Raw genomic sequence first — 115343 nt, forward strand, 5'->3', positions numbered from 1 at the left:
GTGGCGAGGGCCGCGCCGCAGAGCACGAGGACTATCGGCAGGATCCAAGCGCGCGTCATAGCGGCCAAGGCTATCGGTGTGCCGGGCTCCGGCTTCGACGGCCGTCGGCTTCCCGCTCATGACGTCGACTTCCCGGTCTCTCGACCGTCGACGTACGTCGCCACCACCTCGATGTCCCCGATTCGCGACGTCTCGACACGCCAGGGGTCGTCGCCGAGCACGACCAGGTCGGCGAGCTTGCCCGGGGTGAGGCTTCCCAGGCTGTTCTCCCAGTGGCAGGCGAACGCGCCTGTGACCGTGTAGGCCCGCAGGGCCTCGTCGAGGGTGATCCCCTCGTCCGGGCCGATCACCTGACCGGACTCGGAGGTTCGCTCGACCATGAACTGGATGGCTCTCAGCGGAGATCCGTCCGTGACGGGGCGGTCGGAGCTGCCGACGAGGGGGATGCCGTGGTCCAGGAATGCCTTGCCGCGGTAGAGCCACGGGGCCCGTTCCTCGCCCATGATCGCCGCGTAGTCGTCGCCGAAGTAGCGCAGGAAGTTGGGCTGGACGACCGCGCCGATGCCGAGTCGCGCGAAGCGCGGAAGCTGATCGGGGCGGATCAGGCCGGCGTGTTCGATGCGGTGCCGGGCGCCGGGGCGTGGCCGGAGGCGCTGGGCCCGTTCCAGGGCGTCCAGGGCCACGTCAGCGGCGCGGTCACCGATCGCGTGGACCGCGAGCTGCCACCCGGCCAGGTGGCCGTCCACGATCGTGTCCGCGAGCGCCTCCGGGTCGTCCTGTAGCTCGCCCATGTGATCCAGCCCCTTGTACGGGCTGCTGAGCGCGGCGGTCCGGGCCATCATGCCGCCGTCCGTGTAGATCTTCAGCGCGCCCACGCAGAGCCGGTCGTCGCCGAACCCGGTGCGCAGTCCGAGGTCGAGGGCTCGGGGAATGCCGTCGGCTTCGTGTGCGGCGACCGGGTGCAATCGGTCGGCGGACACCATGACCTGTACCCGCAGCGGCAACAGGCCCGATTCGTGGGCGAGTTGGTAGGCGCCCAGCTCGACCGGGCTGTGGCCGAAGAGGGCGCCGCCGATGCCCGCCTCGGCGCAGGCGGTGACGCCCTCGGCCAGGCAGGTGCGGGCGGCGCGGGCGATCGCCTCGGCCAGTTCCCGCTGGGAGTACGGGAGGCGCAGAGCGCGGGCGGCGCCCATGGCCCCCTCGGCGAGGAAGCCGCTCTCGTGCGGGATGTCGGCGGGGAGCAGGTCGAGAACGGCGGAGTTGACGAGGCAGCCGTGCCCGGAGTCGTGCGTCACCAGCAGCTTGCGCCCGTGGCTGACCCTGTCCAGTTCGGCGGCGGTCAGATGGCGTCCCAGGGCTCGCTGGTCGTAGCCGACGATGCTCACCCAGGCTCCGGGCGAGCTGTTCCGGGTGACGGCCTCCTCCACGGTGGCGAGCACGTCGTCGATCCGCGTGCGCCCCGCGACGCTCGGGGTCTTCTGCTTGAACCCGGTCCAGGCCAGGTGCACATGGGGGTCGATGAACCCGGGCAGCACGGTGGCGCCCCGCAGGTCGATCACCTCGCGGGCGGGCAGGGAGGTCACGGCCTCGTCCAGACCTACGATCCGGCCCCGCCAGATGCCCAGGTCGTGGGCTACGGGGTGGTCCGGGTCCATGGTGCGGAAGCGGGCGTTCGTCAGTCTGGTGCAGAGCATCTGCCAGGGCTCTCCTCGGTGCCTGAGCGGCTTGCGATGACGAGCGGTCAGGTGACTGTTCAGTTTTCCATGGTCTCCGCCAGGGATCGGGGGCGCAGGTCGGTCCAGTGGGACTCGATGAACTCCAGGCACGCCTCGCGGGTGTTCTCGTCGAAGACGGTCGTCCATCCCCCGGGCACCTCGGCGAAGGCCGGCCAGAGTGAGTGCTGTCCTTCGTGGTTCACCAGGACCAGGAATCGGCCTTCGGTGTCATCGAAAGGGTTTGTGCTCATGCTCAGCGCCTCCTACGAAGACCTGACTTAGGTTAGGCTCGCCTAATTGACGGGAGTTTAGCTCTGTCCCTTCCCTCTCACAAGGAGACGTTCATGCGCCTGGGCGCGGCCGATAGGGAGAACGCCTTCGTCGGGTTCGGGCTGCCCGGCACACCCGGCACCGACGAGTTCTGGGCGGCGGCGAGGACACCCGCGTCGGTGCCCGCCGACGGCGGTGGCTGGGTGACCCTGTTCCTGTGGCGCGGCTCTCCTGCGCGCATCGGCTTCGAGAGCTGGTCGGAGCCGGTCCCCCTGCGCCGGTGGGGTGATACGGACTGCTGGTACGCCGAGGTGCGCATGCCCGAGCGGCTGCGGGTGACCTATCAATTCCTCGTCGGCGACGCGGCGCACGCCGACCCGTTCAACCCGGTCGGTGCGGGCGGTGACCGGTCCATCGCCGCGACCCCGGACGCCCCGGCCCAGCCGCACTGGCCCGTCATCGGCGCCGGGACCGACGCCGTACTGCCGCTCCCGCGCACCCGGATCCGCTGGAGCAGCGAACGGCTCGGCGGGCGGCGCACCGTGCGGGTCCACCCGGCGGGCGGTGGCGGACCCGTGGTCCTGCTGCTCGACGGGGACGACTGGCTGTATCTGCACCCGGCCATGACCGCGTTCGACTCGGCCGTCGCCGGTGGCGAGATGCCCGCCGTCACGCTCGTCTTCCTGCCGAGCGGGGACAGGGAGACCGAGTTCGGGTGCGGACCCGCCCTGTGGGAGGCGATCCGGGACGAACTGCTGCCGCTGGTGGCGGAATCCGGCGTACCCGCCGATGCGGACCGGCTGGTGGTCGCCGGGCAGAGCATGGGCGGGCTGAGCGCGATGTACGCGGCGCTGGAGTTCCCGGACCTGGTGTCCCGCGTCGCCTGTCAGTCGGGGTCCTTCTGGTGGACACCCGACGCCATGGACCTGCCGGACCCCATGGGCGGGCCGGTCGGCGGCACCGTCGCCACGTGGCTGCGGGAGCGTGCCGATCTGTCCGGTCTGCGGGTCGCGTTCGACGTGGGGGAACACGAGACCCGGATGCTCCCCCACTGCGAGCTGGTCGAGACCCTGGCCGAACGGACCGGCGCGACCGTGCGGGTCTCGCGGTCGGCGTCGGGCCACGACCGGGCGGGCTGGCGGCACGCCCTGCTCAGGGATGTCGCCTGGGCGCTGGGCTAGGGTCCTTCTGACGGATCTCCGCGGCGTCGCGACGCCCGGCACGCACTCTCGCCGCACCGCACGAAAACCCAAGTAGCTCCGCTACGAGGGCCTCCGCGCGGCACGCCGAGAGCACGCACCGGACACCGCTCCTTCCTCCACGGAGATCCGTCAGAAGGACCGGGCGTCACCTCGCCACCGCCGCGCAGTAGTCCTCGTCCGTGGCGAGGAGGTTGCGATGGGTGTCCTCGGCGGTGATGACGCCGTCGTCCAGTGCGAGAACACGGTCGGCGGCGTCCAGGAGGGCCGGGCTGCTGGTGATCACGATGGTGGTCCGGCCCCGGCGCAGCTTCGCGACGTTGCGCGCGATGAGCTGCTCGGTGACCGCGTCGACGGCCGTCGTCGGGTTGTGCAGGACGAGGACATCGGTGTCGGCGGCCAGCGCCCGGGCCAGGGACAGCCGCTGGCGCTGACCCCCGGAGAGGTTCGCGCCGCGGTCGCGGACACCGTAGTCGAGTCCTGCACGGTGGAGGGCGACCACGTCGGTCAGCATGGACGCTTCGATGGCCTCGGGGACCATCCGGCTGGTGCCCAACGGGTCGATGTTCGTACGGAGGGTGCCCGCGAAGATCTCCCCGTCGTACGGGTTCACCAGCATGTACGCGCGGACCGCCTCGACCGACAGGTCTCTGAGTTCCCGCCCGCTCACCCGCACCGCTCCCTCGTACGTGTCGGGCGGGACGTTCACGGCCAGGATCGACGCCAGGTCGGCCGCCGCACGCGGCTGGTAGGCGGCGATCGCCACGAACTCGCCGGCCCGCACCTGGAACTTCAGCTTGCGCAGGGAGCCGTACCGGACGCAGTCGATGTCGAGGTCGCCGCCCGCGGCCGGGTGCTCCGCCCCCGAAGCCGTCACCGGCGGCGCGGCCAGCACCAGCGCCATCCGCTCGGCCGACGCGCGCGCCATCATCACGTACTTCGGCATCTCCGAGAACAGCTTGAGCGGTTCCATGATGAACTGCGCCAGCCCCACCGCCATGACGAGTTCGCCGATGTTGATCCGGCCGCTCCACGCCAGCGAGCCCGCCGTCAGGGTCACGGCGGCGGCGAGGATCGCGTTGAGCGCCAGCGCGGTGCCCGCGTACCCGCCGTTGACCTTGGCGACCGTGATCGCCTGGTGTTTCGCCTCCGTGCTGACCTCGCGGTAGGACCGGAACGCGGCATGGTTGCCGCCGAAGCCGTGCAGCGGGCGCAAGCCCGTGATCAGATCGGCGACCTTCGCGCCCGCCCGCGCCACCCGGGCCTGCTGTTCGCGGGTGCTGGAGCCGATCCGCTTGGAGAGCACGCTCAGGACCGACAGGATCGCGACGGTACCCACGATCACCAGCAGGCCGAGCCGCACGTCGGCCAGGCCGAGGGCGACCGCCGCGACCAGCACCGCGACCAGCGAGCTGATCAGCAGCGGCACCACCTCGATGATGTCGGCGGTCTGGTCGGCGTCCTCGGTGGCGATGGTCAGCACCTCGCCGGACTTGAGGTCCACGTCCCTGGCCACGGGTTGGAGGCCACAGGCCGCGACCCTCACCCGCCAGCGGTGTGCCTCGGTCGTGTTGGCCTTCTGGAGGACGCGCATCCCGAACCGCCACGACAGTGACACCGTCGTGATGATCACCGCCAGCGCGGCGATCGACAGGCCCAGCGCGCCGAGGCTCCGGTGGCGCATCGTGTGCTCGACGATCAGGCCGAGCGCGATGGGGAAGGCCGTCTCACCCGCCTGGTACAGGCCCATGAGGACGGTGCCTCCGGCCATGGCACCGATGTTGCGGCGCAGTGCGGTCCGGAGGATGTCGGACCCCGGTCGGGGCCGCCGGGTGTCAGGAGTTGTCATCGAGGACTCGGGCATCGAGGTGGCGGGCCATCGCTTCCGGGGTGCGCAGGGTGAACAGGTCTCGGATGGTGATCAACGGACCGTACTCGCGGCGGAGCAGCCCGATCAGCCGCACCGCCAGCATGGAGTGCCCGCCCAGGGACACGAAGTCGCTCACCGCGCTCACCTCGTCGTCGTCCAGGTCCAGTGCCTCGGCGAAGAACTCGCACACCACGGTCTCGGTCGCGGTCGCGGGCCCCCGCTCCCCCGCTGTGGTCAGCGCGCCCAGCGGCTTGGCCGCCGGCAACGCCTGGGTGTCAGCCTTCCCGTTCACCGTCAGCGGGATGCCGTCGACCTGGGCGTAGTGCGTCGGGCGCAGAAAGTCCGGCAGCCCGGCGCCCACTTCGGTGGCCACCGTCGACAGCTCCGCGCCCTCCAGCACCAGATAGGCGGCCAGCCGGTACGCGCCGTCGACCTGCGGATCGGGCTGGGCGACCGCGGCGACGAACCGGACCGCGGGGTGTGCCGCGAACACGGCCTCGACCTCGCCCAGTTCGACCCGGTGTCCCCGGATCTTGACCTGCTGGTCGGTGCGGCCCAGGTACATCAGGTTGCCGTCGGGCCGGCGGACCACCAGGTCTCCGGTGCGGTACATGCGCTCGCCGGGTTCGCCGAACGGGCACGCCACGAAGCGGTGCCCGGTCTGGGCGGGCTGCCCGAGATAGCCACGCGCGATGCCGATGCCCGACACATACAGCTCACCCGGCACTCCGTCCGGCAGCGGCCGCAGCCATGGATCCAGTACGTAGACATCGGTGTTGTCGATCGCCACACCCACCACCGGGTCCTGACATTCGAAGGTGCCGACGCCGAGGGTGTTGATGGTGTACTCGGTGGGTCCGTAGAGGTTGTAGCCGACCGTCCCCTCGGTCTCGGCGAGCCGCCGCCACAGCGCCGGGGTGACGGCCTCGCCGCCCAGCAGCACCAGCGCCGGCCGCCGTTCCGGGGTGTCGAGCAGGCCCTCGGCCACCAGTTGCTGTGCGTAGGTCGGGGTCACGTTGATGACGTCGATGCCGTGCTCGAGGCAGTACTCGACCAGCCGGGGCGCGTCACGGCGCAGCTCCTCGTCGCAGATGTGCACCTCGTGGCCGTCGGCGAGCCACAGCAGCTCCTCCCACGACATGTCGAAGGCGAACGACACGGTGTGCGCGATCCGGAAAACCCGGTGGCCGTGGTCCGCCAGCACCGGCTCGAAGATCCGGCGCTGATGGTTGATCAGCATGTTGGTGAGCCCCGCGTACTCGGTCACCACGCCCTTGGGCTTCCCGGTCGACCCGGAGGTGTAGATGGTGTAGGCGGGGTGCCGCAGCCGGTCCGGATCGTCCGTCGCGAACGTCACGTACGGTTTCCCCTCGGGGAGGGGCCGGTCCAGTTCGATCAGGTCACCGGTGAGCCGGTGCGACACCGCGCTCACGGTGAGGATCACGTCCGGGCGTGCGTCCGCGACGATCGCGGCGATCCGCTCGTCCGGGTGGTCCAGCTCCAGCGGAACGTACGCGGCGCCGACCCGCAGCACCGCGAACAGCGCCACGATCGAGTCGAGGGAGCGCGGAATCGCGAGGCCCACGGTCGTCTCGGGGCCGATGCCGCGCCCGGCGAGCACACCGGCCACCGCGCGGCTGCGGTCCCGCAGCTCGGCGAAGGTCATGGTCGAGCCGTGGGCGACAAGCGCCACCCGCCGCGGGTCGCGGTCCGCCGCCTGGTCGAACCGGTCGACCACGGTGTCCGTACCGATGTCCGTACGCGCCCCCCGCGAGGGTTTCGACCCCGGCCCCCGCAGCGCGCCGACCGGCCCGGTCGACCGGGCCAGGTCGTCGAGCACACGCAGGTAGTCGTCGAGGAGACGGCGGGCGTTGCCGGTGTCCTCGTCGCGGTACTCCAGCTTGACCGTGAGCCGGTCGCCGGGCGTGACGACCCAGGTGAACGGGTAATGGGTGGAGTCATCGGCCATCACCGAGGTGATGCCGTGCCGGGCGTTCATCTCGGCGAACGCGTCCATGTCCAGGAAGTTCTGCAGCACGAACAGGTTGTCGAACAGGGTGTCGTGCCCACTGGCCCGCTGGATCTCCCCGAGCCCCAGGTGCTCGTGCTCCATCGCCTCGACCCTGGCCGCCTGTACGGCCGACAGATACGCGCCGACCGTGTCGTCCGGCCGGGGCCGCGTCCACATGGGCACGGTGTTGAGCAGCACGCCGACGATGTCGTGCAGCCCCTCGCCCTCCCGGCCGGAGACGGTCACGCCGAACACGGCGTCGCCACGGCCCGTGTGGGCGCCCAGCAGGAGGCCGAACGCGCCGGTCAGCACCGAGTTCAGGGTGACGCCATGTGCTTTGGCCGCCTCCCTCAGCGACTCCGATTGTCCGGCGGACAGCGTGTGCACGAGCGCGCGCGGCAGATCGTCCGAGAGGGCGGGCGCCGGTCCGGCGAGCAGCGTCGGGCCGGGGAGCCCGGCCAGGTGCTCCGCCCAGAAGCGCTCCGATACGGCGGAGTCCCTGGCGTCGAGCGCCCGGGCGTGGTCCTCGAAGCCCGGCGTGGCCGGGGTCGGGGCGGGCAACTGGCCCTCGAGAACGGCCTGGTAGGCGTCGAACAGGTCCCGCAGCACGATCTCGCGGGACCAGCCGTCCCACAGCAGCAGGTGGTAGCTGAGCAGCAGCCCGTCGCGGTCGTCGGGCAGCCGCACCACGGTCATCCGGATCAGCGGCGGCTCATCCGGGTCGAATCCGGTGTCGCGGTCCCGGGTGCGCAGGGCGTCGACTTCCGCGTCCGTGGCGAGAGCGACCGTGCGGACATCGACCCGTCGGCCCGCCCCCAGGACCTGGACCGGGTTTCCGTCGTCGTCGGTGGTGAAGCCGGCGCCCACGACCGGATGCCGCTCGATCACGTACGCCATCGCCTCGGCCAGCGCGTCGGTGTCCAGGCGCCGGTCGAAGGTGAACCAGCTCTGCGCGACATAGTGTCCGGCCGGGCCCGCCATCTGGGCCTGGAAGAACAGGCCCCGCTGGAGCGCGGTGACCGGTGCCGTGCGCTCGGCCGTCGCGGAGGCGTCCGCGATGTGTTCCAGTGCGCGCCGCCAGTGTTCGGTGATCTCCTCCGGGATGCCCTCGGCGAGGGTGAAGTCCGTGTGCAGGCTTCCGGTGGCCGCGTCGGTCCAGGCGTTGACCTCGACGGCGTACGGGCTGCCCTGATCGCCGCCGGTGAGGCGCGGCGCCTGGGACTCGCTGCCCCGGCCGAGGTAGTTGAACAACACCTGTGGGCGTGGGTTGAGCAGCGGCGCCGTCTGTGGGTTGAGGTACCTGAGCCGGCCATAGGCGGCGTGTGCCCGCTCGTCCGGCTGGCGTTCGGCCACTTCGTACGCCGCCGCGACGGGGTCGGTGTGCGCGGTGAGCCGTACGGGCGCGATGGAGGTGAACCAGCCGACCGTGCGGGTGTAGTCGTGGTGTTCCAGCGCCGGGACCCGGCCGTGCCGCTCCAGCTCGATCGCGAGATCGGTGGGCGATGGCTGGACACGGGTCAGCGCGGTGCGCAGCGCGCCGCACAGCAGCTCGGTGAGGCCGACGCCGAGTGCGGCGGGCGCGGTACGCGTCAGGCGGTCGCTCACGTCGGGGGCGAGCACAACGGTGGTATCGCGCAACACCCCCAGTCTCGGGAGCAGCTCGGGCGCCTGGAGGGTGGTGACCCAGTGTCCGAGGTCGTCGATGGCATGGGTGGCCCGGAGGGCCAGCGCCTCGGCGTACTCGGCGTACGACGTGGTCGGCGGCGGCAGGGTCTCCCCGCGCAGGGCGGCGGCCAGGTCGTCCAGCAGGATCAGCCAGGACACCGAGTCGACGGCGAGGTGGTGCACGGTGACCACCAGGGTCCGGCTCGTCTCCAGCCACGAGAACGCGACCACGTCCCCGGACTCGGGATCGAGCCGTCCGGCGGCCTCGTTCGCCACGGCCGTCGCGTCGGCCGTCGCGTCGGCCGTGTCCGCCCGTACGACCGTCATCTCGGCGGGGGGCTCGGTGCGCAGGGCCCACACTCCGTGCTCGACGCGCAGCCGCAGCCGGAGGGCCGGGTGCGCGGCCACGACGGCGTTCGCGGCGCGCCCGACGTCGGCGAATCCGGTGCCCTCCGGGGCCACCAGCGTTCTGGCCTGCGCGAACCGGGCGAGCGAGCCACCCAGTTCCCGCTGGCGCAGGATGATCGGCGTCGGCGTCAGCGGGCCGTCCTCGCGGCGGACGGGCGCGGGGGCGGCCCGCGGTGTGGGCGTTCCCAGGTGCTCGGCGAGCGCACGAGCTGTCCTGAACAGGAACACGTCCCGTGGCGCGATCGCCAGGCCGAGCGCCCTGGCCCGGTTGATCACGGTGATGGCGACGATGCTGTCGCCTCCGGCGCGGAAGAAGTCGGTGTCGGCGTCCACGGCGGAGCCAGGCAGGCTTTCGGCGAAGATGTCGACGAGCACGGGCAGCGCGGCCACAGCGGCGTCTGCGTCCGCGAGTGCCTCGTGGCTGGTCGCGCCCCGCGGCGGAGCCGCATTCGGATACCGCCCCGCGCCCCTTCGGGCGCGCTCGATCAGGGCTTCGCGATCCAGCTTGCCGTTCACCGTCAACGGCAGTGCGTCAACCGGCAGCACCCGCCCCGGCACCATGTGCACCGGCAGCTTCGCGGACAGCGGCTCGGAGAGGTCGCGCGGCACCCGGCCCACGATGTGCGCGACCAGGTGGTCGCCGCTGTCCGCCACGGTGACGGCCACGTCGACCACACCGTCGAGCTCCCTTACCACGCCTTCCACCTCGGCCAACTCGATTCGGAATCCCTTGAGTTGGACCTGGTCGTCGGAGCGGCCGATGAACTCCAGCTCACCGTCGAGCGTGCGGCGGGCGAGGTCGCCCGTGTGGTACATGCGGGAGCCGTCGCCCGCGAACGGGTTCGCCACGAAACGGCCCGCGGTGAGCCCCGGCCTGCCCAGGTAGCCGAGCGACACCTGGGCACCGGCGACGTAGATGGCACCCACCCGGCCCGGCGGCACCGGCCGGAGCCGGTCGTCGAGCAGATAGGTGACCAGGCCGGGGATCGGGCCGCCGATCGGGCTGGCATCGCCGCCGAGACCGAAGTCGTCATCGGTCAGCACTCGGTGGGTGACATGGACGGTGGTCTCGGTGATGCCGTACATGTTGACCAGCTCGGGCGATCCGGTGCCGTGCCGCTCGATCCAGCCGCGCAGCCGCCCGAGGTCCAGCGCCTCGCCGCCGAAGATGATCCGGCGCAGCGCGGGCAACGGCTCGCCCGTCTGCCGGTCGGCCTCGATGAACTGGTAGAACGCCGACGGGGTCTGGTTGAGCACGGTCACTCCGCGCTCGCGGACCAGCCGGTGGAAGTCGACCGGCGAGCGGGTCAGCCCGTACTCCGGCACCAGTAGCTCACCGCCGTGCGCCAGCGCGCCCCACAGCTCCCAGACCGCGAAGTCGAAGGAGAAGGAGTGGAACTGGACCCATACGTCGTGCGGTCCGAAGTCCATGTCCGGCCGGGTGTTCGCGAGCAGGGTCACCACGCTGGAGTGCGGGACGACGACACCCTTGGGTCTGCCGGTCGATCCGGACGTGTAGATGACGTACGCGGGGTCGTGCCACCCCGCCTCCGGCCCGGCGTCCGTATCGGCCCGCGGCAGCTCGTCTCCCGGTACGAGCACACGGGCCGGCACGCCCGCCCGGGCCAGCAGCCGTGTGAAGCGGTCCCGCTGCTCACGGTCCACGAGAACGACCTGCGGAGCGGCGTCGGCGAGGATGTACTCCAGCCGTCCGTCCGGGTACGCCGGGTCCAGTGGCACATACGCGCCGCCCGCGGTGACGATCGCGACCAGGGCGACCACCTGCTCGACGGAGCGTGGGACGGCGATGGCGACCCGCTTGCCGGGCCGGACCCCGGCGGCGCGCAGGGTCGAGGCCAACTCTTCCTTGGCGGCGGCCAGTTCGCCGTAGGTCAGGGACCGGGTACCGCCGTCGAGGGCGCACTGGGTCACGGCGGTGGCGGCCGGGTCGCGGTGCGCGGCGGCGTCGAACAGTGCCCCCAGGGTCGTCGGGGTGACCGGCTCGGGACGCCGGTCGCCCTCGGGCGTCAGGTCGTCGACGGGGACGTCCGGCCGGGTGAGCAGGCGGGTGAACGTGTGGGCGAACGTGCGCAGGATCGCCTGGGCGCCCGACTCCCGCAGCAGTTCGCCGTCGTAGATCAGGTTGAAACGCGGACGGCCGTCCGGTGCCCGCTCCACCACCAGCGTCAACGGGTAGTGCGGAGCTCCCTCGTTGACGATGTCGGTGATGACCAGCGTGTCGTCGGGCCGCCGCAGGGCGTCCACATCGGTCGCCACGTCGAACACCACCAGGGTGTCGAACAGGGCGCCCACGCCGGTCTGGCGGCCGATCCTGGCCAGCGAGACATGCTGGTGCGGCAGCACGGCGCTCTGGTGTTCCCGTACGGAGGCGAGCAGCTCACGCGCCGTGGTGGTACGGGCCCAACGGGCCCGCACGGGGATCGTGTTGATGAACAGACCCACCATGTCCTCGATGCCGGGCACCTCGGCGTCACGCCCGGAGACCGTGGAACCGAACACCACGTCCCTGCCGTGCAGGAGGGAGCCCAAGGTCACCGCCCAAGCGCTGTGCACGGCCACGCTCAGCGGCACGCCGGCCGCCCGGACGGCCGCGTCGATGTCGTCCTCCGGCGCCACGGCGGTGTCGGCGAACCGGTCGGACGGGGTGTGCCCCTCGGCGACCAGCGAAGGGCCGGGCAGCCCGGCGAGCTGTTCGCGCCATACGCGGTCGCTCTCGTCGTCGTCACGTCCGGCGAGCCGCCGCACATATGCGGAGAAGCCGACGACCGGGTACACGGTCCCCGGCGCGTGGTACTCGGCGAGCAGCGCCCGGAGCATGGGCGGCACCGACCAGCCGTCGGCGATGATGTGGTGCACGGTCTGCACCAGGACGTTCCGGCCGGGGCCCCCGCGGATGAGCGTGTACCGCATCAGCGGACCGTCGGCCAGGTCGAACCCGGCTCGTCGGTCCCGCTCGGCGAGGTCGCGGACCTCGTCGTCGGTGACGCCGGGGCGGTCCACCGTGCTGAAGGGCGCTTCCACACCGCTCTCCAGGACGGAGACCACACGGCCGTCGGCGAGGGCCGTGAACCGTGCGGCCAGGTTCGGGTACAGCGTGAGGACCCGGGTGGCCGCCGCCGCGAGCCGGTCGGCGTCCACCGCGCCGTCCAGTGTCAGCAGCTGCTGTTCGACGTAGGCGCCGGCCGAGTCGTCGTCGTAGACGGAGTGGAAGTACAGGCCCTCCTGCAACGGGGTCAGCGGCAGGATGTCGCGCAGGGCCGGGCCGTCCAGAGCATCGACGTCGGCCTGCGCGAGGGGCACGAGTGCGAAGTCACTGGGAGAGTGGCCGCCCCGGTCGAGCGAGGCCAGTCCGGCCAGGGCCGTCCGGAAATACCCGCCGAGGGTCGCGATGTCCTCGTCGGTGAACATGCCGTCGGGCCAGGAGATGGTGGTGACCAGTTCGTACGCGCCGGTGGCGGCGGGTTCGGCGATCGCGTTGAACTCCAGGGGGCGCGGCAGCCGCATCCTCGGATCGCGCTTTTCGCCCAACTGTGTCGTGCTGCACGCGAGTTGCCAGTCGTCGGTGGTTCCCGCGTCGAAGCGGCCCAGGTAGTTGAAGAGCACCTGTGGTGCGGGCGTGTCGAACTCGACATGGGTCAGGTACCGCAGGGCGCCGTACGAGACGCCGTTGTCCGGCACACGGGCGAGGTCCTCCTTGACCGCCTTGAGCGCGGCGGTCAGATACTCGGGATCGGTGAAGTCGGCCGCCGCGCCGGGATCCACGGTCACCGGGAACAGGGTGGTGAACCAGCCCACGGTCCGCGACAGCGCGGGCTCGAAGCCGGCGGAGTCCGCCACGAACTGTCCTTCGCGGCCGTGGCCCTCCAGTTCGATGTGGGCGAAGGTCTGCTCCTGCCCCAGGTCGCGGCGCCACCGGGCGAGGGCGACGGCGAGTCCGGTCAGCAGGACGTCGTTGACGCCCGCGTGGAACTTCGCGGGTATCTCGCCCAGCAGCGCGGCCGTGGCCTCGGGGCCGACCGAGATGGTCCGGAGCCGCTCCGTCGCCACGGTGTCGGCCGTGGCGAGCGCGCGCCGGCCCACCGGTTGGTCCTCGCCCGGCAGGGGGCGCCAGTAGGAGGCGTCCGCGTCGAACGCCGCGCGCTCCAGCAGCTGCGTCCAGCGCCTGAACGACGTGCCCACCGGGGGCAACTCGATCGGCGCGCCCGAGGCGAGCTGCCGCCACGCGGTGGCCAGGTCGTCCATCAGGATCCGCCAGGACACTCCGTCGATCACCACGTGATGGGCGATCAGGACCAGTTGCCGCGCCTCGCGGCGCCAGACCGCGCGCAGCATCACGCCGCCCTCCGGGTCCAGCCCTTCGGCGGCGAGCGCCACACACTCGTCGAGCGGCCGGTCGCTCTCCTGCCATCCCGGGGCGGCCCGGTCCGCCTCCGGGATGTCGAAGCTCCAGCGTTCGCCGCGCACCAGCTTGGCGCGCAACATGTCGTGCCGCCGGATCAGGGCGGTGAGGATCTCGTCGAGCGTGTCGGCGGTCAGCTCCGCCGGGGTGTTCAGCACGACCGACTGTACGAAGCCGTCGATCGCGTCCGTGGTGTCGCCGAGCCACCGCACGATGGGCGATCCCACGACGGAACCGGTCGCGACATCGCGGTGGTCCACGGTGGAGATGTCTTCGCGGCTCGCCACCGCCGCCAGTGCCCCCACGCCGCTGTGGGTGAAGATCTGCCGTGCCGTGACGTAGAGCCCCGCGTCGCGCAGTGCGCTCAGCAGGGAGATCGACAGGATGCTGTCCCCGCCGAGTTGGAAGAAGTCCTGGTCGACACCGACCTCGTCGAGCCGCAGCACCGCCGCGACGGCCGCGCACACCGCGTGCTCGTTCTCGGTGGTGGGTTGTCTGAGCGAGCCCGCCGGGACCGCGGGCTCCGGCAGCGCGCCCCGGTCGAGCTTGCCGTTCGCGGTGAGCGGGAACTCCGTCATCACGACGATATGGGTGGGCACCATGTACTCCACCATGTGTCCGGTGGCCCACGCCCTGACCTCGTCCGCCCGCAGCGCCTCGCTGCCGGCGGCCGGGATCACGTACCCCACCAGGTAGGTGCCGCCTGCCGCGTTCTTCTTCGCGACGACGCAGGTGTGCCGTACTCCGGGGTGCTCCGCGAGACCGACCTCGACGTCCTCGATCTCCAGCCGCATACCGCGGATCTTGATCTGGTTGTCGGCCCGGCCGAGGAAGTCCAGCGATCCGTCCGGGGTGTACCGCGCCAGGTCACCGGTCCGGTACAGCCGGGACCCGTCCGCGGCGAAGGGGTTCGCCACGAACCGGGACGCCGTCAGGCCGGGCGCGCCCACGTATCCGCGTCCCAGCAGGAACCCGCCCACGTAGAGTTCGCCGCCGACCCCGACCGGGACCGGGCGCAGTTCGTCGTCCAGCACATACAGCTGGGTGTTGGGGTTGGCCTTGCCGATCGACGTCGACAGCCGTTCCGCCGCCCCCCGGTAGATGACGTGCGAGACACCGATCGTCGTCTCGGCCGGGCCGTAGCCGTGGTACATGGGGATGTCGAGCCTGCTGCGGAACCGCTCGTACAGCTCCGGGGTCAGCACCTCCCCGCCGCACCACACATGCCGCAGGCTGTCCAGCCTCCCGGAGTCGCCCGCGATCTCCAGCAGCACGTCCAGCATGGACGACACCAGGTAGGTGAAGGTGACGCGCTGTTCGGCGATCACACTCAGCAGGTGGTGCGGATCGCGTTCGCCGTCGGGCCGCAGGATCACCAGCCTGGCGCCGGACACCAGCGGCAGGAAGATCTCGTTGATGGAGATGTCGAAGGACAACGGCGCCTTGAACAGCGACGCGTCGTCGTGGCCGAAGCCCAGGATCTCGTTCGTCTGCCACAGCAGGCGTTCGCTGATCGCCGCGTGCCGGATCATCGCGCCCTTGGGCCGCCCGGTCGAACCGGAGGTGAAGATCACGTATGCCAGGGCGTCGCCGGGGACGGTGACCGCGGGGCCCTCGGTGGGGTGGGAACCGAAGCGCCAGTCGCCGAGGTCGACGGCCACGGCGTCCGGTTCGGCCGGGTCGTGTTCGCCCGAGTCGTTGAGCTGCACCACGACCTTGGCGTCTTCGATGACGACGGCCCGGCGCGCGGCCGGCCACTTCGGATCGAGCGGCACGAACGCGCACCCCGCCTGGAGTACGGCGAGCAGTCCGATCACCATGTCGGCGGAGCGGCGCAGTGAGATGCCGACGACCTGTTCGGGGCCCAGTCCGCGGGCGATGAGGTGGTGGGCCAGCTGGCCGGCCAGCCCGGCCGCCTCACGGTAGGTCAGCGACCGGTGCTCATCGACGATGGCGACGGCGTCCGGCCTGGTCCGCGCGTGCTCATGGAACATCTCCACGATGGCCGGGCGGACCCGGTCGGCCTCGGTGTCGTTCCACCCGGCCAGGGCCTCGAGCCTCGCCGCGACGCCGGCCGGGCCGATGGTGCCGATGGGCCGGTCCGGGAATTCGGCCAGGTCGTCCAGCGCGAGCTGCGCATCGGCCGGCCCGACGCCTCCCGGGAGGACGATGCTCCGCCCGTCCGCGCCGATCTCCCAGCCGTCGGGCGCCGTACCGCCGTTGTCCGCCCATCCGAGGACGTCGGCGAACAGGGTGCCGGGGGTGAGGTCGATGCCGTCGGGGCTCCGGCCCGTCGCCCAGTACGACAGCCCGATGGCGCACGCTTCGGCGATGGTCCGGTCGGAGAAGTCACCGGTCCGCCGGCGTACGTCGGCAACATGTGTCGGGGAAAGCAGTACGCGACGAGCGCCCGGTTCCACCATCGAGGACTCAGCATCCCTTCCGCGTCATGAAAAGCTCATCTGAATCAGGGGTGGCTAACTGCCTTCTCGCCAGGCCCGCCACAGTCGCGCATACCGGCCGCCCAGGGCCACCAGCTCCTCATGGGTTCCCTGCTCCACCACGCGTCCCGTGTCCAGCACGGCGATCCGGTCCGCCGCCATCGCCTGGGTCAGCCGGTGCGCCACGAACAACGTGGTCCGGCCGGAGCACGCGGCCAGCACGGCCCGCTCCAGCTCGGCGGCGCCCTCGCTGCCCGCCTCCGCGGTCGACTCGTCGAGCACCACCACCGGCGACCGGGCCAGCACCAGCCGGGCCAGGGCGATCTGGGCGACCTTGGTGACGTCCAGCCGCTCTCCGCCCTCGCCGACCATGGTGTTCAGCCCGTCGGGCAGTGCGTCGACCCACCCGTCGGCGCCGACCGTGCGCAGCGCGTCCATCAGCTCGGCGTCGGTCGCCTCCGGCGCGGCCAGCCGCAGGTCGGCGGCGAGCGGGCCGGAGAACACATGCGTGTCCTGCGTCAGGATGCTCACCATGGCCCGCGCCCCGGCCTCGTCCAGACCGGCGAGGTCGGTCGGCCCGATCCGCACCGACCCGGTCTGCGGGGTTCCGATGCCCGCGATCAGCGCGGCGAGGGTCGTCTTGCCCGCGCCCGTCGCCCCCACCAGCGCGAGCGAGCCGCCCGCCGGGATGGTCAGGCTGACGTCCCGGAGGACCGGCTCCTCGGCGTCGGGATAGCGGAACGTCAGCCCCTCCACCGTCACCGGGTACGGCACGGTGTCCACCGGTGCGGCGGCCGTGTCGCCCACCAGCCGGTCCCCCGCGGCCTCCCCGACCACCCCGACCAGCCGGGTCAGGCTCGCGCCCGACTTCTGTGCCTCGTCGAAGGTGAACATGATGGAGCCCAGCGGGGTGAACAGCCGGTGGAACATCAGCGGCGCCGACGACACCTCGCCCAGACTGGCGGCATCGGCCTCCAGCAGGGCGTACCCCACCACGATGATCAGGACCAGCCCGATGAACTCGGCGCGGTTCTCCCTGCCGACGAACCGGCCGAAGAACCGGAACACCTCGATACCGAAATCGCGCACTCGCCACGACTCGCTGGTGACCTTCTCGCGGAAGGCGCCCTCGAGGCGGTACGCCCGGACCGTGTCGATCCCGTTCAGGCCGCTGATCAACGCCTGTGCGCGGTCGGCCTGGGCCGCCCGCTGCTTCTGGTAGAGCGGGGCGGACCGGGGCAGGTACCAGCGCAGGGCCAGCGCGTACGCGGGCAGCGCGCCGGCGCCCGCCAGGCCGAGCCGCCAGTCCAGTCCGAACATGCCGGCCGTGGCGATGAGGACCAGCACTCCCGCCGAGAACACGGTGGGGACGGCGGTGCGGATGCCCTTGGACAGCACGGCCACATCGTCACCGACCCTGGACAGCACGTCCCCCCGGCCGACCTGCTCGATCCGCGCGCTCGGCATCCCCAGCACGGCACGGACGGCGCCTTCCCGCAGCCCCGCGAGCAGATCCGCGCCGAGCCGCCCGATGAGATAGGTCGACACCGCGGTGGCCGCCGCGCCGAGCAGCGCGGCGGCACCCATCAGCACCCCGATCGTGACCAGGGCCGAGCGCGGTTCACCCTCGGCCACCCCGTCGACCACCCTGCCGAGCAGCAGCACCGGGAGCACCTGGAGCGCCGCCCCGGCCACCGTGGTGAGTACGGTGGCGGCCGTCAGCCAGGGCACCTCGCGGCAGTGCGCCGTGACCCATCGGGTGGCCACGCGTCCGGTCGCCGTGCGCAGGGTTGCCGGGGCCGGGGTGACACGCGCGTCGGTGACGCTCACCCCCGGCCGGCCGACGTGACGAGCTGGTCGATCGCGTACGGCAGGGACAGCAGGGTGCTCTGGGACATGGCCGCGCCGACGGCCGGGCCCTCGCTGTCCAGCAGATACGACACCTTGCCCTTCTTCACGGCGTCCAGGTTGGTGAACAGCTGGAACTTCTTCAGCGCCCGCTGGTCCGCCTTGTCGTTGATGACGAAGACGCGGTCGACGTCGACCAGATCGACGCGCTCGGGGGAAAGGACGGTGAAGAACTTCCCGCCCGCGACCTTGTCGATCTTGGTCCGGTAGCTGAAGCCGATGCCCGTCACCAGCCGTCCGCGCACATCGGTGGAGGTGAACGGCGCCACCGAGTTCTTGTACCAGGACAACGCGACGGCGGTCTGGTTCGCGAACTTCGGATGCGCCTTCTTGGCCGCGCCGAGCTTGTCCTGGATGCCCTGCACCAGCTTGGCGCCCTCGTCCTCCTTGCCCAGCGCCTTGGCGATCTGCACGGCGTTGTCCTGCCAGGGGGCGCTGAACGGCTCCTTCTCACCCTTGGTGCGGCCGACGGTCGGGGCGATCTGGGAGAGCTTGTCGTAGGCGGCCTTGTCGATCTCGGAGTAGACCGCGACGATCAGGTCCGGCCGCAGGGCGGCGATCTTCTCGTAGTTGGGGCCGGAGTCGCCGTTGCTCATGACGACCTCGGGCCGGGTGTCGCCCCACTTGTCCTTCACCCAGGGCCACTGGGTGTTGATGTCCGGCTTCCTGCCCGCCGGGTTCGGGTACTGGTCGACCATGCCGACCGGTCTGACACCGAGCGCCAGCATGGCCTGGTCGTCCGTGTAGCCGACGGAGACGACCCGCTGGGGAGCCTTGGTGATCTTCGTAGATCCGAACGCGTGCTCCACGGTGACCGGGAACGCGCCGGAGGCGGCAGCCGGGGCGTCGTCACTCGCTTCGTCCGCCGAGTCGGAACCGCATCCCGCGAGGAGGCCGACGCCGAGGGCCGCCGCGGACAGCGCCGCCGCTAACCGCCGCCATGGCGTCATACGCGTCGTTCGATGGAGAAGCATCCGGAATCCCTTGCTATCGCGCTGTCCGTTACACATCTGACTAAGGGCAGGCAAACCTTATCCCGCGGAAGTGAGGCTAGCCTAGCCTTACTTGGGAATTCCTTCCCGGAACCTGGCCGGGCCGGACATGGGTGCGGCCGATCGGCACGATGAGCGGCCGGTCGCCCACCGGGTCGTCAATGACCGTGGCACGCAGCCCGAATGCCTCGTCCAGCAACTCGGCGGTGATCACGTCACGCGGGTGCCCCTGCGCCAGGATCGAACCCGCCCGCATCACGATGAGGTTGTCGCTGTACCGCGTGGCCAGATTGAGGTCGTGCAGCACCATGACCACGGTGCGGCCCGACTCGTGCAGGTCGTCCACCAGGTCGAGCACATCGATCGCATGCGCCAGGTCCAGATAGGTGGTCGGCTCGTCGAGGAGCAGCAGATCGGTGCCCTGGGCCAGGGTCATCGAAATCCAGACCCGCTGGCGCTGCCCGCCGGACAGCGAGTCGACCGGGCGGTCGGCCAGATCCGACACTCCGGTCATGGCCAGCGCGCGCTCCACGACACCGGCGTCGTCCGACGACCACTGCCGCAGCCAGCTCTGGTGCGGATGACGTCCCTTCGCGACCAAGTCGGCCACCGTCAGCCCCTCCGGCGCGACCGGCGCCTGCGGCAGCAGCCCCAACTTCTTCGCCACGTCCCTGGTCCTGAGCCCCGCGATGTCCTCGCCGTCCAGCACGACGGCCCCCTTGGCCGGTTTGAGCAGCCGGGTCAGGGTGCGCAACAGGGTGGACTTGCCACAGCCGTTGGGACCGATGATCGTGGTGATCACGCCGGGCGGGATCGTCACGTCGAGGTTCTCGATGACGGTCCGGCCGCCGTACCCGACCGTGACGCCTCTGGCCGCGAGCCGCGCTTTGCCCTGGGCCGCGGACTCGATGTCGGTGATGCGCTCGGCGCTCACAAGTCCCCCTGTATCGAGGTTTCGCCTGACGTTGTCGCCATCTATCTGAGGTTCGCCCGCACCAGCAGATAGACGAGGAAGGGGCCGCCGATCGCGGCGGTGACCACGCCGACCGGGAGAGTGATCGGCAGCGCCGTGCGCGCGACCAGGTCCGCGCCGGTCAGCAGCAACGCTCCGACCATGCCGGAGGCCACCATCGGCGGCGTCGGGCACCTCGCCAGACGCATCGCCACCTGCGGCGCCACCAGCGCGACGAACGGGACCGGACCCGCGGCGCTCACCGCCACAGCGGCCAGCAGGACCGCGCACAGCAACAGGACCGCCCGCACCATCGAGTACCGGACCCCCAGGCCGGCGGCGACCTCGTCGCCCAGGTGCATCGGCTTGAACTGGAACGCGACACAGGACACGACGACCAGGAGGACGAGCGTGCACCACAGCGCCACCCGGACCTCGCCCCACGAGCGGCCCTCCAGCGAGCCGACCAGCCACGCCTGAGCCCGGGCCACGTCCCTGATGTCGGCCGTGGCCAGCAGCCATGTGGTGATCGCCTCCATCACGGCGCTCACCGAGATGCCGATGAGGATGAGCCGGAAGCCGTCGATACCGCGCCGCCACGCCAGGAAGTACACCAGCAGCCCGGTTCCGAGACCGCCCGCGAGCGCCGCCGCGGACAGGCCCACGGCGCTGACGACCGCCGCGGCGGTCCCGCCCGACACCGTCACCAGGAACACCGCGACCGCGCCGGCGCCCCCGGTGATCCCCAGAATGTCCGGGCTGGCCAGCGGATTGCGGGCGATGGACTGCGTCAGCGCCCCGGACACCCCCAGCGCGACGCCCACGATGAGCCCGGCCAGGGCACGCGGCATCCGCAAGTCCATGATCACGAACTTGTCGACCCGCTCGCCCCCGCCGAGGATCGTGGCGATCACCCGGGACAGGCCGATGGGGAAGTCGCCGACGCCGATGGACAGGCAGAACACCAGGAAGGTGGCCGCGGCCAACAGCAGCGTGACGCTTACCAGCCAGGGCCGCCATACGAACGACACCTGGCCGAGCCGCACGCCCGGTGCCACCGATCGCTTCACATCTGTCCCGCTCATGTGTTCTTGAACTTTCCGAGCCACACCAGGGCCGCGAAGAACGGGGCGCCCAGGAGAGCCACGACAACACCCGCGTCCAACTCACCCGGCCGCACCACCAAGCGCCCCACGATGTCGCAGACCAGGAGGACCACGGCCCCGAGCAGACCCGCGTACGGCACCAGCCAGCGGTAGTCCGGCCCGGTCAGATACCGGGCCACATGGGCCACCATGAGCCCGAGGAACGCGATGGGGCCGCACGCCGCCGTCGCCGCGCCCGCCAGCAGGGTGATGGCGACGATGCCGACGGTCCGGCTGAGCGCGATGTTCACGCCCAGCCCCCGCGCCACGTCGTCACCCAGGCTGAGCAGGTTGAGGGCGGGCAGCGTGGTCAGCGCCAGCACCAGCCCGACGGCGATGAACAGGGTCACCGGCCGGATGACGTCGAATCCGACACCGGCCACGGAGCCCGCGTTCCAGAACCGCAGCGCGTTCAGCGACGCCCGGTCCGACAGCGCGACCGCCGTGGTCATCGCCGTCAGGAACACCGTGATCCCCTGTCCGGCCAGTGCGAGCGTCAACGGGTTGCCGGCCCCCCGGCCGATGCTCGCCAGCCCGAACACCACCACACCGGCGACCGCCGCCCCCAGGAAGGCGAACCAGACATACTGGAACGGGTCGGCGAACCCGAACAGGGCGATCACCGACACCACGGCGAACGAGGCGCCGGCGTTCACCCCCAGCAGGCCCGTGTCGGCGATCGGATTCCGCGTATACCCCTGGATCAACGCCCCGCCGACTCCCAGGGCGATGCCCGCCACGATCGCGAGCACCGTCCGGGGCACCCGCACGGTCCGCACGATGAGCCTGATCTCGGTGAGCCGCTGATCGGAGTCCGGCGCCGCGAACAACCCGTGCCACACCTCGCCGGGACTCAGCGCGCGCGCACCGACGGCCAGCGACACCGCCCCCGCGATCACGAGGAGCGCCACGAGCGTGCCGATACCCACAACCCGCCGCCGTCGGGCCTCTGTTGTGCCCCTGGTCAAGGGGCGCTCAATCGCAGTCGTGCCCATGTCTCAGTACGTCATCCCTACCGGGCGGTGCAGCCGACGCCGTCGGCGGCCGACCGGGCCTCCTCGGACGCGGATGTGACACCCCTGTCGAGGAGCGAGTCCAGGATCTCGCCGACCCTGATCGCGGTGTTGGACAGCAGAGACGATGTGATGCCGTGCGTGTGCTCCGTGCCGCCTTGCAGATAGATTCCGCAGCGCAGCCCGGGATCCGTCACGATGCGGTAGTCACGCTCGACACGGAAGCGGCCCTCGTCGTCCCTGGGGCAGCGGTCGGCGACTTCGCCGAGGAGGCCCAGGGGGTCAACGGGACTGTAGCCGGTGGCGAAGACCACGACGTCCGCGTCCAGAAGCGTCTCCTCGCCGGTGACGAGGGACTTCACGGTGGCACGGACCTGTGCCGGCGTCTCCTTGACGTCGGCGAGCCGGGACACGTTGAGGAAGCGCAGCCGCTCGGCGCCGAGAACCTTCTCCTGGTACATCTGCCGGTAGAGGTCGTCGATCAGGTCGATGTCCACCACGGAGTAGTTGGTGTTGCCGTGGTAGTCCATCAGCTGCCGCTTGACGTTCTCGGGCGCGGCGAAGTAGTCGTCGACCGCCTCGGGGTCGAAGATCCGGTTGGCGAAACCGCTGTCGTCGGCGGGGCTGTAGCCGTAGCGGGAGAAGACCGCGCAGACCTCGGCCCCGGGGAAACGGCGGTGCAGGTAGGCGACGTTCTCGGCGGCACTCTGCCCGGCGCCCACGACGATGAACCGAGAGGGCGAGGTGCCCTCCAGCTCGTCGGCCTTCGCCAGCAGTTCAGAGGTGTGCCAGACGCGGTGGCCGCGTTCCACACCCTCGGGCATGAGGGGACGCAGCCCGGTACCGATGACGAGGTTGCGCGCCCGGTGGACGGCGAGTCCCTCCCCCGACCGGACCGTCACGTCCAAGTACTCCACGGCTCCGTCGCTGACGACAGGCACGATGCCGACGACCTCGTGGCCGTAGGAGACCATGTCCTCGACCTTGGCCGCGGCCCACTCGAAGTAGTCGTGGAACTCCACCCGCAGCGGGAAGAGGTTCTTGTGGTTGATGAAGTCGATCAGCCGCCCCTTGCTCTTCAGATAGCAGAGGAAGCTGAACTCACTGGCCGGGTTCCGCAGCGTCACCAGGTCCTTGAGGAAGGACACCTGCATGGTGGCGTCGTCGATCAGCATTCCTCGGTGCCAGCCGAAGCGTGGCTGCTGCTCGAAGAATTGAGCGCTGATCGCCTCCCGCCCACCGACGCGTGCGTTGTGCTCGCTGAGTGCGATCGCCATGGCCACATTGGACGGCCCGAAGCCGATGCCAATGAGGTCGTGGACCAGTAATGCGTCACCAGGAAGAACCTGTGACATGTCACTCCCATCGTGCGGGGCAATCGCCTGTCAGGCATGGGGAAGTCGCGGTGGCCACGCCGACGGAGCGACCTGGCGGCAACTTAGGTGAGCCTAAGCTAAACCCGCGCGACTGTCGATAGCGCCGCTCAGGCATCCGCGCTCGCCGACCACTCGCCAACTGGGAGATCAGATGGGCCCGTTGCAGACTAAGGTAAGCCTTGCTTTACTTGCTGCTCGGTCATCCCCTGCTTCGAGGAGGAACCCCATGCGGGTCGTCATGTTCGGTTACCAGACCTGGGGGCACCGCACCCTGCAAGCCCTCCTGGACTCCGAACACGACGTGGTACTGGTCGTGACACACCCCAAGAGCGAGCACGCGTACGAGAAGATCTGGAGTGACTCCGTCGCCGAGCTCGCCGAGGAGCACGGCGTCCCGGTGCTGCTCCGCAACCGCCCCGACGACGACGAGCTGTTCGAGCGCCTCAAGGAGGCCGACCCGGACATCATCGTGGCGAACAACTGGCGGACGTGGATCCCTCCGCGCATCTTCGGCCTGCCGCGCCACGGCACCCTGAACGTCCACGACGCGCTGCTGCCGAAGTACGCCGGCTTCTCCCCGCTGATCTGGGCCCTGATCAACGGCGAGCCCGAAGTGGGCGTCACCGCGCACATGATGAACGACGAACTCGACGCCGGTGACATCGTCCGGCAGGAGGCGGTCCCGGTCGGGCCGGCGGACACCGCCACCGACCTCTTCCACAAGACCGTCGACCTCATCGCCCCGGTCACCATCGGCGCGCTCGGCCTCATCGCCGCCGGGCAGACGGAGTTCACCAAGCAGGACCGGTCCCGGGCGAGCTTCTTCCACAAGCGGTCCATCGAGGACAGCCGCATCGACTGGACCTGGCCGGCGGAAGACCTCGAACGCCTGGTCCGCGCCCAGTCCGAGCCGTACCCCAGCACCTACACCTTCCACAAGGGCAAGCGCCTCGAAATCCTGGCCGCGGTCGTGTCCCAGGGCCGGTACGGCGGCACCCCCGGCCGCATCTTCTACCGCGAGGGCGACGGGGTGGCGATCGTCGCCGGAGCCGACGCCCGCACCGGCCGCAATCGGGGTCTGGCCATCACCCGCGTACGGACCGAGGACGGCCGCGAGATGGGCGCCACGGAGTACTTCACCTCCATGGGCGGCTATCTGACCAGCCGCCCCTGACGCACCGGCCCACCGCAGACCCGACGCTGACGCCCAGTCAGATCGTCCGGCTGACCAGGGCGCTGCCGCCGATCACGGTCAAGCCGACGCCGCCACGGGCCTTTTCTACGGTGCGCCGGTGGGCCGGCGATGGACCTCGGCTTCGACGACCTTGTCGGCGAAGCCCGGCAGGACCTGGCTGAGATCGTCGAGGTAGATTCGGCGGATGTCGTCGTCGAGTTCGAGCAGCCGGCGTGCCAGGCTGCCCGGCGAGAAGGTCATGATGCTGCTGCCGGGCTGCCGTTCCGGCTCCAGGCCGCGCTGGATGTTGGAGTGGTTCAGCAGGACGTTGAAGGACCGTTTGGGCGCCGCGATGGCGTAGGCGTCGTCCCAGACCTGACGCTCGGTCTCGTCGGTGAGGAACGCGGCACTCACGTACGGCCCGTAGACGATCTTCGACAGGGCCTCCCGGAGGTCGCGGTCGAGATCGACGGCGATCCGGTGGCTGACCGTCGCGGGGGCCCGGACCACGCAGCGCACCTCGACCTCCCGCTCGGCTCCGTCCTGCCGGTATCGGACGATCACCGAGCCCTTCTTCTGGAAGATTTCGTCAACGGTCGCATTCAGCCACACCCGGTTCGACAGTGCCGCGGCGATGCTCTCGGTGAGGGTGGACGCCCCGCCGAGGATGCTCTGGGAGACACCGGCGCCGATGTTCCACACCAGGCTGAATTGAAATCCTCTCCCCTTTGAGGGGGGAGATTCCCGCCTACCGCGTCGTTGAACGCTGCGGTGTCGAGTGGGTTCCTGCTTCGCTGCGCGGTGCCGGGACGAGTCCCGGTCCTACCTGCGCTCCACAGGCTGTCACGGCCAGTCCGGCCGCCTTGGCGACGTTGACCGCCGCGTTGATGTCCCGGTCCAGAACCGCCCCGCATGCCCCACAGGTCCACACGCGCACGTGCAGGGGCTTGGGCCCGTCCTTCACTCCGCACTGCGAGCACACCTGCGACGTGGGCTCGAACCGGCCGATCCGGATGAAGGTACGCCCGTACCGGGCGGCCTTGTACTCCAGCATGCTCACGAACGCCGACCATCCTGCGTCGTGAACGGACTTGGCCAGGGGCGTGCGGGCGAGTCCCTTCACCGCCAGATCCTCCACGGCGACCGCTTGGTTCTCGCGGATCAGCCTCGTGGAAAGCTGGTGGTGGAACTCGCGGCGCGCGTCCGCGACACGGGCGTGTGCCCGAGCGACGCGGACCCTGGCCTTGTCCCTGTTCCTGCTGCCCTTCTCCGTGCGGGAGAGAGCGCGCTGCGCCTTCTTCAGGCGCTTCTCGGCCCGGCACAGGAAGCGCGGGCTGTCGACCTTTCGGCCGTCGGAGAGGACCGCGAAGTGCCCGAGGCCGAGGTCGATGCCCAGCTCGGGCGTCGTCTCCGGCAGCACCTCTTCCGGGCCGGTCTCCACGACGAAGGACGCGAAGTACCGGCCCGCCGAGTCCTTGACCACCGTCACCGTGGACGGCGTCGAGGGCAACGTGCGGGACCACTTCACCTTCAGGTCGCCGATCTTCGGCAAACGCAGCTTTCCGCCCGTGGTGATCGACCAGCGGGCGTTCGCGGTGAACCGGACGGCCTGCCGGGTGTCCTTGCGCGACTTGTACCGGGGCGCGCCCATGCGTGGACGCTTGCCCTTCAGACTGTCGAAGAAGTTCCGGTACGCCGTGTCCAGGTCCCTCAAGGACTGCTGGAGGACGACCGCCGACACCTCGCCGAGCCAGGCCCGCTCCGGTGTCCGCTTGGCCTCGGTGATGAGCCGCTTGGAAAGGTCCCCGCTCTTCGGGAACGGCATGCCTTCGCTGCGGGCGGTCTCCCGAGCGCGGAGCGCGTCGTTGTAGACCACCCGCGCGCATCCGAATGCCCTCGCCAGCGCTGTGCGCTGACCGGCGCTCGGGTACAGGCGGAAGCTATACCGAAGCTGCACACGGATCATGATACACAGTTGGTTTATGGGTACCGATGAAGACGTTCGTACAGGTCGTCACTGCATCTTCCGTATGCATGTTCACTTGGTCTTCGTAACGAAGTACCGGCACTCCGTCTTCGCCAACCGGCACCTGACGCGCTGCGAGGAGATCATGCGGGCCGTGTGCGAGGACTTCGAAGCCGAGATGGTCGAGTTCAACGGCAAGACCAACCACGTCCACCTACTCGTGAACTTCCCGCCGAAGGTGGCCGTGTCCAGGCTGGTGAACTCCCTCAAAGGCGTGTCTTCGCGCAGGCTCCGCCAGGAGTTCCCCGACCTCGTCCGCCACTACTGGCGGGCACAGCGTCTGTGGTCCGGCTCGTACTTCGCCGGGTCGGTCGGCGGCGCGCCGCTCAGCATCGTGAAGCAGTACATCGAGCAGCAGAACCGGCCACTCTGATCTGGGCTGAGGTGAACAGTGCGGATCCATTCACACAGCCGAGGTCAGAGCAGGCCAAAGATTCACTTCACCACCGGACTGAAGCCCAGTGCACTGCGAATAGATCCGGTAACCAATGCCCGCACCGGCGGAGATCTGCATGGTCGCCCAGCTCCCCGAGGACGACGTCGCCCCGCATCTGTGGACCACGCTGGCGGGCAGGCCCCGGCTGCACCGGGAGGACCCGCGGGGCGCCCCGCACTGAGGCGGGCGCCGCGGGCGGCCGGATCCCGTCTCAGCCGGATCCCGTCTCAGATGGCCGCGCGAATGGCCCGTTCGAAGCCCTCGACATGGCTGTGGGCGAGCTGTGCCGCCTTGTCGGCGTCACCGGCGACGACCGCCTCGATCAACGGCCCGTGCTCTCCGACGTGACCGGCCATATCGGACAGACGGTCGATGAACAGGCACCAGATGCGGGTCGCCAGATTGTCGTGGCGGACGAGCGTGTCCTCCAGGTACGGGTTGTGCGTGGCGGCGTAGATCGCGCGGTGGACCTGGAGGTCCAGGCGCATCAGCTCGGCGGCGTCGCGCCGAGGTGAATCCGCGCCCTCCAGCTCCCGCAGGACGGCCGTCAGGGTCGTACGGTCCGCGGTCGTGGCGCGCCGCGCGGCCAGGGCGGCGGCCAGGGGTTCCAGCTCCTGGCGGACCTCGGAGATATGGGCCAGGTCGGTGATGTTGACGTCGGTGGCGAAGGTGCCGCGCCGGGGGTAGGTCGTGATCAGCCGCTCGTACTGGAGCCGCTTGAGCGCCTCGCGCACCGGCGTGCGTCCGACGCCGAGGGACTGCGCCAGCTGGTCCTCGTTGATCGGCGCGCCCGGGCGGATCTCGAGCATGACGAGCCGGTCGCGGATGGCGCGATAGGCGCGCTCGGCGAGGGACAGCTCCTCGCCCGCGGGTTCGGTCGCCACCTGCTGCATGAAATGCCCCCTTGACCTGTGTCGCGAGCTCTCATACCTTACCGCAGAGGCTGATATATCAGTTGCCCATTAGTTGGCTCTCAGGATGGTGCACAGATGGCAATCACTCCGTCGACCAGCACATTCGCCTCCCCTCTCGCCCTCCCGCTCAGCGAACTCGACCCGGACATCGCCGCCGCGGTGGAGGCCGAGCTGCACCGCCAGCAGTCCACCCTGGAGATGATCGCCTCGGAGAACTTCGCTCCGTCGGCGGTCATGGAGGCCCAGGGCTCGGTCCTGACCAACAAATACGCCGAGGGCTACCCCGGCCGCCGCTACTACGGCGGCTGTGAGCACGTCGACGTGGTCGAGCGGATCGCCATCGACCGGGTCAAGGAGCTCTTCGGCGCCGAGGCCGCCAACGTCCAGCCGCACTCCGGCGCCCAGGCCAACGCCGCCGCGATGTTCGCCCTCCTCTCCCCCGGCGACACCATCCTCGGCCTCGACCTCGCGCACGGCGGCCATCTGACCCACGGCATGCGCATCAACTTCTCCGGCAAGCTCTACAACGTCGTGCCCTACCACGTGGGCGAGTCCGATCTGCGCATCGACATGGACGAGGTCGAGCGGCTCGCGCTCGCCCACCGGCCCAAGATGATCGTCGCGGGCTGGTCGGCCTACCCCCGCCGACTGGACTTCGCCGCCTTCCGCCGGATCGCGGACGAGGTCGGCGCGTATCTGATGGTGGACATGGCGCACTTCGCCGGGCTGGTGGCCGCGGGCCTCCACCCCAACCCGGTGCCGTACGCCGACGTCGTGACCACCACCACCCACAAGACCCTCGGCGGCCCGCGCGGTGGCGTGATCCTCTCCACCGCCGGCCTGGCCAAGAAGATCAACTCCGCGGTCTTCCCGGGCCAGCAGGGCGGCCCGCTGGAGCATGTCATCGCGGCGAAGGCGGTGGCCTTCAAGGTGGCGGCGGGCGAGGAGTTCAAGGAGCGCCAGCGGCGCACCCTGGACGGCGCCCGCATCCTCGCCGGACGGCTGCTGGCCGACGATGTGGCCGAGGCCGGGATCACGGTGCTGACCGGCGGCACCGAGGTCCATCTGGTCCTCGTCGACCTGCGGAATTCCACGCTCGACGGGCAGCGGGCGGAGGACCGGCTGCACCGCGTCGGCATCACGGTCAACCGCAACGCGGTGCCGTTCGACCTCCGCCCGCCGATGGTCTCCTCGGGGCTGCGGATCGGCACTCCGGCCCTGGCCACCCGCGGCTTCGGCGAGACTGAGTTCCGGGAGGTCGCCGACATCATCGCCCAGGCACTGAAGGACGAGCGGCTCGACGACGAGCGCGCGGGCCTGCTCCGCGACCGGGTCGGGAAGCTCGCCGCCGCCTTCCCCCTCTACCCCCGCCCGAACGGAGACCCGGCATGACCGCCCAGCCGCCGCCGGAGCACCCGGACTTCCTCTGGCGCAACCCCGAGCCGCGCTCCTCGTACGACGTCGTCATCGTCGGCGCGGGCGGCCACGGCCTGGCCACCGCCCACTACCTCGCCCAGAACCACGGCATCACCAACGTCGCCGTCCTGGAGAAGGGCTGGCTGGCCGGCGGCAACATGGCGCGCAACACCACGATCATCCGCTCCAACTACCTGTGGGACGAGAGCGCGGCGATCTACGAGCACGCGCTCAAGCTGTGGGAGGGGCTGCCGGAGGAGCTGGACTACGACTTCCTCTTCAGCCAGCGCGGCGTCCTCAACCTCGCGCACACCCTTCAGGACGTCCGCGAGGGCGTGCGCCGGGTGGGCGCCAACCGCCTCAACGGCGTCGACGCCCAGTGGCTGACGCCGGACGAGGTCGCCGAAGTGTGCCCGATCCTCAATGTCTCGTCCCGCACCCGGTATCCGGTCCTCGGCGCCACCTTCCAGCCGCGGGCCGGTATCGCCAAGCACGACCATGTCGCGTGGGCGCTGGCGCGCCGGGCCGACGCCATGGGTGTGGACCTGATCCAGGGGTGCGAGGTCACCGGCTTCCTCAAGGACGGCGACCGGGTGGTGGGCGTCGAGACCAGCCGTGGCCGCATCCGCGCGGGCCGGGTCGGCCTCGCGGCCGCCGGGCACAGCAGTGTGCTGGCCGAGCTGGCCGGTTTCCGGCTGCCGGTGCAGTCCCATCCGCTCCAGGCGCTGGTCTCCGAACTGCACGAGCCGGTGCACCCGACCGTGGTGATGTCGAACCATGTGCACGTCTACGTCTCCCAGGCGCACAAGGGCGAGCTGGTGCTGGGCGCGGGCGTCGACTCGTACAACGGCTACGGGCAGCGCGGCTCCTTCCACGTCATCGAGCAGCAGATGGCCGCCGCCGTCGAGCTGTTCCCCGTCTTCGCACGCGCGCATGTGCTGCGGACCTGGGGCGGCATCGTCGATGTCACCCCGGACGCCTCCCCCATCATCGGCACCACCCCCGTCGAGAACCTCTACGTCAACTGCGGCTGGGGCACCGGCGGGTTCAAGGCCACTCCGGCCGCCGGCTGGACCTTCGCACACACCATCGCCACGGGCGAGCCGCATCCGCTGAACGCCCCCTTCGCCCTCGAACGCTTCGCGACGGGCGCGCTGATCGACGAACACGGCGCCGCGGCCGTGGCCCACTGAGAACCGGCTGAGCGCCCACCGAGAGCCCGCCGAGAGCCCGCTGAGAGCCCGCTGAGAGAAGGACACCGTGCTGCTGATCACCTGCCCATGGTGCGGTCCCCGCGACGAGGCCGAGTACCACTACGGGGGACAGGCCCATGTCCCCTACCCCGAGCGCCCCGCCGACCTCGACGACGAGCAGTGGGCCGCGTACGTCTTCTACCGGGACAACCCCAAGGGCCCCTTCGCCGAACGGTGGATGCACGGCACCGGCTGCCGCCGCTGGTTCAACGTCCTGCGCGACACCGTCAGCTACGAGGTGCTGGCCTCCTACCGGCTCGACGCGCCCCGCCCCGAACTGCCCCAGGCCGGAGGAAACCGATGACCGATCAGCCTCACCAGCCCGACCAGCGCTGTCGGCTCCGGCAAGGAGGTCGCATCGAGCGCGGCACCGTGCTGCGGTTCACCCTCGACGGACGGGAGCTGACCGGGCACCCCGGAGACACCGTGGCCTCGGCGATGCTGGCGAACGGGGTCGCCGAGGTCGGCCCGTCGATCTACCGCGGACGCCCTCGCGGCATCGTCGCCGCGGGTGTCGAGGAACCCAACGCCCTGGTGCAGCTCGGCGGTTCATGCTCGGAGGGCATGCTTCCGGCGACGACCGTGGAGCTGTACGACGGGCTGTCCGCCACCACGCTTTCCGGGATGGGGCGGCTCGACCCCACTCCCGACCCCGCCGTCTACGACAAGAAGTACGTCCACACCGACGTCCTGGTCATCGGCGCCGGACCGGCCGGGCTCGCGGCCGCCGCCGCTGCCGCGGGCTCCGGCGCCCGTGTGACCCTCCTCGACGACCAGCCCGAGCCCGGCGGTTCGCTGCTCTCCGGGCGCGCCGAGAGGGTCGGCGCGCAGACCGCCCTCGAGTGGGTCGCCGAGGTCCGCGCGGCGCTCGACGCCGCCCCGGAGGCCGTCGTCCTGCGCCGCACCACGGCGTTCGGCGCTTACGACGACAACTATGTGCTGGCCGTGCAGCGGCGCACCGATCACCTCGGAGCCGACACGCCCGGCCCTTCCGAGGGCGTCTCGCGCCAGCGGCTGTGGCACATCCGCGCCCGCCAGGTGGTCCTGGCGACCGGCGCCCACGAGCGTCCGCTGGTGTTCGCCGGGAACGACCGGCCCGGGGTGATGCTCGCCGCGGCCGTGCGCTCGTACCTCAACCGGTATGCCGTGGCTCCGGGCTCGCGGGCGGTGGTGAGCACGACCAACGACAGCGCCTATGACACGGTCGCCGACCTCCACGCCGCCGGGATCGACATCGCCGCCGTCGTGGACGCCCGTCCCGGGCTGTCCCGCCGGGCCGCCGAGGTCGCCACGGCGGCCGGGGTGCGGGTGCTGACGGGCAGTGCGGTGGTGGACACCGCGGGCGGCGGCCGGCTCACCGGAGTCACCGTCCAGGGACTCGACGAGGGCGGTCAACTCACCGGCGCCCCGGAGTCGTTCGACTGCGATCTGCTCGCCGTGTCGGGCGGGTGGAGCCCGGTGGTGCACCTGCACAGCCAGCGCCAGGGCAAGCTGCGCTGGGACGGGGACCTGGTCGCGTTCGTGCCCGACGGCACCGTACGGGACCAGCGGGTCGTCGGTGCGGCCCGGGGGACGTACGACCTCGACGGCTGTCTGGCCGAGGGGGCGCGGGCCGGTGCGCGGGCGGCGACGGACGCCGGGTTCCCGGTCCCCCTGCCGTCGCCCGACGAGGCGCGGCCCGGAGGCGGCCCGATGCGCGCGCTGTGGCTGGTGCCCGCGCCCGAGGGCGAGCCGGGCGGCTGGCACACCCACTTCGTCGACCTGCAGCGCGATGCCACCGTCGCCGACGTCCGGCGGTCCACCGGCTCGGGCATGCGCGGTGTCGAGCACGTCAAGCGCTACACCTCGCTCGGCACGGCGAACGACCAGGGCAAGACCTCCGGCGTCAACGCGATCGGAGTGATCGCCGAGGTCCTCGGCGCGGGCGCGTCCCCCGGAGAGATCGGCACCACGGCCTACCGGGCGCCGTACACGCCGGTGGCCTTCGCCGCCCTTGCCGGGCGTGAGCGCGGTGAGCTGTTCGATCCGGAGCGCATGACCTCCATGCACAACTGGCATGTCGCTCAGGGGGCGGTGTTCGAGGACGTCGGGCAGTGGAAGCGCCCCCGGTACTACCCCCGGCCCGGTGAGGACATGGACTCGGCCGTGGCCCGCGAGTGCCGCGCGGCCCGGGAGGGGGTGGCGTTCATGGACGCCTCCACCCTCGGCAAGATCGAGATCTGGGGCGGGGACGCCGGGGAGTTCCTGGGCCGCGTCTACACCAACGGCTTCAAGAAGCTGCGGCCCGGTATGGCCCGCTACGGCGTGATGTGCAAGCCCGACGGCATGATCTTCGACGACGGGGTGACACTGCGCCTCGAGGAGAACCGCTACTTCATGACCACCACGACCGGCGGCGCCGCCGGAGTCCTGGACTGGCTGGAGGAGTGGCTGCAGACCGAGTGGCCCGAGCTCGACGTCCACTGCACCTCGGTGACCGAGCAGTGGGCGACGATCGCCGTGGTCGGCCCGCAGTCACGCGAGGTCGTCGCCCATCTCGCCCCCGACGTCGACTTGTCGAACGAGGCGTTCCCCTTCATGGCCCTCCGCGAGACCACTCTGGCCTCCGGTATCCCGGCCCGCGTCTGCCGGATCTCCTTCTCCGGCGAACTGGCCTACGAGATCAACGTCTCGGCGTGGTACGGGCTGGCGGTCTGGGAGGAGGTGTACGCGGTGGGCCGACCGTACGACATCACCCCGTACGGCACCGAGACCATGCACGTCCTGCGCGCCGAGAAGGGCTACATCATCGTCGGCCAGGACACCGACGGCACCGTCACCCCTCAGGACGCGGGCATGTCCTGGGTGGTCTCCAAGCAGAAGGACTTCATCGGCAAGCGCTCGTACTCCCGCCCCGACACCGCCCGCGCCGACCGCAAGCACCTGGTCGGCCTGTTGCCGAGCGATCGCGGCACCCGGCTGCCCGAGGGCACCCAGCTCATCGCGCCGAACGTGCCCGTCTCCCCCGGGGCCGGGCCGGTGCCGATGCTCGGCCATGTCACCTCCAGCTACCACAGCCAGGCGCTGGGCCGTCCGTTCGCCCTCGCCCTGGTCACCGCCGGCCGGGACCGCGTCGGGGACACGCTCCTCGCCCCCGTCGGCGACGACCTCGTCCCCGTCCAGGTCACCGAACCCGTGCTCTACGACCCCGAAGGGACCAAGCGAGATGGCTGAGCCGACCCACGCGAGCCCGGTGGCGCTGCGCACCAGCCCCCTGGCACATCTGGCGGACCGGATGCGCGCGGCCGCCGTCACCGGCGCCCGCGGCGTCACGCTGGCCGAGCGGCCGTTCCGCACCATGGTGAACCTGCGCCTCGACCCCGTTTCCGAAGCGGCCGACCGCATGGAGAAGACCCTGGGGGCGCCACTCCCGCGAGAGTGCGGCCACACCACCGCGTCCGGCCCCCATACCGTCGCCTGGCTCGGCCCAGACGAGTGGCTCGTGCTGTCCGAAGAGCCCATCGACACCGTCGAGTTGCGACAGGCACTCGCGGGAGACCCGGGCTCGGTCGTGGACGTCTCGGCGAACCGCACCACGCTGGAGCTGAGCGGCCCGGCCGCCCGCCAGGTGCTGGAGAAGGGCTGCCGACTGGACCTGCACCCCCGGGCCTTCGGCCCCGGCCGGGCGGTGTCGACCACGGTGGGACCCGTCCCGGTGCTGCTCTGGCAGCTCGACAACGCACCGACGTACCGGCTCCTCCCGCGATCCTCGTTCGCCGACCATCTGGCGCGCTGGCTCATCGACGCGATGAGCGAGTACCGCGGACCGGAGGTGCCCTGACAAGGGCTCCGATGAAGATCAAGCTGGCGTATGTGGAGCCCGATGTCACCGTGCTGGGCATGAGCGACAGACGGTCCGCATAGGCGCGCAGGAGGTCGTGCATGGCGTACCGCCCGGGTCCGGCGGACTGCACCAGATGGGCCCGGGTCAGCAGGGCGAGCCGGCGACCGGCCCGGTCCACGTCCTCGCCGGTGAGGGCGGCGGTGGCGGGGACGCCGAAGTCCGGCCCCGGGTGCGGGGCGAGCAGCCGGAACGTCCGGCACCCCGCAGCGCAAGCGGCAGCCGGGCGCACAGCGGCGGGCCGTGGAGGGCTCGCTGGTGAGGTGTGCCGAGGTCGATTCCGGCCTCGGCATGCCAGGCCCGTAACGGCAGAAATCCCTTTCCCTCTCCCGCCGTATTCGGCCATGAACGCTTCCGGTCGGGCGGCACGCGCCCCACTCGTCAGCGGATGGTCTTGGTCCATTTCTCGGGGTCGACCGGCCCCTCCCCAGGACAGACCCCCATCTGATAGCGCGCGCTCATCGCTCCATCGCCAGGAAACCCCATATTCACCTTCGCTCCGGAGTCGCCTCTGATTCGGCCATACCTGGCCGATATCCAGCTTGCCGCTCGTCCTGATGTGGCCTGGATAATTCTGCCGTTGTCACCGGCCCTACCAGGTCGGCGCCGCGGTTCGGGGAGGGTGCGTTCCGCCTTCCCGTCTGATCCACCTCAGTTTCCCTCTGCTCCTCTCCGCTCCTCCTGCTCCGCCCTGTTCCGCCTTGTTCCGCCCTGTCCCAACGCACCAGCCAGGAATTCAGTGATGGTCATGCGCGCTCGTGGAACGGTTCGGCACCTTTTCGGCACCAAGCGAAGACACCCTGGGAGACACACGTGAGAAAGCTGAAGCTGGGCAAGAGATCGGTCCGAATGGGATCCGCGCTGGCGGTCGGCTTATTGATGGTGAGTGGCCTGACGGCCACGTCGGCCGACGCCGCGTCGTCCTCGGCCAACGCCGCGCCCGAGCTGGGCGTTCGGTTCTACCCCGACGGCGACGGCCAGTGCGACGGGCCGACGAATCCGCCGGAGCGGTGGGTCACCGCGCCCGACTGGTCCACCGCCATCCGCCTTGACACCGACAATCGCCCGGGCGGCTGTCAGCTGGCCTTCGGCATCTACGACCCGTCCAACTCCCTCGCGGGCCTGAACGCCACCTACACATGGGAGCCGGAGCCCGGCAGCGACGACAGTCAGTGCCAGAACGGGGGCCCGCACCCGATCCCGATCAAGCCGTTCAAGACCTTCGGCGACAACATCCGGGTGGACACCGACGGCCGCGCGGGCTGGTGCAACCTCACCTTCACCCTCTCCGGTCGCTCGGACGTCGGCCTCGACGTGCAGTTCTACGGCGACGGCGGCGCCGACGCCGGGGGGCAGTGCAGGAACTATCGCCCCAAGGACACCTACGACACAGCCTATGACGGCCACCCCGTCACCGTGGGCGACGACACCGACGGCCGCGCCGGCGGCTGCTATCTGTCGCTCCGCGTGAACCGCCTGTTCTAGGCCTCCAGGCCTCCAGGCCTCCAGGCTTCTAGGCCTCTCCGAGGGATCACCCTGCCGGTAAACCGGCCGCCGCCCGCTGGCCCCGCTGATCATCGACGGGCCAGTGGGCCGCCCCCGTCATCACGTTCGGTGTCGCCCGGGCCCAGCCGCACACAGCATTCCCCGGGCTCGGGAGCCAGCACGGCCCGGACCCCGTTGACCTCAAGGCCGTTGACGTAACCGGCGAGGAAGGCATGGTTCATGCCGCACACCAAGTCGGGGGCCTTCGCGGTCAGCGGGTGGAACGGGCAGTTGCGCAGCCGGAGCTCAGTGGGGGCCGCCCGGACGGGTTCGTAGCCGTACTCATCCAGCAGCCGCTCACAGACGGTCAGCCCGCGCTCGGGGCCCAGGCGGCCCGGGCGGGTCTCGTCCCGCGCGGCCTCGCCCATCCGCCGACCGCGCCGCTCGGCGGCCCGCACCGCCGCTTGCGCGGCGTTTTCGTCGGCCCCCTCGGTGAGGACGGCATCCAGGAGAAGGTCCGCCAAGAGTTCATGGCGCCGCTCGGGGATGCTGACGGTGATCTGGGCGTCGGAGGGTTCGTACACCTTCGGCCGTCTGCCGACCTTCCGGATCCCGCCGGGCGTTTCATAGCGGGCGCGCAGCAGGCCGGCGTCGACGAGCTTGTCGAGGTGGAAGGCGGCCAGCTTGCGGGAGATGCCGACGCTCGCCGCGGCCTCGTCACGGGTGACCGCGCGGCCGGCCCGCCGGATGAAGACGAACATGCGCCGCCGCGAGTCCTCGCTCAGGACGCTGACGGAGCCGATGGCGGTATTGACCGCGTCGGCCGGCGGAGTCGAGTCAGAAGCCACCAGAGCACGATAACTCCCACTCACATAGGCACAAGCGCCCTTTTGGCCCTCTGCACTGCATGGCTTGACGCGCCACCCCAATAAGACCAAGATTCATTGGCGAAACTCATTTGGGAGGCAGGGTGTCCGGCTGCCTTCGACATGCTCATCTCGGGAGTTCCCCATGGACAACGTCCTCGTCCTGCCCACGGCCCTGGGCATCGGTGGCAGCTGACATGACCGAGCTCGCGCCCCGCGCCACCGCCCGAATACACCCGCACGACCAGGAGGAGCCGGCACCCGCGGGCCGCGCCCTGCGGGTGGTCCACGAGTCCGGCGATATCGACCTGGCCGCCGCGGAAGCCGCGGCCGGCCAGTTCCTCACCGCCCTGGGCATCTCCACCTCGTCGGAGAGCCTGCGCGGCACACCGGGCCGGATGGCCCGCGCGTATGCCGAACTGTTCAGCCCGCGCCCCTTCGACCTGACCACCTTCCCCAACGACGAGGGCTACGACGAACTCGTCCTGGCCCGCCGTATCCCCGTCCGGTCGGTGTGTGAACACCATCTGCTGCCGTTCGTCGGCACCGCCCACGTCGGCTACCTGCCCGGCGGCCGCATCCTGGGCCTGTCGAAGCTGGCCCGGGTCGTCGAGCACTTCGCCTGCCGCCCGCAGGTCCAGGAACGCCTGACCAAGCAGGTCGCCGACTGGCTTCAGACCCATCTGGAACCCAAGGGCGTCGGCGTGGTGATCGAGGCCGAGCACTCCTGTATGACCCTGCGCGGCGTCCAGGCCACCGGATCGAGCACCATGACCTCCACCCTGCTCGGGCTGCTGCGTTCCGATGCCCGCTCGCGCGCCGAATTCCTCGCCCTGACCGGTGCGGCCTCGTGACCGGCAGCGCGTTTCCCACGGGCATGGAGGTCACCGCACAGGCCAGTCCGTCAGGCCGGGACGGATGCTCTTCGCCCCGGAGCTGAGGCCGGGTTCCTTCATGGCCTGGAGGGCACCGTTCGCACCTCCCGCACCGGATGCTTGCTCATGATCGATACCCGGTTGAACGCGTTGATGGTGATCGCCACCCAGATCACCGCGGAGATCTGGTCATCGGCGAGTACCTCCCGGGCAGCCGCGTAGGCGGATTCCTGTGCGTTGGCGTCGGCCGGGTCGGTCACCACCTCGGCCAGCGCGAGGGCCGCGCGCTCCGGAGGGGTGAACACTTCGGTGTCCCGCCAGGCGGCCAGCACCCCCAGCCGCTGCGCCGACTCGCCCCCGCGCAGGGCCGCCCTGGTGTGGGTGTCGAGGCAGTAGGCGCAGCCGTTCATCTGCGACACGCGGAGGTTGACCAGCTCCACGAGGGTGCGGTCGAGTCCCGCGTCGGCCGCGACCGCGCGGACCGCTTCCGACGTCTGCGTCAGCGCGTGGAATGCCTTGGGGCTCTGCTTGTCGATGAAGATCCGCCGGGGCGCGGGTCCCGTTGTGTGGCTGCTCAATCCGGGCCTCCTTCGGGACCGCTCACGGCCCCGTTCGTCCGTACTCGTGATGGGCTTCGCCCTGTACTCATGGCATGATAGTTGAATCTGGAACTAGGTTGCGTGGGAGGTGGTCTCGGTGAGCAACGTGGAAGCCGACGAGCATGCGGAGGCGAGCGGCGGGGCGCCGGTACGCGGCGGGCGGCCGACCGAGCCGCCACCGGTCGAGGTGCTCCCCGCGCGGGAAGTGCCCCTGGGCGGGCCGCGGGCGATGTCCGTGCGGCGGACGCTGCCCCAGCGGGCTCGGACGCTGATCGGAGCCTGGTGCTTCGCCGACCACTACGGTCCGGACGACGTCACGGCGACCGGCGGCATGGACGTTCCCCCGCATCCGCACACCGGTCTGCAGACGGTGAGCTGGCTGTTCAGCGGGGAGATCGAACACCGCGACAGCCTCGGCAGTCACGCCTTCGTCCGGCCCGGTGAGCTGAACCTCATGACAGGCGGGTACGGCATCAGTCACTCGGAGGTCTCCACCGCGGACACCACCGTCCTCCACGGCGTCCAGCTATGGGTGGCGCTGCCCGAGGCGCACCGGAACACCGGGCGGGACTTCCAGCACTACGCACCCGAACCCGTGCGGGTCGACGGAGCCGAGATCAGGGTCTTCCTGGGCTCGCTCGCCGGAGACCTCTCCCCGGTGCGGACCTTCACCCCGCTGCTCGGCGCCCAGATCACCCTTGAACCGCGAGCGGCGATCACCCTCGCCGTGGACGCCGGTTTCGAGCACGGCCTTCTCGTGGACAGCGGGGAGGTCCATATGGCCGATACCCTGCTGCGCCCGGCCGACCTGGGCTACGTCCACCCCGGCGTCGAGGCGCTGACGCTGGTGAACGAGTCGGACGCTCCGGCGCGGACGATCCTGCTCGGCGGACTTCCGTTCGAGGAGGAGATCGTCATGTGGTGGAACTTCATCGGGCGGTCCCACGACGACATCGCCCAGGCTCGCACGGACTGGGAAGCGGGCACTCGCTTCGGTGAGGTGCACGGCTACGACGGCAGCCCACTCCCCGCCCCCGAACTCCCCTCGACGCCCCTCAAACCCCGCAGACGCACCCGCTGACCTGGGCTTTCACCGAAGGCGAGCCATCGCTAACCGCTCGATCATTACGCTCCCGGCCCAGCGACCGTACGACGCGTGCAGGCCCTCTTTCGTCCCTTCACGGGACCGGTGATGAGTCTCAGGTTCGGCTGTCTGTGACAGTCCCTGGCAGACCTTATGCTGACCCAGTGCTGACTTCCTGACTGCCTGTCAGAGCGACTGGCCTGTGGGGGGTTATATGGACCCTGCCGATCTTGACCTGGCCGGGGTCGCGCTGCGGTCAGCGATAGCCGCGGGGGGCGTCATGACGGTGCGCCCGAATGGACTGGAATGACGCTCCCGGCCCCAAGTCAACGTACGGACATTACGAAAAGCCCAGCGCGGCCAAGCTGCCGCGTCGCGGGCCCTTCGACATCCCCGCAGCGTGGCCCAGCTGATCGCCGCCAACGAGGTGCTGCAGAACTTCCCCGCCGACGACCTGCACCGTCGTTTCCACGACTACCTGGACAAGCTCGCCGTCGACTTCGCCTTCGGCAAGGTCGGCGTCCTCCAGGAAGTCGCCAAGGCGAAGAAGAAGCCCGCCGAGGCGCGGGCCGTCATCCAGATCGGCATCATCATCGGCGGCGCGGACGGCGACTTCGCCAAGACTGAACAGGCCGTCGTCCGCGAAGCCTGCTTCACCCTGGATCTGCCGCCCGACGAATTCGACCTGTAGGTCGGCGGACTGCCCTGTGGAGCGGGCGGAGCGTGTCCACCACCCCGGGCATGCTCCGCCCGGTCGGGCCGACCCACGGCGGACCGGCGGTCGTCCGCGCCGCCACGAAGCAAGTCGGCCCCGTCTCCGGCGCGCAAGGAAAGACCGACGGCCCTCTCCCCTGCCCTACCCACCGGGTACGCCGGTCGCCTGGCGTTCCCTCTGCTCCTCCGCCGTCCCGCAGCCACACCTCCCGTCGGCCGCGTCGAGAGCGGTTTCGAGCTCGTCAAGGGCCCGGCGGGCAGTCTTGATGCGGTCGCGCAGCACGTCCTCGCCGGGGCCGGCGGGCTCGGAGGGCGAAGGCCGGTGTTCCATGGCGGTCTCCATCTGGCGTGCCTCCTCAAGGGAGTTGATGACGACGCCGATGAGCAGATTGACCAGGACGAAAGAGCCGAAGAGCACGAACGAGCCGAAGTAGACGATGGTCCAGCGGGAGATCTCCAGCCCGGCGCGTACCGCGTCTCCCAGTCCGTCCAGGGTGATGAGGAGGAAGAGCGTCAGGACGGCTCGGCCGATCGAACCGTAGTGCTCCGGATCGTCGTCGGCGAAGAACACCCAGCCGACCATGGCGTAGACGTACAGCAGCAGGGTGCCCACCAGGACGAAGCTCAGCATGCCCGGAAGGCTCTTGCCGATGGCCGAGATCACGATCCGCACCTGCGGCAGGAACCGCGCGGCACGCAGCACCCGGGCCAGCCTCAGCAGCCGCAGCACGGTCGCGTTCTCGCGCGCGACGGGAAGGAACGCGAGCACCACGACGGCGATGTCGAAAAGGTTCCAGGGGTCGCGGACGAAGTCCCGGGGCCGGTCGGCGTGAGCCGCGGCCCGTAACAGGATCTCGGCGGTGAAGACCGTCAGGAATACGTGTTCCAGCATCTTCAGCTCGGTGTACCAGCGGTCCACCGCACCGCTGTACGTCTCGACTCCGAGAACGGCGGCATTGGCCATGATGACGGCGAAGACCGCCATGCCGAACCAGTCCGAGTCGACGACACGGCGGGAGCTCTCCGCGAGAGCGTGCACCTTCGGTGCGACGGTCCGGTCCGCCATCTCACTGTCCTCAACTCTGCGTTGCAATAACTCGATGTGGATCGCAAGTCAGACAAGCGCCACACCTATGACCACCGGTCGAACCTCGCCGCTTCCACGTGTGGTCGCGATACCTGGTCGAGCAGAACAATCGAAGCCGCCTCCGCCATCGAGGCGGGGACCGGACCCACTAAGGCATCTGGGCACGCCGCGTCGGGTGCGGGCAATGCGGTCAGCAGGCGGTCGAGGCCCCGCCGATGCCGGGCGAAGACGCGTGGCGGAGCCCACCTGCCCCGCGCCCTTTGCCCCGCCAACGCCTCGTCCGCCCCCACGTCCAGGAGCACCACGTGCAGCTCACGCCGTTGCCGGCCGGCGGACCGGGCCAACCACCGGCGCAGCCAGGGCCGGCTGCCGCAGTCGTGCACCAGCAGCGGCGACATACGGCGCAGCTGCCGCCGCAGCCATTGGAAGTGTCTGAGCCGAGCCCAGGGCCGGTAGCTGCCGTACGGCAGCCAATCGGGCATAACCGCCTCGCATGCGAGGTGGACCGTCCTCGGATCGATGGTGGGCGCGGCCCTTGACCAGCGCTCCATCAAGGTGCTCTTCCCGCTTCCGGGCAGACCGGAGACGACCACCACCGCGCCGGCCGGGTAGGCCAGGACGACGGGAGCGTCGGTGTGCCCACGCAGATCGACCACGCCCTGCGGCCGAAGGCATCGGCCCGGCCGCTGATTTGGTCGTGCCGACGTGCCCGCCGCGCCCACCTTGTCGATCGTGCTCACGGTTGTTGCCTCTAATCCCGCGGTCAGCGGCCAACACCGCCACCATCACATCAACGGCCGCATGCACATACACGTGGCGCGGTAGTCCTTGGTGATCCCCTCCAGATCCGACGCGCGGCGGCAGCGGTGAAGGCCCAGCGTGAATCTACAGCACCGTAGAAAGACAAGGAGGCGGCGAGCGATCATTTGAAGCCACCGGCCTGCGCCGAGTCGCCTCCGGACCGCGGCAGCCTGGTCCTTCGCTCGTCGCCGCGAGGCGACCATGCCCGGCGAGGACCTTCAGGTCTTTCTCAAGGCGGTGGCCGGCGGAACCCGTCAACAGCTCTTTTCGCACTCCGCCGGAGGGGAGGACCTGACGGTCGGGGAGGTCGCCGAGCGGGCCGGGCCTGTCGACAACCTCCGAGCACCTCGCGGTCCTCCGGCGCCCCGGCGCCTGCCCCAGTCCACGCGCGCCGGCAAGCTGGTCCGCTAGGCGGCGGCAATCTCCTTGTGGTGGCGAGCGTCCCCACTACACCGAGGTGGTCGCATGCAGAATCGCGACCAGCGTGACCGCCGAGTTCGCCGAGGACAGCGCCGAGGCCGTGGTACCCACCGCGGCCCCCCAGGCGGCCAGACCCACCGTCGTGAAAACTGGGGGCCAGATACGCCCGGCGGGGGCCGGGCCCAGTAGAGCGGCCACCCGACGCGGCACCGGTCCCATGGCAGCGAAACCCGCCAGCGTGGCGACCGGCGCACCGCCCGACATCAGCGCGGACCTGCCGACCGCAAGTGCCACGGTGCGCCGGCTGCCGATCGCCTGCGCCGCCTCCTCGTCCGCCCACCGCTCGGCCGTGTAGACGACCGCGGTCCGCAGCGGGCGCAGGAACGGGTTGGCCCGCGCCGCGAGCTGGACGGTGAGCAGAAACCGATGGTGCCGGTGGGCCAGATGCGCGCGCTCGTGAGCGAACAACGCCCGACGCTCGGCCGAGCCCAGCCCGGCGAGCATCCCGGTACTCACCACGACCCGGCCTCTCGTACCCGGCAGTGCGTAGGCATACGGCGACTCATCGGGCAGCACCGCCACCGGCGTGGCGGGCAGGCCCGCAAGGGCACGCTCAGCGCGGCGCCGCACTCGCTGGTGGCGCCATAAAACTCGTGCGCACGCGGCGAGCACGGCGATCAGAGCCGGGATGGCGGCCTTGCCCGTCACCTCGTCGGACGGGACGGCCTCGCGCACCTCCGGATCCGACCAGCCGTCAGGCAGCGGGTTGCCGGGCAACTGCGCGGTGCCGACCACCATCAACAGCGCCAGACACAGTGTGCTGCACACCGCGAACACCCCGGCGACCGCCGACAGCAGCCAGGTCGCCGCACGCGGGTGCAGGTGCTGCTCAGCCAGACGGGCGATCGGCCACGCCGTTAGGGGCAGCACGAGCGGGAGGAAGACGAAGACTCCCATGAGTTCCCTTACTCCTCCGCTTCCCCGGCCCGCTCCAACAGACCCCGCAGCATCCGCTCATCCTGCGGCGGCAGGCCGGTCACGAAGCTGGCCAGCACCGCCTCGCGGTCGCTCTCCCCGTCGAGCACCCGCCGCATCCTCAGCGCCGCCAGGCCCGCTTCGTCGGCCGTCGCCGTCCAGACGAACGTCCGGCCCTCCTTCTCCCGAGTCACCGCGCCCTTGGCCAGCAACCGCGTGAGAATGGTGATCACAGTGGTGTGGGCGAGAGTGCCGCCAAGTCGCTCACGGACCCACCCCGTGCTCACCGGCTCCGGTGCCTCGCGAAGAGCCGCCAGGACCTGCACCTCCAGCTCGCCCTGACCTCGACGTCGGCCATGCTCCCGGTCTTTCACACCCCGCCTCCTTCCAGTCGCATGCCGCCCGCCCCGGACAGGAGCTTCATCGTAGCCAGCGGCCCATGGCCCCCTGGTCCGCGCTTCTACATTTATGTAGATTGATCTCGTCATTCGAGGGGCATTCTCAGCGCCCGCAACCTACCGGAGGAGACACTCACCGATGTTGGGCCTCAGCGAGCTCGCCCTTCTCCTCATCGTCGTCATCGTCCTGATCGGCGCCAAGAAGCTCCCAGACCTCACCCGCTCCGCGGGCAAAGCGGCCCGCATCTTCAAGAGCGAAGCCAGAGCCATGAAGGCCGACGACTCCCCGGCTGACGGCACGAGCGCTCCGCGCGTCATCAAGGCCACTCCGGACGACGTCACGCGCAAAGCCCCGGGAGCAGAAAGCGGTCAGGGCTGACCCCTCACCCGCCCTCCCTCGTGCGTTGGCCCGACGTTCCGACATCAAGGTCGCTGGGCAGGTAGGTGCCGGCCATAGTGCCGTCGTATCCAGTGTCGCGGGCAACGGCGTCGAGACTGGGGTACCTCTGGCCAGGTTCGCCGATCATGGCGTTTCGAAGTCGGCGCGGGTGAGTTAGAGAGCTGCTTTCCTGGATGTCCTCAAACCCCGCGGACGCACACGCTGAACCGAGCCTTCACCGGAGGCGGGCCCGCCGTGATGGCCGGCGCGGCGGCCGCCCCCGATGACGGCATGGCACGCCGTCAAGAGTTGGCGAGCGAGAGCACCGGCGCTCCGGACATGCCTCCAACTCTGAAGTGGGGCGATCGATACTTCCGCAGCGATGCGGTCAAGCCGAGCGCCTTCATTCAACTAGTGAATTCAGCACGGCCCTTGACCGACAAGGGCCGGGTCCAAGACAGTCGTTCCGTGTGAGCGCTCTCTCGACCTCATCGGCGCTCGCTCTGCCCACTGTGCCCGAGTTCCCGTAGCCCGATCTCCCATCGCCCCCACGCCAGGAGCGGGCTACGGGGGCTCGCACATCCCGTCACTGCGATTACTTCAAACGAAAGCAGCCCCCCACATGTTCAGGATCAGGATCACTTCCTCAGATACGACGGCGGACGCCAAACCCCGCCGCCGACGACGACGCGTTCTGGCCTTCGTGGCCGCCCTGTCGCTTCCGGTGACCGGACTGCTGGCTCTCACGGTGTCCTCCAACACCGCCGCCGCGGGCGAGCCCGCGGCCAAGGCCGAGTGGACCACCGTCTTCCAGGACGACTTCAACGGCGCGGCGGGCACCGGCCTGAACAAGAACGACTGGCTGTACGACATCGGCACCGGCTACCCGGGTGGCGCCGCGAACTGGGGCACCGGCGAGATCGAGTCGGTCACGGACTCGACCGACAACGTCTACCACGACGGTGACGGGCACATGGTGATCAAGCCGATCCGCGACGGTTCCGGTAAGTGGACCTCCGGCCGTGTGGAGACCCAGCGCACCGACTTCGAGGCGCCCGCCGGTGGACAGTTGGAGATCAGCGCTTCCCTCAAGCAGCCCAACCCGGAGAAGGCCCTCGGAATTTGGCCCGCCTTCTGGGCCATGGGCGCCGACGCCCGCCCGGTCGGGGCCACCAACTGGCCGAGCATCGGTGAGCTGGACATCATGGAGGCCGTCAACGGGCTGAGCAAGCACTCGAACACCTTCCACTGCGGTGAGTGGGCCGGCGAGTGCCACGACCCGGACGGGATCACCAGCGATCTGCTGCCGTGCGAAGGCTGTCAGACCGACTACCACACGTACTCCGTGATCGTGGATCGCACCGACACCTCCGCCGAACAGCTGCGCTTCTACCGCGACGGCAAGGAAACCTTCACGGTGAAGCAGAACCAGGTGTCCGCCGAGACCTGGAAGAAGGCGGTGGACCACGGGTTCTTCGCCATCTTCAATGTCGCGGTCGGCGGCTCTTACCCGAACAAGGTCTGCGGCTGCACCTCACCGGCGGCGGACACCACCTCGGGTGAGGGAATGAGCGTGGACTGGTTCTCCGTCAAGGTGAGCAAATGACTTCCGCTCCCGGCGGATACGAGTACCGGTCTTACCTGCGCTCGACAGGCTGACACCGCCAGTACGGCGGCCTCGGCGACGTTGACCGCCGCGTTGATGTCCCGGTCGAGGACGGCTCCGCGGGCCCCGCATTCCCACACTCGGATGTGCAGGGTGCAGGGTGCAGGGGCTTGGGGCCGTCCTTGGTGAGTGGGCCGCCTGGGGGTGCCTGATTACCTGACGGGTACCTGTTGGCCGGCGTCCCTGAGCGACTTCTCGATGGTGTGCGCACACGTGGTGAACATCTCGACCTGGTCAGGGGGCAGATCGCGCACGGAAATCTGCTCCAGGGTGCGCCACATGTCGGCGATGGGCTCCTCCAGGGCTCGGCCGGTATCGGTGAGGCTGACCACCATGACCCGCCGGTCGTGGGGAGCGGGCTCCCGGGTGAGCAGTCCGGCCTCTTGCATGCGGCGCAGTGACTTGGAGACGGTGGAGTGGTCGAGGCCGACACGCTCCAGCAGTTCTGCCTGTGTCTGGCCGTCGTGGTCGAAGAGCTGCATCAGCAGCAGTTCCTGTCCCGGGTGCAGGTTCAGGGCGCGCAGCATGGCGGCGGCATGGGCGCGGTGGGCGCGGGCGAGCTGGAAGATGGCGTAGCTCAATCGCCCGTCGCGCGCCGCGTTCGGCAGCTCCGATGAGGTGGTGTCGGACATTGCTGCTCCCTCATTACAAGAGTGGGGTTGATCGGTCAGTTGATGGTGAGGACGAGCTTGCCGCGGTTGTGGCCGGCATCGCTGGCCTGCTGCGCCTTGGCGGCTTCTGCCAGCGGGTAGGTGGCGCTGAGCGTGGTCACCAGTGTGCCGTCGGCGGCCTGCTGGGCCAGTTCGGCCAGCCGCGCGGCGGAGCGTCGCTGCGGGCCCTCGGCGAAGACGATGCCGAGTTCGCGGGCGCGGAAGTCGGCGGTGGTGACGATCCGGTCGGTGCCGCCACGCAGGATGATGGAGTCCTCCAGTGCGCCCTTGCCCGCGGCGTCGAAGACGGCGTCCACCCCTTCGGGGGCGAGCTCGCGGACCCGCTGGACCAGGTTGTCCCCGTAGACCAGCGCGGTCGCGCCGAGCGAGGTGACGTACTCCTGGTTGGCGGCTCCGGCAGTGCCGATAACGCGGGCGCCGCGTGCGACGGCGAGCTGGACGGCGATGGTGCCGAGCGCGCCGGACGCTCCATGGATCAGCAGCGTCTCACCCGAGGTGACGTCGAGCAGGTCCAGCACGCGTTCGGCACCGTCGCTCGCCACGGGCAGGGCGGCGGCGTGTGCCCAGTCCAGGCCGGCCGGCTTGGGCGCGAGGACGGCCGCGGGTGCCAGGGCGTACTGGGCGTAGGAGCCGGTGTCGGACCAGCCCAGGACCTCGTCCCCCACCTTCAGGTGGTCGACGTCCTCGCCGACGGCGTCGACCACACCGGCGATTTCCCCGCCCGGCACGGCGGGCAGCGTGGTGGGGAAGATGGCTTCCATGACACCGGAGCGGATCTTGCCGTCCACCGGGTTGACGCCGACAGCCTGTACACGCACCCGGACCTGGCCGGGGCCGGGCTGAGGAATGTCGATCTCCGCCTCGTGCAGGACCTCGGTGCCGCCGAACGCGTCGAAAACAATGGCCTTCATGGCTGTGGTCTCCTCGAGTCGCATGCTGTGCCGACCACTTTCCGTGGCCAGCCACATAAAAGTAGCATCGATTATGTGGCTAGCCAAGTAATCGCCTCGGGAGATCCCGAAGGCAACCCACCTGTCGGCAAAGGAATGCGACCACCACAGCGGGAAGCGGCATGGCCAACCTGACGCACAAGCGGGTATCGACCGACCAGCAGCCGACCGACCGCCAGAACCTCGTCCTGGACGAGGCCGGGATCGAGGGCCCGGTCGTCTTCGAGGAGCAGGCCGGCATCTCCAACCGCCTCCACGGCGCGGATGACTTCTTCGGTGGCGACGGTGGCGACGGCGCGGGCGCCGGCCGACGCGTCCACGAGCACGGGGGCAGCCGCGGCGCCATCCGCACGGCCGTTTCGAGCTGGAGCCCGCCGAGCGGGCCGCACTCGGTGATCGGCAGCTTGGACAGGTCCCCGGTCTTCGGGAACGCCTCGCCTGCGGCGCGGGCGGTTTCACACCCAGTACATCGAGCAGCAGAACCGGCCCGTCTGAGCTGAGGTCGACAGTGCGGACCGTGCGCAGCGCGGGTCAGAGCGCCTCTCAGAATCGCTTCACCACCGGGCTGAAGCCCAGTGCACTGCGATCGGACCCGGTAGCGGAGCGCCCGGTCCCACCAGCGCGGTGGGGCCGGGCGCATCCGGGCTCAAGCCCTGGCCTTTCGTGGCCACCCAGGGCAGCGTGGCAGCAAGGCGCGGCCGGTACGGCTAACGGGACTGGTCGAAGAGCCAGTCGATGACGACGTCGTTCTCGTATGTCTGGGCCCATGCGAAGTGCGGGCTCACCGGCGTCGTTCCGGGCTGGTAGCTCGTGAACAGCACATGGCTGCCGGCCCGGCGGGCCCGGTTCAGCAGGGCCTTGGAGCGGGCTTCGAACTCCGCTTTCGGCAGGTCGTTGGCCCACTCCCCGCGGGTGACCTGCGCACCGGCGCTCTCCAACGCGTTCATCAGCGTCCAGGTGCCGGGCTTTCCGAACCGTCCCTCGCGGTAGGGGACCACCGGGTCGTCAATGGAGTGATCGGCCCAGATCGGGATGTGCGTGATCCGGTCCATGGTGGACGGGTCGCCCCAGCCGGCGGTGGCCAGGGCCGCGGCGAAGGTGTGGGGACGCCTCGGGAGCAGGTTGAAGATGCCTCGCGCGCCCGATGACAGGCCGACGAGATAGAGCCGATCCGCGTCGACGGGGCGCTGCGTTGTGAAGGCGTCGATGAGTTCGACCAGCGCCGCGCGGACCTTGGGGTCGGTCCAGTCGGTTCCGTCGGGTCCGTCCATGGGGCGGGGCAGCGGGATCTGGGGGGCGAGCACGAACGCCGGGTGCCGGCGCTGGCGTTCCGGCTTGGCGAAGGTGACGGCGACACGATTGGCGGTGAGCTGGGTCATGTTGTTGTCGGCGACCTCGCCGCCGCCGTGCAGGGTGACGACGAGCGGATACCGGGTGGCCGCCCCCGGACTCCGCGCGGACCCTTCCGGCTGGTACAGCCGGAAGGCCAGCTCGAATCCCGTGGAGTCGGTGAACGATCCCGCCGTGAAGTCGTCGACCACCGGGGTGATGACGTCGTCGTTCCGGACCGCCAGCGGACCGGCCGCGAGCACCAGGTCACCACCGGGGGTCCGCACATCGGCCAGCTGCCTGACGGTGTAGGCGCGATGGAGCGGAAGAGGGTCGGTGCCGGAGGCCCGTGCGTTGGCGTCGTCCGGGTCGAGTTCGATGACGAGGTATCTGCCCGGCCGTCCGGCGTTGCGGAGGTCGTCCGTCCTGGCCACGGTGTTCGGGTAGACCCGGGTGACCGTTCGGGCCGCGCTCTGCCCACCGAGGTCGGCGGTGACCTGGAACGCGGAGGGCGGGATGACGCCGCCGCGTAAGTCGATGGGGGCCGCGTAGCGGATGGCGACGGCGGTCACCCGCCAGTTGTTCCTGGGCGTCACCTGTGTGACGAGCGCGGTCCGCAGAACGGGATTGGCTCCGGACGCCGCGGGCCGGTGTGGCGCGGGGGCATCGGCCGCCGCGGTGGCCGCGTTGCTGACCGTCGAGGCGGTGACGGTCCCCGCGGCGATGGTGAGCGCCGTACGTCTGGTGATGTCGCGCACAGGTCCTCCGTAAGGTGTCGGGCGGCCCGAAGGGGGGCCGGATGTCGAGCCGTTCGCCTGGTGCGGTGAACCGAGGAAGAGCCGTAGGGCGTGGTGAGCGCCGACGCGTGGCGGGGCAGATGGTGAAGGCAGGTGGCGGGGCGTCGCCGTATCAGGGTGAGTCTCCAAGCCGTGTCCGAACGGCGTCCAGCGTCCGGACCGGGATCTGTCGATGCGTCATCCGCATCAATCCGGCCGTCCGCTCGTGCTCCCCGGGCAGGGGAAGGGCAACACCGCGGTGTGCACGACTGTCTTATGCGCAAACGACAGCTTCATATCCGGGGGCGAGGGGTGGCCCTGCCTCCACGCACATCTGAAGCTTTGTTGTATGCATGTCAATGCATGACCCCCTTTGTGCGGCACACGGCCCTATCCGCCGAAAGGATCCCCAGATGCGTTCAGCGCCGCCTCCACCTCCGCCCAGCGGCGCGCCCGCCGAGAAGGCACCGGCCCCCCGCTCGGTGACCGGCCGGGTTCTCAGCGTGCTGGACGCGTTCGCCGGAGAACGCCGTCGGCTGACCCTCTCGGACATCAGCCGGCGCACCGGGATGCCACTGGCCACTACGCACCGGCTTGTCGGCGAGCTGTTGTCCTGGGGTGCGCTCGAACGGCACCGGAACGGCCGCTACGAGATCGGCCTGCACTTATGGGCGGTCGCGGCCATGGCCCCGCGTTGGCTGGAGCTGAGAGACGTGGCGATGCCCTTCCTCGTGAGCCTGTACCGGGAGACCGGGCGGCAGCAGGTTCGGCTGACGGTGCTGGACGGCATGGAGACGGTGCTCGTCGAGCGGATCGGCGCCCCGGACACCGGCGGAGCGGGCGAACCGGTCGGCGGCCGGCGCCCGGCGCACACCACCGGTGACGGCCTGGTGCTCCTCGCGTACGCGGGGGCCACTGTCCAGGAACGCTATCTGGTCCACCATGCCCCGGCGACCGGCCTGCGTCGCGTGCTCGCCGAGGTGGAGGGGACGGGCTTCGCGATGAAGGGCCGGTGGCCCGGCCCCGGGGACACGAAGTCGGCCGCGGCCCCCGTGCGGGACGCGACGGGCGAGGTCGTCGCCGCCGTGTCCGTCGTTCCGGGGGCCGCCGCCGGACAGAGCGCGCTCGCGCCCGCCGTCATGGCCACCGGCCGGACCATCTCCCGGGCACTGTTCCGTCGGCAGAACGGCGCGTGAGCCGACGCCTCCGCGGGGCGCGGTTACGGACGGAGCGAGCAGCACGGGCTCGTGAGGAGGGCTCCCGCGGCGGACCGCGGGAGCCCTGCCCAGTGCTCCTACGAGGATCCGCTCAGAACGCGCAGGTGTCCTGCCAGCGCGTGACCAGGGAGGGGTTGTTCTTGTCCGCCTCCCGCGCGGCACCGCACAGGAACGGGCTGAAGCGGGTGTCGCCGTACAGCCAGCGGCTGAAGAACGACACGATCCACTTGCCCTGTTTGGCCTTGTTCCCGTAGCCGGTCATCGGGCAGAGATGGTCGCCGGGAACCTCGACGAAGAGCTTCTCGGCCTGGGACATGGAGTTGTACCAGGGCAGAGCGTAGGTGTTGGCGTGGGCGACGGGGTCGCTCTGACAGGTCATGAAGAAGGTGGGGTCGGTGACTCCGGAGAAGTTCTGGTTCGGGTAGTACGGGGCCAGGGGTACGCCCGCCTTGAAGCGGGAGTCGTCCCGGAGGGCCGCCATGACACCGCCGCCGCCCATCGAGTGACCGGCCGCACCGAGCGTGCCGTTCACCTTTCCGTAGATCGGGTTGCCGGCGGTGGAGCTGAACGAGATCAGCTGGGTGCCGGCGGCGCTGATCTGGCGGCCGCGCGACGCGGGATCGTCGCCCAGCGTGGAGGTGCCGACGTTGATGACGACGAAGCCCCAGGAAGCGAGGCGGGGCGCGAGCCACTGCAGGTTCTGCTGGGTGCCTTGGTAGCCCGGCATCAGCACGACGCCGGGGTACGAGCCACCGGCCGTCGGGTAGGTGATCGTGCCGGACCCGTACCCGCTCGGATTGGGAACGGTGTAAGTGGCGGTGGCCAGCGGCCCGTTCGTGGCCTCGAGTGAAGCGGTGGTCGGATTCGGGATCGCCGCGAGGACGGCAGCGCTCTCGGCGGACGGTCCGGTCGCGGGCCTGCTCTGGGACTGCCGCGCGGCGGCCGCGGTCGGTGTGACCGAGACGGCGAACAGCGCGGAGGCGAGGGTGGTCGCCAGCACGAACAGCACGGCCACGACACGGGACCGGGACCGTAACGGCGATGTCCTGCTGGACGGACGACGGGTTGGACGCATCGATGGACCTCCAGGATGCGGCGCGGGTGCGCGCTGCGGAAGCGCAGCGCGACCGCACCGTAAGGTGCGCCGGCGACACCCGGAAGCCGGCTTTCTGCCCAGCGGAAGGAAAAACGGTGCTCTTCGGGCCCTTTGAGCCTTGGCCTTGTCCTGAGGTCAAGCTCCACGGTGCCGGTACGGACTGGTCGTCACCGCCGTGACGGTGACACTGTGCCTCGGATACCTGTGGCCGCGGTACTTCGCCCTGAGGTGACCGCCGGCACCCACTGACCGAACGGGGGCTTCGACGTCGTGTTCTCCTCATCCGCCGCACCACCCCGGCCGACCGCACCGCACATGGTCGTCTGCGGTGACGACGCGCTCGCACACCGCCTGGCCGCGGAACTCCACCACGTCTACCGGGCACGGGTGACGCTCATCATCCCGGGCGGTGTCTCCCTGGCGGAACCCACGGGGCGGGGGATGGCGGGAGGCCGTGCCGCCGCGCTTTTCGGCCGGTTGAGCACGGCCGTCGGACGGGGCCCGCTGCCGACGTCCCCGGACGACGCCGCCCCGTACCGGGGAGTGGAGGTCATGGAACCCCCGGCGCTGGACGACGAGGTGCTGGCCCAGGCGGGGATCGAGCATGCGACGGCGCTGGCCCTGGTCCATGACGACGACGAGGCCAACATCCACGCCGCGCTCCGCGCTCGCCGCCTCAACCCCCGGCTGCGCCTGGTCATCCGGCTCTACAACCGCAAACTCGGCCAGCACCTGGAGGAGCTACTCGACCAGGCGGCGTGGGTCGCCGCCCCCGGTATGGACCCGGCCGAGCTGGACGCGGCCACCACCGTGCTGTCGGACGCCGACACCGTCGCCCCCGCGCTCGCGGCCACCGCCGTCGCGGGCACCAGCAAGGTGGTGCAGGCCGACGGGCTGCTGCTGCGCGCGGCCGAGCGTCTTCCGTCCGGCTCCGACGAGGTCGCCGATCCGGGGCTGTGCACCCTCGCCCTGCTCTCGTCCACCACCAGCGACCCGGCCGGCAGCGAGGGCTCCGAGGGCAGCGGGGACGAAGGGCCCAGACTGCTGCCAGGAGACGAGGAGGTCGCCGCCGCCACCGGGCGCGGCACGGTGGTGCTGGAGGCCGTCTCCGCCACCGGCGGCCCGCTGCCGTCTCGTCGGCTCGGCAGCCGCAGACTGCCGCTCGCCTCACTCTTCTCCCGCCGACTGCGCTGGTCCGTCGCCGGCATGGCAACCGCCGTGCTCGGGCTCGCCATCGCCTCCTGGTACTTCACCGGGGCCGGTCTCCTCCACGGGGCCTACCTCACGGTGCTGGACGTCCTGGCCATCGACGACCCGGCGCTCGACGAGCCGACCGGACGCAAGATCCTCCAACTCCTCTCCGGGCTGACCGGACTGCTCCTGCTGCCCGTCCTGGTGGCCGCCGCGCTCGAAGCGCTGGGCACCTTCCGCACCGCGTCCGCGCTGCGCCGGCCTCCGCGCGGCCTCTCCGGCCACGTCGTGCTGCTCGGGCTCGGCAAGGTCGGCACCCGGGTCCTGGCCAGACTCCGGGAGATGGACATCCCCCTGGTGTGCGTGGAAGAGGATCCCGGGGCTCGCGGCATCCCGCTGGCCCGCAGGCTGGGGGTACCGACCGTCATCGGCGATGTCACCCAGGAGGGCGTCCTGGAGGCCGCCAAGATCCAACGCGCACACGCCCTGCTCGCCCTGACCAGCGTCGACACCACCAACCTGGAGGCGACACTGTACGCCCGCTCGGTGAAACCCCGGCTGCGGGTGGCCCTGCGCCTGTACGACGACCAGTTCGCCACCGCCGTCTACCGCACCCTGCGCGCCGCGCATCCACAGGCGCTGACCCGCAGCCGCAGCGTCTCCAGCCTGGCGGCGCCCGCCTTCGCCGGGGCGATGATGGGCCGCCAGGTCCTGGGCGCCATACCGGTCGAGCGGCGGGTGCTGATCTTCGCCGCACTGCACGTCGCCGGACATCCGCAACTGGAGGGACGTACCGTCGCCGAAGCGTTCGCACCGGGCGCCTGGCGGGTGATCGCGCTGGATACGGCCGAACCCGAGGACCGGCAACGCGACCTCGCGGCGGCACCCCGCTACGACGGAGCCGCCCGGCAGCCCGCCCTGGTGTGGGAACCGCGCCCCGATTACGTCCTGCGGTCACAGGACCGCGTGGTGCTGGCCGTCACCCGCCAGGGCCTGGGTGAACTTCTCGCCGGTCAGGCTCCCGCCGACATTCGCGGACCGCGGGGAGCCGACCGATGAACCAGGCGGGAGTCGTCGCCCGCGTTCGAGCAGGCTCACTCAGCCCTCGCCGGGCCGCACGACGACGGCGTTGGCCTCAACACGTCCGCCGCGTTCGAAACGGAGGGTGAAGGGCACCAGGTCTCCGGCCCGCCAGCGGGCCGTGGCCGGGACGGTCACATCACTGGTGAACGGTGACATGTCGAGCGTGCCACCCGCCGGAACCGGCAGGGACTCCGCGGCCTGCGGGTAGGCCGATCCACGCCCGGTCATCCGGTGACGGCTGAGCGAGATCCTCCCGGTGACCGCGGAGGACGTCACCTCGACCAACCGGTCCCGCACACCGCCGGTGTTGCTGATCCGGAAGAACGCGGCGGTCCGAGGCACTCCCGGGGCGGGAAGGAAGAGCCGTGCGTCGGTGACGTCGATACGCGGGGGACTGCCCGCGTTGCCCGAGGCGGTCCACACGGCGAGACCACCCAGCGCCAGGACACAGGCGCAGGCCGGAGCGGCCGCGACCCGCAGGGAGTCCGTGAGGCGACGGTGGCTGGGCGTCCAGGAGGGATTCGTCATCGGGCGGGTCTCCACCTCGGTATCGGGCAACGGTCGCGGGCAGGCGGTCCACAAGCGGCGAACAGGGGCATCACAGTGGCGTCCGGGCGGCGGGCCGGGCAGGGCGTCCGCCGGTCGGCCCGCCCGTCGGCCCGCCCGTCGGCCCGCCCGTCGGTCTGCCGGTCGGTGACGGCTGCCAGACCCGCAGTCGCAGGCTGTTGCCGACCACGAGCAGCGAGCTGGCCGACATCGCGGCCGCGGCCAGCATGGGGTTGAGCAGGCCGACCATGGCCAGCGGCACGGTCACGACGTTGTAGCCGAACGCCCACAGCAGATTGGACCGGATCGTGCCCAGGGCACTACGGGCGAGGCTGACCGCGTCCGCCAGGGTCTCGATGTCACCGCGTACCAGGGTCACGTCGGCCGCCCCGATCGCCACGTCCGTGCCCGTGCCCATGGCGATGCCGAGGTCGGCGCCGGCCAGGGCGGCCGCGTCGTTGACACCGTCGCCGACGACGGCGACCCGGCAGCCCCGCTCCCGCAGCTCGCGGACGAGGGCGGCCTTGTCCTCCGGGGTACAACGGGCGTGCACCTCCTCGATGCGGAGGTCGGCGGCGACGGCGCGGGCGGGCGCCTCCCGGTCACCGGTGGCGAGCACGGGTCGCACCCCCAGGCGGCGGAGCCGGTCCACGGCCCGGTAGCTTCCCGGTCGCAGGACGTCCCCGATCTCGATCAGCGCCTCGGTCTCGCCGTCGACGCGGACCATGACCGGTGTGCGGGCGGCGGTCTCGCTGACCCGCAGCGCCCGGGCCAGGGCGGGAGGCAACTCCTCGTCCGGGGCCAGGACCTCGATCAGCCGACCCGCCACCCGCCCGCGGACGCCCCTCCCCGGCAGCGCGAGGAAGTCGGCCACGGCCGGAAGCGGCTCCCCGGGAACGGTTCGCCGGGCGTACGCGGTGATGGCGCGCCCCAGCGGATGTTCCGAGCCCTGTTCGACCGCGCCCGCCAGCCGGACCACCCGCTCCTCGCCGAGTCCGCCCGGCACGGCCGTGACCCGGGCGACGCTCATATGCCCGGAGGTGAGAGTGCCGGTCTTGTCGAGCACCACGGCATCGAGGTGCCGCAGTCCCTCCAGCGCCCGTGCCCCGCTGACCAGGACACCGAGTTGGGCGCCCTGGCCGGTCGCCGCCATGAGCGCGGTGGGGGTCGCCAGGCCCAGCGCACAGGGGCACGCCACGACCAGGACGGCCACGCACGCGGTGATCGCCGCCTGCGGCTCGGCGCCGGCCCCGAGCCAGAATCCGAGCACCGTGACGGCCAGGGCGAGCACGACGGGGACGAAGACCCCCGCGACCTGGTCGGCGAGCCGCTGCGCCCGTGCCTTGCCCGCCTGGGCCTCGGTCACCAGCCGGGTGATACGGGACAGTTGGGTGTCGGCTCCCACCGCGGTGGCCTGTACGAGAATCAGCCCTCCGGCGTTGACGGCACCGCCGATCACCGGTGCGCCGGGGCCGACCTCCACCGGTTCGCTCTCCCCGGTCACCAGGGAGAGATCGACGGCCGAGCCGCCCTCCACGACCGTGCCGTCGGTGGCCAGGCGCTCCCCGGGCCGGACGGCGAAGACCTGACCGACCCTCAGTTCTTCGATCGGGATCAGGCGCTCGCCGTCGCCATCGCGTACCGAGACCTCCTTGGCGGCCAGCCGGGCCAGTGAGCGCAGTGCCGCGCCGGTTCCCCGCCGGGCCCGTGCTTCCAGGCAGCGGCCCGCCAGGACGAACAGCGGTACGCCGACGGCGGCCTCCAGATAGATGTGGGCGACGCCGTCCGAGGCGGTGGGCACCAGGCTGAACGGCATCCGCATGCCGGGTTCACCGGCGCCGCCGAAGAACAGCGCGTAGGAGGACCAGGCGAAGGAAGCCACGACTCCCAGCGACACCAGGGTGTCCATGGTCGCCGCCGAGTGTCGCAGTCCGCGCGCCGCCCGCAGGTGGAAGGGCCAGGCTCCCCAGACGACGACGGGCGCGGCGAGTACGAAGCACAGCCACTGCCAGCTGCGGAACTGCAGACCGGGAACCATCGACAGGACCAGCACCGGCACCGCGAGCAGGGTCGTGATCACCAGCCGGTCGCGCTCCCGCCGGGCGTCCTCCGCTTCGTCCCCGTCCTCGTGCCGTCGCTTCCTGGGCGGCTCGGGGAGCGCGGCGGAATAGCCGGCCTGCTCGACGGCCGCGATCAGCTGGTCCGGGCCGACTCCGGGCGGGTGGTTCACCCGGGCCCGGCCGGTGGCGAGGTTCACATTCGCCGTGACCCCGTCCAGTCTCGCCAGCTTCTTCTCGACGCGCCGCACACAGGCCGCACAGGTCATTCCGCCGACGGAGAGGTCGGTCACGACCGTCACAGAGGTCGATTCGGCGGCCATCAGCGCCCGCTTCCCTGGTCCGTGCCCATGCCGTCCATGTCCATGCCGCCACCGTCGTGGCCGCCTCCCGAGCCGTCCTGTGACGTGCCGGTGCCGTGCATGCCGGGGGCGACGGGCCCGACGCTCGTGCCGACGGCGTAGGAAGCGGCGAACACCACCACGAGCAGCAGGAGGAAGCCGCACAGCGCCGGCGGGGGCAATGCTCCGGACAGCGACGCGGCCGCCCGGCGGCGGGCGGGTCGGTGGTTCTGCTCCATGTGACGAAACTCCGATCGCTTCGTACGGCCTCAGCCAGTCCAGCCGCACCGGTAGAGGAGTCGGACCGGCCGGCACCCGAGTTCCGCTGCCTTGCGGTGACGCGGGTCACAACAGGGGCGCGGGCTCAGCCCTGTTCGTAATGGCTCGGCCTGCCGTGCCGGTGGACCAGGCGGCCGAGCTGTTCCGCGCGGATGCGGGGCATGAGGGTCCAGGTGCCGTCGGTGCGGTGCAGGGCGGCGGAGTGCCAGGGGGTGGTCCAGACGTCGGGGGCGTCGAGGAGGCGGATGCCGAACTTCGGGGCGCCGATGGCCTGGGGGTGGATGGACAACCGGACGGCGCGAGGGTGGTGCTCGGCGATCAGGGCGCCCCAGGCGCGACTGCGCTGGATGACGCCGTACGCGCGTTTGCGGCAGTCGCGCTGGAGGGCGGAGCGGGTGCCGGTGAAGTCCGCGGTGTCGTCGACGAGGAATCGGGTGATGCCCCGGTACAGGGCCAGGGTGTGGCCCTCGGAGCGGACCTCCGCCCGCAGCGCCTCCAGGGTGGGGGCGTACCGCTGCTGCACCCGGGCGCGCTTGGCTCCGTGGGGCAGGTCACCCAGCACATCGCGCAGGTCGAAGACGGAGAGGCGGTGCAGGGCCGCCTCCCGTATGAGGTGTCCGAGTGCGTCCGCGTAGCGGTCTATGTGGTCGTCCGGGACGCGGATGAGGTCTCCGAAGACATGGCCGTCGGAGCAGATGATCACGCGGGCGCCCGGCGGGTGGATCCGCTCGATCTCCCCGCACAGGGTGTTCAGGAAGCCGAGGGACAGGCGTTCGCCCTGGTCGGGGAGGTGGCCGAGGACCTTGGCGGGGTTGGGGGATTTGCAGGGGAAGCCGGGCAGGGTGAAGACCACGGGTTCTCCTGCGCGTACGAAGTGGTCGATCTGGCGCAGTTGGTGCGGGAACGCCACCACTCCCCCGGGCGCGGCGGTGGTCGTGCGGTGGTGCGGCAGGAGCAGGTTGAGGATGGCGGCGCTGATGCCGCTCGTGGAGCGGGTGTCCGGCGTGGTCGTCAGCGGCATGGATGGGGTCCTCCGTGAAGGTGTGCGACGCGGGCATTCGGGCATGCGGGCATGCGGGCATGGCCGTATGGCGCCTCGGCGTGCCGCGCCGGGCGCCTACGGGTGGGAACGGGTGGGAACGGGTGGGATCAGCCGGGCCGGTCAGGGGAAGCCGGTGGTCACCGGCGCTGGGTCAGATGCGCCGGTCGTAGCCGGCGAGCAGGCGGTTGGTGCCCCGTCCGAGGACCGCCGGGATCCACTCGATGTCCTCGTCGTCGATGGCCAGGCGCAGTCCGGGGAGGCGGGCCAGGAGGGTGTCCAGGGCGATCTGGAGCTCGGCTCGGGCGAGGGCGGCTCCGGGGCAGAAGTGGATGCCGTGGCCGAAGGCCAGGTGGGGGTTGGGCGAGCGGTCGAGGTCGAGTGCGTCGGGGTCGGGGAAGCGGCGCGGGTCGCGGTTGGCGGCGCACAGCGAGATGATCACGGAGTCACCGGCCGGGATCCTCGTACCGTGCAGGTCGCCGTCCTGGTCGAGGAAACGCCATGTGGTCAGCTCGAAGGCGCTGTCGTGGCGGAGGAGTTCGTCGACCGCGCGGGGCGTCAGATCCGGGTTGTCCCGCAGCCGGGCGAGCTCGGCGGGGTGGCGGAAGAGGGCGATCAGGGCGGTGGTGATCTGGTTGGTGACCGGCTCCTGGCCGGCCACCAGGAGCTGGAAGATCATCGAGTCCAGCTCCTCCGGCGACAGCTCTCGGCGATCGCGGGCCACCACGAGGCCGCTGAGCAGGTCGTCCTCCGGGTGTTCGCGCTTGTGGGCGACGACGTCGGCGATGTAGCTCTGCAGTCCGTGCAGACGGGCCTCGTACAGCGGCCGTCCGGGGTCGGTGGGTCCCACCGGCTGGACGACCTTGCCCCAGTCGCGGTCGAAGCGGGCGGCCAACTCGGGGGGCAGGCCGATCACTTCGGCGAGGACCCGGAAGGGAAAGTGGGCGGCGAAGCCGGTGACGAGGTCCGTGGGACCGGTTTCCGGGAGGGCGTCGACGAGGGTGTCGGCCAATTCCTGGAACCGGGGCCTCAGCCGCTCGATACGGCGCGGGGTGAAGGCGTCGGTGACAAAGCGCCGCATGCGGGTGTGCCGGGGCGGGTCCTGGTGCAGGAGGTGGACCTGGAGCTGGGAGTGGAGCGGCTCGGGCATGATCGAGGCGCGGGCGCGCCAGTGGTCGTTGCCGCGGTCGTGGTTCTTGCCCAGGCGGTCGTCGTTCAGCGCGGCGTGGGCGGCCTCGTAACCGGTGACGAGCCAGGCGTGCACACCGCTGGGGAACAGGACGCGATGGACGGGACCGCTCTCCCGCATCCGCTCGTACAGCGGATAGGGGTCGGCCTTGTACGGGCAGCCCATGAGCGGGACCGGGTCGGGCAGGGGTTCGCGTGGGCCGTCCGCGTCCATGGCGGGCAGAGGCTCCTGGAGGGTCATGGCGGGCGCTCCTCAGAGGGCGAGGTCGGGCTGGTAGTGGTCGAGCCAGAGGGCGAGGTCGACGACGCGTTCGAGGCGGAGCCGGTGGCCCCACCGGAGTTGATCGGGCGCGGTGTCGAGGCAGGGCTTGATGCGGGTCTCGTCGGCGAGGGAGCGGACCCGGTCGTCGGCGAGCGCGTCGCGGGCCATGTCCTGAAGGCCGCGGTTGTAGTCGGGGTGGTGGGTGGCCGGGTAGTGGTTCTTGGGCCGGTGCAGCACCGACTCGGGCGCCAGCCCCGTGCCCGCCGCGCGCAGCAGGCTCTTCTCCCGGCCGTCGAAGCTCTTCAGCGCCCATGGGGAGGTGAAGGCGTACTCGACGAGCCGGTGGTCGCAGTAGGGGACGCGTACTTCCAGGCCCTGGGCCATGCTCAGCCGGTCCTTGCGGTGCAGGAGCTGGCGCAGCCAGCGGGTGAGCGACAGGTGCTGGATCTCGCGCTGCCGGTGCTCGGTCTCCGACTCGCCATCGATGTGCGGTACGGCGGCCAGGGCGCCGCGGTAAGTGTCCTCGCGGAACTCGCCGATGCGCAGGCCGAGTTCGGGGTTGAGCGGCATGGCGGCCTCGTCGCCGGTCACCAGCAGCCAGGGGAAGGTGGGCGCGGCGAGCGCCTTGGGGTCGTGGAACCAGGGGTAGCCGCCGAAGACCTCGTCGGCGGCCTCACCGGACACGGCGACGGTGGAGTGTTTCCGGATCTCCCCGAAGAGGAGGTAGAGGGAGGTGTCCATGTCGCCGACGCCGATCGGCGAGTCGCGGGCCACGACCACGGCCTCGCGGTGTTCGGGGTCGAGCAGAGCACGCGGGTCCAGTACGACCGTGCTGTGGTCGGTGCCGATGAACGCGCCCGCTTCGGTGGCGTACGGGGTGTCGTGTCCGGTGCGCAGGACGTCGCCGGTGAAGCTCTCGGCCTGGTCGCTGTAGTCGACGGCGTAGGAGCGGATGCGGGCGTCCGGGCCCTCGCGCAGCCGCAGTTCGTCGGCGAGCAGGGCGGTCAGGACGGTGGAGTCGATGCCGCCGGACATCAGGGAGCACAGGGGGACGTCGGCCTCCAGCTGGGCGCGGGCGGCGGTGCTCACCAGGTCGTGCACGCGGGCGACGGTCGCGTCCCGGTCGTCCGGGTGGGCGCCGGCCTCCAGCTGCCAGTAGCGGCGTTCGCGGATGCCGTGCCGGTTCAGGAGGAGCAGGCCGCCGGGCTCGACCTCCCGTACACCTGACCACACTGTCGGACCGGTGTTGAACAGCAGGCTGTACGCCTCGCGCAGCCCGTCCGCGTCCACTCGCGGCCGTATCTCCGGGTGGGCGAAGAGTGCCTTGGGTTCGGAGCCGAAAGCCAGACCGCCGTCGACGGCCGCCCAGAACAGGGGCTTGACGCCCAGCCGGTCGCGGACCAGGAGCAGCCGCCGCTGCCGCTCGTCCCAGACGGCGAACGCGAACATGCCGTCCAGGTGGTCGGCCACCGCCTCGCCCCACTCGGCGTAGGCGCGCGACACCACCTCGGTGTCACTGCGGGTCCGGAACTCATGGCCCAGGCCTCTCAGTTGGGCGCGGAGCTCATGGTGGTTGTAGATCTCACCGCTATAGGTGAGGACGGTCGCCGGGGCATCCGGCCGGTCGGTCATCGGCTGTGCGCCGCCTTCGATGTCGATGACGGCCAGGCGACGGTGGCCGATCGCGGCGTGCTCGCCGAGCCAGACTCCGCCCGCGTCGGGCCCGCGCGGGGTGAGAGCGGCGGTCATGGCCTCGATGACCGGGGCCTGGGTGCGGGCGTCCTGGTGGAAGGACACCCAGCCGGTGATTCCGCACATGGGTACGCTCCTCGGTGAGGGCTGGGGATCGATGGCTCAGCGGGGTGCGGCGGGTGCCGCGTCGGTGGCGTTCCCGGGGAGGTTCGCCGGACCTCGGGCGGGCAGGGCGAGCAGGGGCACGGCGAGGCAGGCGGCGGTGGCGGCCAGCGCCAGGCCCGTCCGCGCGCCGCCGTCCGGGCCCGTCAGCCGCCAGGCCGCCGTGGCGAGAGCCGGGCCGAGCGTGAAGCCGAGGCTGCGGGCGAGCTGCACCGTGGAGCCGACCGTGGCGGCGCGGCCCGGCGGAGCGGCGCCCATGACCAGGGCCTGGGTGGGTCCGCCGGTCAGCCCCATGCCGAGTCCGGCCAGGACCAGCCGCCAGGCCACCTCGGGCGGGGACCAGCCGTCGCCCATCAGGACGAGCAGCAGCAGCCCGGTGGCGGTGAGGGCGGCACCGGTGACCGCGACGGGCCTGGCACCGCAGCGGTCGGCGAGCCGTCCGCCGAGGGGACCCGCCAGCCCCATGCCGAGGGGGAAGGCGAGCACGGTCAGGCCCGTGGTGGTCGCGCTGACGTCCTCGTCGTGCTGGAGGTGCAGGGCGACCACGTAGTGCATGGCGGCGAAGCCCACCGCCAGCGCCAGCACCGCGCCGTGCACCCGCAGCAGCCCCGCGGCCCGCAGCACATCGGTCACCGGACGGCCGCCCGGGCCCCGCAGCCACCACCACAGCGGCGGTACGGCGACGAGGGCGAGGGCGAGCCAGGCAGGCGCGTCGGAGACCAGGGTCAGGGCCAACAGCAGGATCGTTACTCCGGTAGCCACCAGGGCCGTATCGGCAAGGGAACGCCGGTCCGGGCCGTGCAGGCGCCCGCCCCGGGGCATCGCCCGCCACACCACTGCCAGCGCCGCCAGACAGAGCGGGATCTTGACCAGGAAGATCCAGCGCCAGCCCAGATGGTCCAGGACCAGCCCTCCGACGGCCGGTCCGATGACGGCGCCCAGGGGGCCGAGGGTCGCCGGCACGCTCATCGCGCGCCCGCGCAGTTCCGGCCGTACGGAACGGACCGCCAGCACCGGCATCAGCACGAACAGCACGGCGCCGCACGCGCCCTGTCCGATCCGGGCGGCGATCAGCCAGAACGCCCAGGGGGACGCGGCGGCAAGCGCGCTGCACAACCCGAAACCGGCGGTCGCGGCCAGCAGCGCGGGGCGGACGCCCATGTCGTCGAGCCAGCGACCGACGGGCAACAGCAGGGCGACGACCGGGAGTTGATAGCCCAGGACCACCCACTGCGCCGCCGCGGCCGACACCCCCAGGCCCTCGGAGATGTCCGCGAGCGCCACGTTCACGATGTTCATGTCGAGCATCGCGACGAACGACAGCACACCTGCCACGAACACCAGGAGCCAGCGGTCGTGGACCTCGGACACGTCCCCGGGCCGCTCCGACACGTCCCCACGCCGCTCCGCACCGGAAGCGTCGTCCGTCATGCGCCCTCCCGATGGTCGAAGGCGATCAGCGGGTCCCCGGTCAGCGGGTGCTCGATCACGGCCGCGCGCACACCGAACACCTCGGCCAGCAGGGCCGGTCGCAGCACGTCACGGGGTGCGCCGGAGGCGACCACACGGCCGTCGTGCAGGACGTGGAGCCGGTCACACACGGAAGCGGCGGCATTGAGGTCATGCAGCGAGACCAGGGTCGTACGGCGGCGGCCGCGCAGCAGGGCGAGCAGTTCGACCTGGTGGCGGATGTCGAGGTGGTTCGTCGGCTCGTCCAGGACCAGGACGTCCGCCGCTTGGGCGAACGCGCGGGCCAGCAGCACGCGTTGGCGTTCGCCTCCGGACAGCTCGGTGAAGCGGCGGGCGGAGTGGTCCGCCATGCCGACATCGGCGAGGGCACGGGCGACCATGTCCCGGTCGGCGGCGTCCTCCCCGGCGAACGCCCGCTTGTAGGGGGTGCGCCCCATGGCGACGACCTCACCCACGGTCAGCTCGAAGTCCTCACCGCGCTCCTGCGGAAGGGCGGCGATGTGCCGGGCCGACCGGGCGGGGCTCAGCGCGCGGATGTCGGTGCCCTGGAGCAGAACGCGCCCGGCGGCGGGCTTCAGATGCCGGTACACGGTCCGCAGGAGCGTGGACTTGCCGCTGCCATTGGGCCCGACCAGGCCGGTGATCTCGCCCGCGGCCGCGATGAGGTGGGCACCGGCCACCACCGTGCGTCCGGCATACGCGACACTCAGGTCCTCGATGTCGATCCTCAACCGGCGCTCCCCCGGTCCGTCCTCGGCTCCCGCTTCCTCGGACAGGACCGCCTCTCCCGCCCTCCGTCCGGTCCTCAACTCCCGCTCCCCAACCGCCGGTCCAGCAGATACAGCAGCGCCGGAGCGCCGATCAGCGAGGTGACGACCCCGACCGGCAGTTCCTGCGCCTCCATGGCCGTACGGCACACGAGGTCGACCACCACCAGCAGCAGCGCGCCGAAGAGCGCCGACACGGGCAGCAGGCGACGGTGGTCACCGCCGACGACCAGACGGCAGACATGGGGGACCATGAGCGCGACGAAGGCGATGGCCCCGGAGACCGCGACGAGGACGCCGGTGAGCAGGCTGGTGACCGCGAACAGCTCACGGCGCAGCCGTACGACGTCGATGCCGAGCCCGGCGGCCGTCTCATCACCCATCAGCAGCGCGTTGAGCCCTCGCGCCCGGGCCTGGAGCAGCAGCAGGACCGCCGGAACGGCCACCGCCGGGGCGGCCAGCAGGGGCCAGCTCGCGCCGCTCAGGCTGCCCATGAGCCAGAACAGCACACTGTGCGTCTGCTGCTCGTCCCCGGCCTGGAGGACGAGGTAGCTGGTGAAGCCGGACAGGAACTGCCCGATGGCCACCCCGGCGAGCACCAGTCTGAGCGGTGCGAATCCCCCGCCGCGCCGGGCCACCGCCCAGACGAGAGCGAAGGTGGCCAGGGCCCCCGCGAACGCGGCGCCGGACAGGCCGAGACCCAGGGCGCCCCCGGTGCCGAGGCCGAGGACGATGGCGGCGACGGCGCCGAGGGAGGCGCCGTTGGAGACGCCCAGGAAGTACGGGTCGGCCAGCGGGTTGCGGACGAGGGCCTGCATCGCCGTACCGACCAGACCGAGCCCGGCACCCACTAGCGCGGCCAACAGAGCGCGAGGAAGGCGCAGTTGCCAGACGATCAGATCGTTCGTGCCGGGTCTGGGGGCATGGCCGGTCAGTCTGCGCCAGACCACGCTCCACACCTCACCCGGCGGGATCGATGTGGAGCCCCAGGCGACCGCCGCTGTGAGGGCCGCGAGCAGCCCGGCCGCGAGGAGCAGCGCCAGCGGCCCGGCGGGCACGGAACGCCGCATGCGCGCGGGGGCGTCGGTGGCGCCATCGGTGGCACCCTTACCGCTCACCGTGACATCGAGCACGGTCAGCCGACCTTGCCCGGGTAGAGGGTCTTGCCCGGGTAGAGGGTCTTGCCCGGGTAGAGGGTCTTGCCCGGGTAGAGGGTCTTGGCGATCTTCTGGACGGTGTCGGCGTTCTCGACGCCGGCGATGGTGGTCTGCTCGGAGCCGATGCGCAGGAAGTGGCCTTCCTTGACGGCCTTCAGGCCCTTGGTGGCGGAGTTCGACTCGAGCCACTTCCGCGCCTCGTCGAACGCCTTCTCGTTCGCCGCCTCGCTGCCCCGGTTACGGACACCCAGCTGGATCCAGTCCGGGTTCCTGGAAATGACGTCCTCCCAGCCGACCTGCTTGTAGTCGCCGTCGCAGTCGGCGAAGACATTGCGGGCACCGGCCAGCGTGATCACCGCGTTGGCGACCTGCCTCTTGCAGACGGCGGTGGGCTGCTTGGTACCGGCGTCGTAGTCGAAGAAGAAGTACGTCGGCCGCTCATCCTCCGCCGTCCTGCCGACCGCTTTCCGGACGGCGCCCACCTTCTCCTTCATGCCGTCGACGAGCTCCTTCGCCTTCGCGCTCGTACCGGTGACCGCACCGAGGGAGGTGATGTCGGCCTCCACCGCGGACAACTCGGTCAGCGCGCGCTTGTCGTGTGCCGCACAGGCGGTGGACTTGAGGTAGATGTGCTTGATCCCGGCCGCCTTGTACTCCTCCTCCGTCGGAGCGTCGCCCATGCCGCCGCCCATGTTCATCGAGGCGAAGGTGTCGATGTACACATCCGCGCCGGAGCCGAGGAGCTTCTCCTTCGGGATCACGGATTGGGCGAGCACCTTCACCTTCCGTGCCCGCGCGTCGAGTTCACCGGGCAGCGTGCCCTTGCCGGGCGGGAAGCCGGTGCCGAGCACCTTGTCACCGGCGCCCAGGCGGAGCAGCAGCTCCAGGCTGGAGGCGTTACTGGTGACGATCTTCTCGGGGGCCTCGGAGAACGTGGTCCCGGCGCCCGTGCAGTCGGTGACGGTGACCGGGTAGTCGCCGGTGGCGGGCTTCTCGGCGCCGGCACTCGCCTCGTCGCCGTCCCCACCGCCGCCTCCGTCGCCACAGCCCGCCACGAGGAGGCCGCCCAGCACGACGGCCGTCGTACCCCACCACACACGAGAACGCATCGAAACTCTCCTGGATCCACTTGGCGCACAGGGGGAACGTCGCCCCGGTCCAGTAGTCGTGGCGGATATGGCATCGGTTCCCGCCCACGCGTCGGACGAGAAGGTCACCGCCGATCAGCTCTCCCAGGCGCGTCCCCGCCTCGCCGTGGCCACCGCACATCCCCTCCGGGGTCCGCGTGGGAGCGTTGCCCGCCAGGTCAGCCGGTGGTGGGCGGTGCGTGGAATGCCGAGGCCAGCAGGGTGATCAGACGTTCGGCGTCGGCGTTCGCGGTGGTGGCCGCGACAGCGCGGCCCGGGTGGAGATCGGTGAGGACACCTGACTGATAGAGGCCCAGCAGGCCGACCATGGAGCGATAACGGAAGCCGACCTCATCCGGGGGCAACTGGGGAAGCGCGGCCTGCAGGGCTTCGAGGTATCGGCCCTCCACGGGACTGACCTCCGCCCCGAAGAGGCGTCGGATGGCCGGGTCGCGCTCGGACATCACACGACCGAGGAACCGGGCGACGTCCGTGCCGCGTTCACCGCTCCGCTCCACGAGACGCGCGCCGGTCAGGACGAAGGCGCGCACCAGTTCCTCCACCGTGGGCTGGTGACCGGAGGTGCGCAGTTCCTCCAGCAGGCGCAGGCGCTCACCGTTGACCGCGGCCATCGTGCGCTCGACGACCGCGCGCAGCAGCCCTTCCTTGGAGCCGAAGTGGTAGTTCACCGCGGCCACGTTGGCGTCGGCCTCGACCGTCACCGCCCGCAGTGAGGTGGCAGCGAAGCCCTCCTCACCGAAGAGCCGCTCCGCGGCATCGAGGAGGCGTTCGCGGGTGGAGGCGTGGCGGGGCTGGTCCGCGGGCGAGCGGGGTCCGCTCTCGGCGGAACGGGTCTCGTTCATCCCCTCAAGTTTAAACGAACGCTTGATTCAAACAAGAAGCCCATGCTCTACTTTAAACGATCGTTTTAAACAGTTGATTGAGTGGAGTGATCATCATGCGGCAATCCACGGCTCCGCCTGCCGTGCGACCTGGGGCCGCCCACCGGACGGCCGTACTCGCGGTGATGTGTCTCGCCCTCGCCGTCGTGGTCGGCATGCTCGCCTCGCTCTTGGTGGCGGTACCCGACATGGCGCGCGATCTGCGGGCCACCGAGTCGGAGCTGCAATGGATCATGAATGCGTACGGGGTGGCCTTCGCCGGCCTGCTGCTCCTGGGTGGTGCGCTCGGCGACCGCTATGGCCGCAAGGGGGTGCTGCTCACAGGTCTCGCTCTCTTCGCCCTGGCTTCGGGCGCCGTCGTGCCGACCGACGACGTGGATCTGGTGATCGGCCTGCGCGGCCTGGCGGGCGTGGGCGCCGCCCTGGTCATGCCGATGACCCTGTCGATCATCACCAACGTCTTCCCGCCCGATGAACGCGGCCGGGCGGTCGGCATCTGGTCCGGGGTCAGCTTCGGCTCGGCACTGCTGGCCGTACTGATGGCCGGCGGGCTGCTGGAGGCATATTCCTGGCGTTCGGTGTTCGTGGCGAACGCCGGACTCGCCGCTCTCGCCCTGGTGGTCGCGGCCATCCTCGCGCCCACCTCGAAGAACGCCGAACCCATACGGCTTGACGTGGTCGGCGCACTGCTGTCGGTCGTGGGCGTCGGGGCGCTGGTCTTCGGCATCGTGGAGGGCCCGGAAAGCGGCTGGTCCGACGGAGCGGTACGCACGGGCTTCGCGGTGGGCGCCGGCGGCCTCGCGGCGTTCATCGGCTGGGAGCTGAGGAGCGCGCGGCCACTGCTCGACGTACGGGTGTTCCGGATACCGGGCGTCGCCGCGGGCTCGCTCGTCATCACCGCCGAGTCGATCGCGATGTTCGGCTTCTTCTTTCTCGGCCTTCAGTATCTGCAGCAGATCCTCGGCTACTCGCCGATGCGCTCCGGGCTCGCCCTGGTCGCGATGGCCGTCGGCGCGATGATCTTTTCACCCGCGGCCCCCGCGTTCGCCCGACGGTGCGGCATGCGTGCCGTGATGGGGCTGGGCATGGCTCTGATCGCCGCGGGTCTGGGGTTACTGGCAGCCACCGTCGGCGGAGGAGGCATCTGGCCCTTCCTCGCCAGTACCACCCTGCTCGGCGCGGGGATCGCCTTCGCCGCGACCCCGGCCACGGAGGCCATCGTCACCGCGCTACCGCCCGAGAAGCAGGGGGTGGCTTCCGCGCTGAACGACCTCACCCGCGAACTGGGCGGAGTGCTCGGGATCGCCGTCCTCGGCAGCGTCTTCAACACCACCTACCGCTCCGACACGGGCGACGCGGTGCGCGGCCTGCCCCCTGAGGCGGCCGAAGCGACCCGCGGCTCCCTGACCGGCGCGCTGCATACGGCGGCGGAACTCGGCGGACGACCGGGCGCCCACCTGGCCGACGCGGCCCGCGAGGCATTCGCCGCCGGTATGACCAACGCCCTGCTCGGAGGCATCGGCGTCGTGGTCCTCGGCGCCGTCGCGGCGGTGGGACTCCTGTCCCACCGCCACCGCTGACCCCGGCTCCGTCCCGGGTGAGCCTGGAATTCGGTAACGTCGAGGGAGACACAGCGGACCACATTCCCGCGCCCGCCCTGCCGAATGCCATCATCACCCCGCGCCGGAATCCCCCGCGCCGCTGACCCCATCCCCTGCCATTGACCCCATTGCGTCATCCGAAAGGCACCCCATGAGCCAGCCTTCCGCCGGTCCGATCGTCGAGCGGGTGGATGCCCGGCATCGGTACGAGATCCTGGTCGACGGCGAGCGCGCGGGCCTGACCGCGTACCGCGACCGCGGTGCGCAACGCGTCTTCCACCACACGGAGGTCGGCGACGCGTTCGCCGGGCAGGGCCTGGCCGCGCTGTTGGTCCAGCGGGCACTCACCGACGTACGCGACTCCGGGAAGCGGGTCGTGCCCGTCTGCCCGTACGTGGCCAAGTTCGTCGAGAAGCATGACGAGTTCGCCGACATCACGGACCCCGTGACCCCCGATGTCCTGCGGTGGCTGGAAGCGGAGCTGGACTGACCGCTGAGGATCGCGGCGGGCCGGCGCCGGATCTCGCCATGGCGCGGATGGCCGTGATCAGGACGGGTCCTCGTCCAGCTTCTCCACCACACGTTCGGACACCTGCGCCAGCGTCCGCAGCTCCGCCGGCGTGATGTGGTCCAGGAACAGATCGCGGACCGCCTCGACATGACGGGGAGCGGCGGCCTCGATCATCGCGCGCCCCGCGTCCGTGATCACCACGAACGCGCCACGGCCGTCCTCGGCGCACTCATCCCGGACCACCAGCCCCCGCTTCACCATGCGTCCGATGTGATGGGACATCCGGCTCTTTTCCCATTCCAGCGCCCTGGCGAGATCCAGAATCCTGCGTCGGCCGTCCGGGGTGTCCGTCAGCTCGACCAGCACCCCGAAGTCCGCGGCCGACACATTCGACTCCGTCTGCAGCAAGCGCGACAACCGGCCCCGGAGCCTGTCGTGCAGGCGGAGGAAGCTCCGCCACGCCTGCTGCTCCTCAGGCGTCAGCCATCGCACCTCGTCCTCCATGGGAGAAAGTCTAGACGTAGTTGACACTTCACCGAACACCCATCGGAGCTGACCGGGCCCTGATTTCGCACCCAGTCACCGCCTTAGTTGACATATCAATGGCCGGCCGCCCGTCCGCAAGGACGAGCACGAGGCCGAAATCGAGCACGACTCCCTCTACATCACCTCGCCCGAGACCGTCGCCCGCAGGATCGCCCGCGCCGTCGAGGCGCTCGGCGTCGGCAGGTTCGACCTCACCTACACCACGGGCGCGCGGACGGGCCGTGAACAGCGCACGGGCCACGGCCGAGCGCGCGGCTTGACCGCCTTTCCCGAACTCATCGGTTGACGCGTCATCTACCTTCCTTTACTTTGGATGACAGTTCAACCATTCCTCTGTGGGCCCGCCGGAGGGGCCCACACAACCCGATCACCAGAGGGATCTGCACCTGTGAACGTCACCTTGTGGGTTGTCGCTGCCCTGCTCGCCCTGGTCTTCCTCGGAGCCGGCGCCGTCAAGCTCGCTCAGTCCAAGGAGAAGCTTCTGGCCAGCCCGTCCATGGGCTGGGCCGAGGACTTCTCGCCAGGGGTGATCAAGACGATCGGCCTGCTCGAGGCCCTCGGCGCGATCGGGCTGATTCTGCCCGCGGCGGTGGACATCGCCCCGGCGCTGGTCCCGCTGGCCGCCTCCGGCCTGGCACTGATCATGTTCGGCGCCGCGATCACGCACGGCAGGCGCGGCGAGGCCCAGTCGGCCGCCGTGAACACGGTGCTGCTGGCGCTGACCGTCTTCGTGGCCTGGGGCCGATTCGGGCCCCACTCGTTCTGACGGCAACCGCAGAAACAACCCGAAACACCGATAAGGAAACTCCATGACCAGGATCGGCATCATCCTCGGCAGCACCCGCCCCAACCGCAATGGCGAGCAGGTGGCCAAGTGGGTCTACGACATCGCCTCCCGGCGCGGCGACACCGAATTCGAGCTCGTCGACCTGCGTGACTTCCCGCTGCCGCACCTGGATGAGCCGCTGCCCCCGACGATGGGCCAGTACCAGGGCGAGCACACCAAGAAGTGGGCGGAGAAGATCGGCTCCTTCGACGGGTTCGTCATCGTCACCCCGGAGTACAACCACGGCACATCCGGCGTGCTCAAGAACGCCATCGACTACCTCTACGCGGAGTGGAACAACAAGGCGGTCGGTTTCGTCTCCTACGGCGGGGTCGGCGGCGCCCGGGCCGTGGAGCATCTGCGGCTTGTCGTCGGCGAGTTGCAGATGGCCGATGTGCGCCAGCAGGTGGCGCTCTCGCTGATCACCGAGTTCGAGAACTTCAGCGTCTTCAAGCCCGGCGACCACAGCGTGGACTCGCTCAACACGCTGCTCGACCAGGTCGTCGCCTGGAGCGGAGCCCTGGCGCCGCTTCGCGCCTCCGCCTGAACCACATCGGGTACAGCCGGACCCGTTTCCGGGTCCGGCATCCGAACATCCAGCGACCCCCGTACGGCTCCCTGGCCTGACGACTCGTCCTGCCCGACAGCCGGCCGGTTGTCAGCTGCCGGTGGACCGGACGGTGCTCATGATCTTCTTGAGCTGGGCGTCCGTCAGCGCGTTCGGAACTCCTTGGTCCGCGTAGATCACCCAGCCGTGCATCGTCCCGTCGGGGAGCTTCTGCGCGATGCTGTGCACGACGGCCTTCGGCGGAACGCAGGGGCTCGAGCGGTTGGTGACGGTGACCTGGGCGGTCGCGGTGTAGCCGTCAATACCCCCGTGCTTCCACGGCTTGGCCTCGCTGACCTTGATCTTGGGCTTGTAGTCCGCACCGCCGTACGCCTCGAAGCCCCAGTTGCCCGCCCAGTTGCGGGCGTTCTCCTGGAGCGTGCCGTCCTTGCCGCCGCCCGTGGTGCCGACGGTGGCGAGCTGCCCCATCCCCGCCTGACCAAATGCCTTGGGATTGGGACTCGACGCGCAGCCGCCCTCACGGTAGTTGCCGGCCGCGGTCATGACGACGATCGGCTGGCCGTTCTTGTCCGTGTAGGAGAGGGCCGTCTCCTCGGCGAGGACCTTCCACTTGTCGGCCTTGGTGGGCACGTCGTACTGGAAGTGGTGCTTCTGCGAGGTCTGCGTCTGCCACTCCGTGAACAACGGCTTATCGCCCGAGGGACTCGCCGGGGCGGAGGACTGGGACGACCCCGCGGAGGGCGCCTTGGACTCCGCGGCGCCGGTGTCCTTGTCCGTGCCACTGCCGGTGTCCTCGTTGCATCCGCTCAACGCGACGGCCATGCCGATGCCGACGGCCGCGATCAGGGTCTTCTTCATCCGCCGGGACGGCATCGAGGTGGACTTCGGGTACTGAGCAGAGGTGCACCGTGGGTGCTGTGCGAGGTTCTTGAAGATCTTTGACTGAGACATGATCGGCACTCTAGGCGAGCCGCGTCGCCACGGATCCCCAGGTGGGCGCCCCACCGCAAGACGGATACCCACTCGTGACACATCACATCAAGCTGATACGCGCGGCGCCTCGTAGGGAACGCCGACCTTGGCGGCCAGGCCGGAGATCATCAGCTCCAGGCCGTACTGGAACTCCGCGTCGTGATCGCTGTCGGCCAGATAGGGCGCGGTCGCGGTCAGAATCGGGTCGCCGGAGGCCGCGATGGCTTCGATGCGCTGCTGGACCTGGTCACTGTCCATGGCGCCCAGATAGATGGCGTAACCCAGTTCGCGCATGATCGAGCCGACCATGAAGGCCGTGTAGCCGCGCAGGACGTGGACCATCTCCTCGGGGGCGAGGCGGAGTTCGTCGAGGCAGGCCAGCGTGGAGCGCATGGCCTCCAGGGCGGCGGGTGACTGCGTGGGCCGGGTCAGCACCAGGGGGAACGCCTTCGGATGCCGCTTGGCGGCGGCGCGGAAGGCGGCGGCGTGCGCCCGGATCCGCTGCTGCCAGGTTCCGCCCTCCTCCTCGGGAAAGGCGATACCGGCCAGCAGCGCTTCGGCGACGCCGTCGAGAAGGGCCTCCTTGTTCGGTACGTGGTTGTAGAGCGACATGTTCTCGATGTCGAGCTCCGTGGCCAGTTTGCGCAGGGAGAAGGCGTCGGGCCCATCACGGTCGATCATCGTCACCGCTGCCGCGATCACCTTTTCGCGGGTCAGGCCGACCCGCCTGCCACGGCCGGTTCCTCGCGCCGTCATGCGTCCCCCTCCCTTGACATCACTTACGCCGCAAGTCTAGCGTTCCGGCGCACAAGACTTGCAGTGCAAGTGTCACTGTGGGCGATCGCACTGGGTTCACGAGCTGACCAGGGAAGAAGGACTCGATCGATGGAACTCGCCTGGCAGGACACCGACGTCCTCGACATGCCCACGCTCGGCACCCCGATCACCACCCTCGGCGGCCTCGCGGACATACCCGGCGGCTACGGCGCACAGCTCGGGTGGGCCCGCAGGCGAGCGGAGGAGCTGCGTACCGAATTCGCGGCGACCGGTACCCCGGACACCGTCACCACCTGCGACCTGGTGACCCTGCCCTATCCGACGAGATTCGGCCTCTTCCGCGCCTCCCGGGCCATCGCCCCGTTCCTCGCCATCACCAACCGCATGCTCGTCATCCGCTGGACCGAGAGCGACGGACGGCGGCGGGTGCTCCTGTTCGAGCCGAGCGATGTCCAACTCGGCCGCAACACCCCGTACTTCGCCGCGCTGGCCCGCCGCACACCCGGCCCGGTGCGATCCCTGATGGTCACCGAACACGGCACCGTCCTCGGGCATCTGGCCCGGCTCGGCATCGCGCCCGAGGACGTCGACTATCTCCTCTTCGACCATCTGCACACCCAGGACCTGCGCCGGTGGATCGGCACCAGCACACCCCAGCCGGACTTCGGCGACGGTCCGGTCGAGCCCGCGTTCCCCCGCGCCAAGGTGATCGTGCAACGGCATGAACTGCTGGCCATGTCCGAGCTCCACCCGCTTCAGCGGCCCTGGTACCAGCCCGAGGCCTATCGGGATGTCCGGCCCGAGGCCTTTCTCGCCGTCGACGGCTCGCTGCTCCTCGGCCCCGGTGTCGCGGTCATCTCCACCCCCGGCCATGTGCTGGGCAACCAGACCCTCCTGCTGAACACCTCCAGCGGCATCTGGGCGTCGAGTGAGAACGCCATCGCCGCCGAATGCCTGACCCCCGAGCACTCCCGCATGCCCGGCATCGCCCGCTGGGCTCGCGCCTGGCAGCAGGAGGTCGTACTGAACGCCAACACCATCGAGACGACGGCCGAGCAGTACAACTCGCTCATCATCGAGAAGACGCTCGTCGACCGCGCCCAGGCCGACCCCCGCTTCCTGCAGTTCTTCCCCTCCAGCGAGCTGACCGCCGCCTGGACCAACCCCGGCACCGGCCCCACCTTCACCCACAAGGCAGTGACCCACCGATGACGACCGTGATCAGCGACGAGATCCTCGCGTCCCGCCAGCAGCTGGTCCTGGACCACTTCCATGACGAGGTCCGCCAGGAGTGGGACGACGTCCTGGCCACCTTCCCGCATCCGCGCTACGAACTGATCCCCACCATGACGGTCCACGACGGCGGCACGGCCGTACGCGGCTACTACCGCGACAGCCGCCGCGCCTTCCCCGACCAGAACCACGAGATCATCGCCCTGCGCCACAGCGGCGACGCCGTGATCGTCGAATTCTGGCTGCTGGGCACCCACCTCGGCCCGCTGGGCGCGATCCCGCCCACCGGAAACCGCTTCCGTGTCCGCATGACCGCGTACTTCATCTTCGACGACGACGGAAACGGCGGCGAGAGCCTCGTCTGCGAGCGGATCTACTTCGACAGCCTCACGCTGCTGAAACAGCTGATCGGCGGCCTGAACCTGCGCGATCCGCGCAACTGGCCGCTGGCCGTTCGCTGTCTGCGCGGACTCCTCAAGGAAGCCGGCGGCGCCCCGGACCCGGCCCTCGTCAACACGCCGAAGGCGGACCTGTCGTGAAGGTCCACCACCTCAACTGCGGCACCATGCACCTGCGCGGCGGACCGCGGCTGGTCTGCCACGTCCTCCTCCTCGAGACGGACGCACAGGGGCTTGTGCTCGTCGACTCCGGCTTCGGCCTCCTGGACATCGCCACCCACGGCCGCCGTGTGGGCCCGGCCCGCCACTACGTCAAACCGGCCCTGGACCCCGAGGAAACCGCCGCCCGCCAGGTCGAGCGGCTCGGCTTCCGCCGCGACGACGTCCGCCACATCGTCCTCACCCACTTCGACGCCGACCACATCGGCGGCCTCGCCGACTTTCCGCACGCCACCGTCCACATCACCGCGGCCGAGGCACACGGCGCGATCCACGCCCCCTCCTGGCGGGAACGTCTCCGCTTCCGCCCCGCCCAGTGGGCCCACGGCCCGAGCGTCGTCGAACACCGCCCGGACGGCGAGGCGTGGCGCGGGTTCGCGGCCGCCAAGGAGCTCGACTCCGTCGCGCCCGGCATCGTCCTGGTCTCCCTCCCCGGCCACACCCGCGGCCACGCCTGCGTCGCGGTCGACACCGGCACCCGCTGGATCCTGCACGCCGGCGACGCCTTCTACCACCCCGGCACTCTCGACGGCCGTGCCCCCGTGCCCGTGGCCCTCCGCGCCATGGAGGCGGCCGTCGCGTACGACCTGAAACAGGTCCGCGCCAACCACGCCCGCCTCGGTGAGCTGCACCGGCGCGCGGAACCCGACCTGACGATCATCTGCGCCCACGACCCGGGCCTGTACGAGCGGATGCGGGGCGGCTGAGGGAAGAGCCCGGGTGCGCCGACCGCACCCGGGCCGAACGGCTGCCACCAGGGCCACCTCGGCTACCAGGGCTACCAGGGCACGGGCTGGTCCTGGTGGTTGAGGAATCGCAGGCCCGGTTCGCCGCTGTGGCGGTCGATCGTGTCCACCACGCCCGGGATGGACTGATCGATGGTCAGCGGTGCGTGCGGTCCGCCGAGTTCGGTGCGGACGTGGCCGGGGCACATGAGCAGCAGCGTGTGCGCGGCCTCGGCGTACCGGGCGGCGTAGCTGCGCATCAGCTGGTTCAGCGCGGACTTGCTGGCGCGGTAGACGTCCTGGCCGCCCTTGGTGTTCAGGCCGAGACTGCCCTGGCGCGAGGACATGACGCCGATGGTCCCGGTCGGGGCGACCAGCGAGCGGAGGGACTCGACCACACGCATCGGGCTGAGCGCGTTCGTGACCATGACCTCGGTGAACATCTCCGTCGGAACGTCGCCGATCGGAATGTTGCCCCTGGTGATGGCGGCGTTGACGAACAGCAGGTCGAGCGTGTGCTCCGCCAGGCGCTCGCGCAGCGCGGCGACCTCGTCCGATTTTGTCATGTCCATCGACTCGACCGTGACCCGGCCGCCGGACGCCTCGGCCAGGTCGTGGAGGCCGGTGCGCCGCTCGCCCCGGACCGTACCGATGACGTTCCAGCCGCGCCGGGCGTACTCGGTGGCGAGGCCGAGGCCAAGGGTGCGGGACGCGCCGATGATGAGAGCGGTCTTGGGAGTGTTCATGCCTGGACCGCCGGCTTGAGGACCTCTTCGCACCACTGGCGGAAGGTCGTCGGACTGGCGGTCTCGGGGGTGCGCGGCACGCCCCCGTCGATGCCGTCGTCCTTGGATCGCATCATGTCGACGTAGCCCTGCACGATGGCGTCGCCGACGCCGCGCCCGGTGAACGCGGCGCGGAGGTCCTCCAGCGACTGCCGCCGGTAGCGGATCGGACGGCCGAGCACCTCGGACATGACGCGCGCCATGTCGTTCGCCGAAAGGTCCTCGGGGCCCAGCACCGGGACCTCGCCCGTCCCCGTCCACGAGCGGTCGAGCAGCAGGCCGGCGGCGGCCGCGGCGATGTCTCCGGTGGCGGCCGTCGGTGCCGTGCGGTCGGCGGCGGCGGTGTCGGTGAACACGCCGTCGTCGCGGATCGAGGCCACCTGCCGCAGCAGGTTGTCCATGAAGCTGGGGCAGGCGAGCGCCCGGTAGGCCACGCCGGTGCCCGCGATGAGGTCGTCCATGGCCAGCGACGCCGTCACATGCCCGGCGCGGCCGGCGGCGGGAGTGCCGCGGCCGAGCGCCGAGACGCCGACGACATGTCCGACCCCGTGGGCCGTGAACGCCTTCGCGGCGGCGCGGGTGAACCCGGAGTAGGCGGCGTCCAGACTCGGCGCCCGCGGGTGCGGCGGGACCAGCCAGAAGACGGCGTCCGCGCCGGCGAAGGCCCGGTCGACGACCTCGGCGTCGCCGTGCGAGCCGGTGACGACGTCGACGCGGGCGCGGACGGCGTCGGGGAGTTTCCCCGGGTCGCGCACGATGACACGCAGTTCTTCGCCGCGCTCGGGGGCCTCGTTGAGCAGGATTCCCATGACCCGGCTGCCGATCTGGCCGGTGGGAGCGGTAATGACGATCATGTTGTGAGTCTCGGGGCGGGCGCCCTGTAGCGTCCAATACCTTTCCCGGCGATTGATACCTTGAGGGCATGGATCTCGATCTGCGCAAGCTCCGCTATTTCGCCGCGGTGGCCGAGCACCGGCACTTCGGCCGGGCCGCGGAACAGCTCTTCATCGCCCAGCCGGTCCTCAGCCGTCAAATCAAGGCGTTCGAGGAGGAGTTGGAGTGTGCCCTGCTCGTACGGACCACCCGCAGCGTGGAGCTGACCGCTGCCGGGAAACAGCTTCACGAGGAGGCGCAGCGGATCCTCGGGACGGTCGCCGCGGCGGTGCGGCGCGTACACGACGCCGAACGGGGCGCCCAGCGCCTCGTTGTCGCCTTCTCCCCCGGGCTGCGTGTGTCGGCCGCGATCCGTGCCTTCACCTCGCGCTACCCGGACGTCGAGACCGATGTCGTCCCGGCCCACTGGTGGCAAGCGGACGCGCCGCTCCGGGACGGCCGGGCCCAGGTCGCGTACCTGCGACAGCCTTTCGACGCCTCGGGGTTGCGCACCATCCCCATCGGCCACGAGCCCAGGGTCGCCTGCATGCCCGCGACCCACCCGCTGGCGCGCCGCGAGAAGCTCACCTCCGCCGACCTCGACGGCGAGAAGATGATCACCGCGACGACACGGCCGATGTCTTCCATCGAGGAGAAGTTCGAGCTCATCGCCACCGGGCACGGTATCGCGCTCATCTCCATGAGCGCCGCGCGCTCCTACTCCCGCCCCGACCTCGTCCACCTTCCCGTCACGGACGCCCCAGGGGCCGAGACCTGCCTGGCCGTCGCCACGGACCGGCGCGAGAACCAACTGCTGCGCGACTTCCTGGAGATCGCCACCGCGACGCTGCGGCGCGCCTGAGCGGCCGACGGTACGAACCGGACAGAGCTGCCCGTGCTGTTCCGCGAGGACCGGCCTGGTCTAGCCGTCCAGTCGCTGACGGCGCAGCAGGAACCACGCCGCCACCGCGGTCGCCAGGAGTACGCCCGCACCGACGCCGGCCGCGATCCGCAGGCCGTCGACGAACGCGTCCCGCGCCGTGGCCAGCAGGGCCGTGCCCGTCTCGGACGGCAGCCCGGCGGCCGCCTCGACGGCGCCGCCGATCGAGTCGTCCGCCCGCTCGGCCACCGGGCCCGGCACCCCCACCGGCGGGGTGAAGCCGCGGTAGACACCGGTCACGATGGAGCCGAGCACGGCGATACCGAGCGCCGCGCCCAGCTCGTACGCGGTCTCCGACACCGCGGACGCGGCTCCTGCCTGGTTCTTCGGCACGGTGGAGAGGATCACATCCGCGGTGACGGTGAACGCGAGGCCCGCGCCGACACCGACCACCAGCAGCACCGCTCCGAGGAGCGGGTACCCGGTATCGGTGCGCAGCCAGACGAGAGCGGCGAGGGCGAGCCCGATCGCCGCCAGACCGCCGGAGACCACCGCCCGCACGGAGAAGCGGCGGGCGGCGTGTCCCGCCAGCAGCCCTGCCACCACGGCCCCGACCGCCGTGGGGAGTTCGGCGAGTCCGGCCTCCAGCGGGTCCCGGCCCTGCACCAGTTGCAGGTACTGCGACAGGAAGAAGACCAGCCCGGAGAGGCCGAGGACGGTGAACAGGTCGGCGAGGACCGCACCCGAGAACCCCCGGTGCCGGAAGAGCCGCATGTCCAGCAGGGGGGCGGGGAGCGTCAGCTGCCGCCGTACGAACCACCCCAGGGCCAGCACCCCGACCATGCCCGTGGCCGCGATGTCCCCGCGCACTCCGTACACCGCCGCCTCCTTGACCGCGTAGACGACGGCGACCATGCCGACGAGGGAGAGCAGCACGCTGGGCAGGTCCCACGGTCCGGGCGCCGGGTCACGCGACTCGGGGAGCAGCTTCGCCCCGACGAGCACGAGAAGCACCATGACGGGGAGGTTGATCAGGAAGACCGAGCCCCACCAGAAGTGTTCCAGCAGGAAGCCGCCGAGGACCGGGCCGACGGCCATGCCCGCCGAGGCCGTCGCACCCCAGAGGCCGACGGCCAGGCTGCGCTCCCGGGGGTCCTGGAAGAGGTTGCGGATGAGGGCGAGGGTGGAGGGCATGAGGGTCGCGCCGGCGACGCCGAGCAGCGCCCGCGCGCCGATCATCATCTCCGCGCTCTGCGCGTACGCCGTCAGCGCGGATACGGCTCCGAAGGCCACCGAGCCGCCGAGCAGCAGCTTCTTGCGGCCGATACGGTCGCCGAGGCCGCCCATGGAGACCAGCAGGCCCGCGATGACGAAGGAATATATGTCGCCGATCCACAGCAGCTGGGTGCCGGAGGGCCCGAGATCCTCGCTCAGGAACGGGGTCGCCAGCCCCAGGACGGTCGCGTCGACGGCGACCAGGAGGACGGCGAGGACGAGCACGGCGAGCGCCAGCCAGCGGCCGGGCCGCGCCTCCGCCTCCGCGCTCTCTTCGCTGACCTGGACGGGGCTCCCGCTCATGCGTTACCGCTCCCCCGCCGCGCGCCGCCGAGCAGCAGCTCCAGCACCATGTACTCCACGTCCTTGGCGGCGAGCCGCCCGTCGTAGACGCCCCACGCGGCCGACGCCATCAGCCCGTACAGGGCCTCTGCCAGCCACACCGGCGTCAGGTCGACGCGGAAGTTCCCCTGCTCCTGGCCGCGCCGGAAGAGCGCGGTCAGGCGGGCGTCGAGCCGCGCCCAGCCCGCGTTGACCTCCTCCCCCTCGAAGAGCTGGTTCTCGCCATAGAGAAAGGCGAGGAAGCCGGAGACCGGCTGAAGGGCCGCCACGAGCCGGCGCAGCGCCTCGACCGCGTCGCCCTCCTCGATGTGGGCCGTGTCCAGTGCCGCCTCGGACCGCTCGATACCCAGCTCCTCCAGTGCCCGGATGAGCGCGTCGCGCCCGGCGAAGTGTCGGTGGAGCGTGGCGCGGCTGATCCCCGCCGCCTTGGCGATGTCGTCCATCGAGGCGGTGGCCCTGCGGGTGAGCAGGGCGGCGGCTTCGCGCAACACGTCGTTGCGGTCAAGAGTCATGCGACAATCATAGCTTGATTGAGACAGCGATGTCTCGTGAGAGGCTGGCTTGCGTCACCTGAGACCGTCTCGTCGGCGTTCGTCGGCATGCCGACCTCCCGGGCACTCAGGTCCTGCACGGCCACTTCGGCCGGGCTGGGCCCTACGTGCCGCCGGCCGCCGCGCTCGCCCCTGCGTACCGAGCCGTCCGGACTGGGCGGTACGACGCGTCAGTCGCCGCCCCGCGCCCCCTCCACATCCGACGGCCGCCGTGCGCGCGGACAGGAGACGCGCCGCCGACTGCTGGAGGCCACGGCTTTCCGCTCGCGGCGGGCCGTTGGCCCGCTCGCCGAGAGGACGAGCAGCGGCTGCGGGGACTTTCGCAAAACACGGCGACCGCGACTCGCTCGGCTACTTCGCGCTGCGGCGCGAGAAGGGTGTGATCTGGTCGCCGACCGGCAAGGCGGCAGTCACCTACCGCGTCGTCGGCGGTGTATCACTGGCCTCCGGCGACCCGATCGGCGCCCCGGAGGCATGCGGAAGAACGGAAGTGACCGCGCCGTTCCTCAAATCTCCCAGCAGCGCACGGACGTACAGCGGGGCCGGACGGGTGGTCCTGTCCGGCCCCGCTGTCGTCTAGTCGCGGTGGCCACTCACCTCAGCAGCCGGGATAGTCCTCCGCAGCCATCCGTTTGAACGCTGCCTGCGACCCCGATCCGAAGACCCCGTCGATCGCGCCGGTGTAGCCATAGCCCCGCAGCCAGCACTGGATGTTCTTGGCCTCGGTCGTGTTCAGGCCCAAGTTGTTCACGGCCAGCGGATTGACCGCCTCAGCATTCACCGCCGGCTTCGAGACCGACGCGGACGCCGCGAAGCTTACGCCCGCCCCCGCCAGGCTTCCCGCGGCAATACCAACGACGGCAATGGTACTGACGAGCCCCCTCGTCAAAACTCGCATTCGATTACCCCTTTTGGCTTGAGTTGGGTGGGGGGCTCGCAGCAGGATCTGCGATACCTCACGGAGCCCAAGGGTGTGTTCGGCGTGGAGCCGGTTGAGGCTTCGGATGTGGGGCTACAGATGTGGATGACGTCCAGGTCGGTCGATGCGGCGAGCGACTTGGGCATCCGGCTCGGATCGTGCGACGCCGAGGTCGTGTGCAGCCTGCTTTCCTCGCTCAGGTGTAGAGCTCGCGAGTGCCGTCAAGTGCGCGCGGTCGGCTCGGCCGGCTCGGGTGTGCGCTGCTGCCATGAAGCCGCCCCCGATGAAGCCGGACCGGACGGGTCCGGTCACAGGGTCGCCTCATACGGGTCGCGGCCCTCAGGCACGAGCAGGATCGCGTCGACCCTGCTGCCGACGTGGACCGTCTCTCCCGAAGCGACGGACTCGTCGATGGACATCAATGTATCCAGCACGTGGTAGCCCAGGTCACCGGTAGCGATGTGGGGCTGCTGACCGCGGATGGCTCGAGCCATGTCGAGGACGCCCAGCCCTCGGCCCGCTTCGATCCCGACCGGCTTGACGGTCTCCCACTCGGCCTCGCCGTCCGACGAGGGGGCGCGGGTGATTTTCACGTCGCCGGCGAAGTAGTTGGGGTCCGGGAGGATGAGAGTGCCTTCAGTGCCGGTGATCTCGACAACCCCGGTGCGGGTGAGGGGCGAGTCAAAGCTGAAGATGCTCTGGCTCACGCCGCCGTTGTCGAACTGAGCGAGAGCCGATACGTGTGTGGGCACCCCGACGGCGAATTCCGTGCCGGCTCGGTCGCCGGTCTTGATGGTGCGGACGGCGCGGCCGGTGGAGCCCACGGCCGAGACTCGGACCACGGAGCCGAACAAGCTGACCAGGGCGGTGATGTAGTAGGGCCCCATGTCGAAGAGGGGGCCCGCGCCTTGGGCGAAGAGGAATTCGGGGCTGGGGTGCCAGGCGTCCGGACCCGCGGACTGCATGACGGTCTGCGCGGACAGCGGGGTTCCGATATCCCCTCGGACGATTGCCCTGCGGGCGGTCTGCACACCGGGGCCCAAGACGGTGTCAGGAGCGACGCCGACCCGCAGGCCGGCTGCGGCCGCTTCGTCGAGGAGCGTCCGAGCACTGGACCGGTCGATAGCGATGGGCTTTTCGGACCAAACATGCTTGCCCGCGACGACGGCAGCCGAGCTGATCTCCGCATGCGCAGCGGGGATGGTCAGGTTGACGACGATGTCGACATCGCTGTGCGTCAGGACGTCTTGCGTCGTTCCCCACTCCCCCACCCCGTACTTGCGTGCCTGAGCCTCGGCACGCGCGATATCGAGGTCACCGACGATCACGAGGCATATATCGGGGAACTTCCTGAGGTTGGTCAGGTACTCGTCGCTGATGTTGCCGGCGCCGACGATGCCGATGCCGACCGGGCTGTGCGCGGCCATCAGACAATCCCCCTCTTGCTCAGGTAGCTGACGCCCGCCTCGATGCCTTCGAAGATGTCGCCGTCGTAGTAGTCGAACTCGATGATGGCGAACTTGGCATCGGAGGCCGCGGCCAGCGCCGCATCCAGCGGAACCTCGCCCTGGCCCGGTGCGACCTGGCCCGTCCGCGCGGGATCGAACGGAGTGTCAGAGGAGAACGGGTCGTCGATGATGGCGCCGTCCTTGACATGCAGTGCCTGCACCCGTGAGCCGAGACGCCGCAAAAGCGACACAACGTCCTTGCCTCCGGCCGCGGCCCAATAGATATCGATCTCAAGGCTGACCGCCGGATCAAGACGACTGACGAAGAGATCAAAGGCGTTGGAGCCGTTGATGCTGTGGACGAACTCCTGCGAGTGGTTGTGATAGCCAACGCGCAGGCCGTAGTCCGCGGCGGCTTCGGCCGCCTCGTTGAGGAGCTCCGCGGTCCGAGCGATCTCCTCCTCTTCGGCCCACCGGGCGGCGGGCACGAACGGGTCGATCACCGTCTCAAGGCCCAGCTGCCGAGCTGCTGCGAACGTCTTCTCGAGCGTCTCGGCAAAGGTGTCCTTCACCTGCGCGATCTCGGGAGACAGGAAGTTGGCGTGCCCCGTGCGCGCCGACAGGCCGTGGCGTCCGAGCGTGTCCGAGAGTTCCTTCGCGCGACGCACGAAGTCGAACACCTCGACATTGCGCAGCCCCAGTTCGGCGAGGCGGGCAAGGGTGCCTTCCTCGTCGGTCTCGAGCACTTGGCGGGCGGAGTAGAGCTGGAGCGACAGCTGCGGTGTGGACATGCGCGGGTTCCCCTCAACGTGCGGAGCATGAGGCCCCGGCCGTTTCGACCGGCACGGTGACAGATACAGAATACCGACAGGGCTGTCGGTTTCTAGGGGTGGTTAGATTTTGTCATGGCAAAAGCGGCAGCATCGGCGCGACAGAGCGGGGTTTCCCGTAACTACCCCAAGGGGGAGAGGCGGCGCGCCCAGATCATCGAGGCCGCGTTCACGGCGTTTGGGCAGGTGGGTTACCGCAACGCGAGCATGGTTCAGCTGGCGGCGGCCTGCGGCGTCTCACGCGCAGGCCTCCTGCACCACTTCCCGACGAAGGAATCCCTCCTCGAGGCAGTGCTGGAGCAGCGCGAGCTCCAGGACGAGGAGCACTTCTTCCCGTCGGGCGGGGCGGGCCACGACGGGCTTGTGTACTTCGCCGGCATGATCCGCCTGGTCGCACACAACCAGGCCAACCCGGTCATCGTGAGCCTGTTCGCCGTCCTGTCGAGCGAGGCAACGGCCGCGGATCATCCGGCGCGGCCGTACTTCATCGCGCGTTACGAACGTGCTCGCCGCCAGATGCAGCTGGCCATCGATGATCTGGCGCATCGTGAGCTGCTGCGGCCTCATGTGGATCCTTCAACTCTGGCCGCGAACCTCATCGCCCTCATCGACGGCCTACAGGTCCAGTGGCTCCTGAGCCCCGACGCCATCGACATGCCGACTCACCTGCGTAGCGTTTTGCGCAGCCTTATCAGTGTCGAACTGGCCTAGCCGTCGAGGCGTTGAGTCGGATCATGAACGCCGGCCCGGGACGCACAGTCGCTTTTCACCAGTCGTGAACGGTGCCGTCATGCAGCCGGTTGACGGGGAGGTAGGCCGCCTCATACGGGTACTTCTCCGCCAGGCTCTCGTCCATGTCCACACCGATCCCCGGCGCCTCGCCAGGATGCAGGTGGCCGTCGGCGAAGGTGTAAGCGTGCTGGAACACCTCACCCGCCAGTGGGCTGTGTCCGGAGTACTCCTGGATACCGAAGTTGTGGATCGCCAGATCGAGGTGGAGTGCCGCTGCCATGCCCACTGGTGAGATGTCCTCCGGGCCGTGCACGGCGCTCTTGATCTGGTGGACGGCGGCCAGGTCGAAGAGTTTCCTCAACGGGGTGACTCCGCCGAAATGGGTGACGGCCGAGCGCACGTAGTCGATCAGTTGCTCGGTGAGCAGGGTGTGATAGTCGTGGACCGTGTTGAAGACCTCGCCGATGGCGAGCGGGGTCGTGGTGTGTTGCCGGACCAGGCGCAGGGCGGCCTGGTTCTCCGCGGGCGTGCAGTCCTCCATCCAGAACAGGCGATAGGGCTCGAGGTCCTTGCCCAGCTGGGCGGCTTGCAGCGGGGTCAGCCGGTGGTGGGCGTCGTGCAGGAGGGGGAGTTCGGGGCCGAATTCATGGCGTACGGCTTCGAAGACCCCGGGCATGTGGCTCAGATAGGAGCGGGTGTCCCAGTCCTCGACCAGCGGACGGGCCTGCTGGTGCGGGACGGGTGCCGAGTCGGCGCCTTTGGTGTGGACTCCGTAGACGGCCTTGAGGCCGGGGATACCGGTCTGGATCCGCACGGCCCGGTACCCCTCGGCGAGCCGGGCCCGGACGGAGTCCAGCAGCTCCGGGGTGTCCTGGCCACTGGCGTGTCCGTAGGCCAACAGCCGGTCACGGCTCGCCCCGCCGAGGAGCTGGTAGAGCGGCAGCCCCGCCACCTTGCCCTTGATGTCCCACAGCGCGACGTCTACGGCGGCGATGGCCGCCATGGTCACCGGTCCCCTGCGCCAGTACGCGCCGCGGTACAGGTACTGCCAGGTGTCCTCGATGCGGTGCGGGTCGAGCCCGATCAGCAACGGGGCGATGTGATCCCGCAGATAGCTGACGACCGCGAGCTCCCGTCCGTTGAGAGTGGCGTCGCCGAGGCCGGTCAGTCCGTCGTCGGTCGTCAGCTTGAGGGTGACGAAGTTGCGGCCGGGGCGGGTGACGACGACCTTCGCGTCGACGATTTTCATGCGTGGTCTCTTTCTGGAGCCGGTGGGCCGGCTGCTTGTCGTGGGAGGTTCGGTGGCGGTGGCGCTCCGGCGCCTCAGCCCTTGGAGGCACCGGAGGTCAGTCCGGCCACCAGGTATTTCTGGCCGAGGATCGCCGCCACGACCACGGGAACGGTGATGAGGGTGGCGGCGGCCATCAGACCGCCCCAGTCGGTGCTGGCGTAGGAGATGAAGTTGAACAAGGTCACCGGCACGGTCTGCGTGCGGTCGTCGGCGAAGACCAGCGCGAACATGAAGTTGTTCCAGCTGAAGACGAACGCCAGCAGACATGCGGTGGCGGTGCCCGGAGCCGCGAGTGGCAGCGTGATGCGCCAGAAGGCACCGAACGCCGAGAGCCCGTCGGTGCGCGCGGCCTCCTCCAGTTCGATCGGCAGTCCGGCGAAGAAGCTGATCATGATCCACATGATGAGCGGCACGGAGACGAACATCTGGCTGAGGACGAGCACGGTGTAGGAGCCGACCAGGCCCAGCCGCGCGAACAGGTAGTACCAGGGCACCAGGAGCGAGATGGCCGGCACGATGCGGGCCACGAGGATCAGCGAGCCGGTGCGATGCATACGGAACCGCCCGACCGCCCAGGCCGCGGGCACGGCGAGCAGCGCGGACAGCGCCGTGGAGACGACGCCGACGAGCAGTGAGTTGCCCATCGAGGTGATGACCTGTCCGTCGTGGAGGATGCTGCGGAAGTTCTCCAGGGTGGGCGAGAACCACAGGCCCACGCCGGGGTCGGTGACCTGGACATTGGTCTTGAACGCCGCCGCGAACATCCACACCATGGGCAGGGCGAAGAACAGCATGACGACGCCGATGGTGGCGCCTCGCAGCCAGGAGAGGGCCCTGCGGCCGCGTCGGGCGGTGGCGGTCATGCGTCCTTCTTTCCTGCCCCGCGGCGCAGCAGCACCACGGTGGCCACGATGACGAGGGTGAACAGGGCGACGAGGGCCGCGGCGAGCCCGTATTCCTGGTAGTCGAAGGTGAGCCCGTAGGCATAGACGTTGAGGGTTTCGGCCTCGAAGTCGGAGCCGCCGCCGGGACCCTTGGTGGCGTAGAGGATGTCGAAGGTCTTGAGGGCGTCCACGGCTCGCAGAACGAGAGCGGCGCTCAGGGCAGGGGCGAGCATCGGCAGGATGACGTGGCGGAAGCGCTGCCAGGGTCCGGCGCCGTCGACCAGTGCCGCTTCTTCGGGTTCCGTGGGAAGTGTGGTCAGGCCGGCGAGCAGCAGCAGGGTCATCATGGGGGTCCACTGCCAGACGTCGATGAGCATGAGGGTCGGCAGGGACTGTCCGACCGAGCCCAGGAACTCCATGCGGGGCAGACCGGCCTCGCTCAGCAGGTGGTTGGCGATGCCGTTGGTCGGATCGAGGATGAGAAGCCAGAGGATGCCGATGGCGACGGGTGTGGTGAGCAGGGGGATGAGCAGCATGGTGCGGATCCACCGCATGCCGCGGAACGGGTGGCGCAGCAGCATGGCCAGCGCCAGACCCAGGACGGTCTCCAGGACGACGGCGCCGATGGTGAAGACCACCGTGCGCTGGACGGCGGGCCAGAAGCGCCGGCTGTCGCTCAGGAGGTCGGCGAAGTTGCGCAGGCCCACGTAGGGGTGTCCGGCGTTCACGGCGCCGAAGGCGTCGGTCAGGCTCAGATTGATGGTGAAGGCCAGCGGGAAGACGATCATGAGGGCGACGAAGAGCAGAGCGGGGGCGAGCATCGCCCACTTCAGTCGCCGGCCGGTGGCTTCGACGGAGCGGGCGGGCTGCGCCGGGCCCCGGCCCGTGGCCGCCGCGGTGCCGGTGTGCCGTCGTTCGACGGTGGTCCGGGTGGAGGGCATCACGACTCCTGGTGCCGGTTGTCGCGGACGAGGAAATCGGAGAACTCCGCGTCCGCGTCGCGTGCGACGGGTTCCACGGCTTCACCGAGGATTCCGGCCACCAGCGGGCGTCCGACGATGTCCCGGGCCCGGCCCACCTGGAGGACTTGCGGCCGGTCGTGTCCGATCCCGCGTTCCGCGTTGACCCGCATCGCGTCGGCCAGGTCGGAGGGGAAGGCACCCTGGGTTCGGGAGTCCCGCCATGCCGAGGAACGGGCCCCCGGGATGCCCGCGGCCTGGAGCTCGGCCGACATCCGGGGGCCGGCCGCCCAGCGGATGAAGGCCCAGGCGTCGTCCTGCAACCGTGAGAACTTGTTGATGGCCAGGCTCCAGGAGGGAATGTTGTAGGGCCGGGCGCCTGCCGGTCCGGCGGGGAAGGGCGCGAAGCCGACCGTGTCGCGCACCACGGACACCTTCGGGTCGAGGATGCTGGTGTAGACCGCGTCGGCGTCGATGAAGAAGGCGGCCTTCCCCTGGGCGAAGATGGGCAGGGCCTGCTCCAGGCTCATGTTGGTGGCCCCGGGCGGACCCGCCTTGTGGAGGAGATCGCCGTAGTAGCGGTACGCGGCAACCGCCTTCGGTGTCGCGATGGCCGACCGGCCCGCGGCGGAGAAGTCCCCTCCGTAGGAGAACAGGAAGCTCGACCACTGGGACACCGCACCGTTGCGCTGGCCGCGCCCCACGTAGCCGTATCGTTTCCCGCCCCGGTCGGTCAGCCGCAGTGACGCCTCCATCAGTGACTCCAGCGTGCGCGGCGGGCCTCCGACGCTCTCGGCGAGGTCCTTGCGGTAGTACAGCACCGGTCGTTCGGTCACCACGGGGACGCTCACGATCCGCCCCTGTGTCACGGAGGTGGTGCGGGGGGCCTTCTGGAAGTCCTGCCAGTCGAACGTGCGGTCACCGCGGACGCGCCCGGTCAGGTCGGTCAGCCACCTGTTGCGGGCGAAGAGCATCTGGTCCTGCAGGGCGCGGATCATCATCACGTCCACGTCGGTGCCGGATGCGTTGAGCTTGACGTTGTAGCTGCTCGTCAATTGGTCGGCGGTCAGGAGGCTCATCGACACCCGGCGGCCGATCCGGTCCTCGAATTCCGGCATACGGCGGCGGATGGCCTGCGACCACACGTGGTTGATCGCCATGATCCGCAGGGGTGTGTCGGCCGACGGAGGGCCCTGGGGGGACCCGCAGGCGCTCAGGAGACCACCGGCCGCGGCCCCGAGCGCCATGCGGCCGACGGAACGCCGGTTCATGAGCGGTACGGGCGTTGACGTCATCGTCATCGTTCCTTCAGTGGTGACGCACCCCGCACATCCCGCATATTTCGGGAGCCGGTCCAACTGGTAGGACCAGTTTGGGGCGCGGTGGGACCGTAACAGAGCGACGACGGCGTTGACCAGCCCCTTGAGCGGTCGTCCCGCCCGCGGTGACTAGCTCTGCACGCGGCGCTCGGGACCGGAGAGGAGGGCTTCGATGTGGTGCCGCGCCATGACATCCACCTGGACGTCGAGGTCCTCGCCGTACGTGCGCAGGGCCAGCGTCAGGTGCTCCCGCATCCGCCGACAGGCCAGCTCGGCGTCGCGCGCCTCAATGGCCTCGAGGATCTCCGGGTGGTGCGGAACTCCGGGTTCGCCGATGGCAGGGTCGGAGTTCGACCGCAGCATCATTTCGAACATCATTCCGCTGATGGACGAGAGCATGATCCGCAGCACGGGGTTGCCGCTCGCCGTCGCGATGGCGTCGTGGAAATCCAGGTCGGCCCTCGCCTTGGCGACGACGTCCGACGAGGACGCCATCGCGACATATGCGGCCCGCATTACCGCGAGGTCGTCGTCCGTCGCCCGCAACGTCGCCAGCCGGACCGTCTCCACCTCCAGCGGCACCCGCGCCTCGATGAGCTGCCGCACGGTGGGACGCCCCGCCCGGTACAGCGCGTCGTACCCACGGGCCTGCCCCGACGTCTGCTCGCGTACGAAGGAACCGCGGCCGGGCGCGACCTCGATCAGCTGCTGCGCCTCCAGCCGCTGCAACGCCTCCCGCACCACGTTCCGGCTGGCTCCGAACTGAGCGGCCAGCTCGCGCTCGGACGGCAGCTTGGCTCCGACCGCGAACGCACCCGAGCGGATGTCGTGCTCCAGCTGACGCGCGATGCGCTCGGTGAGGAGACCACTCTGGCCGGCGGATGGCGCGCGGCCCGGCTGCGAGGACGGGACAGGCGGCATGATCAGCAGGATACAGGCGGTCCAGGGGGCGGCGTCGACCGCCTGTCATCGAGGCCAGGACCCGGAACACGCCGTTTCCCGGCCCTGCCCCCGCCGTGCGGTGCGCGCACACGGGACGCGCACCGGCCGAGGCGCAGATCATCATGGAGGTGCCGGTTTCACGTTCCCGCTCGTTGAGAATGGTGTCGGCGTGAAATCGGCTTCCCGGCGAGAACTTGGTCTCACAGGTGCCGCGGAAGCCCTCCTCGCAGGAGGAGAGCGCGTCCGGGCAACACGGTGCGTACGGCCTCGCCGGACAGATCCACCGCGGGAGCCGCCAGAGGTGCCACCCATGGCGGGACGCCCAACCGCAGCGCCAACATCCTCTCATCCGCACTCGCGGAGGTACGCCTCCAGCTCGGCGGCCCCGGTCAGCATCGCCCGCCCGCGAACGGACAGCCGGCCGTGCCAGTCGCGCAGCGCGCTCTCCAGCGGCTCGAGCCCACCGGCCGCCCGCATCTGGGAGATGAGCGCGGCGATCTGCTCCAGCGGATAGCCGCCCCGCCTGAGTTGGTGGGCGAGCCGGGCGTCCCGCACGTCTGCCTCGTCGTAGACGCGGTACCCGGTCAGCGGGTCGCGGCGCGGGCGCAGCAGCCCGGTGCGCTCCCACTTGCGCAGCGTCGCGGGCCGGATGCCGAGCCGTTCCGCCAGTGGGCCGATGAACGTGGCGCCGGGACCGGACGCCGCGGGGTGCCCGGACGCCGTGCCGGTTCCGGACGCCGTGCCGGGCCCGGACGCCGTGATGGGTCGCAGGCCGCGGAGGGCGCTCTCCACGGTCTGAAGCGTCCGCCGGTCGTCGAGGAGCTGTACGTGGCTCTCGTCGATGAGGCGGAACGCCTCATCGACCGCGCCCTTGTTCACCGCCCGCATGATCGACGTCGCCATCTGGTGGCCGTGGCCGGGCACCAGGGCGAGAAAGGCGCGCAAGGCTCCCGCGTGCAGCGAGGTATAGGTGCGGTAGCCGGTCGGGGTGCGACCGGCGGGCGGCAGGATCCCGGCCTCCTCGTAGTTCCTGACCGCCTGCGTGGACAGGCCGTGGCGACGCGCCAGGTCAATCGGCCTGAGCCGAACACCGCTTTGAAGGATTCGCCCCATGAGCCTGCCGTTTTCGCGGGAAAGTTTCCACCGAAGGTTCAACGATACCGTTGATGGCATGGCTCCTGACATCGCGCACACCGCCCATGCCGTCGAGGCGGCCGCCGTCATGCGGCTGTTCCCGGCCCGGCCCCGGCTGCTCGCCCTGGGCGAGCCCACCCACGGCGAGGACACTCCGCTCCATGTGCGCAACGAGCTCTTCCGGCAGCTCGTCGAGCAGGAGGGGTACCGGACGATCACCATCGAGAGCGACTGTCTGATGGGCCTGGTCGTGGACGACTACGTCACCTCGGGAACAGGCACTCTCGACGAGGTCATGGAGCACGGATTCAGCCACGGCTGGGGCACCTCCGGGGCCAACCGCGAGCTCGTGCGCTGGATGCGCGACCACAACGACGGCCGACCCGCCTCCGAGCGGCTCCGCTTCGCCGGTTTCGACGGCCCGCTGGAGATCACCGGCGCCGCGAGCCCCCGGCAGGCCCTCACCGCGCTCCACGGCTACCTCGCGGACCGGGTGGACGCGGGCCTGCTCCCCTGCACCGCCGAAGCGCTCGACGGCCTGCTCGGCACGGACGGCCGGTGGACCGATCCCGCCGCGATGATGGACCCGGCCCGGTCCGTGGGGCGGTCGGCGGAGGCCGGGGAACTGCGGCTGCTCGCCGACGATCTGGTGGCGCTGCTCGACGAGCAGACGCCGCGTCTGATCGCGGCGACCTCGCGGGAGGACTGGGACCGGGCCCGCCTGTACGGGCGCACCGCCACCGGCCTGCTGCGCTACCACTCCTGGATGGCCGACACCTCACCGGCCCGTATGACCCGGCTGGTGGGCGTGCGGGACCAGATGATGGCCGACAACCTCCTCGCCATCGCCGCTCGGGGCCCGGCACTCGTCCACGCCCACAACTCCCATCTCCAGCGGGAGGAGAGCACGATGCGGATGTGGCAGGGGCCGGTGAAGTGGTGGAGCGCCGGCGCTCTGGTGAGTGCCCGGCTCGGCGAGGGGTACGCCTTCGTGGCCACGGCCCTGGGCACGGTCCGCCACCAGGGAGTGGACACTCCGCCACCGGACACCGTCGAGGGACTCCTGTACGCGCTCCCGGAGGACCGCTGCGTCATCGACGCCCCGGGGCTGGCCACCGCCCTCGGCGACACACGGCCCGCACCCCGCGTGTCCCCCTGGTTCGGCTACTCCCCGCTCGACCCGGCCCACTTGGCGGGAAGCGACGGGATCGTGTTCATCAAGGACGTCCCACTGATCCAGCGCCACTGACCGATCACAGCCCCTCCCGGACCGGCTTCACCCGCCCCGGCGCCGGAACTCGGTCATCAGCTGGTCCACCACCACACGTACCGGCAGGTCCAGGGCACGGGCGGCCGATTCCACATCGGAGAGTTCCGGTTTGACCGTACGGCTTCCGTCTCCGACCTCGGACACCTTGACGCCGATGTGCTGCCGTCGCCCCTCGGGTCCGATGGCCACGGTCACCGACCGGCGGGGCAGGGTGGCCCGTTGCCAGGACGACCAGCGCACGCCCACCGTGGTGGTGTGGCGGAACACCGTGTCGACGATGGCTTCCCGCAGGCCTTCGTCGCACAGGGCGGTGAGGACCTGTCCGGGCCGGCCGTGGCGGGCGGTGATGGAGCTCGTCCAGCAGTCCCAGGCGCCGGCGGCCCGGACGGCGGTGAGCACCGACGGCCACAGCTGCGGGTCCAGGTCGTCGATCGTGGCTTCGACCACGAGTACATCGCCGGACGGCCTGCGTACGGTCTCCTGGACGGTGCCCACGACGACCCGGGTGATGTTGGGGCGGTCGGCGGGGTCCCGGGAACCGCCACCGACGCCGACGCCGCGCACCGTCATGGCGGGGAACGCCCCGGGCCGGGCGAGCGCGGCGACCAGGGCCGCCCCGGTGGGGGTCGTGCGCTCCCCCTCCAGGTCTCCCTCGGTCAGCGGCAGGCCCGCTCGCGCGGCGATGCCCAGCACCGCAGGGGTGGGCACCGGCAGCCGGCCGTGCTCGGCGCGCACGGTGCCCCTTCCGGTCGCCAGTGGCGAGGTCGTCACCACGGGATGTCCGCTGAGCAGCCCGAGGTCGTCCAGCGCCGCCGCGCAGCCCACGACGTCGGCCAGTGCGTCGAGCGCCCCCACCTCGTGGAAATGCACCGCCGTGGGGTCGATTCCGTGCACGCCGCCTTCGGCGTGTGCGAGCACCTCGAAGACCCGCCTGGCGTAGCTTCTGGCGTCCGCGTCCAGCTCCGCCGACTCGACCAGCCCGAGGACGCCGTCCAGGTGTCGGTGCGCCGGAGGTCCCGCGGGGACGCTGACCTGGGCGCGCAGACAGCGGAATCCCCCGCGTCGCCCGGGTGCGACGCGTACGGCGACGCCGAGACCGAGCGACGCCACCGCGGCGGCGACCCGCTCCTGGTCCGCGCCCGCGTCGAGGAGAGCGGCCATCAGCATGTCGCCGGCCAGTCCGGCCGTGGCGTCGATCCAGCAGGCGGTTCGCTCGCTCACGGCCCGCTCAGCCACGGCACGCCACTTTGAGGATCTTCGCGACATGCACGGCGGCGCCGAAGCCATTGTCGATGTTGACCACGGCCAGCCCGGGGCTGCAGGACGACAGCATGGTCATGGCGGCGGCGACGCCCCCGGTGGCCACGCCGTAACCGACGCTGGTCGGCACACCGACGACCGGGGCCGTGACGAGGCCGGCGACCACGCTGGGCAGGGCTCCGTCCATTCCGGCCACGACGACGAGACAGTCCGCCGCGCGCACGTCGTCCAGCTTCGCCAGCAGCCTGTGCAGTCCGGCCACTCCGACATCCGCCATCACCTCGGCGCCGACTCCCAGTGCCGTCAGCGTGGCCAGGCATTCACGGGCCACCGGCAGGTCGGTCGTGCCCGCGGTCAGGACCAGGGCATGCCCCGCCGGTGGTGGCGGCTCTCCTACGGTGACCGTCGCGGCCGTCCGGTCGACGCTCACCACCTCGCCCGGAAAGGCCTCGGCCGCGGCGTCGAGAACCGCTTCGGGGCAGCGGGTCGCCAGAGCCGGGCCGGTGCGGTCGTGCGCCCGCAGCTCGGCCAGCAGCCGCAGCGTCTGCTCGGGTGGCTTGCCCGTACCGAAGACCACCTCCGGTACTCCCGTTCGCGTCCTGCGGTCCATATCGAGCCGGGCGTAACCACCGACTCCGACCGCCCCGCTCACCGGTTCCGCTCCACCGGAGTGATCGGCAGGTTCAACGAGCCGGAGCGGAAGGGCTGTTCATCGATTTCCACCTGGTCGTAGCCGACGGCCCGCACGGCCGCCACCACCGCGGCGCGCTCCCCGGGGTCGCCCGCCCGGACGAGTTCTTCGGCGGCCAGCTGGACCCTGCCGAGCCGGCCGTGGTGCCGCACCCGCAGCACCCGGTAGCCGAGCCGCTTCAGCGCCAGCTCCGCCCGATCGACCTGCTCGAGCGTGGCAGCGCTGACGGCCGTGCCGTACGGGACGCGGGAGGCCAGACACGGGGAGGCCGGCTTCTCGGCGGAGGGCACGGCCAGGGCGCGGGCCAGCGCCCGGACGGCTTCCTTGCCGAGACCGGCCTCCAGCAGGGGATGCCGTACACCGTGCTCGGCCGCGGCGCGCAGTCCCGGGCGCCAGTCGCCGATGTCGTCGGCGTTCGCGCCGGACAGCACCGCCGCGTAGCCGCGCCGCGCGGCGAGTTCGTCCAGCCGGTCGTAGAGCTCGGACTTGCAGTGGTAGCAACGGAAACGGTCGTTGCGGCGGTAACCCTCGCGGGCCAGCTCGGCGGTGTCGACGGCTTCATGGGCGATACCGACCGAGGCGGCCACGGCGCGCGCTCCCTCGAGCTCACCGGTGGCGAGCGCGGACGACACGGCCGTCACGGCCAGCGCCCGTTCCCCGAGCGCTCGCGCCGCCACCGCCGCTACCAGCGACGAGTCGACGCCGCCCGAGAAGGCGACGACGGCACTGCCGACGGCGCCGATGCGCGCGGTCAGGGCATCCAGCGGAGTGGTGGTGTGCACGGTCAGCCCTCCTTGGGTTTCTTCGCCTTCGCGGCGGCGATCAACTCGTCCGACGGCCATCCGTCGTCGAGCGCCTGACACACCCGCAGAAACGCCCCCGGATCACGGCCATGACGGCGGGCGGCCAGGGTGATCGGCTCCCGCGGAGCTCCACCGCAGTAGACACAGCCCACGCCTATCGCGGACAGCAACCGCGTGGCGGAGCCGTCAGGATGCCGCCCGATCAGTTCCGTGATGGTGGTCGAGCCCCGGACCGGTGACCGGGGTGGCCGGTCCGGATTCACCGCGGCGCCTCTTGCGGGAAGCGCACGGGCTGGGCGTCCAGCCGGACCAGGTCACGGGGCAACTGGTACCGGGCGAAGGGCAGGATCGCCACCTTGGCGTCGGGGCCATGGCGCTCCATCGCCGCGGCGAACGCCGCGTCCAGCGAGGTGGTGGCGTCGATGCCGATGTCCTCCGCCATGGCGAGGTTCTCTTCGAGGGTGACCAGGGTCAGGTGCTTGCGCACCATGACCTCGTAGATCGGGGCCCAGATGCAGCCCGCCCACATCTGGACCTCACGGGCGTGGATGTCCCCCAGCAGCCGGTGGTAACCGGCCTCGGAGGGTGGCATATAGGGCTTCATCAGGTCCATCAGCGCCAGGCCGGGGAAGAAGCCCGTCTCGGTCCGCACACCGGGCGAGGGGCTGGTGTAGATGATGGTGCCGCCGTCGCGCACCACGTAGTCGGCGGACATGCAGCCCCAGCCGGTGTGGAAGAACAGATGGTCGGTGGGGGCGAACACCCCGCAGATGACGATGTCGGCCGGACCGCTTTCGGCCACCGGGCTGTCGAAGGTGTAGATCTCGTTGAACCGCTCGATGGTCCTGCGGTGCGACACCGGATGTGCCCCGAAGTTCATCTCGATCACCTTGCCGCGGGTGTCGAGCAGGACGTCCAGGGTCGCGGTGAGGCCGGCCATCGTGGCGATCTCGTCGATGTCCGAGCGCATCGGTCCGGCCAGTGCCCCGTAGTGCGTCTGGGGCGACATCACGAAGTTGCCGTGGTTGGCCTCGATGGTGATGTCGGCGCACACCCCTGGCATGACCAGCTTGCCGCCTCCGCCGTAACCCCAGTGATTGGCTTGTGCCTGTCCGATCGCGATCACCACGTCGTGGCTGGTCACGGACTCATGTACCCATGCGGGTGTGCCCCGCGAGGTGATGCCGAGGTGGGTGTAGGCGTCGTAGTTGAGGGGGTCGTTCTGGAGCAGCGGGATACCCAGCCGGGCCATGCGGGTGAGGTTGTCCCGGCCGACCTTCTGCTCGATATCGCGCTGCGACATCGATATGACCTTGCCGTTGCCGGTGATGACGGTGGCTCTGGTCGTGCCGGCCCGTTCGATCTCGTCGAGGACCGCCGGCAGGATCTTCGAGGCCGGGGTGGGCCGGAACTGGTTGTCGATGATGACGGTGATGCTCCGGCCGCCCTCGAGCAACTGCGCCAGGCTCGGCCCGGCCACCGGGTTGGCCAGTGCGCGCCGCGCCTCGTCGGTGGTGTTCCGCACCGCGGGGGGTTCGTCGGGGTAGATCGCCGCGAGCAGGTTCCGCTCGGGGATGTCGAGGTCGAGTTCCTCGCGGCGGACGTTGCTTTCATCGTCCATGACGCCGATGGTCAGCGGGTCCAGCGATTCGTAGGGAATTCGTGCGTGGAAAGTTCCGGTCATCGTCGACCTCTTCGCAAGCGGCGCAACCATGCTCAATGGACCGTATGTTTAAGACGGTTGATCAATATATCGGAAGCTAGGCGAGATTTCAGATCCTGTCAACGCTCGCGCATGCGACGGGACCCCGTCACAGATCGCTGCCGACCTGCTCGGTCCGTTCCGGCCGCCGGTCGAAGGACACCGAGCCCCGGGTTTCCGGAACGGCGATGAGCGTGACGACGAACACCAGGCTCGCCCCGGCCAGGAAGAACACCAGCCGCGAGGGCACATCGGTGAGATCGGGACTGAGCAGGCTGACGAAGGTCGGCATGAGCCCGCCGAGCATGAAGCCCAGGTTCCAGCTGACCGCCGTCCCCCGGGCTCGCAGCTCCGTCGGATACCGCTCGTTCAGGAAGATCATCAGGGGCGCGTAGGCCGCGTTGGACAGCATCACCATGAGCACGCACAACACCGCGACCACGGTGCCGCGCTCTCCCCCGGCCGCCGCGATGGCCCACACCACGGCCGGCAGGGCGAGAAGGTTGCACAGCCCGAATCCCAGCATGGTCCTGCGCCGGCCGATCCGTTCGCTCAGCTCCCCCGCCCCGATCGCCGCGACCACCACCGCCACGCTGCACACCAGGAGGATCAGCCCGCGCTGCCGTTCGGTGACGGGCACGATCTCGCTGAGCAGGGTGGGCAGGAAGCCCGACGTCAGGTAGTACTGCGCCCCGCCACCGGCCGCGACGGCGACGTTCAGCGCGAGGATCTTCTTGCCACCGCCGCGGAGGAGTTCACCGAACGGCACCGGTTCGGGGGCCCGGCCGGTGTCACTTCCCTCCCAGGCCGGTGACTCCTCGACCCTCCTGGCGACGAACAGGCTCAACAGCGCACCGGCGAGCCCGCAGAAGAACAGCACCCGCCAGCCCCAGACGTCGAAGGCCGGACCGGGAAACGCCGCGGCGACACCGATGTACGCCACGCTGGCCAGCGCCCCGCCCAGGCCCGCCCCGCCGGCCCCGATCAGTCCGCTCATCAGGCCCCGCCACCGCGGGCCGATGCTCTCCGTGCCCAAGGTGTGCGTGGTCGCGGTGACGCCTCCGACGAACAGGCCCTGGGCCACCCGGAGGGTCAGAAAGAGGACCGGAGCGAGCACACCGACGGCGGAGTAATTCGGCACGAGCCCCATGGCCGCCGTGGTCAGGCCCACGCCGCTCATCACCACGACCATGGCCTTCTTGCGGCCTCCGCGGTCGGCCACTTCACCGAAGAGCGCGGCACCGGCGGGACGCATGACCACGGTGACGGCGAACGAGCCGAACACCGCGGCCATCCCGAGAGTCGGATTGGATGTCGGGAAGATACTCTCGCTGACCGGCCCCGCGACATAGAGCAGCAGGAACAGATCGAAAAGGTCGAACGACCACCCCGCGACCGAGGCGAAAACGGCGGCGGCTGGTGACCTCGCGGGCTGTCGGGTGGCGGGTCTCATGGTCTTCTCCTCGGCTCGGAGTGGGCATACGGGAGGGCCCCGTGGTCGCGGCGAGAGTCCACGGGCGTCGCGGTCGGCGGGGCGGGATACCGGTAACACCTGCGTCTAACGCTCCTTCTCCTGGCCGCTCCGCCGACGCGTTCCGGCACCGCGCAGCAGCCGCTTGACCCGGTCGAGCAAGGGCGCGAACACCAGGCTCAGGGCGCTGGGGGCCTTCACCGGCCCGGACGGCGCCCGCCCGGAGGTCGCCGCTTCGGTGACGGCGTCGGCGAACTGCTCGAACATCCGGCGGCTGACGTCACCGGCGAGGGCGCGGCCGAACTGGGCGATGCGGCCGGTGAGATAGACCTTGGCGTCGGCGTGCATCGCGGTGCCGGTCTCCGTGGCCTCGGTGGTCAGTGTGATGTCCGCCTGTGTCTGCGCCCCGCCGGTGTCCTGGCCTTGCGCGAGCGCCCTCAGCCGACCGGCCTCGCGGTCGTGTTCCAGGATGTGTGCCACCCCGTTGAACGCCAGTTTGATCGGGCCCACGGAGACCCGGGCCCGGCCCGCGTAGTGTCCGTTGCCGTAGTCGTCGGTGAGCTCCGCACCCGGCAGACAGCGCGCGAGCAAGTAGATGTCGTCGAGCACGCTCCAGACCCGGTCCTCGGGCAGTTCGATCTCCGTGGTGATCCGCACCGCGATGGTGGGGTCACCACTGGGGAGCACGATGTCCTGGACGCTCGGCGACACCGTGTCCTCGGCCCCGTCCGGGCCGTCGGACGCGGCCGCGCCCTGCCCGGCACGGCCGACCAGCGCCGTACGCACGCAATTGCCCGGCTCCGGGATGCCCTCGGGGTGTGCGCGCCGGGTCTCGTCCACCGCGGTGAGGATGTTCCGGTACCCGGTGCAGCGGCAGATGACGCCCGACAACTCCTCCGGCAGCTCCTCCTCGGTGACCTCCGGCTTGTTGACCAGCAGGTCGTAGGAGCTCATCAGGAAGCCGGGGGTGCAGAAGCCGCACTGCAGGGCGTGGTGACGCCCGAACGACTCCTGCAGCGGGTGCAGGGAGTCGGGCCGCCCCAGGCCCTCGACGGTGACGATGTCCGTCCCGTCCAGCTGCACGGCGAACAGCAGACAGGCGCGGGCGGCCTCGCCGTCGACGAGCACAGTGCACATACCGCAGACCCCGTGCTCGCAGCCGACATGCGTACCGGTGAGGCCGAGGTGGTCACGCAACGCGTCGGCCAGGGTGACCCGCGCCGGGAGGGTCAGCACCGTGGGCGTCCCGTTGACCGTCATCCGGACCTCGACCGGGTCGTCCGCGCCGGCCTTCACCGGGCGCGGTGTGCGGGGCCCCGCCTCGCGGGACCCGGCTTCGCCGACGGTCACGTGGTCACCTCCTCGGCGCCGTCGCGGGCGCGCTCGTAAGCCTTGGACAGTTCCCGGGCGGCCAGGGCGAGGAGCAGCCGGCGCCGGTAGTCCCTGGACGCGTGGATGTCGCCGTCGGTGTCGACGATCTCCTCGACGACGGCGGCGAGTCGCTCCCTGAGCCGGCCCGCGAGCCCGTCGCCGCTTTCGGTGACCGCGGCGGCGAGCTGCTCGGAGAGATCGCGGGTGACCGGCCGGTCGGACACACCGAACGCGGTCATCGTCGCCTCCGGGCCGCCCGCGCGCAGACGTACCCGCACGGCCAGGCCCGCGAGCGCGAAGTCGCCGTGGCGACGGGCGATTTCGGCGAACCCGAACCCCTCCCCCTCGGCGGCCACGGGCAGCCGTACGGAGGTGAGGATCTCGTCGGGGGTCAGCGCCGTGGTCATCGCGCCGTGGAAGAACTCCCGGGCGGACACGCTCCGGTGGCCGTTCGGTCCGGTCAGCGTCAACTCCGCGTCGAGGCAGCAGGCCACGGCGGGAAGCTCGGCGGCCGGGTCGGCGTGGGCGAGGCTGCCGCACACCGTCCCCCGGCTGCGCAGTTCGCGGTGGCCCACCCAGGGCAGCGCCAGGCGCAGCAGGGGAACACTTCCGCCGAGCGGGTCCCGCTCCACCCGGCGCTGCGTCACGGTCGCGCCGATGTGCAGGGCCGGTCCGGAGCGGGTCAGCGCGCCGAGTTCTTCGATGGAGTTGATGTCGATCAGCGTGTCGGGGCGGGCGAGCCGCATGGCGAGCACCGGTGTCAGCGACTGCCCGCCCGCGATGACCTTGCCGCCCCCACGGGTCTCCGCCAGTTCGGCGATCGCGTCGGAGAGGCGCGAGGGACGAACGTAGGCGAACGGTGCGGCCTTCATGAATCAGATCACCGGCCCTGGAACTTCGGGGCCCGCTTCTCGCCGAACGCGGCGACGCCCTCGGCGAAGTCGTGGCTCGACCGCAGCATCGCGTACGCCTTGCGCTCCAGCTCGATCCCCGAGTGGAGCGGTGCGTCGATCCCCTTGTCGAGCACCTCCTTGGCGGTGCGCAGGGCCAGTGGCGAGTAGCCCAGCATGGTCTTCACCACCCGTTCGGCCTCCGCGTCCAGCGCCGCGCGATCGGGCAGCACGGCCGACACCAGGCCCCAGTCCCCCGCCTGCCGCGCCGAGATGCGGGTCGCGGTCATGACGTGGTACTTGGCGCGGGAGAGACCGATGAGCCGGGCCAGGCGCTGGGTGCCGCCGGAGCCGGGGATCATGCCCAGGCGCATCTCCGGAAGGGCGAACTCGCTGCGCTCGGTGGCGATACGGATGTCCGTGGACAGCGCGAGCTCGAAGCCGACGCCGAAGCAGTAGCCGTCGACCGCGCTGATGACGGGCTTCGGGCTGCGGGACGGTGCCGTGATGTTCTGGCCCAGATCGGTGAAGCCGACGGGCTCCATCTCCATGAAGCCGGGGATGTCGCCGCCCGAGGTGAAGTGCTCGCCCTCGCCGCGGATGACCACGACCTGGACGCTCTCGTCCGCGTCGATCTCGGCGAAGCGGTCGGCCATCGCCTGGCGGGTCTCCATGGTGACGATGTTGTACTTGCCGTGATCGAGGGTCAGGTAGGCGACACGTCCGTCGTGGCCGTGGTCCAGCCTGATCCGGCCTCCGGTCAGTGCCATGTCACAGATCCCTTTCGCTGTCACTGCCGTTGAGCAGTTCGTTGAGTACGTTTCCGTGGAGGGGCAGGGTGGTGATGTCCACGCCCGCCGGGGCGAGCGCGTCGGCGACCGCGCCCGCGATCGCGGCGGGGAGGCTCATGCTGCTGCCCTCGCCGCACCCCTTCGCGCCGAGGCGGGTGAGGGGGGAGGGCGTCTCCAGGTGGTCGCTGTGGAGCGTGTACCGCGTCTCCGCGGTGGTGGGACACAGATAGTCCATGAACGTCGCCGTCGGTTGCCCGGCGTCGGTGTAGCGCATCTCCTCGAACATCGCCCCGCCTATGGCGTGTGCGAGCGCGCCGTGGATCTGGCCTTCGAGGAGTGTGGGGTTGAGGATGGTGCCCGGGTCGTGGACGGTCACCACCTTCTCCAGCCGGAGCTGCCGGGTCTCGGCGTCGATGCGTACGGTGGCGAGCTCGGCGACGAATCCGTAGCACAGGCTCGAGTTGATCTGGTCGCCTCCGCTGGCGGCCTTCGACTGAGGGGGTGTGAAGGCGGCCTCCTCGTACAGCCGCGCGGTGGTGCCCTCGGGCAGCGCGCCGGGGTCCCAGTGGACCAGCCCGGCCGCGTGCCGGAACAGCACCGCCCGCTCGGGCTCGTCCCGGACCCGGACCCGCCCGTCGGCGAGTTCCACCTCGTCCGGGCGGACGTCCAGCAAGGTGGCGCCGGCGACCTTGACGGTCTCGGCCAGCTTTTCACCGGCCTCGACGAGCGCGCTGGTCAGCAGGGGCGCGAACCGCGACGAATAGCTGCCGGAGGTCACCGTCCAGGGGGTGGTGGCGGTGTCCATCTCGACCACCGGACGGACCTGGTCCAGCGGCAGCCCGAGCTGTTCGGCGACCACGGCCTGGGCGACCGTGGCGTGGCCCTGCCCCTGCGGCACGGTGCCCAGCAGGACGGACACGATGCCGCCCAGGTCGACGCTGACACGTACGTGCTCGGTGGAGCCGGACTTGCCGCGCCCCGCCGTGCGCTGCTCGGCCGGGGTGGCCAAGCTGACGTAGCCGATGTTGGTCGCCGACGGGTCGACGATGGTGGCGACGCCGATGCCGTAGTACTCACCGCGCTCCCGCGCCGCGCGCTGCTCTTCCCGGAGTGCCTGGTAGTCGGCGTTCTTCAGCAGCATGTCCAGGGCGCGCCGGTAGTCGCCCGAGTCGTAGACGCCGCCGGTCGGAGTGGTGTACGGGAAGTCCTCGCTGCCCACGAGGTTGCGCTGCCGCAGCTCGACCGGGTCCAGGCCGCAGACCCCGGCGATCTTGTCCATCAGCCGCTCCAGGCCGAAGTACAGCTGCTGGCCGCCGAATCCGCGGTTGAGTCCGGTGGGTGTCTTGTTGGTCACGACCGCGCGGGAGCGGATCCGCACGGCGTCGATCGTGTACGCGCCGGTGATGTTGCCGAAGCAGCGGTACAGCGTGCTGGGCTCCGGGGGGCGGAGATACGCGCCGACGTTGTCCACCAGATCCGCGCGGAGTGCCCGTACCTCGCCATCGGCGGAGACCGCGGCTTCGAACCACATCACGCGGTCGGATCCGGCGGAGCTCGCGAGCATGTGCTCGATGCGGTCCTCGGTCCAGCGCACCGGGCGGCCGGCGTGCTTGCTGGCCAGCGCCATCAGGGCCACGTAGGGGTAGATGCCGGCCTTGATGCCGAAGCTGCCGCCGTTGTCGGCCGGGATCATCAGCCGGACGCGTGAGGCAGGTACGCCCAGCGCCCCGGCCAGGACCGGGACCATGGAGAAGGGCCCGTGGAAGTTCGCCCACGCCTGGACGCCCGGTCCGTCGGCCTCGTCCTGCCAATGGGCGACGACCGCGTAGCACTCCATCGGGGTGGAGGAGTACCGCGGGAAGGTGTACTTGCCCGTCACCACGTGGTGGGCGGTGGCGAAGTGGCCGTCCACCGCACCGAATTCGAAGGTCCGATCGGTCGCCACATTGCTGTCGGCGCCCTCGTGCAGTCGCGGGGCGTCGGGCAGGAGGGCCTTCTCGACGTCGACCACCGGGGGCAGCGGGTCGTAGTCGATCTCGACGAGTTCGGCGGCGTCCTCCGCGAGGTAGCGGTCCGCCGCCACCACCACGGCGACCGGTTCACCGACGAACCGGACCTTGTCGGTGCCCGTCGGGTAGTACGGCATGGGCGTCTTGAGGGAGAGCGGGAACGGCCGCAGTGTCGCGGCGACCTCATCGGGACCGATCACGGCGGCGACACCGGGGTGCCGCCGCGCCCGTTCGAGACGTACGCCGCGGATGCGGGCGTGCGGGTGCGGGCTCCGGACGACCGCGGCGGTCAGGGTGCCCGGCAGCGGGTCGAGATCGTCGAGGAAGCGGCCCCGGCCGGTGAGCAGTGCGGGGTCCTCGATCCGTGCGGTCGGCCGCCCCGGCCGTTCGGTGGTCGCGGTCACGTGGTTCACCTGTCTGTCGCGGTGTCGCTGTCGGCCAGCGGGTGGTAGTCGCCGGAGCTCAGCCGGCGGCGGAGGATCTTGCCGGCGCCCGACTTCGGGATTTCCTCGACGGCGATGAGCCGCTTGGGGCGTTTGAGGGACGGCAGTCCGGAGCCTTCGCGCACATAGGAGCGGAGCTCGGTCAGCGCGTGGTCGGGGGCCGTCCCGCTCTCGGGGACGAAGAAGGCGGTGGCGGCCTGCCCCCAGCGGTCGTCGGGGAGGCCGACGACGACGACTTCGCTGATCACCGGACAGCCGATCAGCTTGTCCTCGATCTCGTCCGGATAGATGTTCTCGCCCCCGGAGTTGATCATGTCGTCGACGCGTCCGGTGACCCACAGGTCGCCGTCCTCGTCGGCGACGGCGAGGTCACCGGGGAAGTACCAGCCACCGCGGATCGACTTGGTGTTCGCGTCCGGCCGGTGCCAGTAGCCGGCGAAGGCGTCCGGGTTGCGCATGGAGACGGCGATCTGTCCCTGCTCGCCCGGCGCCACCTCGGCATCGGGCGGGGCGTCCGGGACCGGCTCCACCAGGCGGACCCGGGAGAAGACCCCCGCCCGGCCCGCACATCCCGGCTTCGCGATGACGTCGGTCCCGACGGTGAAGGTGTAGATCTCGGTGGATCCGAAGTGGTTGACGAAGGACTCCGGCCGCAGCGTGTCCACCAACTGCCGCACCAGGGTCGGAGTCATCGAAGCGCCGGCGTAGGCCAGCTTGCGCACGGAAGTGGCCTGCCCCAGGCGGCCGGTGCGCAGCAGCGACCAGTAGATGGTGGGCACCAGGTAGAGCGAACTGATCTCCTCATGGGCGATGAGGTCGAGGATTTCCTCGGCGTCGAACCTCGTCTGGGGAACCCAGGTGCCCGCGGCGACGACGGTGGCGATGAGGGTGCGCAGTCCCATGGTGTGGAACAGCGGCATCACGCCGAGCGTCGTGTCGAAAAGTGACTGTCCGCTCTGCAGCAGGTGGGCGACCGAGGCGTGGAACTCGGCGCGGTGGGTGCGCGGCACACCCTTGGGCCTGCCCGTGGTCCCCGAGGTGTACAGCATGACGCTGATGTCCCGCTCGGACACCCGGACGTCCAGCGGTCCGTCCGGCTGGGCGCGCGCCAGGCGCTCGATGGTCGCCTCGGCCGGGTCTCCCGAGCGGATCCACGGAACCGCCTCGACGGAGGCGAGCGCCTCCTGTGCGAGAGCCGAGGTGGAGTCGTCGGCGATCACCAGCGCCGGCTCCGCGTCGGATATGCAGTAGGCGAGTTCCGAGGGGCCGAAGCGGAAGGACAGGGGTACGGAGACGGCTCCCAGCTTCTGCGCCGCCAGATGGAGGCTGGCCAGTGGTTCGCCTCCGGCGCTCAGGAGCACCACCCGCTCCCGCGGCCGGACACCGAGCCCGGCCATCGCCCGTGCCAGCTGATTGGTGTGGCCGTCCCACTGTCCGTACGTCATCGGGGTCCTGCCACCGACAGCCCGGCGACGCGGATGGCGCTCGGCTGTCCAGCGCAGAACCGTGCTCAGATCCATCGCGGTCCTCTCCATTCCCCATGCGCCGGCCGGCGCTCGGCGGAAGCTTCCCGATCGAATAGTGCGAGTCGCACCGTATGATTCAGACCATCGTGGGATGGGAAGCTACGCCGACCTGAGGAAGGTGTCAACGGTCCGGAGAAGACGACGACCGCGCCGCCCGCGCTTCCGGGCGTACAAATGAGGCCGCCACGCCCGGCGGGCGTGGCGGCGTGTCACTCTGTGCCGGTTTTACCGGGCGGTCGGCCGCCTCTTCATGGACGAGAACTCACCGCGCTCGACGCGTTCCTGGACACCGCGCCAGAACTCGCGGGCGGCGTATTCCATGCCCAGGCCGAGCTCGAGGGTGACCATACGGCTGGCGACCTCTTCGATCCCGCCGTAACGGCGCCGCATCTCCTCGTACTCCGCGATGCGCCGCTCGTGCTGCTCGATCTGGTCCCGGGCGAGGCGCGCCACGTCGTCCGGCTCCGCCAACTCATTGAAGAAGAGCTTGATCTCCGCGATGTCGCGCAGTTCGAAGTGCTCCTTGACCGGCTCGGCCAGCCAGGCCCGCAGCGCGGCGTCGCCCGCCTCGGTGATCGTGTAGATCTTGCGCCGCCGCCCGGTGTCCTCCTCGTGCACGTCCAGAAACCCGGCTCCCTGAAGCCTCTTGGGCTCCGCGTACAGCTGAGCGTGCGGGAAGTTCCAGAAGTAACCCACCGACCGGCCGATCGCGCGCTTGAGGTCGTAGGGGGTGGACGGGCCACGCATGGCGATCATCCCGAGAACCACGTACGACGTCGTCGAGAGCCGGAATGCTGACATGGTCCGAAGCGTACCGTGGCGCCTGGCGCCCTATCGCTTCGGCGTGGAAAAGCGGCAGTCACGACCGACGCCCCGCCATGTTCGCCCGGCATCGCCGGCTGCGGAGGCAGGCGGGCACCGGCATGGCGGGGCGCGGGGGCGGCGGTGCGCGGTGCCGGGGCGGCACGAGCGCGTCCCGCCGCCGGTTCAGCTCCCGGGCGTGAGCTCGAGGGTGTCGAGCACTCCGTACACCCCGAGGAAGGCGATCGCCACACTGCTGAGGACGAGGGCGGCGGTCAGCCAGGGGTTGGCGCGGAAGCGGGGCGGGACGCCGGTGTAGCGCAGGCGCCAGACCGCGACCACGACCGCGAGCAGGAAGATGCCACCGCCGATGCCGCCGATCTGCACCATCAGGACCGGGGACTGCACCCACAGGAAGATGCACATCCACACCGGGGGCAGACAGCAGGTGAGGATGCGGATGGTGCGCGTGCGCACCCGCATGTCCTTCCAGTCGATCACTCCGAGCAACCCGAGGGTATTGGTCCACAGACGGGGAACGCTGGCCGACGAGGCGACGGTGACCGAGAAGAGGACGGCGATCGCGCCGCCCAGGAACAGATACTCCGCCCAGGGGCCGAGCGTGTCGGTGTAGATGTGCGACAGCGTGGTGATCATGTCGTTGCCCTCGGGCACCAGACCCTGCGGGTGGAGCACCGAGGCGCCGATCACATAGAAGGACAGGGTGCAGATGGTGCACACGACCCAGGAGACGCCCACGTCGAGCCGCATGACCTTGAGCCAGCCCTCGGCCCGCCGGGCGCGCTGCTCGCTGCCGTCGTCGGGGCCGGTCCAGCGGGCGTAGCCCTTCTCCAGGCACCAGTAGGTGTACGTCGTCATCTCGTCGGCGCCGACACCGGTGATGCCGAACATGGCGAGCGCGATGCCGACCGTGCCCGCGGGGATCTGGAAGCTCAGCCCGTCGGCGAACTGCTCGGGGCCGTAACCGAAGGCGGTGAACGGCAGGGCGAGGGCCAGGCCGAAGGTGATGATCGTCTTGAGGGTGATGCCGACGATCTCGACCCGCTCGACGACCGGGTACTTGCCCGTCTGCAGGATGAGGATGGCGGCGCCGGTCACGATGATGGCCCAGATCGTCAGCGACGATGTGCTCAGCGCGCCGCCGTGGATCGGCAGCAGGATCGAGCAGGCGGCCGCGGTGCCGCCGATGATCCCGCCGCGCTGGAACATCTTGGCGAAGTCCATGCCGATCCAGAGCCAGTTGATCCAGCTCAGCCGGCCGATCCGGGGGCCGACGTCGCGGAAGCCGTCGAGCGCGGGCCGGCCGTTGAGGATGGTCCAGCGGGCCAGCTCCATCTGCACCCACACCTTGACCGCGGTCGAGACGATCACCAGCCACAGCAGGGCGAACCCGGCCTTCGCACCGAGCGAGGTGGTGGTGATCAGCTCACCGGAGCCGACGACGGCGGCGGACAGCACGAGCCCGGGGCCGAGGTGGCGCAGTCGGCCCCGGAAGGTCTCGGGGGCCGGGCGGGCGTCTTCGGCGCGCAGCGCGTACGGGTCGGTCCGCGCGGGTGGCGGCGCCGCCGTGGCGCCGTCGGTCGTGGTGGACATAGCGGGTCCTTAGAGGATCTTCCGGCGCCGTCGCCGGTATCCGGAATGGGGACAGGATTCGTGTGGGGGGTGTTGGGGTGCCGTGTGCCGCCGCGTCTCAGCGCGCCGGGTGGTGCGGCCGCTCACCCGCCAGTACGCGGACGATGTCCTCGGCCACCATCGCGCCCATGGCCTGGTTGGCCTCGGGCGTGCAGGCGGCCATATGGGAGGTGAGGAGGGTGCGCGGGGCCTCGCGCAGCGGGTGGTCGGCGGGCAGCGGCTCGGTGCTGAACGCGTCGAGGGCCGCGGCCCCCAGATGCCCCGAGCCGAGCAGATCGGCGAGCGCGCGTTCGTCGATGAGGCCGCCGCGCGCGGCGTTGACCAGGATCGCGCCCGGCTTCATCGCCGCCAGGCGGGAGCGGTCGAGCAGCGGAGTGCCGGACGGGTCGGGCGGCGTGTGCAGGCTGACGGCGTCGGCGCGCTCCAGCAGGGCGTCCAGCGCGGCCGGTTCGGCGCCGTGCGCGCGGATGTCGGCCTCGGGGACGTACGGGTCGTGGGCGAGCAGCTCCATCCCGAAGGCGCGGGCGTAGCCGGCCAGCAGGCGGCCGATACGGCCGAAGCCGACGATGCCCAGCGTCCTGCCGTGCAGTTCGGGGCCGAACAGCTTCGGCCAGCCGCCCGCCGCCACCGCGGTGTGCGAGGCGGTCAGGGAGCGGGTCGCGGACAGCAGCAGGCCGAAGGTGTACTCCGCCACCGCTCGCGAGTTGCTGCCCGGCGCGCACACCACCGGGATCGCGCGCGCGTGGGCGGCGGCCACGTCGATGGTGTCGACGCCGACACCGTGCTTGGCGATCACCTTGAGGCGGGGTGCGGCATCCATCACCTCGGCGGTGATCGGGTCCATGCCGACGATCAGCGCATCCGCTTCGGCCGCGTGCGACAGGAGTTCGGCGGCGGGCAGCGCCGCGTCCTCGCGGGGGCGCAGGGGACCCGCTCCGGCCTGCTCCAGGATCTGCCAGGGCCGCGCCGAATGCCGGGCGAAGGTGGGTGTCGTGATGAGCGTGGTCGGCATCAGCGGGCCTCGCCGCGTGCCGCCCGGAGGTGGGACGTCGCGATCTGCTGCAGGTGCACGACATCGGCCGCGACCGTCGCGAAGGTGAAGCCCTCGGCGAGCCGACGGGCGGCGCTCTCGCCGTCGGCGTTGTGAATGCCGGCCGCGATGCCCACCGCCTCGGCCGCCTCGCGGACGCGGGCGAGGGCCTGCTCGAACTCGTCCTGTACGGCAGGGTCGGTGGACGTCGCGCCGCCGATGGCCAGGCGCAGATCGGACGGGCCGACGTAGACGCCGTCCAGGCCGGGGGTCGCGCAGATCTCCTCGAGGTTGGCCAGGCCGTCGGCCGTCTCGATCATCGCGAGGACGGCGGTCTGGTCGTGGGTGTCGGCCGGGTTCGGGCCGATGCGGAGCTGGGCGCGCATCGGGCCGTACGAGCGGCGGCCCAGCGGCGGGTAGCGGACGGCGGCCACGGCGTCGGCGGCGTCCTGGGCGTTGTCGATCATCGGGACGATCACGGCGCTCGCCCCCGCGTCGAGCGCCTTGCCGATGTAGGTGAGGTCATTGGCCTCGACGCGCACCATGCCGACGGCGGTGCTGCCCTTGGTGTCGGTGGCGAGGAGGTTGTGCAGCATGCCCTGGTAGCCGAAGAGGCCGTGCTGGGCGTCGAAGGCCAGGTAGTCGTAGCCGACGCGGGCGAGGCGCTCGGCGGCGACCGGCGAGTCGAGCAGCGACCAGTAGCCGATGAGCTGCTCACGATCGCGCAGTGCGGCGATGAACTGGGCGGAGGTGCGGCCGGTGGCCATGGGTGTCTCCCTTGCGACGTTGCGAGGTGGGCGGCGGGGTCAGCGGTTGTAGGCGGGCATCGGGCCGCGCAGCCGGGCGCCGACCTCATCGCAGGCGGTCAGGACGTCCGCGGGCAGCGGGCCCGCGGACGCGGCGGCGATGTTGGCCTCCAGATGCTCGACCTTGGAGCCGCCGAGCAGCAGCGCGTCGGTGGAGGGCCGGGACAGCAGCCAGCGCAGGGCCAGGTCGGTCAGCGGCAGGCCCGCCTCGGAGGCGATGCGGGTGAGGTCGGTGACGGCGTGGAACACCTCCTCGTTCCAGTACCGCTCGCGGTACATCGCGGCCACCTTGGAGTCGCCGAACCGCCCGCCCTCCGGGACCTGGTCAAAGCGGTGGCGGCCGGTGAGCAGGCCGCCGCCGAGCGGGTTGTAGACCACCGTGCGCAGTCCGGTACTGGAGGCGAATTCGACGTACTCCTCCTCGATGCGGCGCGCGAGAAGGTTGTGGAGCTGCTGGGCGACGACGGGGCGGGGGGCGCCGACCTCGTCGGCCACGCGGTTCAGCTCGGCGATCTGCCAGGCGGCGAAGTTGGAGACGCCGAGGGCGAGGACCTTGCCCGCCCGTACGAACTCGGCGACGGTCGCCAGGGTCGCGCCGAGCGGTGTCGCGCGGTCCGGCTGGTGCAGATAGAAGAGGTCGACGTGGTCGGTGCCCAGGCGCTTGAGGCTCCCGTCGAGCGCGGCGCGCAGGCCCTCGGGGGAGAGCGGCGCGTGCTCACCCTGGTCGGGGTGCGGGATACCGGCCTTGGTGGCGAGGACCACCCGGTCGCGGCGGCCGGGCAGCAGCTCGGCGAGGATGCGCTCGCTCTCGCCACCCGCGTAGCCGTTGGCGGTGTCCACGCCGGTGATGCCCGCGTCGAGCGCGGCGTCCACCATCGCGGCGGCCGTCGCGCGGTCGGCGGTGTCGCCGAAGGTCATCGTCCCGAGGACGAGCGGGGACAACGGGACGGGCACATGCGGGAGGGCGAGGCCGACGGTCACGGGTGGGTTCCTTCCGAGGCGGGTGGTGCGGGTGGTGCGTGATGCGGGCGGTGCGTGATGCGGGCGGTGCGTGATGCGGATGGTGCGTGGTGCGGGGGTGCGTGGCGCTGGCGGTGCAGATGAGACGGGTGGTGCGGTCGTACTCGTAGGCGATCACATGCGTGATGTGCGCATCACACATGGCACCGTGCGGCTCTGTCGCCCCGACCGGTCGCCGCGGTGGTTCCCCGCGACGCACCCCGCGACGCACCGCGCGGCGGCCGAGTGCGGTGCGATGCGATCTGCTGGGTAAGCCGGTCCGCGCCGCGTCCACGACGGCGACACGGTCCATGGGTGACGGCCGTCGGCGCCATGGGAACGCTCGCACGGTTGCGTAAATCACGCAAGATATCTCGCGCAGTTCACGCAGACTATGCCATGATCCTCACTGGGCCCGACCGTGTTGTCCATCGACGGTGCCGGGTACGCGCCGCCGCGCACCGCCGCCGCACCGCGGCCCCGTCCGGCTGCCACCACGGCAGCCGCCCGACCCTCACCGCCCGCCTCCCGCCTCCCGCCTCCCGCCTAGGAGTTGTTCTCATGCCCACCCCCCTCCCCCTCATCGCCGTCACGATGGGCGACGGTGCCGGTATCGGCCCCGAGGTCGTCGTCGCGGCCCTGCTCGACGACGCCGTCCTGACCCGCTGCCACCCCGTCGTCATCGGTGACGCGCCGCGGCTTCGCGAGGCCGCCCGCGTCCTCGGCCTGGACTGCGAGATCGCCGCCGTCGACCACCCGCGCGACGCGGAGTTCACACCCGGCCGCGTCAACGTGGTCGACCTCGGGCTGCTCCCCGCCGATCTGCCCTGGGGCGAGCTGTCGCGGTTGGCGGGGGACGCCGCGTACGCGTACATCAGGCGCGCCGCCGAACTCGCCGTGGCGGGCGAGGTGCACGCCATCTGCACCGCACCGCTCAACAAGGAGGCCCTGCACGCCGCGGGCCACCTCTACCCCGGCCACACCGAACTCCTCGCCCATCTGACCGGGACCGAGGAGGTCTCGATGATGCTCTCCACCGAGAAGGTGAAGGTCATCCACGTCACCACGCACATCGGCCTGATCGACGCCGTCAACCGCATCGAGCCCGGCCTCGTCGAGCGCACCGTGCGCCGCGGCCACGAGGCGATGGTCCGCGCCGGCACCCCGAACCCCGTCATCGGTGTCTGCGGCATCAACCCGCACGCGGGCGAGAACGGCCTGTTCGGCTACGGCGAGGAGGACGAGAAGATCGCCCCGGCCCTGGAGACGCTGCGCACCGACGGCATCGACGCCCGGGGTCCGCTCCCCGCCGACACCGCCTTCTTCCTCGCCTCACGCGGCGACTACGACCTGATCGTGGCGATGTACCACGACCAGGGCCACGGACCGGTCAAGGTCCTGGGCATCGAGGCGGGTGTCAACCTCACCGTCGGCCTGCCCGTCATCCGTACCTCCGTCGACCACGGCACCGCCTTCGACATCGCCGGAACGGGCACGGCGGAAGCGGGCAGCATGGTCGAGGCACTGCGCCAAGCGGCCGGGATGGCCACGGTGCCGGTCACCCCGGCGGCCTGAACCACCGCCCCCGGCAGGGGTGTGGGCCAGCGGGCGGCCGGTGCCGGAGCCGGTCGGTGTGCCGCTCGTTGTCAGGCTTGCACGGTGGGCCGGACGACGACCTCGCTGATGTCGATGCCGGCGGGCTGCTCGATCGCGTAACCGATCGCGGACGCGATGGCCGAGGGCGGGATGGCCATCTCGTCGCGCTGCCGGGCCGCCGCCGCCGCTGCTTCGGGACTCGCCCCCTTGCCCACGCCCTCGGTGTTGGTGAACCCGGGTGAGACCAGGGTGACCCGCAGCTGGGGTCCCGACTCCTGCCGCAGTCCCTCGGTCAGCACCTTCACCGCCGTCTTGGTGGCCGCGTAGACGGCCTGCGGGGATTTCACGACGTAGGCCGCGGTGGAGGCGATGTTGACGAACTGGCCGGAGTTCTGCCGCCGGAAGACCGGAAGTGCCGCCCCGATGCCGTTCAGCAGGCCGGTGATGTGCGTCGCGACCATCGCGTCCCAGTCGTCCTGGCGCAGCTCGTCAAACGGTGACACCGCCATCGTGCCGGCGTTGGAGACCAGGACATCGAGCCGGCCGAACCGGTCGACCGCCATGTCCGTCAGGCGCTTGAGGTCCTCGCGGCGCGTCACGTCGATGACGGTCCCGGCGGCCGAGCCGCCCTGCGCCGTGATCTGGTCCACCACCTCATGCAACCGGTCTTCCCGTCGGGCCCCGAGCACGAGCCGGGCGCCCTTCCCGGCGAGGTAGGCCGCCGTCGCCGCCCCGATGCCACTGCTGGCACCCGTGATCGCTACCACCTTGCCTTCGATACCTGACATGGCCAGCCGTCCCCGATCTGCTCGACGAGAAACCGCCCTACGAAGCCCTGCGCGCGTGGACACGCCTCTTCCTGGACTACGTCACCGCGAAATTCGGCATGGCCGACGCCTTGCGCGCCATCGCCGCCTCGGGAAGCAACCCCTACGGCCACAGCCGGGACATGATCCAGGCCGCCATCACCGCCCTGATGGACGCGTGTGCGGCCGCCGGGACGATTCGCACCGACATCACCCCCACCGACATGGGTGCCGCCCTCGAAGGCATCGCCCTCACTTCGCCCGGGCCCGAACACCGGGACCGGGCCGAACGCCTGCTCGACCTCACCCTGGACGGCCTGAAGGCCCGTGCGTCCTCGGCCTCGATCGCCGGGTGAACCGCGACGGCCGCGCCCCCTTCCGGTGCGGGTGCAGTTCGATGGTGAGTGAGGCGGCGGTGAAGACGGAGGAGTAGGTGCCGACCGCCAGACCGATCAGCAGGGCGAGGGCGAAGTCGGCGAGGGTGTCGTCGGCGAGGACGGCCAGGGCGGTGAGGATGAATGCCGCACCCATGCCGGTGTTGACGGTACGGGGCAGGGTCTGCAGGATCGCCTGGTTGGTCAGGCGGGGAAGCGGTGTGGTGCGGTCGCGGCCGAGCAGTTCGCGGACGCGGTCGAAGAGGACGACGGAGTCGTTGACCGAGTAGCCGATGACGGTCAGCAGGGCGGCCAGGAAGACCCCGTCGATGGGCTTGCCGAGCCAGGCGAAGGCGCCGATGAGGATGACCACGTCGTGGGCGAGCGCGACGACGGCCGCCGTCCCGAAGAACCAGCGGAAGCGGACCGCGAGATACAGCAGTTGGGCGCCCAGTGCGAGGGAGAGGGCGATGAGGGCGTTGCGGCGCAGTTCGTCGCCCATGCTGGGGCCGATCAGCTCGTCGCGGATCTTCTTCGTCTCGCCGCCGAGGGCGCCGACGGTTTCGGTGACGGTGGCCTCGTCGGTGTTGGTCAGGTTCTCGGCGCGCACCGTGAGCCCGGTGTCGCCGGAGGACTGCACGACCGCGCGGGGGAACCCGGCGTCGGTGAGGGCGGTGCGGGCCCGGTCGGGGTCGACGGGGGTACTGGTGGCGTACTCGATCAGCCGGCCGCCGGTGAACTCGATGCCGAAGTCCAGGCCGCGCACGAGGATGCCCGACGCGGCCACGACGGCGAGCGCGGCGGAGGCGGCCAGCCAGCGGCGGGGACGGCGCAGCAGGAACGGGTCGCGGCGCAGCAGCCGGTCGCGGACCCATCCGGTGCTCGCGATGCCGGTGACGCGGGGCCGGCGGAAGACCGCGGGGCGGTTGGCCGCGTATTCCGCCAGCACCCGGCTGATCACCAGGGCGCTGACCATCGAGGCGAGGACGCCGATGGCGAGGGTGATGCCGAAGCCGCGCACCGGGCCGGAGGCGAAGGCGAACATGAGGCCCGCGGCGATCAGTGTCGTGATGTTGGAGTCGGCGATCGCGCTGAGGGCACCGCGGAACCCGGCCTTGAGTGCCGAGCGGGGGCTGGGGCGGCTGCGGGCCGCGTACTCTTCGCGGGCCCGTTCGAAGACCAGGACGTTGGCGTCCACGGCCATGCCGATCGCCAGGACGAACCCGGCGAGGCCCGGCAGGGTCAAGGTGGCGCCGAGCGCGGCCAGGGCCGCGTAGGAGATGAGGCCGTAGCAGGCCAGCGCCGCGGTCGCGAGCAGGCCCAGGAGCCGGTAGACGGCGATGATGAACAGTGCGGTCAGTGCGGTGCCGATGACGGCGGCCCAGGCCGCGGCCTCGATCGCCGCATCGCCGAGCGTGGCGCCGATGGTGCGCTGTTCGACGGTCTCGACCGGTACGGGCAGGGCGCCGCCGGAGATGAGCAGGGCCAGTTCGCGGGCCTCGGTGTCGTCGAAGGAGCCGGTGATCTGGGTGGTGCCGCCCGGGATGCCGGTCCCGCAGGGTACGGAGGGGTCGACCTGCGGCGAGGAGATGATCTTGTTGTCGAGGACGATGGCGACCCGGCGCTGCGGGTCGCCGGCCGGGTGACAGGCGGCCCGTGCGGTGACCTGCCGCCATCGGTCCTGGCCGGTCTTGGAGAAGTCGACCGTGACATGCCAGCCGGCACCGCCCTGCTGGTCGAAGCGGGCGTCGGCGCCTTCGACGTCCCGGCCGGTCAGATCGGCGGCCCGCAGTCGCAGGGACTGCCCGGACTCGTCCGGCAGCACGCGCTCCTCGGCCGGATCGGCCGGCGGGGAGGCGGTGCCGTCAGCGGTCCCGGCCGGGCCGAGGACCGCGTGGACGGTGAGCTGCGCGGTGCGGCCCAGCACATCGGCGGCCTTCTTCGGGTCATGAACGCCCGGCAGTTCGACGAGGATGCGGTGGTCGCCGGAGCGGACGAGGGTCGGTTCGGCGACGCCGAGCGCGTCGATGCGGCCGCGCAGCACCTCCACGGTGCGGTCGGTGGCCGCACTGTCGGCGTCGGTGGTGGGGGTGGAGCGGGTTTCCAGCGTGATCTGGGTGCCGCCGCGCAGGTCGAGGCCGAGGCGGACCGGCGTGGTGAGGGCGATGGCCAGCGATCCGGCGATCACGGCGAGGGCGAGCAGCGCACGCACGCGCACGGACTTGTTCTGTTTGTTCCGCTTATTCCGCTCATTCCGCTTGTTCCGCTCATTCCATTTATCGCGGCGCTTCAACACGAGCCTCCGGCAGGCATGTCGCGGCAGCGGCGCGCGCGGCCGCGACGGAAAAAGGTGATGGGTGGCGTCAGGTACCTGCG

The 115343-nt window shown here is 70.6% G+C and carries 96 protein-coding genes and 4 pseudogenes (1 of these 100 only partly in view); 31 read left to right on the plus strand and 69 right to left on the minus strand.

Annotation, left to right across the window (positions count from 1 at the left end; all coding sequences use genetic code 11):
- The 3 genes in view from JK364_RS01335 to JK364_RS01345 are tightly spaced (at most 59 nt apart) and all read right to left on the minus strand, a layout consistent with a single transcriptional unit that may run on beyond the window.
- Positions 1-59: the start of a glutaredoxin domain-containing protein gene (locus tag JK364_RS01335; RefSeq protein WP_201846621.1), read on the minus strand. Its footprint begins 379 nt before the window's first position; the window shows 59 of its 438 coding nt (coding positions 1-59); it begins with the start codon at positions 57-59; the stop codon falls past the left edge of the window.
- Between the two features lie 57 nt (positions 60-116).
- A complete protein-coding gene (locus JK364_RS01340) occupies positions 117-1694 on the minus strand; it encodes an amidohydrolase (RefSeq protein WP_201846623.1) in 1578 nt (525 codons plus the stop codon).
- A 59-nt stretch (positions 1695-1753) separates the two neighbouring features.
- Positions 1754-1966, minus strand: a complete 213-nt coding sequence (locus JK364_RS01345; RefSeq protein WP_201846625.1) for an MbtH family protein — start codon at positions 1964-1966, stop codon at positions 1754-1756.
- Positions 1967-2059: 93 nt separating this feature from the next.
- On the opposite strand from JK364_RS01345, the gene JK364_RS01350 reads away from it, so the two are divergent.
- Positions 2060-3166, plus strand: coding sequence for an alpha/beta hydrolase-fold protein (locus JK364_RS01350; protein WP_201846627.1), 1107 nt, complete (start codon positions 2060-2062; stop codon positions 3164-3166).
- Between the two features lie 166 nt (positions 3167-3332).
- Here the strand turns inward: JK364_RS01350 and JK364_RS01355 are convergent, their stop codons facing one another.
- The 8 genes from JK364_RS01355 to JK364_RS01390 all read right to left on the minus strand — a co-directional run bounded on the left by JK364_RS01355 (position 3333) and on the right by JK364_RS01390 (position 23364).
- Complete coding sequence (locus tag JK364_RS01355; RefSeq protein ID WP_201846629.1) at positions 3333-5033, minus strand: ABC transporter transmembrane domain-containing protein; 1701 nt, start codon at positions 5031-5033, stop codon at positions 3333-3335.
- Entirely contained in the window at positions 5020-15981 is a 10962-nt protein-coding gene (locus JK364_RS01360; protein WP_201846631.1) for a non-ribosomal peptide synthetase, read from the minus strand. Before JK364_RS01360 ends, JK364_RS01355 begins: the two co-directional genes overlap by 14 nt.
- 54 nt (positions 15982-16035) lie before the next feature.
- Complete coding sequence (locus JK364_RS01365; protein ID WP_201846633.1) at positions 16036-17829, minus strand: ABC transporter ATP-binding protein; 1794 nt, start codon at positions 17827-17829, stop codon at positions 16036-16038.
- A complete protein-coding gene (locus JK364_RS01370) occupies positions 17826-18881 on the minus strand; it encodes an iron-siderophore ABC transporter substrate-binding protein (RefSeq protein WP_201846635.1) in 1056 nt (351 codons plus the stop codon). The genes JK364_RS01365 and JK364_RS01370 overlap by 4 nt, the downstream gene beginning before the upstream one ends.
- Before the next feature lie 76 nt (positions 18882-18957).
- The gene (locus tag JK364_RS01375; RefSeq protein WP_201846637.1) at positions 18958-19833 is read right to left on the minus strand and encodes an ABC transporter ATP-binding protein; all 876 of its coding nucleotides are present in this window, start codon (positions 19831-19833) and stop codon (positions 18958-18960) included.
- A gap of 41 nt (positions 19834-19874) precedes the next feature.
- A complete protein-coding gene (locus JK364_RS01380; RefSeq protein WP_201846639.1) occupies positions 19875-20936 on the minus strand; it encodes a FecCD family ABC transporter permease in 1062 nt (353 codons plus the stop codon).
- Positions 20933-21991 carry a FecCD family ABC transporter permease gene (locus tag JK364_RS01385; protein ID WP_201846641.1) on the minus strand — a complete coding sequence of 353 codons (1059 nt, stop codon included), beginning with the start codon at positions 21989-21991 and terminating at the stop codon, positions 20933-20935. Before JK364_RS01385 ends, JK364_RS01380 begins: the two co-directional genes overlap by 4 nt.
- A 17-nt stretch (positions 21992-22008) precedes the next feature.
- Complete coding sequence (locus JK364_RS01390) at positions 22009-23364, minus strand: lysine N(6)-hydroxylase/L-ornithine N(5)-oxygenase family protein (protein WP_201846643.1); 1356 nt, start codon at positions 23362-23364, stop codon at positions 22009-22011.
- 247 nt (positions 23365-23611) lie between these two features.
- On the opposite strand from JK364_RS01390, the gene JK364_RS01395 reads away from it, so the two are divergent.
- Positions 23612-24559 carry a methionyl-tRNA formyltransferase gene (locus JK364_RS01395; protein WP_201846645.1) on the plus strand — a complete coding sequence of 316 codons (948 nt, stop codon included), beginning with the start codon at positions 23612-23614 and terminating at the stop codon, positions 24557-24559.
- Between the two features lie 105 nt (positions 24560-24664).
- On the opposite strand, the pseudogene JK364_RS01400 reads toward JK364_RS01395, so the two are convergent.
- Both JK364_RS01400 and JK364_RS01405 read right to left on the minus strand, forming a co-directional pair.
- Positions 24665-25270 (minus strand): annotated as a pseudogene (locus tag JK364_RS01400) (FAD-dependent oxidoreductase); the annotation flags it as partial.
- Positions 25271-25307: 37 nt separating this feature from the next.
- Entirely contained in the window at positions 25308-26516 is a 1209-nt protein-coding gene (locus tag JK364_RS01405; protein ID WP_201846647.1) for an RNA-guided endonuclease InsQ/TnpB family protein, read from the minus strand.
- Between the two features lie 25 nt (positions 26517-26541).
- On the opposite strand from JK364_RS01405, the gene tnpA reads away from it, so the two are divergent.
- The gene (gene tnpA / locus JK364_RS01410) at positions 26542-26958 is read left to right on the plus strand and encodes an IS200/IS605 family transposase (protein ID WP_201846649.1); all 417 of its coding nucleotides are present in this window, start codon (positions 26542-26544) and stop codon (positions 26956-26958) included.
- Positions 26959-27073: 115 nt separating this feature from the next.
- Positions 27074-27202, plus strand: a complete 129-nt coding sequence (locus JK364_RS56840) for a hypothetical protein (protein ID WP_269146167.1) — start codon at positions 27074-27076, stop codon at positions 27200-27202.
- 46 nt (positions 27203-27248) lie between these two features.
- On the opposite strand, the gene JK364_RS01415 is transcribed toward JK364_RS56840, so the two are convergent.
- Complete coding sequence (locus tag JK364_RS01415) at positions 27249-27914, minus strand: GntR family transcriptional regulator (protein ID WP_201846652.1); 666 nt, start codon at positions 27912-27914, stop codon at positions 27249-27251.
- Positions 27915-28010: 96 nt separating this feature from the next.
- On the opposite strand from JK364_RS01415, the gene glyA reads away from it, so the two are divergent.
- The 6 genes from glyA (at position 28011) to JK364_RS01445 (ending at position 35969) form a co-directional block, all read left to right on the plus strand.
- On the plus strand, positions 28011-29327 hold the full coding sequence (gene glyA, locus JK364_RS01420; RefSeq protein ID WP_201846654.1) for a serine hydroxymethyltransferase: 1317 nt from the start codon (positions 28011-28013) through the stop codon (positions 29325-29327).
- Positions 29324-30544: a sarcosine oxidase subunit beta family protein gene (locus JK364_RS01425; RefSeq protein ID WP_201846657.1), complete on the plus strand. Its 1221-nt coding sequence runs from the start codon at positions 29324-29326 to the stop codon at positions 30542-30544. Before glyA ends, JK364_RS01425 begins: the two co-directional genes overlap by 4 nt.
- 67 nt (positions 30545-30611) lie before the next feature.
- Positions 30612-30908: a sarcosine oxidase subunit delta gene (locus JK364_RS01430; protein ID WP_198280006.1), complete on the plus strand. Its 297-nt coding sequence runs from the start codon at positions 30612-30614 to the stop codon at positions 30906-30908.
- Positions 30905-33817, plus strand: a complete 2913-nt coding sequence (locus JK364_RS01435; protein WP_201846659.1) for a sarcosine oxidase subunit alpha family protein — start codon at positions 30905-30907, stop codon at positions 33815-33817. The genes JK364_RS01430 and JK364_RS01435 overlap by 4 nt, the downstream gene beginning before the upstream one ends.
- On the plus strand, positions 33810-34424 hold the full coding sequence (locus tag JK364_RS01440; RefSeq protein ID WP_201846661.1) for a sarcosine oxidase subunit gamma: 615 nt from the start codon (positions 33810-33812) through the stop codon (positions 34422-34424). The genes JK364_RS01435 and JK364_RS01440 overlap by 8 nt, the downstream gene beginning before the upstream one ends.
- An 873-nt stretch (positions 34425-35297) precedes the next feature.
- A complete protein-coding gene (locus JK364_RS01445; protein ID WP_307841123.1) occupies positions 35298-35969 on the plus strand; it encodes a hypothetical protein in 672 nt (223 codons plus the stop codon).
- Positions 35970-36058: 89 nt separating this feature from the next.
- Here the strand turns inward: JK364_RS01445 and JK364_RS01450 are convergent, their stop codons facing one another.
- Positions 36059-36817 (minus strand): helix-turn-helix transcriptional regulator, encoded by a 759-nt coding sequence (locus tag JK364_RS01450; RefSeq protein WP_201846663.1) that lies wholly within the window; start codon positions 36815-36817, stop codon positions 36059-36061.
- Between the two features lie 215 nt (positions 36818-37032).
- Between JK364_RS01450 and folE the strand changes: the two genes are divergently transcribed.
- Positions 37033-37689, plus strand: coding sequence for a GTP cyclohydrolase I FolE (gene folE, locus JK364_RS01455; protein WP_201846665.1), 657 nt, complete (start codon positions 37033-37035; stop codon positions 37687-37689).
- 98 nt (positions 37690-37787) lie between these two features.
- Here folE and JK364_RS01460 read toward each other — a convergent pair whose 3' ends face one another.
- The gene (locus JK364_RS01460) at positions 37788-38288 is read right to left on the minus strand and encodes a carboxymuconolactone decarboxylase family protein (protein WP_201846666.1); all 501 of its coding nucleotides are present in this window, start codon (positions 38286-38288) and stop codon (positions 37788-37790) included.
- A gap of 118 nt (positions 38289-38406) precedes the next feature.
- Between JK364_RS01460 and JK364_RS01465 the strand changes: the two genes are divergently transcribed.
- Together JK364_RS01465 and JK364_RS01470 are read left to right on the plus strand one after the other, a co-directional pair.
- On the plus strand, positions 38407-39390 hold the full coding sequence (locus tag JK364_RS01465) for a pirin family protein (protein WP_372461899.1): 984 nt from the start codon (positions 38407-38409) through the stop codon (positions 39388-39390).
- Between the two features lie 403 nt (positions 39391-39793).
- A pseudogene (locus JK364_RS01470) lies at positions 39794-40084 on the plus strand (TerB family tellurite resistance protein); the annotation flags it as partial.
- A 165-nt stretch (positions 40085-40249) separates the two neighbouring features.
- Here the strand turns inward: JK364_RS01470 and JK364_RS01475 are convergent.
- The 4 genes from JK364_RS01475 to JK364_RS01490 all read right to left on the minus strand — a co-directional run bounded on the left by JK364_RS01475 (position 40250) and on the right by JK364_RS01490 (position 43764).
- Complete coding sequence (locus JK364_RS01475; protein WP_201846669.1) at positions 40250-41173, minus strand: ion transporter; 924 nt, start codon at positions 41171-41173, stop codon at positions 40250-40252.
- A gap of 65 nt (positions 41174-41238) precedes the next feature.
- Entirely contained in the window at positions 41239-41934 is a 696-nt protein-coding gene (locus tag JK364_RS01480) for an AAA family ATPase (protein WP_201846670.1), read from the minus strand.
- Between the two features lie 508 nt (positions 41935-42442).
- On the minus strand, positions 42443-43372 hold the full coding sequence (locus JK364_RS01485) for a M56 family metallopeptidase (RefSeq protein WP_201846671.1): 930 nt from the start codon (positions 43370-43372) through the stop codon (positions 42443-42445).
- Between the two features lie 8 nt (positions 43373-43380).
- Complete coding sequence (locus JK364_RS01490; RefSeq protein ID WP_307841124.1) at positions 43381-43764, minus strand: BlaI/MecI/CopY family transcriptional regulator; 384 nt, start codon at positions 43762-43764, stop codon at positions 43381-43383.
- A 163-nt stretch (positions 43765-43927) separates the two neighbouring features.
- On the opposite strand from JK364_RS01490, the gene JK364_RS01495 reads away from it, so the two are divergent.
- Together JK364_RS01495 and JK364_RS01500 are read left to right on the plus strand one after the other, a co-directional pair.
- The gene (locus tag JK364_RS01495) at positions 43928-44167 is read left to right on the plus strand and encodes a twin-arginine translocase TatA/TatE family subunit (RefSeq protein ID WP_201846673.1); all 240 of its coding nucleotides are present in this window, start codon (positions 43928-43930) and stop codon (positions 44165-44167) included.
- A 622-nt stretch (positions 44168-44789) separates the two neighbouring features.
- On the plus strand, positions 44790-45773 hold the full coding sequence (locus JK364_RS01500) for a glycoside hydrolase family 16 protein (protein ID WP_201846674.1): 984 nt from the start codon (positions 44790-44792) through the stop codon (positions 45771-45773).
- A 212-nt stretch (positions 45774-45985) separates the two neighbouring features.
- Here the strand turns inward: JK364_RS01500 and JK364_RS01505 are convergent, their stop codons facing one another.
- Together JK364_RS01505 and JK364_RS01510 are read right to left on the minus strand one after the other, a co-directional pair.
- Positions 45986-46465, minus strand: a complete 480-nt coding sequence (locus JK364_RS01505) for a MarR family winged helix-turn-helix transcriptional regulator (RefSeq protein ID WP_201846675.1) — start codon at positions 46463-46465, stop codon at positions 45986-45988.
- Between the two features lie 35 nt (positions 46466-46500).
- Positions 46501-47415, minus strand: a complete 915-nt coding sequence (locus JK364_RS01510) for an NADP-dependent oxidoreductase (RefSeq protein WP_201846677.1) — start codon at positions 47413-47415, stop codon at positions 46501-46503.
- A 161-nt stretch (positions 47416-47576) separates the two neighbouring features.
- Here JK364_RS01510 and JK364_RS54965 point away from each other — a divergent pair, with 161 nt between their 5' ends.
- Positions 47577-47954, plus strand: coding sequence for a hypothetical protein (locus JK364_RS54965; RefSeq protein WP_230991258.1), 378 nt, complete (start codon positions 47577-47579; stop codon positions 47952-47954).
- A 207-nt stretch (positions 47955-48161) separates the two neighbouring features.
- On the opposite strand, the gene JK364_RS01520 is transcribed toward JK364_RS54965, so the two are convergent.
- Entirely contained in the window at positions 48162-49541 is a 1380-nt protein-coding gene (locus JK364_RS01520) for a PHB depolymerase family esterase (RefSeq protein ID WP_201846679.1), read from the minus strand.
- Positions 49542-49972: 431 nt separating this feature from the next.
- Between JK364_RS01520 and JK364_RS01525 the strand changes: the two genes are divergently transcribed.
- Positions 49973-50755, plus strand: a complete 783-nt coding sequence (locus JK364_RS01525; protein ID WP_201846681.1) for an IclR family transcriptional regulator — start codon at positions 49973-49975, stop codon at positions 50753-50755.
- Positions 50756-50867: 112 nt separating this feature from the next.
- On the opposite strand, the gene JK364_RS01530 is transcribed toward JK364_RS01525, so the two are convergent.
- A complete protein-coding gene (locus JK364_RS01530) occupies positions 50868-51791 on the minus strand; it encodes an alpha/beta hydrolase family protein (protein ID WP_307841125.1) in 924 nt (307 codons plus the stop codon).
- 396 nt (positions 51792-52187) lie between these two features.
- On the opposite strand from JK364_RS01530, the gene JK364_RS01535 reads away from it, so the two are divergent.
- Positions 52188-54122: an NAD-binding protein gene (locus tag JK364_RS01535; protein ID WP_201848815.1), complete on the plus strand. Its 1935-nt coding sequence runs from the start codon at positions 52188-52190 to the stop codon at positions 54120-54122.
- Between the two features lie 39 nt (positions 54123-54161).
- Here JK364_RS01535 and JK364_RS01540 read toward each other — a convergent pair whose 3' ends face one another.
- The 11 genes from JK364_RS01540 to JK364_RS01590 all read right to left on the minus strand — a co-directional run bounded on the left by JK364_RS01540 (position 54162) and on the right by JK364_RS01590 (position 67096).
- Positions 54162-54674, minus strand: coding sequence for a copper chaperone PCu(A)C (locus tag JK364_RS01540; protein WP_201846685.1), 513 nt, complete (start codon positions 54672-54674; stop codon positions 54162-54164).
- 70 nt (positions 54675-54744) lie between these two features.
- Positions 54745-57072, minus strand: a complete 2328-nt coding sequence (locus JK364_RS01545; protein ID WP_201846687.1) for a heavy metal translocating P-type ATPase — start codon at positions 57070-57072, stop codon at positions 54745-54747.
- Positions 57072-57329 (minus strand): hypothetical protein, encoded by a 258-nt coding sequence (locus tag JK364_RS01550; RefSeq protein WP_201846689.1) that lies wholly within the window; start codon positions 57327-57329, stop codon positions 57072-57074. The genes JK364_RS01545 and JK364_RS01550 overlap by 1 nt, the downstream gene beginning before the upstream one ends.
- A 125-nt stretch (positions 57330-57454) precedes the next feature.
- On the minus strand, positions 57455-58390 hold the full coding sequence (locus tag JK364_RS01555; protein WP_201846691.1) for an L-tyrosine/L-tryptophan isonitrile synthase family protein: 936 nt from the start codon (positions 58388-58390) through the stop codon (positions 57455-57457).
- 172 nt (positions 58391-58562) lie between these two features.
- Positions 58563-59837, minus strand: coding sequence for a cytochrome P450 family protein (locus tag JK364_RS01560; protein WP_201846693.1), 1275 nt, complete (start codon positions 59835-59837; stop codon positions 58563-58565).
- A 12-nt stretch (positions 59838-59849) separates the two neighbouring features.
- Positions 59850-61676 carry an asparagine synthase (glutamine-hydrolyzing) gene (asnB, locus tag JK364_RS01565; RefSeq protein ID WP_201846695.1) on the minus strand — a complete coding sequence of 609 codons (1827 nt, stop codon included), beginning with the start codon at positions 61674-61676 and terminating at the stop codon, positions 59850-59852.
- Positions 61677-61712: 36 nt separating this feature from the next.
- Entirely contained in the window at positions 61713-63143 is a 1431-nt protein-coding gene (locus tag JK364_RS01570; RefSeq protein ID WP_201846697.1) for an MFS transporter, read from the minus strand.
- Positions 63140-63913, minus strand: a complete 774-nt coding sequence (locus tag JK364_RS01575; protein ID WP_201848817.1) for an ABC transporter ATP-binding protein — start codon at positions 63911-63913, stop codon at positions 63140-63142. Before JK364_RS01575 ends, JK364_RS01570 begins: the two co-directional genes overlap by 4 nt.
- 74 nt (positions 63914-63987) lie before the next feature.
- A complete protein-coding gene (locus JK364_RS01580) occupies positions 63988-65019 on the minus strand; it encodes a FecCD family ABC transporter permease (protein WP_201848819.1) in 1032 nt (343 codons plus the stop codon).
- A 65-nt stretch (positions 65020-65084) separates the two neighbouring features.
- Complete coding sequence (locus tag JK364_RS01585; RefSeq protein ID WP_201846699.1) at positions 65085-66215, minus strand: ABC transporter substrate-binding protein; 1131 nt, start codon at positions 66213-66215, stop codon at positions 65085-65087.
- Positions 66216-66412: 197 nt separating this feature from the next.
- Positions 66413-67096 (minus strand): TetR/AcrR family transcriptional regulator, encoded by a 684-nt coding sequence (locus JK364_RS01590; RefSeq protein ID WP_201846701.1) that lies wholly within the window; start codon positions 67094-67096, stop codon positions 66413-66415.
- Positions 67097-67191: 95 nt separating this feature from the next.
- On the opposite strand from JK364_RS01590, the gene JK364_RS01595 reads away from it, so the two are divergent.
- Both JK364_RS01595 and JK364_RS01600 read left to right on the plus strand, forming a co-directional pair.
- Positions 67192-68715 (plus strand): MFS transporter, encoded by a 1524-nt coding sequence (locus JK364_RS01595; protein WP_201846703.1) that lies wholly within the window; start codon positions 67192-67194, stop codon positions 68713-68715.
- A 172-nt stretch (positions 68716-68887) separates the two neighbouring features.
- Complete coding sequence (locus tag JK364_RS01600) at positions 68888-69226, plus strand: GNAT family N-acetyltransferase (protein ID WP_201846705.1); 339 nt, start codon at positions 68888-68890, stop codon at positions 69224-69226.
- Between the two features lie 57 nt (positions 69227-69283).
- On the opposite strand, the gene JK364_RS01605 is transcribed toward JK364_RS01600, so the two are convergent.
- The gene (locus JK364_RS01605; RefSeq protein ID WP_201846706.1) at positions 69284-69751 is read right to left on the minus strand and encodes a MarR family winged helix-turn-helix transcriptional regulator; all 468 of its coding nucleotides are present in this window, start codon (positions 69749-69751) and stop codon (positions 69284-69286) included.
- A gap of 430 nt (positions 69752-70181) precedes the next feature.
- On the opposite strand from JK364_RS01605, the gene JK364_RS01610 reads away from it, so the two are divergent.
- Together JK364_RS01610 and JK364_RS01615 are read left to right on the plus strand one after the other, a co-directional pair.
- The gene (locus tag JK364_RS01610) at positions 70182-70559 is read left to right on the plus strand and encodes a DoxX family protein (RefSeq protein ID WP_201846708.1); all 378 of its coding nucleotides are present in this window, start codon (positions 70182-70184) and stop codon (positions 70557-70559) included.
- Positions 70560-70602: 43 nt separating this feature from the next.
- Positions 70603-71166 carry an NADPH-dependent FMN reductase gene (locus JK364_RS01615; protein WP_201846710.1) on the plus strand — a complete coding sequence of 188 codons (564 nt, stop codon included), beginning with the start codon at positions 70603-70605 and terminating at the stop codon, positions 71164-71166.
- 111 nt (positions 71167-71277) lie between these two features.
- Here JK364_RS01615 and JK364_RS01620 read toward each other — a convergent pair whose 3' ends face one another.
- Together JK364_RS01620 and JK364_RS01625 are read right to left on the minus strand one after the other, a co-directional pair.
- On the minus strand, positions 71278-72138 hold the full coding sequence (locus JK364_RS01620) for a DUF8017 domain-containing protein (RefSeq protein ID WP_230991259.1): 861 nt from the start codon (positions 72136-72138) through the stop codon (positions 71278-71280).
- Positions 72139-72225: 87 nt separating this feature from the next.
- Positions 72226-72915 (minus strand): TetR/AcrR family transcriptional regulator C-terminal domain-containing protein, encoded by a 690-nt coding sequence (locus JK364_RS01625; RefSeq protein WP_201846712.1) that lies wholly within the window; start codon positions 72913-72915, stop codon positions 72226-72228.
- 129 nt (positions 72916-73044) lie between these two features.
- Here JK364_RS01625 and JK364_RS01630 point away from each other — a divergent pair, with 129 nt between their 5' ends.
- The 3 genes from JK364_RS01630 to JK364_RS01640 are packed head-to-tail and all read left to right on the plus strand — an operon-like array spanning position 73045 to position 75493.
- A complete protein-coding gene (locus tag JK364_RS01630) occupies positions 73045-74148 on the plus strand; it encodes an MBL fold metallo-hydrolase (RefSeq protein WP_201846714.1) in 1104 nt (367 codons plus the stop codon).
- Positions 74145-74708 carry an ester cyclase gene (locus JK364_RS01635; protein WP_230991260.1) on the plus strand — a complete coding sequence of 188 codons (564 nt, stop codon included), beginning with the start codon at positions 74145-74147 and terminating at the stop codon, positions 74706-74708. The genes JK364_RS01630 and JK364_RS01635 overlap by 4 nt, the downstream gene beginning before the upstream one ends.
- The gene (locus tag JK364_RS01640; protein ID WP_201846716.1) at positions 74705-75493 is read left to right on the plus strand and encodes an MBL fold metallo-hydrolase; all 789 of its coding nucleotides are present in this window, start codon (positions 74705-74707) and stop codon (positions 75491-75493) included. The genes JK364_RS01635 and JK364_RS01640 overlap by 4 nt, the downstream gene beginning before the upstream one ends.
- Positions 75494-75564: 71 nt before the next feature.
- On the opposite strand, the gene JK364_RS01645 is transcribed toward JK364_RS01640, so the two are convergent.
- Positions 75565-76257 carry an SDR family NAD(P)-dependent oxidoreductase gene (locus JK364_RS01645; RefSeq protein WP_201846718.1) on the minus strand — a complete coding sequence of 231 codons (693 nt, stop codon included), beginning with the start codon at positions 76255-76257 and terminating at the stop codon, positions 75565-75567.
- Positions 76254-77150: an NAD(P)H-binding protein gene (locus JK364_RS01650; RefSeq protein WP_201846720.1), complete on the minus strand. Its 897-nt coding sequence runs from the start codon at positions 77148-77150 to the stop codon at positions 76254-76256. The genes JK364_RS01645 and JK364_RS01650 overlap by 4 nt, the downstream gene beginning before the upstream one ends.
- Before the next feature lie 68 nt (positions 77151-77218).
- Between JK364_RS01650 and JK364_RS01655 the strand changes: the two genes are divergently transcribed.
- Positions 77219-78031, plus strand: coding sequence for a LysR family transcriptional regulator (locus JK364_RS01655; protein WP_201846722.1), 813 nt, complete (start codon positions 77219-77221; stop codon positions 78029-78031).
- A gap of 60 nt (positions 78032-78091) precedes the next feature.
- Here JK364_RS01655 and JK364_RS01660 read toward each other — a convergent pair whose 3' ends face one another.
- Together JK364_RS01660 and JK364_RS01665 are read right to left on the minus strand one after the other, a co-directional pair.
- Positions 78092-79627: an MFS transporter gene (locus JK364_RS01660; protein WP_201846724.1), complete on the minus strand. Its 1536-nt coding sequence runs from the start codon at positions 79625-79627 to the stop codon at positions 78092-78094.
- Positions 79624-80178 (minus strand): TetR/AcrR family transcriptional regulator, encoded by a 555-nt coding sequence (locus JK364_RS01665; RefSeq protein ID WP_201846727.1) that lies wholly within the window; start codon positions 80176-80178, stop codon positions 79624-79626. Before JK364_RS01665 ends, JK364_RS01660 begins: the two co-directional genes overlap by 4 nt.
- A gap of 294 nt (positions 80179-80472) precedes the next feature.
- Here JK364_RS01665 and JK364_RS01670 point away from each other — a divergent pair.
- Positions 80473-80692: pseudogene (locus JK364_RS01670) on the plus strand (phosphatidylglycerol lysyltransferase domain-containing protein); the annotation flags it as partial.
- A gap of 123 nt (positions 80693-80815) precedes the next feature.
- On the opposite strand, the gene JK364_RS01675 reads toward JK364_RS01670, so the two are convergent.
- From JK364_RS01675 to JK364_RS01685, 3 genes are all read right to left on the minus strand, one after another.
- Complete coding sequence (locus tag JK364_RS01675; protein WP_201846729.1) at positions 80816-81115, minus strand: peptidoglycan-binding domain-containing protein; 300 nt, start codon at positions 81113-81115, stop codon at positions 80816-80818.
- A gap of 329 nt (positions 81116-81444) precedes the next feature.
- Entirely contained in the window at positions 81445-82563 is a 1119-nt protein-coding gene (locus JK364_RS01680) for a Gfo/Idh/MocA family protein (RefSeq protein WP_201846731.1), read from the minus strand.
- Positions 82563-83375 carry a sugar phosphate isomerase/epimerase family protein gene (locus JK364_RS01685; RefSeq protein WP_201846733.1) on the minus strand — a complete coding sequence of 271 codons (813 nt, stop codon included), beginning with the start codon at positions 83373-83375 and terminating at the stop codon, positions 82563-82565. The genes JK364_RS01680 and JK364_RS01685 overlap by 1 nt, the downstream gene beginning before the upstream one ends.
- A gap of 114 nt (positions 83376-83489) precedes the next feature.
- On the opposite strand from JK364_RS01685, the gene JK364_RS01690 reads away from it, so the two are divergent.
- The gene (locus tag JK364_RS01690) at positions 83490-84125 is read left to right on the plus strand and encodes a TetR/AcrR family transcriptional regulator (RefSeq protein ID WP_201846735.1); all 636 of its coding nucleotides are present in this window, start codon (positions 83490-83492) and stop codon (positions 84123-84125) included.
- A gap of 55 nt (positions 84126-84180) precedes the next feature.
- Here the strand turns inward: JK364_RS01690 and manD are convergent, their stop codons facing one another.
- From manD to JK364_RS01720, 6 genes are all read right to left on the minus strand, one after another.
- Positions 84181-85395 (minus strand): D-mannonate dehydratase ManD, encoded by a 1215-nt coding sequence (gene manD, locus JK364_RS01695; RefSeq protein WP_201846737.1) that lies wholly within the window; start codon positions 85393-85395, stop codon positions 84181-84183.
- Positions 85396-85469: 74 nt separating this feature from the next.
- Positions 85470-86300, minus strand: a complete 831-nt coding sequence (locus JK364_RS01700) for a carbohydrate ABC transporter permease (protein WP_201846739.1) — start codon at positions 86298-86300, stop codon at positions 85470-85472.
- Positions 86297-87262 carry a carbohydrate ABC transporter permease gene (locus JK364_RS01705; RefSeq protein WP_201846741.1) on the minus strand — a complete coding sequence of 322 codons (966 nt, stop codon included), beginning with the start codon at positions 87260-87262 and terminating at the stop codon, positions 86297-86299. Before JK364_RS01705 ends, JK364_RS01700 begins: the two co-directional genes overlap by 4 nt.
- Entirely contained in the window at positions 87262-88581 is a 1320-nt protein-coding gene (locus JK364_RS01710) for an ABC transporter substrate-binding protein (RefSeq protein ID WP_201846742.1), read from the minus strand. Before JK364_RS01710 ends, JK364_RS01705 begins: the two co-directional genes overlap by 1 nt.
- Before the next feature lie 147 nt (positions 88582-88728).
- Positions 88729-89520, minus strand: a complete 792-nt coding sequence (locus tag JK364_RS01715) for a FadR/GntR family transcriptional regulator (protein WP_201846744.1) — start codon at positions 89518-89520, stop codon at positions 88729-88731.
- A 366-nt stretch (positions 89521-89886) separates the two neighbouring features.
- Positions 89887-90654: a TioE family transcriptional regulator gene (locus tag JK364_RS01720; RefSeq protein WP_201846746.1), complete on the minus strand. Its 768-nt coding sequence runs from the start codon at positions 90652-90654 to the stop codon at positions 89887-89889.
- 58 nt (positions 90655-90712) lie between these two features.
- On the opposite strand from JK364_RS01720, the gene JK364_RS01725 reads away from it, so the two are divergent.
- Positions 90713-91924 carry an erythromycin esterase family protein gene (locus JK364_RS01725; protein WP_201846748.1) on the plus strand — a complete coding sequence of 404 codons (1212 nt, stop codon included), beginning with the start codon at positions 90713-90715 and terminating at the stop codon, positions 91922-91924.
- A gap of 27 nt (positions 91925-91951) precedes the next feature.
- On the opposite strand, the gene larC is transcribed toward JK364_RS01725, so the two are convergent.
- From larC to JK364_RS01805, 16 genes are all read right to left on the minus strand, one after another.
- Positions 91952-93166 carry a nickel pincer cofactor biosynthesis protein LarC gene (larC, locus tag JK364_RS01730; RefSeq protein WP_307841126.1) on the minus strand — a complete coding sequence of 405 codons (1215 nt, stop codon included), beginning with the start codon at positions 93164-93166 and terminating at the stop codon, positions 91952-91954.
- A gap of 7 nt (positions 93167-93173) precedes the next feature.
- On the minus strand, positions 93174-93857 hold the full coding sequence (larB, locus tag JK364_RS01735) for a nickel pincer cofactor biosynthesis protein LarB (RefSeq protein ID WP_307841127.1): 684 nt from the start codon (positions 93855-93857) through the stop codon (positions 93174-93176).
- Positions 93854-94678 carry an ATP-dependent sacrificial sulfur transferase LarE gene (larE, locus tag JK364_RS01740; protein ID WP_201846750.1) on the minus strand — a complete coding sequence of 275 codons (825 nt, stop codon included), beginning with the start codon at positions 94676-94678 and terminating at the stop codon, positions 93854-93856. Before larE ends, larB begins: the two co-directional genes overlap by 4 nt.
- A 2-nt stretch (positions 94679-94680) precedes the next feature.
- Positions 94681-94962 (minus strand): hypothetical protein, encoded by a 282-nt coding sequence (locus JK364_RS01745; RefSeq protein ID WP_201846751.1) that lies wholly within the window; start codon positions 94960-94962, stop codon positions 94681-94683.
- Positions 94959-96383 carry a lactate racemase domain-containing protein gene (locus JK364_RS01750; protein WP_201846752.1) on the minus strand — a complete coding sequence of 475 codons (1425 nt, stop codon included), beginning with the start codon at positions 96381-96383 and terminating at the stop codon, positions 94959-94961. Before JK364_RS01750 ends, JK364_RS01745 begins: the two co-directional genes overlap by 4 nt.
- A gap of 127 nt (positions 96384-96510) precedes the next feature.
- On the minus strand, positions 96511-97854 hold the full coding sequence (locus JK364_RS01755) for an MFS transporter (RefSeq protein ID WP_201846753.1): 1344 nt from the start codon (positions 97852-97854) through the stop codon (positions 96511-96513).
- Positions 97855-97959: 105 nt separating this feature from the next.
- Entirely contained in the window at positions 97960-99222 is a 1263-nt protein-coding gene (locus tag JK364_RS01760; protein WP_201846754.1) for a 2Fe-2S iron-sulfur cluster-binding protein, read from the minus strand.
- A complete protein-coding gene (locus JK364_RS01765; protein ID WP_201846757.1) occupies positions 99219-100115 on the minus strand; it encodes an FAD binding domain-containing protein in 897 nt (298 codons plus the stop codon). The genes JK364_RS01760 and JK364_RS01765 overlap by 4 nt, the downstream gene beginning before the upstream one ends.
- Before the next feature lie 8 nt (positions 100116-100123).
- Positions 100124-100903 (minus strand): enoyl-CoA hydratase/isomerase family protein, encoded by a 780-nt coding sequence (locus JK364_RS01770; protein ID WP_201846759.1) that lies wholly within the window; start codon positions 100901-100903, stop codon positions 100124-100126.
- A gap of 1 nt (position 100904) precedes the next feature.
- Positions 100905-103337: a xanthine dehydrogenase family protein molybdopterin-binding subunit gene (locus tag JK364_RS01775; protein WP_201846761.1), complete on the minus strand. Its 2433-nt coding sequence runs from the start codon at positions 103335-103337 to the stop codon at positions 100905-100907.
- A 5-nt stretch (positions 103338-103342) separates the two neighbouring features.
- Positions 103343-104896, minus strand: coding sequence for a class I adenylate-forming enzyme family protein (locus JK364_RS01780; RefSeq protein ID WP_201846763.1), 1554 nt, complete (start codon positions 104894-104896; stop codon positions 103343-103345).
- A 231-nt stretch (positions 104897-105127) separates the two neighbouring features.
- Positions 105128-105703, minus strand: coding sequence for a PadR family transcriptional regulator (locus JK364_RS01785; RefSeq protein ID WP_201846765.1), 576 nt, complete (start codon positions 105701-105703; stop codon positions 105128-105130).
- 186 nt (positions 105704-105889) lie between these two features.
- The gene (locus tag JK364_RS01790; RefSeq protein ID WP_201846767.1) at positions 105890-107317 is read right to left on the minus strand and encodes an Nramp family divalent metal transporter; all 1428 of its coding nucleotides are present in this window, start codon (positions 107315-107317) and stop codon (positions 105890-105892) included.
- Between the two features lie 97 nt (positions 107318-107414).
- Positions 107415-108368: a phosphoglycerate dehydrogenase gene (locus JK364_RS01795; RefSeq protein WP_201846769.1), complete on the minus strand. Its 954-nt coding sequence runs from the start codon at positions 108366-108368 to the stop codon at positions 107415-107417.
- Complete coding sequence (locus JK364_RS01800) at positions 108368-109153, minus strand: HpcH/HpaI aldolase family protein (protein ID WP_201846771.1); 786 nt, start codon at positions 109151-109153, stop codon at positions 108368-108370. Before JK364_RS01800 ends, JK364_RS01795 begins: the two co-directional genes overlap by 1 nt.
- A gap of 39 nt (positions 109154-109192) precedes the next feature.
- Entirely contained in the window at positions 109193-110173 is a 981-nt protein-coding gene (locus tag JK364_RS01805) for an aldo/keto reductase (protein ID WP_201846773.1), read from the minus strand.
- A 579-nt stretch (positions 110174-110752) separates the two neighbouring features.
- Between JK364_RS01805 and pdxA the strand changes: the two genes are divergently transcribed.
- Complete coding sequence (pdxA, locus tag JK364_RS01810; RefSeq protein ID WP_201846776.1) at positions 110753-111766, plus strand: 4-hydroxythreonine-4-phosphate dehydrogenase PdxA; 1014 nt, start codon at positions 110753-110755, stop codon at positions 111764-111766.
- A 71-nt stretch (positions 111767-111837) separates the two neighbouring features.
- Here the strand turns inward: pdxA and JK364_RS01815 are convergent, their stop codons facing one another.
- Complete coding sequence (locus tag JK364_RS01815; protein WP_201846778.1) at positions 111838-112575, minus strand: SDR family oxidoreductase; 738 nt, start codon at positions 112573-112575, stop codon at positions 111838-111840.
- A 5-nt stretch (positions 112576-112580) separates the two neighbouring features.
- Between JK364_RS01815 and JK364_RS01820 the strand changes: the two are divergent.
- Positions 112581-112949, plus strand: a pseudogene (locus JK364_RS01820) (SbtR family transcriptional regulator); the annotation flags it as partial.
- Here JK364_RS01820 and secD read toward each other — a convergent pair.
- A complete protein-coding gene (secD, locus tag JK364_RS01825) occupies positions 112897-115179 on the minus strand; it encodes a protein translocase subunit SecD (RefSeq protein WP_307841184.1) in 2283 nt (760 codons plus the stop codon). The pseudogene JK364_RS01820 and the gene secD overlap by 53 nt on opposite strands.
- Between the last annotated feature and the right edge of the window lie 164 nt (positions 115180-115343).

Origin of the sequence: Streptomyces endocoffeicus (assembly GCF_016741935.1) — a bacterium.
Classification (GTDB): domain Bacteria; phylum Actinomycetota; class Actinomycetes; order Streptomycetales; family Streptomycetaceae; genus Streptomyces; species Streptomyces endocoffeicus.

What these genes read in the sequence shown, in the direction of transcription:
- JK364_RS01540 (WP_201846685.1), bottom strand. Translation starts at nt 54,674, where the DNA reads ATGACGAATCCCTCCTGGACGCCCAGCCACCGTCGCCTCACGGACTCC.
- JK364_RS01505 (WP_201846675.1), bottom strand. Translation starts at nt 46,465, where the DNA reads ATGTCCGACACCACCTCATCGGAGCTGCCGAACGCGGCGCGCGACGGG.
- JK364_RS01800 (WP_201846771.1), bottom strand. Translation starts at nt 109,153, where the DNA reads ATGGCCACCGGCCGCACCTCCGCCCAGTTCATCGCCGCACTGCGCGAT.
- JK364_RS01485 (WP_201846671.1), bottom strand. Translation starts at nt 43,372, where the DNA reads ATGGGAGTCTTCGTCTTCCTCCCGCTCGTGCTGCCCCTAACGGCGTGG.
- JK364_RS01770 (WP_201846759.1), bottom strand. Translation starts at nt 100,903, where the DNA reads ATGGCACTGACCGGAGGCCGGATCAGGCTGGACCACGGCCACGACGGA.
- JK364_RS01395 (WP_201846645.1), top strand. Translation starts at nt 23,612, where the DNA reads ATGCGGGTCGTCATGTTCGGTTACCAGACCTGGGGGCACCGCACCCTG.
- JK364_RS01650 (WP_201846720.1), bottom strand. Translation starts at nt 77,150, where the DNA reads ATGATCGTCATTACCGCTCCCACCGGCCAGATCGGCAGCCGGGTCATG.
- JK364_RS01785 (WP_201846765.1), bottom strand. Translation starts at nt 105,703, where the DNA reads ATGTCAGCATTCCGGCTCTCGACGACGTCGTACGTGGTTCTCGGGATG.
- JK364_RS01415 (WP_201846652.1), bottom strand. Translation starts at nt 27,914, where the DNA reads ATGCAGCAGGTGGCGACCGAACCCGCGGGCGAGGAGCTGTCCCTCGCC.
- glyA (WP_201846654.1), top strand. Translation starts at nt 28,011, where the DNA reads ATGGCAATCACTCCGTCGACCAGCACATTCGCCTCCCCTCTCGCCCTC.
- JK364_RS01795 (WP_201846769.1), bottom strand. Translation starts at nt 108,368, where the DNA reads ATGCCGACCACGCTCATCACGACACCCACCTTCGCCCGGCATTCGGCG.
- manD (WP_201846737.1), bottom strand. Translation starts at nt 85,395, where the DNA reads ATGAAAATCGTCGACGCGAAGGTCGTCGTCACCCGCCCCGGCCGCAAC.
- JK364_RS01510 (WP_201846677.1), bottom strand. Translation starts at nt 47,415, where the DNA reads ATGAAGGCCATTGTTTTCGACGCGTTCGGCGGCACCGAGGTCCTGCAC.
- JK364_RS01665 (WP_201846727.1), bottom strand. Translation starts at nt 80,178, where the DNA reads ATGACTCTTGACCGCAACGACGTGTTGCGCGAAGCCGCCGCCCTGCTC.
- JK364_RS01535 (WP_201848815.1), top strand. Translation starts at nt 52,188, where the DNA reads ATGGTCGTCTGCGGTGACGACGCGCTCGCACACCGCCTGGCCGCGGAA.
- JK364_RS01720 (WP_201846746.1), bottom strand. Translation starts at nt 90,654, where the DNA reads ATGGGGCGAATCCTTCAAAGCGGTGTTCGGCTCAGGCCGATTGACCTG.
- JK364_RS01615 (WP_201846710.1), top strand. Translation starts at nt 70,603, where the DNA reads ATGACCAGGATCGGCATCATCCTCGGCAGCACCCGCCCCAACCGCAAT.
- JK364_RS01370 (WP_201846635.1), bottom strand. Translation starts at nt 18,881, where the DNA reads ATGCTTCTCCATCGAACGACGCGTATGACGCCATGGCGGCGGTTAGCG.
- JK364_RS01705 (WP_201846741.1), bottom strand. Translation starts at nt 87,262, where the DNA reads ATGCCCTCCACCCGGACCACCGTCGAACGACGGCACACCGGCACCGCG.
- folE (WP_201846665.1), top strand. Translation starts at nt 37,033, where the DNA reads ATGACCGAGCTCGCGCCCCGCGCCACCGCCCGAATACACCCGCACGAC.
- JK364_RS01345 (WP_201846625.1), bottom strand. Translation starts at nt 1,966, where the DNA reads ATGAGCACAAACCCTTTCGATGACACCGAAGGCCGATTCCTGGTCCTG.
- JK364_RS01605 (WP_201846706.1), bottom strand. Translation starts at nt 69,751, where the DNA reads ATGGAGGACGAGGTGCGATGGCTGACGCCTGAGGAGCAGCAGGCGTGG.
- JK364_RS01585 (WP_201846699.1), bottom strand. Translation starts at nt 66,215, where the DNA reads ATGCGTTCTCGTGTGTGGTGGGGTACGACGGCCGTCGTGCTGGGCGGC.
- JK364_RS01600 (WP_201846705.1), top strand. Translation starts at nt 68,888, where the DNA reads ATGAGCCAGCCTTCCGCCGGTCCGATCGTCGAGCGGGTGGATGCCCGG.
- JK364_RS01680 (WP_201846731.1), bottom strand. Translation starts at nt 82,563, where the DNA reads ATGGCCGCGCACAGCCCGGTCGGCATCGGCATCGTCGGCGCCGGCAAC.
- JK364_RS01630 (WP_201846714.1), top strand. Translation starts at nt 73,045, where the DNA reads ATGGAACTCGCCTGGCAGGACACCGACGTCCTCGACATGCCCACGCTC.
- JK364_RS01620 (WP_230991259.1), bottom strand. Translation starts at nt 72,138, where the DNA reads ATGTCTCAGTCAAAGATCTTCAAGAACCTCGCACAGCACCCACGGTGC.
- JK364_RS01750 (WP_201846752.1), bottom strand. Translation starts at nt 96,383, where the DNA reads ATGACCGGAACTTTCCACGCACGAATTCCCTACGAATCGCTGGACCCG.
- JK364_RS01580 (WP_201848819.1), bottom strand. Translation starts at nt 65,019, where the DNA reads ATGCGGCGTTCCGTGCCCGCCGGGCCGCTGGCGCTGCTCCTCGCGGCC.
- JK364_RS01435 (WP_201846659.1), top strand. Translation starts at nt 30,905, where the DNA reads ATGACCGATCAGCCTCACCAGCCCGACCAGCGCTGTCGGCTCCGGCAA.
- tnpA (WP_201846649.1), top strand. Translation starts at nt 26,542, where the DNA reads ATGGGTACCGATGAAGACGTTCGTACAGGTCGTCACTGCATCTTCCGT.
- JK364_RS01495 (WP_201846673.1), top strand. Translation starts at nt 43,928, where the DNA reads ATGTTGGGCCTCAGCGAGCTCGCCCTTCTCCTCATCGTCGTCATCGTC.
- JK364_RS01645 (WP_201846718.1), bottom strand. Translation starts at nt 76,257, where the DNA reads ATGAACACTCCCAAGACCGCTCTCATCATCGGCGCGTCCCGCACCCTT.
- JK364_RS01500 (WP_201846674.1), top strand. Translation starts at nt 44,790, where the DNA reads ATGTTCAGGATCAGGATCACTTCCTCAGATACGACGGCGGACGCCAAA.
- JK364_RS01560 (WP_201846693.1), bottom strand. Translation starts at nt 59,837, where the DNA reads ATGACCCTCCAGGAGCCTCTGCCCGCCATGGACGCGGACGGCCCACGC.
- JK364_RS01440 (WP_201846661.1), top strand. Translation starts at nt 33,810, where the DNA reads ATGGCTGAGCCGACCCACGCGAGCCCGGTGGCGCTGCGCACCAGCCCC.
- JK364_RS01725 (WP_201846748.1), top strand. Translation starts at nt 90,713, where the DNA reads ATGGCTCCTGACATCGCGCACACCGCCCATGCCGTCGAGGCGGCCGCC.
- JK364_RS01555 (WP_201846691.1), bottom strand. Translation starts at nt 58,390, where the DNA reads ATGCCGCTGACGACCACGCCGGACACCCGCTCCACGAGCGGCATCAGC.
- JK364_RS01755 (WP_201846753.1), bottom strand. Translation starts at nt 97,854, where the DNA reads ATGAGACCCGCCACCCGACAGCCCGCGAGGTCACCAGCCGCCGCCGTT.
- JK364_RS01390 (WP_201846643.1), bottom strand. Translation starts at nt 23,364, where the DNA reads ATGTCACAGGTTCTTCCTGGTGACGCATTACTGGTCCACGACCTCATT.
- pdxA (WP_201846776.1), top strand. Translation starts at nt 110,753, where the DNA reads ATGCCCACCCCCCTCCCCCTCATCGCCGTCACGATGGGCGACGGTGCC.
- JK364_RS01350 (WP_201846627.1), top strand. Translation starts at nt 2,060, where the DNA reads ATGCGCCTGGGCGCGGCCGATAGGGAGAACGCCTTCGTCGGGTTCGGG.
- JK364_RS01790 (WP_201846767.1), bottom strand. Translation starts at nt 107,317, where the DNA reads ATGTCCACCACGACCGACGGCGCCACGGCGGCGCCGCCACCCGCGCGG.
- JK364_RS01340 (WP_201846623.1), bottom strand. Translation starts at nt 1,694, where the DNA reads ATGCTCTGCACCAGACTGACGAACGCCCGCTTCCGCACCATGGACCCG.
- JK364_RS01815 (WP_201846778.1), bottom strand. Translation starts at nt 112,575, where the DNA reads ATGTCAGGTATCGAAGGCAAGGTGGTAGCGATCACGGGTGCCAGCAGT.
- JK364_RS01385 (WP_201846641.1), bottom strand. Translation starts at nt 21,991, where the DNA reads ATGGGCACGACTGCGATTGAGCGCCCCTTGACCAGGGGCACAACAGAG.
- JK364_RS01635 (WP_230991260.1), top strand. Translation starts at nt 74,145, where the DNA reads ATGACGACCGTGATCAGCGACGAGATCCTCGCGTCCCGCCAGCAGCTG.
- JK364_RS01685 (WP_201846733.1), bottom strand. Translation starts at nt 83,375, where the DNA reads ATGTCCACACCGCAGCTGTCGCTCCAGCTCTACTCCGCCCGCCAAGTG.
- JK364_RS01675 (WP_201846729.1), bottom strand. Translation starts at nt 81,115, where the DNA reads ATGCGAGTTTTGACGAGGGGGCTCGTCAGTACCATTGCCGTCGTTGGT.
- JK364_RS01475 (WP_201846669.1), bottom strand. Translation starts at nt 41,173, where the DNA reads ATGGCGGACCGGACCGTCGCACCGAAGGTGCACGCTCTCGCGGAGAGC.
- JK364_RS01545 (WP_201846687.1), bottom strand. Translation starts at nt 57,072, where the DNA reads ATGGCCGCCGAATCGACCTCTGTGACGGTCGTGACCGACCTCTCCGTC.
- JK364_RS01700 (WP_201846739.1), bottom strand. Translation starts at nt 86,300, where the DNA reads ATGACCGCCACCGCCCGACGCGGCCGCAGGGCCCTCTCCTGGCTGCGA.
- asnB (WP_201846695.1), bottom strand. Translation starts at nt 61,676, where the DNA reads ATGTGCGGAATCACCGGCTGGGTGTCCTTCCACCAGGACGCCCGCACC.
- JK364_RS01660 (WP_201846724.1), bottom strand. Translation starts at nt 79,627, where the DNA reads ATGAGCGGGAGCCCCGTCCAGGTCAGCGAAGAGAGCGCGGAGGCGGAG.
- JK364_RS01590 (WP_201846701.1), bottom strand. Translation starts at nt 67,096, where the DNA reads ATGAACGAGACCCGTTCCGCCGAGAGCGGACCCCGCTCGCCCGCGGAC.
- JK364_RS54965 (WP_230991258.1), top strand. Translation starts at nt 47,577, where the DNA reads ATGGCCAACCTGACGCACAAGCGGGTATCGACCGACCAGCAGCCGACC.
- JK364_RS01710 (WP_201846742.1), bottom strand. Translation starts at nt 88,581, where the DNA reads ATGACGATGACGTCAACGCCCGTACCGCTCATGAACCGGCGTTCCGTC.
- JK364_RS01425 (WP_201846657.1), top strand. Translation starts at nt 29,324, where the DNA reads ATGACCGCCCAGCCGCCGCCGGAGCACCCGGACTTCCTCTGGCGCAAC.
- JK364_RS01780 (WP_201846763.1), bottom strand. Translation starts at nt 104,896, where the DNA reads ATGGATCTGAGCACGGTTCTGCGCTGGACAGCCGAGCGCCATCCGCGT.
- JK364_RS56840 (WP_269146167.1), top strand. Translation starts at nt 27,074, where the DNA reads ATGCCCGCACCGGCGGAGATCTGCATGGTCGCCCAGCTCCCCGAGGAC.
- JK364_RS01655 (WP_201846722.1), top strand. Translation starts at nt 77,219, where the DNA reads ATGGATCTCGATCTGCGCAAGCTCCGCTATTTCGCCGCGGTGGCCGAG.
- JK364_RS01765 (WP_201846757.1), bottom strand. Translation starts at nt 100,115, where the DNA reads ATGAAGGCCGCACCGTTCGCCTACGTTCGTCCCTCGCGCCTCTCCGAC.
- JK364_RS01625 (WP_201846712.1), bottom strand. Translation starts at nt 72,915, where the DNA reads ATGACGGCGCGAGGAACCGGCCGTGGCAGGCGGGTCGGCCTGACCCGC.
- JK364_RS01690 (WP_201846735.1), top strand. Translation starts at nt 83,490, where the DNA reads ATGGCAAAAGCGGCAGCATCGGCGCGACAGAGCGGGGTTTCCCGTAAC.
- JK364_RS01595 (WP_201846703.1), top strand. Translation starts at nt 67,192, where the DNA reads ATGCGGCAATCCACGGCTCCGCCTGCCGTGCGACCTGGGGCCGCCCAC.
- JK364_RS01525 (WP_201846681.1), top strand. Translation starts at nt 49,973, where the DNA reads ATGCGTTCAGCGCCGCCTCCACCTCCGCCCAGCGGCGCGCCCGCCGAG.
- JK364_RS01715 (WP_201846744.1), bottom strand. Translation starts at nt 89,520, where the DNA reads ATGCCGCCTGTCCCGTCCTCGCAGCCGGGCCGCGCGCCATCCGCCGGC.
- JK364_RS01570 (WP_201846697.1), bottom strand. Translation starts at nt 63,143, where the DNA reads ATGACGGACGACGCTTCCGGTGCGGAGCGGCGTGGGGACGTGTCGGAG.
- JK364_RS01380 (WP_201846639.1), bottom strand. Translation starts at nt 20,936, where the DNA reads ATGAGCGGGACAGATGTGAAGCGATCGGTGGCACCGGGCGTGCGGCTC.
- JK364_RS01360 (WP_201846631.1), bottom strand. Translation starts at nt 15,981, where the DNA reads ATGGTGGAACCGGGCGCTCGTCGCGTACTGCTTTCCCCGACACATGTT.
- JK364_RS01550 (WP_201846689.1), bottom strand. Translation starts at nt 57,329, where the DNA reads ATGGAGCAGAACCACCGACCCGCCCGCCGCCGGGCGGCCGCGTCGCTG.
- JK364_RS01355 (WP_201846629.1), bottom strand. Translation starts at nt 5,033, where the DNA reads ATGACAACTCCTGACACCCGGCGGCCCCGACCGGGGTCCGACATCCTC.